At 54.0% G+C, this 107052-nt stretch carries 128 protein-coding genes, 3 tRNA genes and 1 CRISPR repeat array (2 of these 132 running past the window's edge); of the genes, 73 read left to right on the top strand and 58 right to left on the bottom strand.

The genetic code is table 11. The annotated features are described in order from the left end of the window. Positions 1–600, bottom strand: partial view of an MBL fold metallo-hydrolase gene (locus A3L14_RS08815; protein ID WP_055430349.1) — the 5' portion only. Its footprint begins 150 nt before the window's first position; 600 of the gene's 750 nt are visible here — the first part of the coding sequence; the start codon lies at positions 598–600; the stop codon falls past the left edge of the window. Between the two features lie 64 nt (positions 601–664). On the opposite strand from A3L14_RS08815, the gene A3L14_RS08810 reads away from it, so the two are divergent. Both A3L14_RS08810 and A3L14_RS08805 read left to right on the top strand, forming a co-directional pair. Beyond that, positions 665–1126 (top strand): Mut7-C RNAse domain-containing protein, encoded by a 462-nt coding sequence (locus tag A3L14_RS08810; protein WP_055430350.1) that lies wholly within the window; start codon positions 665–667, stop codon positions 1124–1126. 32 nt (positions 1127–1158) lie between these two features. Then, on the top strand, positions 1159–1866 hold the full coding sequence (locus A3L14_RS08805) for a 6-hydroxymethylpterin diphosphokinase MptE-like protein (protein ID WP_055430351.1): 708 nt from the start codon (positions 1159–1161) through the stop codon (positions 1864–1866). 91 nt (positions 1867–1957) lie between these two features. Here A3L14_RS08805 and A3L14_RS08800 read toward each other — a convergent pair whose 3' ends face one another. Beyond that, positions 1958–2785 (bottom strand): hypothetical protein, encoded by an 828-nt coding sequence (locus tag A3L14_RS08800; RefSeq protein WP_055430352.1) that lies wholly within the window; start codon positions 2783–2785, stop codon positions 1958–1960. A 63-nt stretch (positions 2786–2848) separates the two neighbouring features. Here A3L14_RS08800 and A3L14_RS08795 point away from each other — a divergent pair, with 63 nt between their 5' ends. Then, the gene (locus A3L14_RS08795) at positions 2849–3064 is read left to right on the top strand and encodes an LSm family protein (protein WP_055430353.1); all 216 of its coding nucleotides are present in this window, start codon (positions 2849–2851) and stop codon (positions 3062–3064) included. A gap of 9 nt (positions 3065–3073) precedes the next feature. Further along, on the top strand, positions 3074–3808 hold the full coding sequence (locus A3L14_RS08790) for a molybdopterin-guanine dinucleotide biosynthesis protein MobB (protein ID WP_055430354.1): 735 nt from the start codon (positions 3074–3076) through the stop codon (positions 3806–3808). On the opposite strand, the gene A3L14_RS08785 is transcribed toward A3L14_RS08790, so the two are convergent. The 3 genes from A3L14_RS08785 to A3L14_RS08780 form a co-directional block, all read right to left on the bottom strand. After that, positions 3795–4277 carry a type II toxin-antitoxin system VapC family toxin gene (locus A3L14_RS08785; RefSeq protein ID WP_055430355.1) on the bottom strand — a complete coding sequence of 161 codons (483 nt, stop codon included), beginning with the start codon at positions 4275–4277 and terminating at the stop codon, positions 3795–3797. The genes A3L14_RS08790 and A3L14_RS08785 overlap by 14 nt on opposite strands. Next, positions 4274–4402, bottom strand: a complete 129-nt coding sequence (locus A3L14_RS12020) for a hypothetical protein (RefSeq protein WP_257789380.1) — start codon at positions 4400–4402, stop codon at positions 4274–4276. Before A3L14_RS12020 ends, A3L14_RS08785 begins: the two co-directional genes overlap by 4 nt. A gap of 175 nt (positions 4403–4577) precedes the next feature. Next, the gene (locus A3L14_RS08780; RefSeq protein ID WP_055430356.1) at positions 4578–4979 is read right to left on the bottom strand and encodes a M67 family metallopeptidase; all 402 of its coding nucleotides are present in this window, start codon (positions 4977–4979) and stop codon (positions 4578–4580) included. A gap of 64 nt (positions 4980–5043) precedes the next feature. Here A3L14_RS08780 and A3L14_RS11855 point away from each other — a divergent pair, with 64 nt between their 5' ends. Together A3L14_RS11855 and A3L14_RS11850 are read left to right on the top strand one after the other, a co-directional pair. Then, complete coding sequence (locus A3L14_RS11855) at positions 5044–5193, top strand: hypothetical protein (RefSeq protein WP_162840160.1); 150 nt, start codon at positions 5044–5046, stop codon at positions 5191–5193. A gap of 194 nt (positions 5194–5387) precedes the next feature. Further along, positions 5388–5537 carry a hypothetical protein gene (locus A3L14_RS11850; RefSeq protein WP_162840161.1) on the top strand — a complete coding sequence of 50 codons (150 nt, stop codon included), beginning with the start codon at positions 5388–5390 and terminating at the stop codon, positions 5535–5537. A 3-nt stretch (positions 5538–5540) separates the two neighbouring features. On the opposite strand, the gene A3L14_RS08775 is transcribed toward A3L14_RS11850, so the two are convergent. From A3L14_RS08775 to A3L14_RS08755, 5 genes are all read right to left on the bottom strand, one after another. Beyond that, a complete protein-coding gene (locus A3L14_RS08775) occupies positions 5541–6023 on the bottom strand; it encodes a hypothetical protein (protein ID WP_055430357.1) in 483 nt (160 codons plus the stop codon). 342 nt (positions 6024–6365) lie between these two features. After that, positions 6366–8753 (bottom strand): CDC48 family AAA ATPase, encoded by a 2388-nt coding sequence (locus A3L14_RS08770; RefSeq protein WP_074631132.1) that lies wholly within the window; start codon positions 8751–8753, stop codon positions 6366–6368. A 146-nt stretch (positions 8754–8899) separates the two neighbouring features. Further along, complete coding sequence (locus A3L14_RS08765) at positions 8900–9382, bottom strand: Hsp20/alpha crystallin family protein (RefSeq protein WP_055430048.1); 483 nt, start codon at positions 9380–9382, stop codon at positions 8900–8902. Between the two features lie 115 nt (positions 9383–9497). Next, the gene (locus tag A3L14_RS08760; protein WP_055430049.1) at positions 9498–9782 is read right to left on the bottom strand and encodes a hypothetical protein; all 285 of its coding nucleotides are present in this window, start codon (positions 9780–9782) and stop codon (positions 9498–9500) included. Positions 9783–10035: 253 nt separating this feature from the next. Continuing rightward, complete coding sequence (locus A3L14_RS08755; RefSeq protein ID WP_055430050.1) at positions 10036–10914, bottom strand: MBL fold metallo-hydrolase; 879 nt, start codon at positions 10912–10914, stop codon at positions 10036–10038. Between the two features lie 131 nt (positions 10915–11045). On the opposite strand from A3L14_RS08755, the gene A3L14_RS08750 reads away from it, so the two are divergent. From A3L14_RS08750 to rpl18a, 5 genes are all read left to right on the top strand, one after another. After that, a complete protein-coding gene (locus A3L14_RS08750) occupies positions 11046–12734 on the top strand; it encodes an acyl-CoA mutase large subunit family protein (protein WP_055430051.1) in 1689 nt (562 codons plus the stop codon). Between the two features lie 117 nt (positions 12735–12851). After that, entirely contained in the window at positions 12852–13007 is a 156-nt protein-coding gene (locus A3L14_RS08745; RefSeq protein WP_014013574.1) for a 50S ribosomal protein L39e, read from the top strand. A 10-nt stretch (positions 13008–13017) separates the two neighbouring features. After that, on the top strand, positions 13018–13287 hold the full coding sequence (locus tag A3L14_RS08740) for a 50S ribosomal protein L31e (protein WP_055430052.1): 270 nt from the start codon (positions 13018–13020) through the stop codon (positions 13285–13287). A gap of 27 nt (positions 13288–13314) precedes the next feature. Next, positions 13315–14001 (top strand): translation initiation factor IF-6, encoded by a 687-nt coding sequence (locus A3L14_RS08735; protein ID WP_074631133.1) that lies wholly within the window; start codon positions 13315–13317, stop codon positions 13999–14001. Positions 14002–14018: 17 nt separating this feature from the next. Continuing rightward, a complete protein-coding gene (gene rpl18a, locus A3L14_RS08730) occupies positions 14019–14249 on the top strand; it encodes a 50S ribosomal protein L18Ae (protein WP_055430053.1) in 231 nt (76 codons plus the stop codon). Positions 14250–14327: 78 nt separating this feature from the next. On the opposite strand, the gene A3L14_RS08725 is transcribed toward rpl18a, so the two are convergent. After that, a complete protein-coding gene (locus tag A3L14_RS08725) occupies positions 14328–14933 on the bottom strand; it encodes a DUF7411 family protein (protein WP_055430054.1) in 606 nt (201 codons plus the stop codon). A 94-nt stretch (positions 14934–15027) separates the two neighbouring features. Between A3L14_RS08725 and A3L14_RS08720 the strand changes: the two genes are divergently transcribed. From A3L14_RS08720 to A3L14_RS08690, 7 genes are all read left to right on the top strand, one after another. After that, positions 15028–15276 (top strand): AbrB/MazE/SpoVT family DNA-binding domain-containing protein, encoded by a 249-nt coding sequence (locus A3L14_RS08720; protein WP_055430055.1) that lies wholly within the window; start codon positions 15028–15030, stop codon positions 15274–15276. Then, positions 15273–15668 (top strand): type II toxin-antitoxin system VapC family toxin, encoded by a 396-nt coding sequence (locus tag A3L14_RS08715; RefSeq protein ID WP_055430056.1) that lies wholly within the window; start codon positions 15273–15275, stop codon positions 15666–15668. Before A3L14_RS08720 ends, A3L14_RS08715 begins: the two co-directional genes overlap by 4 nt. 57 nt (positions 15669–15725) lie before the next feature. Then, positions 15726–16142, top strand: coding sequence for a YhbY family RNA-binding protein (locus A3L14_RS08710; RefSeq protein WP_074631134.1), 417 nt, complete (start codon positions 15726–15728; stop codon positions 16140–16142). A 3-nt stretch (positions 16143–16145) separates the two neighbouring features. Next, on the top strand, positions 16146–16598 hold the full coding sequence (locus A3L14_RS08705) for a 30S ribosomal protein S19e (RefSeq protein WP_088886124.1): 453 nt from the start codon (positions 16146–16148) through the stop codon (positions 16596–16598). Positions 16599–16703: 105 nt separating this feature from the next. Next, positions 16704–17042: a DNA-binding protein gene (locus tag A3L14_RS08700; RefSeq protein WP_055430058.1), complete on the top strand. Its 339-nt coding sequence runs from the start codon at positions 16704–16706 to the stop codon at positions 17040–17042. A 15-nt stretch (positions 17043–17057) separates the two neighbouring features. Then, a complete protein-coding gene (locus A3L14_RS08695; protein ID WP_055430059.1) occupies positions 17058–17336 on the top strand; it encodes a hypothetical protein in 279 nt (92 codons plus the stop codon). A 38-nt stretch (positions 17337–17374) separates the two neighbouring features. Further along, the gene (locus A3L14_RS08690; protein ID WP_055430060.1) at positions 17375–18274 is read left to right on the top strand and encodes a transcription initiation factor IIB; all 900 of its coding nucleotides are present in this window, start codon (positions 17375–17377) and stop codon (positions 18272–18274) included. 22 nt (positions 18275–18296) lie between these two features. Here the strand turns inward: A3L14_RS08690 and fen are convergent, their stop codons facing one another. After that, positions 18297–19322 (bottom strand): flap endonuclease-1, encoded by a 1026-nt coding sequence (fen, locus tag A3L14_RS08685; RefSeq protein ID WP_055430061.1) that lies wholly within the window; start codon positions 19320–19322, stop codon positions 18297–18299. A gap of 93 nt (positions 19323–19415) precedes the next feature. Next, complete coding sequence (locus A3L14_RS08680; RefSeq protein WP_055430062.1) at positions 19416–19853, bottom strand: phosphate-starvation-inducible PsiE family protein; 438 nt, start codon at positions 19851–19853, stop codon at positions 19416–19418. A gap of 240 nt (positions 19854–20093) precedes the next feature. Here A3L14_RS08680 and acs point away from each other — a divergent pair, with 240 nt between their 5' ends. Further along, the gene (gene acs / locus A3L14_RS08675) at positions 20094–21488 is read left to right on the top strand and encodes an acetate--CoA ligase alpha subunit (protein WP_088886123.1); all 1395 of its coding nucleotides are present in this window, start codon (positions 20094–20096) and stop codon (positions 21486–21488) included. A 94-nt stretch (positions 21489–21582) separates the two neighbouring features. Beyond that, the gene (locus A3L14_RS08670) at positions 21583–22290 is read left to right on the top strand and encodes a metallophosphoesterase family protein (RefSeq protein ID WP_055430064.1); all 708 of its coding nucleotides are present in this window, start codon (positions 21583–21585) and stop codon (positions 22288–22290) included. An 8-nt stretch (positions 22291–22298) separates the two neighbouring features. Here A3L14_RS08670 and A3L14_RS08665 read toward each other — a convergent pair whose 3' ends face one another. The 3 genes from A3L14_RS08665 to A3L14_RS08655 form a co-directional block, all read right to left on the bottom strand. Then, positions 22299–22625, bottom strand: a complete 327-nt coding sequence (locus A3L14_RS08665; RefSeq protein ID WP_055430065.1) for a PRC-barrel domain-containing protein — start codon at positions 22623–22625, stop codon at positions 22299–22301. 75 nt (positions 22626–22700) lie between these two features. Next, positions 22701–25211 (bottom strand): CDC48 family AAA ATPase, encoded by a 2511-nt coding sequence (locus A3L14_RS08660; protein ID WP_074631135.1) that lies wholly within the window; start codon positions 25209–25211, stop codon positions 22701–22703. After that, positions 25208–25969 carry a hypothetical protein gene (locus tag A3L14_RS08655; protein ID WP_055429606.1) on the bottom strand — a complete coding sequence of 254 codons (762 nt, stop codon included), beginning with the start codon at positions 25967–25969 and terminating at the stop codon, positions 25208–25210. Before A3L14_RS08655 ends, A3L14_RS08660 begins: the two co-directional genes overlap by 4 nt. Before the next feature lie 130 nt (positions 25970–26099). Between A3L14_RS08655 and A3L14_RS11845 the strand changes: the two genes are divergently transcribed. The 4 genes from A3L14_RS11845 to A3L14_RS08635 all read left to right on the top strand — a co-directional run bounded on the left by A3L14_RS11845 (position 26100) and on the right by A3L14_RS08635 (position 30320). Further along, complete coding sequence (locus A3L14_RS11845) at positions 26100–26255, top strand: hypothetical protein (protein ID WP_198300088.1); 156 nt, start codon at positions 26100–26102, stop codon at positions 26253–26255. A gap of 79 nt (positions 26256–26334) precedes the next feature. Continuing rightward, positions 26335–27537: a molybdenum cofactor synthesis domain-containing protein gene (locus A3L14_RS08645; protein WP_055429605.1), complete on the top strand. Its 1203-nt coding sequence runs from the start codon at positions 26335–26337 to the stop codon at positions 27535–27537. Positions 27538–27611: 74 nt separating this feature from the next. Further along, positions 27612–28979 (top strand): serine--tRNA ligase, encoded by a 1368-nt coding sequence (gene serS, locus A3L14_RS08640; protein WP_055429604.1) that lies wholly within the window; start codon positions 27612–27614, stop codon positions 28977–28979. An 84-nt stretch (positions 28980–29063) separates the two neighbouring features. Continuing rightward, positions 29064–30320, top strand: coding sequence for an ATP-binding protein (locus A3L14_RS08635; protein ID WP_055429603.1), 1257 nt, complete (start codon positions 29064–29066; stop codon positions 30318–30320). Here the strand turns inward: A3L14_RS08635 and A3L14_RS08630 are convergent. Continuing rightward, a complete protein-coding gene (locus tag A3L14_RS08630; protein ID WP_055429602.1) occupies positions 30317–31021 on the bottom strand; it encodes a nucleotidyltransferase domain-containing protein in 705 nt (234 codons plus the stop codon). The two genes, A3L14_RS08635 and A3L14_RS08630, sit on opposite strands and share 4 nt — an antisense overlap. Before the next feature lie 81 nt (positions 31022–31102). Here A3L14_RS08630 and A3L14_RS08625 point away from each other — a divergent pair, with 81 nt between their 5' ends. Beyond that, complete coding sequence (locus A3L14_RS08625; RefSeq protein WP_074631139.1) at positions 31103–31531, top strand: hypothetical protein; 429 nt, start codon at positions 31103–31105, stop codon at positions 31529–31531. Positions 31532–31560: 29 nt separating this feature from the next. Here the strand turns inward: A3L14_RS08625 and A3L14_RS08620 are convergent, their stop codons facing one another. The 7 genes from A3L14_RS08620 to minD (A3L14_RS08590) all read right to left on the bottom strand — a co-directional run bounded on the left by A3L14_RS08620 (position 31561) and on the right by minD (A3L14_RS08590) (position 39338). Further along, on the bottom strand, positions 31561–32748 hold the full coding sequence (locus tag A3L14_RS08620) for a hypothetical protein (protein WP_232473319.1): 1188 nt from the start codon (positions 32746–32748) through the stop codon (positions 31561–31563). Between the two features lie 64 nt (positions 32749–32812). Continuing rightward, entirely contained in the window at positions 32813–33832 is a 1020-nt protein-coding gene (locus A3L14_RS08615) for an L-threonylcarbamoyladenylate synthase (RefSeq protein ID WP_055429601.1), read from the bottom strand. Between the two features lie 32 nt (positions 33833–33864). Continuing rightward, positions 33865–34902, bottom strand: coding sequence for a glycosyltransferase family 4 protein (locus tag A3L14_RS08610; protein WP_055429600.1), 1038 nt, complete (start codon positions 34900–34902; stop codon positions 33865–33867). A gap of 38 nt (positions 34903–34940) precedes the next feature. Then, positions 34941–36155 carry a cell wall-binding repeat-containing protein gene (locus tag A3L14_RS08605; RefSeq protein ID WP_055429599.1) on the bottom strand — a complete coding sequence of 405 codons (1215 nt, stop codon included), beginning with the start codon at positions 36153–36155 and terminating at the stop codon, positions 34941–34943. A gap of 143 nt (positions 36156–36298) precedes the next feature. Next, positions 36299–37738: an asparagine synthase (glutamine-hydrolyzing) gene (asnB, locus tag A3L14_RS08600; RefSeq protein ID WP_055429598.1), complete on the bottom strand. Its 1440-nt coding sequence runs from the start codon at positions 37736–37738 to the stop codon at positions 36299–36301. Positions 37739–37860: 122 nt separating this feature from the next. Next, positions 37861–38604 carry an ATP/GTP-binding protein gene (locus A3L14_RS08595; protein WP_055429597.1) on the bottom strand — a complete coding sequence of 248 codons (744 nt, stop codon included), beginning with the start codon at positions 38602–38604 and terminating at the stop codon, positions 37861–37863. Beyond that, the gene (minD, locus tag A3L14_RS08590; RefSeq protein ID WP_055429596.1) at positions 38601–39338 is read right to left on the bottom strand and encodes a cell division ATPase MinD; all 738 of its coding nucleotides are present in this window, start codon (positions 39336–39338) and stop codon (positions 38601–38603) included. The genes A3L14_RS08595 and minD (A3L14_RS08590) overlap by 4 nt, the downstream gene beginning before the upstream one ends. A gap of 107 nt (positions 39339–39445) precedes the next feature. Here minD (A3L14_RS08590) and A3L14_RS08585 point away from each other — a divergent pair, with 107 nt between their 5' ends. The 7 genes from A3L14_RS08585 to A3L14_RS08555 all read left to right on the top strand — a co-directional run bounded on the left by A3L14_RS08585 (position 39446) and on the right by A3L14_RS08555 (position 43056). Then, the gene (locus A3L14_RS08585) at positions 39446–41254 is read left to right on the top strand and encodes a PINc/VapC family ATPase (RefSeq protein ID WP_074631141.1); all 1809 of its coding nucleotides are present in this window, start codon (positions 39446–39448) and stop codon (positions 41252–41254) included. A 46-nt stretch (positions 41255–41300) separates the two neighbouring features. Further along, positions 41301–41537: a hypothetical protein gene (locus A3L14_RS08580; protein ID WP_055429595.1), complete on the top strand. Its 237-nt coding sequence runs from the start codon at positions 41301–41303 to the stop codon at positions 41535–41537. Continuing rightward, positions 41527–41760, top strand: coding sequence for a hypothetical protein (locus A3L14_RS08575; protein ID WP_055429594.1), 234 nt, complete (start codon positions 41527–41529; stop codon positions 41758–41760). Before A3L14_RS08580 ends, A3L14_RS08575 begins: the two co-directional genes overlap by 11 nt. After that, positions 41753–41977: a hypothetical protein gene (locus A3L14_RS08570; protein WP_055429593.1), complete on the top strand. Its 225-nt coding sequence runs from the start codon at positions 41753–41755 to the stop codon at positions 41975–41977. Before A3L14_RS08575 ends, A3L14_RS08570 begins: the two co-directional genes overlap by 8 nt. Position 41978: 1 nt before the next feature. Then, the gene (locus A3L14_RS08565; RefSeq protein WP_055429592.1) at positions 41979–42227 is read left to right on the top strand and encodes a hypothetical protein; all 249 of its coding nucleotides are present in this window, start codon (positions 41979–41981) and stop codon (positions 42225–42227) included. Then, positions 42205–42390: a hypothetical protein gene (locus tag A3L14_RS08560; protein ID WP_055429591.1), complete on the top strand. Its 186-nt coding sequence runs from the start codon at positions 42205–42207 to the stop codon at positions 42388–42390. The genes A3L14_RS08565 and A3L14_RS08560 overlap by 23 nt, the downstream gene beginning before the upstream one ends. 105 nt (positions 42391–42495) lie before the next feature. Beyond that, entirely contained in the window at positions 42496–43056 is a 561-nt protein-coding gene (locus tag A3L14_RS08555; RefSeq protein ID WP_055429590.1) for a Maf-like protein, read from the top strand. 455 nt (positions 43057–43511) lie between these two features. Next, positions 43512–45292: a CRISPR direct-repeat array (repeat unit 30 nt; unit sequence GTTGCAATAAGACTCTAGGAGAATTGAAAG). Positions 45293–45297: 5 nt separating this feature from the next. Here A3L14_RS08555 and A3L14_RS08550 read toward each other — a convergent pair. Continuing rightward, positions 45298–45954 carry a PHP domain-containing protein gene (locus tag A3L14_RS08550; protein WP_055429721.1) on the bottom strand — a complete coding sequence of 219 codons (657 nt, stop codon included), beginning with the start codon at positions 45952–45954 and terminating at the stop codon, positions 45298–45300. 120 nt (positions 45955–46074) lie between these two features. On the opposite strand from A3L14_RS08550, the gene A3L14_RS08545 reads away from it, so the two are divergent. The 6 genes from A3L14_RS08545 (at position 46075) to A3L14_RS08520 (ending at position 52799) form a co-directional block, all read left to right on the top strand. Then, complete coding sequence (locus A3L14_RS08545) at positions 46075–46506, top strand: cobalamin B12-binding domain-containing protein (protein WP_055429720.1); 432 nt, start codon at positions 46075–46077, stop codon at positions 46504–46506. Between the two features lie 47 nt (positions 46507–46553). Then, entirely contained in the window at positions 46554–47513 is a 960-nt protein-coding gene (gene meaB / locus A3L14_RS08540) for a methylmalonyl Co-A mutase-associated GTPase MeaB (RefSeq protein ID WP_055429719.1), read from the top strand. Then, the gene (gene mce, locus A3L14_RS08535) at positions 47510–47911 is read left to right on the top strand and encodes a methylmalonyl-CoA epimerase (protein WP_055429718.1); all 402 of its coding nucleotides are present in this window, start codon (positions 47510–47512) and stop codon (positions 47909–47911) included. The genes meaB and mce overlap by 4 nt, the downstream gene beginning before the upstream one ends. Before the next feature lie 172 nt (positions 47912–48083). Continuing rightward, positions 48084–48509 carry a DUF835 domain-containing protein gene (locus A3L14_RS08530; RefSeq protein ID WP_055429717.1) on the top strand — a complete coding sequence of 142 codons (426 nt, stop codon included), beginning with the start codon at positions 48084–48086 and terminating at the stop codon, positions 48507–48509. 58 nt (positions 48510–48567) lie between these two features. Next, a complete protein-coding gene (smc, locus tag A3L14_RS08525; protein WP_074631142.1) occupies positions 48568–52134 on the top strand; it encodes a chromosome segregation protein SMC in 3567 nt (1188 codons plus the stop codon). A 5-nt stretch (positions 52135–52139) separates the two neighbouring features. Continuing rightward, the gene (locus tag A3L14_RS08520; RefSeq protein ID WP_055429716.1) at positions 52140–52799 is read left to right on the top strand and encodes a segregation and condensation protein A; all 660 of its coding nucleotides are present in this window, start codon (positions 52140–52142) and stop codon (positions 52797–52799) included. A 103-nt stretch (positions 52800–52902) separates the two neighbouring features. Here A3L14_RS08520 and A3L14_RS08515 read toward each other — a convergent pair whose 3' ends face one another. Genes A3L14_RS08515 through A3L14_RS08505 form a run of 3 tightly spaced genes read right to left on the bottom strand, consistent with a single transcriptional unit; the run spans position 52903 to position 53928 of the window. Continuing rightward, positions 52903–53259 carry a PIN domain-containing protein gene (locus A3L14_RS08515; RefSeq protein WP_055429715.1) on the bottom strand — a complete coding sequence of 119 codons (357 nt, stop codon included), beginning with the start codon at positions 53257–53259 and terminating at the stop codon, positions 52903–52905. Continuing rightward, positions 53244–53474: a hypothetical protein gene (locus A3L14_RS08510; protein ID WP_143597768.1), complete on the bottom strand. Its 231-nt coding sequence runs from the start codon at positions 53472–53474 to the stop codon at positions 53244–53246. Before A3L14_RS08510 ends, A3L14_RS08515 begins: the two co-directional genes overlap by 16 nt. 16 nt (positions 53475–53490) lie before the next feature. Continuing rightward, entirely contained in the window at positions 53491–53928 is a 438-nt protein-coding gene (locus tag A3L14_RS08505; RefSeq protein WP_055429713.1) for a hypothetical protein, read from the bottom strand. 49 nt (positions 53929–53977) lie between these two features. Between A3L14_RS08505 and A3L14_RS08500 the strand changes: the two genes are divergently transcribed. Beyond that, positions 53978–56353, top strand: coding sequence for a DEAD/DEAH box helicase (locus A3L14_RS08500; protein WP_055429712.1), 2376 nt, complete (start codon positions 53978–53980; stop codon positions 56351–56353). Positions 56354–56454: 101 nt separating this feature from the next. On the opposite strand, the gene A3L14_RS08495 is transcribed toward A3L14_RS08500, so the two are convergent. Beyond that, positions 56455–57300 carry a M55 family metallopeptidase gene (locus tag A3L14_RS08495; RefSeq protein WP_055429711.1) on the bottom strand — a complete coding sequence of 282 codons (846 nt, stop codon included), beginning with the start codon at positions 57298–57300 and terminating at the stop codon, positions 56455–56457. 151 nt (positions 57301–57451) lie between these two features. Between A3L14_RS08495 and A3L14_RS08490 the strand changes: the two genes are divergently transcribed. After that, the gene (locus A3L14_RS08490; protein ID WP_055429710.1) at positions 57452–57691 is read left to right on the top strand and encodes a hypothetical protein; all 240 of its coding nucleotides are present in this window, start codon (positions 57452–57454) and stop codon (positions 57689–57691) included. On the opposite strand, the gene A3L14_RS08485 is transcribed toward A3L14_RS08490, so the two are convergent. Together A3L14_RS08485 and A3L14_RS08480 are read right to left on the bottom strand one after the other, a co-directional pair. Further along, on the bottom strand, positions 57688–58449 hold the full coding sequence (locus tag A3L14_RS08485; protein WP_055429709.1) for a phosphoglycerol geranylgeranyltransferase: 762 nt from the start codon (positions 58447–58449) through the stop codon (positions 57688–57690). The two genes, A3L14_RS08490 and A3L14_RS08485, sit on opposite strands and share 4 nt — an antisense overlap. Next, positions 58439–58888: a GIY-YIG nuclease family protein gene (locus A3L14_RS08480; protein ID WP_055429708.1), complete on the bottom strand. Its 450-nt coding sequence runs from the start codon at positions 58886–58888 to the stop codon at positions 58439–58441. The genes A3L14_RS08485 and A3L14_RS08480 overlap by 11 nt, the downstream gene beginning before the upstream one ends. A gap of 60 nt (positions 58889–58948) precedes the next feature. Here A3L14_RS08480 and A3L14_RS08475 point away from each other — a divergent pair, with 60 nt between their 5' ends. Further along, positions 58949–59338: a DUF2095 family protein gene (locus A3L14_RS08475; RefSeq protein ID WP_055429707.1), complete on the top strand. Its 390-nt coding sequence runs from the start codon at positions 58949–58951 to the stop codon at positions 59336–59338. Position 59339: 1 nt separating this feature from the next. On the opposite strand, the gene A3L14_RS08470 is transcribed toward A3L14_RS08475, so the two are convergent. The 6 genes from A3L14_RS08470 to A3L14_RS08445 all read right to left on the bottom strand — a co-directional run bounded on the left by A3L14_RS08470 (position 59340) and on the right by A3L14_RS08445 (position 64675). Further along, positions 59340–60851, bottom strand: a complete 1512-nt coding sequence (locus tag A3L14_RS08470; protein WP_055429706.1) for an AMP phosphorylase — start codon at positions 60849–60851, stop codon at positions 59340–59342. Between the two features lie 126 nt (positions 60852–60977). After that, on the bottom strand, positions 60978–61226 hold the full coding sequence (locus A3L14_RS08465) for a hypothetical protein (RefSeq protein WP_055429705.1): 249 nt from the start codon (positions 61224–61226) through the stop codon (positions 60978–60980). Between the two features lie 90 nt (positions 61227–61316). Next, positions 61317–61565, bottom strand: a complete 249-nt coding sequence (locus A3L14_RS08460; RefSeq protein ID WP_055429704.1) for a hypothetical protein — start codon at positions 61563–61565, stop codon at positions 61317–61319. Then, positions 61565–62344 carry a cell division ATPase MinD gene (gene minD / locus A3L14_RS08455; RefSeq protein WP_055429703.1) on the bottom strand — a complete coding sequence of 260 codons (780 nt, stop codon included), beginning with the start codon at positions 62342–62344 and terminating at the stop codon, positions 61565–61567. The genes A3L14_RS08460 and minD (A3L14_RS08455) overlap by 1 nt, the downstream gene beginning before the upstream one ends. Before the next feature lie 144 nt (positions 62345–62488). Beyond that, positions 62489–63331, bottom strand: coding sequence for a slipin family protein (locus A3L14_RS08450; RefSeq protein ID WP_055429702.1), 843 nt, complete (start codon positions 63329–63331; stop codon positions 62489–62491). Next, positions 63332–64675 carry an NfeD family protein gene (locus A3L14_RS08445; protein ID WP_055429701.1) on the bottom strand — a complete coding sequence of 448 codons (1344 nt, stop codon included), beginning with the start codon at positions 64673–64675 and terminating at the stop codon, positions 63332–63334. It lies immediately after the preceding gene. A 91-nt stretch (positions 64676–64766) separates the two neighbouring features. On the opposite strand from A3L14_RS08445, the gene A3L14_RS08440 reads away from it, so the two are divergent. The 7 genes from A3L14_RS08440 (at position 64767) to A3L14_RS08410 (ending at position 69404) form a co-directional block, all read left to right on the top strand. Next, on the top strand, positions 64767–65066 hold the full coding sequence (locus tag A3L14_RS08440) for a hypothetical protein (RefSeq protein WP_055429700.1): 300 nt from the start codon (positions 64767–64769) through the stop codon (positions 65064–65066). After that, complete coding sequence (locus A3L14_RS08435) at positions 65048–65878, top strand: DNA-3-methyladenine glycosylase family protein (protein ID WP_055429699.1); 831 nt, start codon at positions 65048–65050, stop codon at positions 65876–65878. Before A3L14_RS08440 ends, A3L14_RS08435 begins: the two co-directional genes overlap by 19 nt. Next, positions 65875–66207: a hypothetical protein gene (locus A3L14_RS08430; protein WP_055429698.1), complete on the top strand. Its 333-nt coding sequence runs from the start codon at positions 65875–65877 to the stop codon at positions 66205–66207. The genes A3L14_RS08435 and A3L14_RS08430 overlap by 4 nt, the downstream gene beginning before the upstream one ends. A gap of 59 nt (positions 66208–66266) precedes the next feature. Further along, on the top strand, positions 66267–66875 hold the full coding sequence (locus tag A3L14_RS08425) for a nucleotidyltransferase domain-containing protein (protein WP_055429697.1): 609 nt from the start codon (positions 66267–66269) through the stop codon (positions 66873–66875). After that, positions 66862–67230, top strand: coding sequence for a HEPN domain-containing protein (locus A3L14_RS08420; protein ID WP_232473317.1), 369 nt, complete (start codon positions 66862–66864; stop codon positions 67228–67230). The genes A3L14_RS08425 and A3L14_RS08420 overlap by 14 nt, the downstream gene beginning before the upstream one ends. Next, positions 67227–67625: a hypothetical protein gene (locus A3L14_RS08415; protein WP_055429695.1), complete on the top strand. Its 399-nt coding sequence runs from the start codon at positions 67227–67229 to the stop codon at positions 67623–67625. Before A3L14_RS08420 ends, A3L14_RS08415 begins: the two co-directional genes overlap by 4 nt. Before the next feature lie 240 nt (positions 67626–67865). Then, positions 67866–69404: a hypothetical protein gene (locus A3L14_RS08410; protein ID WP_055429694.1), complete on the top strand. Its 1539-nt coding sequence runs from the start codon at positions 67866–67868 to the stop codon at positions 69402–69404. On the opposite strand, the gene A3L14_RS08405 is transcribed toward A3L14_RS08410, so the two are convergent. Next, the gene (locus A3L14_RS08405; protein WP_055429693.1) at positions 69401–69895 is read right to left on the bottom strand and encodes a type II toxin-antitoxin system VapC family toxin; all 495 of its coding nucleotides are present in this window, start codon (positions 69893–69895) and stop codon (positions 69401–69403) included. The genes A3L14_RS08410 and A3L14_RS08405 overlap by 4 nt on opposite strands. A gap of 59 nt (positions 69896–69954) precedes the next feature. Between A3L14_RS08405 and A3L14_RS08400 the strand changes: the two genes are divergently transcribed. From A3L14_RS08400 to A3L14_RS08380, 5 genes are read left to right on the top strand one after another with little or no spacing between them, the layout of a single operon-like run. Continuing rightward, the gene (locus A3L14_RS08400) at positions 69955–70722 is read left to right on the top strand and encodes a LamB/YcsF family protein (protein WP_055429692.1); all 768 of its coding nucleotides are present in this window, start codon (positions 69955–69957) and stop codon (positions 70720–70722) included. Positions 70723–70763: 41 nt separating this feature from the next. Further along, complete coding sequence (locus A3L14_RS08395) at positions 70764–70967, top strand: antitoxin family protein (RefSeq protein ID WP_055429691.1); 204 nt, start codon at positions 70764–70766, stop codon at positions 70965–70967. Continuing rightward, positions 70948–71325 (top strand): type II toxin-antitoxin system VapC family toxin, encoded by a 378-nt coding sequence (locus tag A3L14_RS08390; protein WP_055429690.1) that lies wholly within the window; start codon positions 70948–70950, stop codon positions 71323–71325. The genes A3L14_RS08395 and A3L14_RS08390 overlap by 20 nt, the downstream gene beginning before the upstream one ends. A 4-nt stretch (positions 71326–71329) precedes the next feature. Then, complete coding sequence (gene pxpB, locus A3L14_RS08385) at positions 71330–72019, top strand: 5-oxoprolinase subunit PxpB (protein WP_055429689.1); 690 nt, start codon at positions 71330–71332, stop codon at positions 72017–72019. Beyond that, entirely contained in the window at positions 72012–73013 is a 1002-nt protein-coding gene (locus A3L14_RS08380) for a 5-oxoprolinase subunit C family protein (protein ID WP_055429688.1), read from the top strand. The genes pxpB and A3L14_RS08380 overlap by 8 nt, the downstream gene beginning before the upstream one ends. 2 nt (positions 73014–73015) lie before the next feature. Here A3L14_RS08380 and A3L14_RS08375 read toward each other — a convergent pair whose 3' ends face one another. Beyond that, the gene (locus A3L14_RS08375) at positions 73016–73450 is read right to left on the bottom strand and encodes a UPF0179 family protein (RefSeq protein ID WP_055429687.1); all 435 of its coding nucleotides are present in this window, start codon (positions 73448–73450) and stop codon (positions 73016–73018) included. 30 nt (positions 73451–73480) lie between these two features. Next, positions 73481–74521 carry an NAD(P)-dependent glycerol-1-phosphate dehydrogenase gene (locus tag A3L14_RS08370; protein ID WP_074631144.1) on the bottom strand — a complete coding sequence of 347 codons (1041 nt, stop codon included), beginning with the start codon at positions 74519–74521 and terminating at the stop codon, positions 73481–73483. 74 nt (positions 74522–74595) lie between these two features. Here A3L14_RS08370 and A3L14_RS08365 point away from each other — a divergent pair, with 74 nt between their 5' ends. From A3L14_RS08365 to A3L14_RS08355, 3 genes are read left to right on the top strand one after another with little or no spacing between them, the layout of a single operon-like run. Further along, positions 74596–75408, top strand: coding sequence for a DUF63 family protein (locus A3L14_RS08365; protein ID WP_055429686.1), 813 nt, complete (start codon positions 74596–74598; stop codon positions 75406–75408). A gap of 1 nt (position 75409) precedes the next feature. Beyond that, positions 75410–76192: a bifunctional fructose-bisphosphatase/inositol-phosphate phosphatase gene (locus tag A3L14_RS08360; protein WP_055429685.1), complete on the top strand. Its 783-nt coding sequence runs from the start codon at positions 75410–75412 to the stop codon at positions 76190–76192. Then, positions 76182–76796, top strand: a complete 615-nt coding sequence (locus A3L14_RS08355) for a rhomboid family intramembrane serine protease (RefSeq protein WP_055429684.1) — start codon at positions 76182–76184, stop codon at positions 76794–76796. Before A3L14_RS08360 ends, A3L14_RS08355 begins: the two co-directional genes overlap by 11 nt. 204 nt (positions 76797–77000) lie before the next feature. Here A3L14_RS08355 and A3L14_RS08350 read toward each other — a convergent pair. Next, positions 77001–77088 (bottom strand) — tRNA-Leu (locus A3L14_RS08350). A gap of 75 nt (positions 77089–77163) precedes the next feature. Further along, positions 77164–77910 (bottom strand): DUF835 domain-containing protein, encoded by a 747-nt coding sequence (locus A3L14_RS08345; protein WP_055429581.1) that lies wholly within the window; start codon positions 77908–77910, stop codon positions 77164–77166. Between the two features lie 127 nt (positions 77911–78037). On the opposite strand from A3L14_RS08345, the gene A3L14_RS08340 reads away from it, so the two are divergent. Both A3L14_RS08340 and A3L14_RS08335 read left to right on the top strand, forming a co-directional pair. After that, a tRNA-Lys gene (locus A3L14_RS08340) sits at positions 78038–78115 on the top strand. Positions 78116–78184: 69 nt separating this feature from the next. Further along, positions 78185–79420 carry a DEAD/DEAH box helicase gene (locus A3L14_RS08335; protein ID WP_055429580.1) on the top strand — a complete coding sequence of 412 codons (1236 nt, stop codon included), beginning with the start codon at positions 78185–78187 and terminating at the stop codon, positions 79418–79420. On the opposite strand, the gene A3L14_RS08330 is transcribed toward A3L14_RS08335, so the two are convergent. Then, the gene (locus A3L14_RS08330; protein ID WP_232473315.1) at positions 79395–80564 is read right to left on the bottom strand and encodes a transglutaminase-like domain-containing protein; all 1170 of its coding nucleotides are present in this window, start codon (positions 80562–80564) and stop codon (positions 79395–79397) included. The genes A3L14_RS08335 and A3L14_RS08330 overlap by 26 nt on opposite strands. A gap of 118 nt (positions 80565–80682) precedes the next feature. Between A3L14_RS08330 and A3L14_RS08325 the strand changes: the two genes are divergently transcribed. Further along, positions 80683–80790, top strand: a tRNA-Met gene (locus A3L14_RS08325). Positions 80791–81090: 300 nt separating this feature from the next. Here A3L14_RS08325 and A3L14_RS08320 read toward each other — a convergent pair. Together A3L14_RS08320 and A3L14_RS08315 are read right to left on the bottom strand one after the other, a co-directional pair. Then, positions 81091–82314, bottom strand: coding sequence for a PH domain-containing protein (locus A3L14_RS08320; protein WP_055429579.1), 1224 nt, complete (start codon positions 82312–82314; stop codon positions 81091–81093). Between the two features lie 41 nt (positions 82315–82355). After that, positions 82356–82535 carry a hypothetical protein gene (locus A3L14_RS08315; protein ID WP_055429578.1) on the bottom strand — a complete coding sequence of 60 codons (180 nt, stop codon included), beginning with the start codon at positions 82533–82535 and terminating at the stop codon, positions 82356–82358. 172 nt (positions 82536–82707) lie between these two features. Between A3L14_RS08315 and A3L14_RS08310 the strand changes: the two genes are divergently transcribed. Further along, positions 82708–83196, top strand: coding sequence for a hypothetical protein (locus tag A3L14_RS08310; RefSeq protein ID WP_055429577.1), 489 nt, complete (start codon positions 82708–82710; stop codon positions 83194–83196). A 209-nt stretch (positions 83197–83405) separates the two neighbouring features. On the opposite strand, the gene A3L14_RS08305 is transcribed toward A3L14_RS08310, so the two are convergent. Further along, positions 83406–85325 (bottom strand): helicase C-terminal domain-containing protein, encoded by a 1920-nt coding sequence (locus A3L14_RS08305; protein ID WP_055429576.1) that lies wholly within the window; start codon positions 85323–85325, stop codon positions 83406–83408. Positions 85326–85365: 40 nt separating this feature from the next. Between A3L14_RS08305 and A3L14_RS08300 the strand changes: the two genes are divergently transcribed. Further along, a complete protein-coding gene (locus tag A3L14_RS08300; RefSeq protein WP_232473313.1) occupies positions 85366–85716 on the top strand; it encodes a hypothetical protein in 351 nt (116 codons plus the stop codon). Here the strand turns inward: A3L14_RS08300 and A3L14_RS08295 are convergent. From A3L14_RS08295 to A3L14_RS08285, 3 genes are all read right to left on the bottom strand, one after another. Continuing rightward, positions 85700–86401 carry a hypothetical protein gene (locus A3L14_RS08295; RefSeq protein WP_055429574.1) on the bottom strand — a complete coding sequence of 234 codons (702 nt, stop codon included), beginning with the start codon at positions 86399–86401 and terminating at the stop codon, positions 85700–85702. The two genes, A3L14_RS08300 and A3L14_RS08295, sit on opposite strands and share 17 nt — an antisense overlap. Positions 86402–86478: 77 nt before the next feature. After that, positions 86479–87525 carry a M42 family metallopeptidase gene (locus A3L14_RS08290; protein WP_055429573.1) on the bottom strand — a complete coding sequence of 349 codons (1047 nt, stop codon included), beginning with the start codon at positions 87523–87525 and terminating at the stop codon, positions 86479–86481. Between the two features lie 51 nt (positions 87526–87576). Continuing rightward, a complete protein-coding gene (locus A3L14_RS08285) occupies positions 87577–88932 on the bottom strand; it encodes an ATP-binding protein (RefSeq protein WP_055429572.1) in 1356 nt (451 codons plus the stop codon). Between the two features lie 98 nt (positions 88933–89030). Between A3L14_RS08285 and sfsA the strand changes: the two genes are divergently transcribed. The 3 genes from sfsA to xerA all read left to right on the top strand — a co-directional run bounded on the left by sfsA (position 89031) and on the right by xerA (position 91589). After that, positions 89031–89738 carry a DNA/RNA nuclease SfsA gene (gene sfsA / locus A3L14_RS08280; protein WP_055429571.1) on the top strand — a complete coding sequence of 236 codons (708 nt, stop codon included), beginning with the start codon at positions 89031–89033 and terminating at the stop codon, positions 89736–89738. 107 nt (positions 89739–89845) lie between these two features. Beyond that, a complete protein-coding gene (locus A3L14_RS08275) occupies positions 89846–90745 on the top strand; it encodes a toprim domain-containing protein (protein ID WP_055429570.1) in 900 nt (299 codons plus the stop codon). A 1-nt stretch (position 90746) separates the two neighbouring features. Further along, positions 90747–91589, top strand: a complete 843-nt coding sequence (gene xerA / locus A3L14_RS08270; protein WP_055429569.1) for a site-specific tyrosine recombinase/integron integrase — start codon at positions 90747–90749, stop codon at positions 91587–91589. A gap of 28 nt (positions 91590–91617) precedes the next feature. On the opposite strand, the gene pfkC is transcribed toward xerA, so the two are convergent. Both pfkC and A3L14_RS08260 read right to left on the bottom strand, forming a co-directional pair. Further along, positions 91618–92997, bottom strand: a complete 1380-nt coding sequence (pfkC, locus tag A3L14_RS08265; RefSeq protein ID WP_074631146.1) for an ADP-specific phosphofructokinase — start codon at positions 92995–92997, stop codon at positions 91618–91620. 88 nt (positions 92998–93085) lie between these two features. Next, the gene (locus tag A3L14_RS08260; protein ID WP_055429568.1) at positions 93086–93799 is read right to left on the bottom strand and encodes a maleate cis-trans isomerase family protein; all 714 of its coding nucleotides are present in this window, start codon (positions 93797–93799) and stop codon (positions 93086–93088) included. Between the two features lie 94 nt (positions 93800–93893). On the opposite strand from A3L14_RS08260, the gene A3L14_RS08255 reads away from it, so the two are divergent. From A3L14_RS08255 to A3L14_RS08235, 5 genes are read left to right on the top strand one after another with little or no spacing between them, the layout of a single operon-like run. Then, positions 93894–94502 (top strand): nitroreductase family protein, encoded by a 609-nt coding sequence (locus tag A3L14_RS08255; protein ID WP_055429567.1) that lies wholly within the window; start codon positions 93894–93896, stop codon positions 94500–94502. A 41-nt stretch (positions 94503–94543) separates the two neighbouring features. Beyond that, on the top strand, positions 94544–94870 hold the full coding sequence (locus tag A3L14_RS08250) for a hypothetical protein (RefSeq protein ID WP_055429566.1): 327 nt from the start codon (positions 94544–94546) through the stop codon (positions 94868–94870). A 4-nt stretch (positions 94871–94874) separates the two neighbouring features. After that, entirely contained in the window at positions 94875–96017 is a 1143-nt protein-coding gene (gene thiI / locus A3L14_RS08245) for a tRNA uracil 4-sulfurtransferase ThiI (RefSeq protein ID WP_055429565.1), read from the top strand. A 9-nt stretch (positions 96018–96026) separates the two neighbouring features. Next, the gene (locus A3L14_RS08240) at positions 96027–96581 is read left to right on the top strand and encodes a DUF998 domain-containing protein (protein ID WP_074631148.1); all 555 of its coding nucleotides are present in this window, start codon (positions 96027–96029) and stop codon (positions 96579–96581) included. Between the two features lie 42 nt (positions 96582–96623). After that, positions 96624–97214, top strand: a complete 591-nt coding sequence (locus A3L14_RS08235) for an adenine nucleotide alpha hydrolase family protein (protein WP_055429564.1) — start codon at positions 96624–96626, stop codon at positions 97212–97214. A gap of 5 nt (positions 97215–97219) precedes the next feature. On the opposite strand, the gene A3L14_RS08230 is transcribed toward A3L14_RS08235, so the two are convergent. Beyond that, positions 97220–97852: a hypothetical protein gene (locus A3L14_RS08230; protein ID WP_143597769.1), complete on the bottom strand. Its 633-nt coding sequence runs from the start codon at positions 97850–97852 to the stop codon at positions 97220–97222. Between the two features lie 279 nt (positions 97853–98131). Next, positions 98132–99547, bottom strand: coding sequence for a hypothetical protein (locus A3L14_RS08225; RefSeq protein WP_055429562.1), 1416 nt, complete (start codon positions 99545–99547; stop codon positions 98132–98134). 304 nt (positions 99548–99851) lie between these two features. Between A3L14_RS08225 and A3L14_RS08220 the strand changes: the two genes are divergently transcribed. The 4 genes from A3L14_RS08220 (at position 99852) to A3L14_RS08205 (ending at position 102469) form a co-directional block, all read left to right on the top strand. Continuing rightward, positions 99852–100673, top strand: a complete 822-nt coding sequence (locus A3L14_RS08220) for a cysteine synthase family protein (RefSeq protein ID WP_055429561.1) — start codon at positions 99852–99854, stop codon at positions 100671–100673. Further along, a complete protein-coding gene (locus A3L14_RS08215) occupies positions 100670–100999 on the top strand; it encodes a hypothetical protein (protein WP_055429560.1) in 330 nt (109 codons plus the stop codon). The genes A3L14_RS08220 and A3L14_RS08215 overlap by 4 nt, the downstream gene beginning before the upstream one ends. Positions 101000–101067: 68 nt before the next feature. Then, complete coding sequence (locus tag A3L14_RS08210) at positions 101068–101784, top strand: DUF257 family protein (protein WP_082432014.1); 717 nt, start codon at positions 101068–101070, stop codon at positions 101782–101784. Position 101785: 1 nt separating this feature from the next. Next, positions 101786–102469: a DUF257 family protein gene (locus A3L14_RS08205; protein WP_055429558.1), complete on the top strand. Its 684-nt coding sequence runs from the start codon at positions 101786–101788 to the stop codon at positions 102467–102469. A 56-nt stretch (positions 102470–102525) separates the two neighbouring features. Here the strand turns inward: A3L14_RS08205 and A3L14_RS08200 are convergent, their stop codons facing one another. The 5 genes from A3L14_RS08200 to A3L14_RS08180 form a co-directional block, all read right to left on the bottom strand. Then, the gene (locus A3L14_RS08200) at positions 102526–103242 is read right to left on the bottom strand and encodes an acetate--CoA ligase family protein (protein ID WP_055429557.1); all 717 of its coding nucleotides are present in this window, start codon (positions 103240–103242) and stop codon (positions 102526–102528) included. A 26-nt stretch (positions 103243–103268) separates the two neighbouring features. Next, entirely contained in the window at positions 103269–104687 is a 1419-nt protein-coding gene (locus A3L14_RS08195; RefSeq protein WP_055429556.1) for an acetate--CoA ligase family protein, read from the bottom strand. 100 nt (positions 104688–104787) lie between these two features. Beyond that, positions 104788–105558 (bottom strand): sugar phosphate isomerase/epimerase family protein, encoded by a 771-nt coding sequence (locus A3L14_RS08190; protein ID WP_055429555.1) that lies wholly within the window; start codon positions 105556–105558, stop codon positions 104788–104790. 1 nt (position 105559) lies between these two features. Further along, on the bottom strand, positions 105560–106735 hold the full coding sequence (locus A3L14_RS08185; RefSeq protein ID WP_055429554.1) for a magnesium transporter: 1176 nt from the start codon (positions 106733–106735) through the stop codon (positions 105560–105562). A 79-nt stretch (positions 106736–106814) separates the two neighbouring features. Continuing rightward, a protein-coding gene (locus A3L14_RS08180; RefSeq protein ID WP_232473311.1) for a transposase crosses the window boundary here: on the bottom strand, positions 106815–107052 show its 3' portion. Its footprint extends 1010 nt past the window's final position; only the last 238 of its 1248 coding nucleotides appear in the window; the start codon falls outside the window, past its right edge; the stop codon is at positions 106815–106817.

The raw sequence follows: 107052 nt of genomic DNA, 5'->3' as shown, positions 1-107052 counted from the left end.
CGCCTCGTCAACGTTGTTGTGGTAGGGGTCGTCGGTCCCTGGGGGATAGGTTGCGTCAACTATCGCCAGTCTGAGCGGGGCCTTAGCTTTTAAAAACTCCCACGTCTCCTCTGGGAGGCCCTTGGTGTCGTAGATAAGGGCCACCCTCTTACCGTTCTCCTCTATGAGGTATCCGAGGGTCTCAACCTGATGGTTGAGCTTTAGGGCGGTGATTCTAAGGGTGTCGAGTTCAATCCCCTCGAAAGGTTTTATCGTTCTCGGCTGGAGGTTCTTGGGCTCGCGGAGGATTAGCGCATCGGCGTGGCCCGCAGGGGCGTAAAGCGGCGTTTCCATCGCCATCCATCTGAGCTTGTAGAGGCCATAGATGTGGTCGTGGTGCCAGTGGGTGAGGAAAATCGCCTCCAGCGGAACGTTCAGGAAGTCCCTTATGTCGGTTCCAACGTCGAACAGCACCGCCTTTCGGTTTTCGGTGATTATTGCCACCGTTGAGGGCAGCCTCTGGGCGAAGCCGAGCTTTCTTGCCTCGTTGCATGTCGGACAGGTGCATAGATGAGCAGGAATCCCCTCGCTTCCGCCGGTGCCGATGAAGTAGACTATCAAATCCACCACCTATTTCATGGCTGTGAAATAGTCCCCTTATAAGGATTGCCTCCAACTCCTGAACATGAGGTTCATAGCGGACATGATGCTCGGCCGGCTCGCGAGGTGGCTCCGGCTGTACGGCTACGACACGCTCTACGGCGTTGAGGACGACGATGAGATAATCAGGGTGGCCCTTGAGGAGGAGCGCGTTGTCCTTACCAGGGATTCTGGCTTAGCCGGGAGGGCGAAGAGGCTTGGCCTGAAGGTAATTCCCCTGAACTCAAACTCCCTGGAGGAGCAGATAAGGGAGCTTAAGGAGCACGGCATTGAGTTCAGGGAGCTGTTTCCTCCCAACGCGCGCTGTCCGAAGTGCAACGGTCTCATCCGGCCGATTTCCAGGGATGAAGTTAGAGGCAAGGTTCCCGAGAGCGTCTATCAAAAATACGACGAGTTCTACGTCTGCCAAAACTGCGGTCAGATTTACTGGCCGGGGAGGCAGTGGAGGGAAATGCTTAGGATAGACGAAAAGCTGAGGAGGGTTTAAAAGGTACACATCCACCGTTTGGTGGTGTTGGGATGGAGTGGAAAGAGTGGGAGCCGTTCTATATGAGGATCGTCCGCGAGATGGGCTACTCCGCTGAGGAAGATCGGGGGGCAGCGGAGCTGTTGAGGGCACTGCTGCTTGAGGGGGACGACTATATCCTGAGGGACGAGCTGGCGGCCGTCGTCGGGAGAAAGGCCTACGTCTTTGGCTGTGGTCCAAGTCTGGAGAAGGCACTGGCGGAGCACGACTTCTCCGATGGGACGCTGATAGCGGCCGATGGGGCAACCTCCGCACTCCTTGATGCCGGCCTTCTTCCAGATATAGTGGTTACGGACCTCGACGGCAGGATTCCTGACTTAAAGCTGGCCAACGACAGGGGGGCCTTTATGGTAATCCACGCCCACGGGGACAACGTGGAGAAGATGGCCGTTTACGTACCGATGTTTTCGAGGATACTCGGAACCTGCCAGACGGAGCCTCTGGACATAGTTTACAACTTCGGAGGCTTTACCGACGGCGACAGGGCCGCTTTTCTGGCCGAAGAGCTGGGTGCGAGGGAGATAGTTCTGGTCGGCTTCGACTTCGGCGAGATCGTGGGGAGGTGGAGCAAACCGGGCCTTCGAGCGCACTCGCCGGTCTGGGAGAGCAAGAGGAAGAAGTTTGAGTTTGCTAGGGAACTGCTGGAGTGGCTGGAGAAGAATGGAAGGGCGAGGCTAAAGTATCTGACTCCCGATGAGTAGGCTGTCTCAGAACCCAGCCACAAAGACCTTCTCGTCCTTTATGGCGCAGAAGAGGCCAGACCAAGAATCAAAAGAGGACAAGAAAGGTTGATTAGACCAAATCTTTGAGCTTCTTGACCTTTCCCGCCTTTATCTCGACGTAGCCGGTTCTCTTGAGGAAGCGGAGGACCTCTTCAACGGCCTTTGGGGAGTAGTTGATGACGAGGGTTCCTTTCTCTGTGGGTATCGAGATGGGTGAGGCCCTCACGAACGCCTTGACCAGCTCTTCCTCCGGAACCTTCTCGTTGCCGAGAGACTTGAGTATTTCCCCCGCCAGTATCGAGCGGCCTATCAGTGCAAAGTAAACCCTCAGCAGGTAGTCCTCCGGAAAGTAGCGCGATGCTATCTTCCCGAGGGTGTTTATCTTGGCTATGTCCAGCTCCAGTATCTCGAACTCGTACTCCATGGCGAGGTCTGTGAATGCGAACTGCTTGGCTATCTTCTCGGCGCTCTCGGGACTGTGGACGAGGTTAAATGGGAACTTGAACTCAAAATGGAGCTTTGTAACGTCAACCCCCTCCCTCAGCTTGATGACCCCGTCGCTGTACTCTATTGCCCCGTTCCTCGTTAGCTGGTCGAGGAGCTCTGCAACCCACGGGCCCTCCTGAATCAGGGTCTCGAACCTCTCGCCGACCTTGATGTGCTCCAGGATGTGGTTGAGGCTCTCTCTAAAAGAGAGGAACCCCTCCCTTAGTGCCTCTCTGTCGGCGCCCTCGATAACATCGATCTGCGCGCTTATCTCCTCAAGCGTTCCCTCAAGCAGATATCCAACAAAGGCCTCGTAGCCGAGTCTCTCATGAAGCTCGAACTTGATACCCTCCTTTCTCAGGTCTTCGAGAAACGACTTTCTTACCGCTTCGTTCTTTGTGACGAACCTCATTCTATCACCGGAACCGGAAACGGTTAAAAGCCTTATAGGTTTTTGGTTTCTGGGGGTGAGAGGATGGGCGAGAAGCAGTACCTGCTGGACAGGACCCTTGAGGCGTGGAAGGGCAAAAGGGTGGCTTTGGCGGTTAGCAACGAGCACTCCTTTACCGGAATCCTCGAAGACTTCGACGAGGAGGTCGTACTGATCCGTGACGTCTCCGACATAGCTGGAAACAAGGCAAAGGCGCTGGTGGTCAAGATAGAGGACATGAACTGGATAATGCTCCTGTGAGGGATTGAGATGAGGGCGGTTGCCTTTGTGGGTTTCAAAAAGAGCGGAAAGACGACGGCCGTTGAAGCCGTCGCTAAAGTGCTGAAGGAGAAAGGTTACCGTGTTGCCGTAGCGAAGAGCATGCACGCCGATTTTGACAGGGAAGGAAGCGACACCTGGAAGTTTTCGCGGATCGCTGATACCGTCGTGGTTCGAGCCCATGACACCGACGCGGTGCTCTTCAGGGCCGGGGACGTAAACGCTCTCTTCTCCATGGTCAACGCCGACTTCCTCCTGCTTGAGGGCTTCAAGTCCCTCCGGCACGTCCCCAAGGTGATATGCGCGAGGGACGCAGATGAAGTCAGAGAGCTCAACGACGGCCTAGCTATAGCGGTGAGCGGGGTTATAGCCTCAACCGGTGTTGGGGAGGTGGAAGGCCTTCCCGTGATAGATGCCACCAAAGAGCCAGAAAAGCTCGCCGATATCGTGGAGAGGAGGGCCTTCATGCTCCCCAACATAGACTGCGGCATGTGTGGATTCAAGTGTGCCGAGATGGCGAGGATGATAGTCAATGGCGAGAAAACCCTGAAGGACTGCGTCGTCCTCAGCCAGAAACCGAAAGTAACCGTCAAGATAGACGGGCAGATACTGCCGATGAAGGACTGGGTGCAGGAGCTGGTCGAGAAGACGATAAGGGGCATGCTGTCGAGCATGAAGGGCTACCGCGAGGGGAAGAGGATAGAGATAGTAATTAGGGAAGAGTAGACTTCCAGAATGAGCTTGGGACTAGCTCCACTATTTCCCCCGCTACTTCAAAGTCCCTGTCGAAAGTTGCAACCTTCTTTGCTCCATATTCGAGGGCAGTGGCTATTATTCTTGCGTCGTGGGGCAAGAGTTTGTAGAACCTCATTAGAACCAGGATTTTTGCCCAGTCACGGGAATCTGGAATGACCATGACGTCGAACCTATCTAGAACCGCAAGCGCTCGCTTCCCTGTTTCGTAAACAAATTCGAGGAGCTCCTCATTTTTTACGAGCCTCTTTTTGGGGCTGAGAATGGAGCTTATACCAAAGTTCCTTTTGACCTCACGCCTAATAGCAATAAAGAGAAACTCATCAACTACAGTGTCCGAAGTTATCTTCGGCTCGGTTGAGGTTAGTATCTCTTCGGCGAAATCAGCAAACTCTCCGTTGGTGGTGTAGTGGTAGAAAACGCTCGTGTCAATGTATATCACTGCTCATTCACCTCTGCCCTGAGTATTCTGAACTCTTCGCTTGTTCCACCCTCTCCAAACATTCCCCGCCTTACGGTTTTAGTAAGTTCTTTTATCTCCCGCTTTACCTCCTCAGCCTCAAGCAATTCCCGAACAGTCCTAACATCGAGTTCTCCAATGAGTTTTTTATCGTGAGGTCTTCCATACTCTCATTCACCTAGTCAGTAATTGGTTGTAATGCTTAAAACATTTAATGACTTTAACCCATCAGCACCTTAAATATCTCAATCCGAAGAAGCTGTGCCTGAAAAATAACAATGTTTATTCTTTTTCTACAATCCTTACCTCTCGGATTTTGTTCCCTTCCAGCACATACGCCCCGTAGTTTCCTTTCTCGTCAACTATCAGCCAGACGACCGGCCAGAGTCTCATGCCTTTCAAGTCCCTGCCACTCGGTCTCGGCGGGCACTTCAGGTGGGAATGGAAGATGCCGATAACCTCAAGTCCCCTCTCCCCGGCCTCGTCGATTGCCCTTACCATCTCGACCGGCTCCATCTCAAATGCTGTTGGGGAGTTCAGCCTGTTGGGAACGAAGCGAACCTCTTCGACGATGAAGTTTCCACCCTCCCTCCTTCCGAAGAGGAAGCCGCATACCTCGACGGTGCTCCTTTCTGCCATTTTGATAACTGTCTTTAAATCATCTTGTCGGATTATCAGTCCCATGATTAAAACTCCCCCGTTAGACTTATAAAGCTTGGAGATGTGACAACGCTCTGCCGGTGATACGATGAAATGGGCCCTTACCCTCCACGGCGGGGAAAGCCACGGTAAAACAATAGTCTTTGAGGCCGAAACGGCCGACGAGGCAAGAAGACTTGCGCTCCAGGAGCTGAGACGGAAGGAGGCGAGGGTCTTCGAGCTCGAAAAGATTGACTGATTCTCTCTGTCCTTCTTCCCACCTTCTCCCAAGGGCGTATTTCAGTGTCCTTCTATGGACGATATGCCGTTGGTGTGCATGGATGTACTTTTTGGGTTGTGAATTTTTGTCTATTCGTGGACATTAAAATACAATAATACTTATAAAGCTCCCCCAATGTTCCATCACTGCTGGTGATATGTGGGGGTGGTAATGTGCTGGTTAGGATCGTTTACTACTTCGACCACACGCTCCCGGAGGAGCGCATCGTGGTGACCAATGATGTGAGAAAGGCCGAAGAGATAGCCAGAGAGGAGATGAAAAAGCTAGGGGCCAGGGAGTACGAGGTTGAGTGGGTGGCCTGAACATCACCCGTGCCCTACTGTCTGCTCAAGTCCGTAGATTATCAGAATTAGCCCCATCCACGTCGCAATAAAGTAGGCCGTTATCGTGGCGAAGTGGAGCGGTATGGCAACCAGGAGCATGAGCCCGCCGGTCTTCAGCATCTCCGCGCCGGTGTCGTCGGACATCCGGGAGAGGGCGCGGTAGAGGAAGTAGAGGCTGAGGAACTGCAGGGTCAGGAAGACTGTGTGGACGGCGTTTATCACCGCGGGGCTGGTCTCCACGGGAGTTATTCCGAGTGTCCTGCTCCATCCGGAGATCCCGAGGGCTATCTTTGCCCCGTAGAGGGGGAGTGAGGCGATGAAAACGATGAGCGACCTTTTGAGTTCCTCCCTGTACTTCGGGAGCTCTCCCATGAGGAGCCAGAGGCCCACGAGGGCCAGCGGGTAGACGTACATCATCAGAATCAACGTCAGTGCAAAAAGAAGCTCAAGCCTTCTAACGTTCATGGGATCACCGTAGAAGAGTCGGTCTCAAAAGTTAAAAGGTTGAGGGGTTCAGCCGTTCTGGTTAGCCGTAACTTTTGTAAAGTTTGTAAACGTTGTTACGGCCAACCTTCCCCACTCCCGTCTTCATTGTGGGGCTTTCGGGGGGAACGGGAACTCCCCACATCTTCAGGAGCATTAACAGCCTCCATTCGGGCTTAACAACCCCACATACCGGAGACTGCTACGCCAACAAAAATAAGCATCCAAAAGTATTTAAAAATTACGAAAAACAAAGAAAACCCAAAAGTTCCACTTGCTACTATCCAGGAAACAGCCCGCCCTGCGCGAACGCTGATCTTGTGGTCAGCCGCGTGACTGCTTGAACTGCTCCTGAATCTTCCTGTAGTAATCCATGGTCTCCTCGCTCACGCTGGGGCCTATCTTCTTCATGGCCTCCTCGAAGTCCTTCATCGTCACCTTGACCTTCCCCCTTATCTCGTCGGCCTTCATGCCGGGCCTTATGATGCCCTCCTGGAGCGCTCTCCTCATGGCGAGCATCGCTGCCTCTCTCACCACCGCCTCGATGTCCGCACCGGTGTAGCCCTCTGTTCTCTTGGCAAGCTCTTCGGGGCTGACGTCTTCTGCCAGCGGAACCCTCCTCGTGTGCACCTTGAATATCTCCAGTCTGGCCTTCTCGTCCGGAGCTGGGACTAGTATGAGCCTGTCAAAGCGTCCAGGCCTGAGAAGTGCTGGGTCAAGGATGTCCGGCCTGTTGGTGGCGGCAATGACGACCACACCGCTGTTGCGCTCTATGCCGTCCATTTCTGTTAAAAGCTGGTTGATGAGCCTGTCTGTGACGCGGCTCATATCGCTCCCTCTAGCTGGAGCTATGGCGTCGATCTCGTCGATGAATATCACCGTCGGAGCCGCCTGGCGGGCCTTCCTGAATATCTCCCTGATGTTCTTTTCGCTCTCGCCCACCCACTTGCTGAGCACCTCTGGGCCCTTGATGGCTATGAAGTTGGCCTCGCTCTCGTTGGCGACGGCCTTGGCCAGGAGAGTCTTACCCGTCCCCGGCGGGCCGTAGAGGAGTATGCCCTTCGGTGGGGTTATGCCGAGCCCGAGGAAGGCCTCCGGGTACTTGAGCGGCCACTCCACTGCCTCTTTCAGCTCCTCCTTGACCTCCTCCAGTCCGCCTATGTCGTCCCAGCGGACGTTCGGAACCTCAAGGAGCACCTCTCTCAGAGCGGAAGGCTCGACCATCTTGAGGGCCTCGTAGAAGTCCTTCCTGGTGACCCTGAGCTCCTCAAGGACCTCCTTGGGTATGTGCTCGGCCTCGAAGTCGATCTTGCCCTCCTTGATGAGCCTTCTCAGAGCGGCCATCGCTGCCTCCCTCGCCAGTGCTGCGAGGTCGGCACCGACGAAGCCGTGGGTGACTTCAGCCAGCTCTTCGAGAAGTCCATCGATGAGCCTGGCCTTGACCTCGTCGTAGAGCCTCTCGTCTACGCCCCTGAGTATCTCCGGGATCTCCTCGTCCCTCGCGTTCTTGACCTTCATCAGGGCCCTCTCGGCGCTCTCGCGGTAGGCGTCGTTCCTCTCCAGCTCCTCCAGTATCCCTATTACCTTGCCCTTCCTGAACTCCGGCTCGATGGGCATTCCCCTGGTGTGTATCTGGAGTATCTCTTTCCTGCCGGCCTTGTCGGGGACGCCGACCTCAAGCTCGCGGTCAAACCTTCCTGGCCTCCTCAGTGCCGGGTCTATAGCGTCCGGCCTGTTGGTGGCGGCAATAACTATTACCTTACCCCTGCTCTTGAGGCCGTCCATCAGCGTGAGCAGCTGGCTGACGACTCTCTTCTCGACCTCGCCGTGGGTCTCTTCCCTCTTTGGAGCTATCGCGTCGATCTCGTCTATGAAGATTATCGCTGGAGCGTTCTCTTCAGCCTCCTTGAAGACCTCCCTGAGTCTCTCCTCACTCTCGCCGTAGTACTTGCTCATTATTTCTGGCCCGTTGATGGCTATGAAGTGGGCGTTTGCCTCGTTGGCGACGGCCTTTGCTAGGAGGGTCTTACCGGTTCCGGGCGGGCCGTAGAGTAAGACACCTTTGGGCGGCTCGATGCCGAGCTTCTCGAATATCTCCGGGTGCTTGAGCGGGAGCTCTATCATCTCCCTGACCTTCTGAATGACGTCCTTGAGGCCGCCTATGTCCTCGTAGGTGACTCCGAGGGCGGCGGTCTTGGAGACCTCCTTAACAGGTTTCTCGCTGACCTGGAACTCCGTGAACTCGGTTATCTGGACTATCCCGGCTGGAGTTGTCGCGGTGACTACGAAGGTCAGCTCCTGGCCGAGGATTCCGACCTTGATGTAGTCACCCCTGACGACCGGCCTTCCGACGAGCCTGCTGTGGAACCACTCAACGAAGTCGTGGCCGAAGCGAATCGGCTCGGTTGGTGCAACGATGACCTTCTTCGCCTCCTTGACCTCGGCCTTCCTCACGGTAACCTCATCGCCGAGGCCGACGCCGGCGTTCTTCCTTATGGTTCCGTCCATTCTGATGATGCTCAGTCCTTCATCCTCAGGGTAAGCCGGCCATACAACGGCAGCGGTGTTTTTGGTTCCGATTATCTCGATGATGTCGCCGCTCTGGACACCGATCTCGCGCATGGCTTTGCGGTCTATTCTAACTATTCCCCTGCCAACGTCACGCTGATAGGCAGAGGCAACCTTGAGCTTGACCTCCCTCTTTTCGGCCATTTTTCACCACCTCCACACTTTTCATGACCGATGATCGTGAGATTTAATGTTTTTATTTTATCAAGGGGTTGCAGGGGGCGGAGCCCCCTCCGGTGTTAAATTAAAGCGGGGCGTGGGGCGAAGCCAAGATGGAAAACAACGAAAGGTCACTCAATCTTGACCTCGAAGCCCTCGCCTTCACTCTTGCTCGGCTTCTTCTTGGGCACCTCTATCTCAAGGACGCCGTTGTTGTAGCGCGCTTTGGTCTTCTCTGGGATGACCTCCTCTGGAAGGCGAATGACCCTTCTGTAGCCGCTGTAGTAGCGCTCGATCCTTATTGCCCCCTCGGTCTCAAGCTCCTTCTCGCGCCTCACCTGGGCTTCGAGGTAGACGGTGTCCTCGGTAACGCGGAGTTTGATGTCCTCCTTTCTGACACCTGGTAGCTCGACGGTTATAACAAACCTGTCCCCGCGGTCGAAGATGTCCACGAAGGGCTCGCGCCAGGTCTCGCTGACGAACTCGTAGCGCTCTGGTTCGGCCTTCCAGAGTCTCGGCCCGCGCATGATGTCCCTGAATATGGCGTCGATCTCCTCCTGTATCTCCCTCATCAGGTCGAAGGGGTCCCAGTAGCGGTCCCTCCTCCAGACCATGCTCTCACCCCCTCAACCTTTTGGTTACCAGTAGTAACTAAAAGCTCAGGGTTTATAAAGTTTTTCGTCTTTTAATGTGCATCGGTGACTAAAATCTGAAAAGAACGGGGAAAGATCAAAGGTTGCTCAGCATGCGGACGAGCGGGTAGTAGATGTCATCGAAGCTCTCGTTTCCTCGGAGGGGATAGATGAACATGACCTCCTTTCCGTCCACCCTGACCTCCATCTCTCTGAGCTCGTTTACCAGGGTGAGCTCCGTAACTTCGAGCATGTCGCTGACTATCCGACCCCTCCCGAGAAGAGAACCCCTGCCGATGCCTTTATTCAACACCTCCTCAAGCCTGGGCCTTAGCCCGGTAACCCACTTCGGGCGAAACCTTCGTCTGGTTAGGGCCTCCATGGGTTCACCCCCTGGGGTAATGGGAGAAGAAGGGAAGGGGCGCTTGGCTACCACCCCCTTTTAGCTTATTGGCACGACCGACCTATTTTTCAGGGCGGATTCAAGGCACTGCCGCGTGCTGCTATCACCAACCGCAGGTTTCGTTAAAACCCTACGACTTTGAAAAATATTAGCTTTTCGGCCAACTTTTTGGAAGATTTGTCTGTTTATGTACATCCAAATGGAAAAGTTTGAGTTTTTGTTCCGGTCAGAGCTAGGTTTTTGTCATCATGTCCACCGGCTCTATGACGGAATCCTGGGACACGGGCCGGGCATCGTAGCCGAGTCCCCGGAGGATCCTCGCGAACTCCTCGGCGAAGCCGTAAACGGTGAAAACCATCTCCGGGTTTATTCTCTCCACGATCCTTATCAGCTCCCAGAAATCGGCGTGGTTGCTGAGTTTCAGCCTTCCAAAACCGGAAACCGTAAGCTCCCAGGGGGATAGGGAGTTCTCAACCCGGGGCGAGCGGTAGGAGCGAAGGACGACCTCGCCGTCGGCCGAGATGTTGCCGAACCTAACCCCGAACTTCGAATAAACGCGCACCACCTTGAGCATCTCCCTCGATGCTTTGACGGTGTAGCCGTGAAGGTCGAGTATCTTCATGACCTCCTGGGCTTTCCCCATTTGGTTGACGTAGAGAACCGGTCTTCTACCCCTCTCAAGGGCCTCCTCGACGAAGGCTATCAGCTTCTTCTCTGCTTCTCTCGGCGTTGGAAACGTGAAGCTTGGGACGCCGAAGGTGGCCTCGACTATTAGGAAGTCCGCCCTCGGAAAGCGGCTCTTCTCGGCCGTCCTGAGCTTGAACCACTTGGTGTCGCCGGTGTAAAACAGCGTCCCGTTTTCGAGCCAGAGCTTTATCCCGGCCGAGCCGAGCATGTGTCCGGCTGGATAGAGCTTCGCCTTGAAGTCGCCGATGTAGAACTTCTTCCCGAACTCGATTTCCCTGTAGAAGCCGCCCTTCCGGAGGTGGCTTAGGAACTTGGTCGCCCTGGTGGAGTAGATGACCTCACCGCTGACGAAGTGGTCAGTGTGGGCGTGGCTCTGGAAGGCGAGCTTTGCGGAGCTGTCGAGGCCAACTTTCCCTATTATCATCGTGTCTAGAATGAACCCATAACCCTTTTAGGACTTCTGGATGATGGATAATTTATCCAACGTCAAGCCCAACCTTTAGTTATGTAAAAGCTTTTTATATGCCGGCGCCCAAATAGGGGCAGGTGGTAGGCATGACTTTCGATAAGGAGAAGCTCGCGAAGATTAGGGAAGAGGAAAAGCGCTGGGACGAAACGACGGTTAAAAAGTTTATCGAGAAGAGGCCCGAGAGAAAGGAGAAGTTCATGACCGACGACGGTTTTGAGATAAAACGCGTTTACACTCCCGCTGACCTCGGTGAGGACTGGGATTACCTCGAAAAGCTCGGCTTCCCCGGTGAGTACCCGTTCACCCGCGGCGTCTACGCCACCATGTACCGCGGCAGGTTCTGGACGATGAGGCAGTACGCCGGTTTTGGAACCGCTGAAGAATCCAACAGGCGCTACAAGTACCTCCTGGAGCAGGGGCAGACCGGTCTCAGCGTCGCCTTCGACCTGCCGACGCAGATAGGCTATGACTCCGACCACCCGATGAGCGAGGGTGAGGTCGGAAAGGTCGGAGTTGCGATCGACTCCCTCTGGGACATGCGCGTCCTCTTCGACGGAATCCCGCTCGACAAGGTTTCAACGAGCATGACCATCAACTCGACCGCGGCAAACCTCCTCGCGATGTACATCCTCGTTGCCGAGGAGCAGGGCGTCGCCCAGAACCAGCTCCGCGGAACGGTTCAGAACGACATCCTCAAGGAGTACATAGCCAGGGGCACCTACATCTTCCCGCCCCAGCCGAGCATGAGGCTCACCACTGACATCATCATGTACTGCGCCGAGAACGTCCCCAAGTGGAACCCGATTTCGATAAGCGGCTACCACATCCGTGAGGCCGGTGCCAACGCCGTCCAGGAGGTCGCGTTCACTTTGGCGGACGGTATAGAGTATGTCAAGGCCGTCATAGACAGGGGGATGGACGTCGATAAGTTCGCCGGAAGGCTGAGCTTCTTCTTCAACGCCCACAACAACTTCCTTGAGGAGATTGCCAAGTTTAGAGCTGCCAGAAGGCTCTGGGCCTACATCATGAAGGAGTGGTTCAACGCCAAGAACCCGCGCTCAATGCTCCTGCGCTTCCACACCCAGACGGCAGGCTCAACCCTCACCGCCCAGCAGCCGGAGAACAACATCGTGAGGGTTGCTATTCAGGCTTTGGCTGCCGTCCTCGGCGGAACCCAGAGCTTACACACCAACTCCTACGACGAGGCGTTAAGTTTGCCAACCGAGAAGAGCGTCAGGATAGCCCTCAGGACGCAGCAGATCATCGCCTACGAGAGCGGCGTTGTGGACACCATAGACCCGCTCGGAGGCTCGTACTACATCGAGTGGCTCACCGACCACATATACGAGGAGGCCCTCAAGTACATTGAGAAGATTCAGAAGATGGGCGGCATGATGAGGGCTATCGAGCGCGGCTACATCCAGAAGGAGATAGCGGAGTCAGCTTACAAGTACCAGAAGGAAGTCGAGGAGAAGAAGCGCATCATCGTCGGCGTGAACGAGTTCATAGTTGATGAACCGCTCGACGTCGAGATACTCAAGGTCGACCCGAGCATCAGGGAGAAGCAGATTGAACGCCTTAAAAAGCTCCGCTCCGAGCGCGATAACAAGAAGGTCGAGGAGGCCTTGGACAGGCTCAGGAAGGCTGCCGAAACCGAGGACGAGAACCTCATGCCATACATAATCGAGGCCCACCGCCATTTGGCAACACTCGGAGAGGTCACCGACGTCCTCCGCGAGGTCTGGGGCGAGTACAGGGCCCCGCTGATATTCTGAGGTGGCTCTTCTTCCCTTTTATTTCCATCGCGGAAAACCTTAAAACCCCACGAAAAAGCTTAAAAAAGGATAGCCAAAGCATCAACAGGCATCATGATAATCCCGGGAGGTGTAGTTATGGCGAGAAACAAGCCGCTTGCGAAGAAGCTCAGACTTGCCAAGGCCGCGAAGCAGAACAGGCGCATTCCGGTCTGGGTCATCGTCAAGACCAACAGGAAGGTCATGACCCACCCCAAGAGGAGAATGTGGAGAAGGACCAAGCTTAAGGAGTGAGGTGATTTAGATGATCAAGCCCGGAGAGGAAGTCATATTCGTCGTTCCCATCAAGAAGATAAAGAAGCGCGTTCCGCGCTGGAAGAGGGCCCCGAGGGCTGCTCGCTTCGTCCGCGAGTGGATAGCCAGGCACGCCAAGGCCGACGAGGTCATCATAGGCACCGACGTCAACGAGAAGCTCTGGGAGCGCGGCGCCGAAAAGCCGCCCAGCAAGCTCCGCGTTAAGGTTGTTGTCGAAGAGGAAGAGGGCAAGAGGATTGCCAAGGTCTCCCTAGCCTGATCCCTTTTAATTTAAAGAGGTGACGAGATGCACATAGAAAGGCTCGATTTTGAGAACTCCCCGTATCTGGGCGTTTACGGAACTGCCACCGAGAGGGTAGTCCTTATCAGGGAGGGCCTCGGTGAGAGGAAGCTTGAGGTTCTCAGGGAGGTTCTCAAGGTTCCGCTCGTCGAGACGAGCATTATGAAGTCGCGCATAGTAGGCATATTCGCGGCCGGGAACTCCAACGCGATAGTCGTCCCGTGGTACGTCTGGGACGCGGAGCTGGAGAAGATAAACGGCCAGCTTAGGGAGCACGGGATAGATACAGAGGTGGTTCCCTTCCAGAGCACCCTCACGGCCTTCGGCAACCTGATTTTGGCGAACGACAGGGCGGCCCTGATAAGCGCCAAGTTCACCCGCGAGGAGGCCAAGAAGCTTGAGGACATACTCGGCGTCGAGGTCGAGAGGGGGATGATAGGCGACTTCCACGCCGTTGGAAGCGTTGGGGTGGTCACCAACAGGGGCGGTTTGGTTCACCCCGAGGCGACCGATGAGGAGCTTGAGTGGCTCCGCGACCTCTTCAAGGTCGATATTTACGTCGGAACCGCCAACATGGGCGTTCCCTTCGTTGGCTCCTGCATGCTTGCCAACTCTCACGGTGTCGTCGTTGGACACCTAACAACTGGACCCGAGATCGTGAAGATTGAGGAGGCTTTGGGATTCCTTGACTGATGGTGGAGGTGTGAGGAATGGAGGTTAAGGTCTTCCGCGTTAAGGGCGTGTTCGAGAGGAACGGAAAGAGGGAGAGGTTCACCAGGGAGTACCGTGGCCTTAAGAAAGAGGACGTCATCGAGATACTCTACTCCGAGGTCGGCAGCAAGCACCGTGTCCCGAGGAACAAGATATGGATCGAGAGCGTCGAGGAGATAAAGCCCGAAGAGGCCGAGAACCCGATAGTCAGAAAGCTGAGCGGCCTCTGATTCCCTTTTCTCTTCTCCAGCAACTCGAACTCACTCTAAGCGATTCTTCACGGGGAAGTTTGGAAGAGATGTATAGGATCAGGTCTCCTCTCCCCTCCAGCCGAGAACCCTCGACTGGTAGTGCCTCTTTGGGAATATCTCCAGCGGGTCGATTCCCCTCTCGCGGAGGACGTGCCTGAGCTCGACCTCGTAGTCCGCCTTTTCTAGCTCCTCGCTCTCGCGGATTTCAACGACGAAGAGCCTCTCTGTCAGCTCGCGTATCGTCTTGTAACCGAGGCCGAGCAGGGGCCTTATGTAGGCGACGTTAAAGCGGTCCTCCAGGGAGCGGGCCCTCGGCAGGTCGAGGAAAGGAACCCTGTCGTCCCTCCTCGTCCCGTCGCTGACCCTCTCGACCTCCGGAAGCGATGCCAGCGCCTCTAAAGCCTGCTCATGGATGAACTGTATTGCGTTGTTCGGGTGGCCGTCGCTTACTGCCATATCCGCCGCCCTCTCCAGAACCTCGCGCGGCAGGTAGAGAACCTGGTGCTCGAAGCCGAGCCGTTCGGCAGTCTCCCTCGCGAATCGCCAGTTGTCGAGAGTGCCAAAGCTGACGGTAACCAATCTCACCTCGTAGCCGAGCCTAGTTAGAATCCACGCACTCAGGCTTGAGTCCTTGCCGCCGGAGTAGAGATGATGGACGATCATGGCAGTCCCCCATTTTGAGTGTCCGGAGCTCCTTATTAACCTCACCCCGAAATGGTTATTAGGCCAAGAATGTAATACCATGTTGGTGAAGGTAATGCCAGTTGTGACAAAGAAATACCAGGTCACGATCCCCAAGGAGGTGCGGGAGGCACTGGGGATAAGGGCCGGGGACGAGGTGGTCTTCGTCCGTGAAGGTGACAGGTACGTTCTGATGAAACTAACCGACCTCCTCAAGGAGCTTAGCGAGATAACAAAGGACATAGACGAGACCGTTGAGGAGGTCAGGCAGGGACTTGCGAGGGGTATAGAGCGGTCTCTTCGCGAGCTGGAGGGAGGGGAATGAAAATAGTCCTGGACACAAACGCCTTCAACAACAGTACTTTTTTAGAATGGTTGATGGAATCGAGTCTTGAACCCGTTACGAGCTCCGTCGTCTACATGGAACTGCTCTACAGATACGCCCGACGAAAAGGCCTGCCCGAAGCGAAGAGCAAGTTAATGGCAATCTTTGATTCTCTGGGAATTAAAGTTATGGGATTTGATGAAACCTGCGCTGAACTTGCCGTGAATTCCGCTATCGGTCACTGGGACTTCTCCAAAAACGCCAGGGATTACATGATAGGTGCCTTGGCGCTGAAACTCAACGCCCCGCTGATCACTTACAACAAGAAGCACTTCGGATGGCTTCCTGAGGTCTTCACACCAGAAGAAGCTATGGAGCACTTCAGTAAATAGCTTTAAAAGGCCAACCTTTTTAAAGCCCTCTACCGCGAGAGCTAAGAGGTGAGAGAGATGGAGAAACGCTTACCCGGAAAGGTGAGAAGGGCGATAAGGGCGAGATACTACGACATCCCCCCGCGAGCCTGGATAGGTAAGAGGGGACTGGATGAGGGTGTGATTGAGGAGATAAACACCCAGCTTGAGAAGGACGGCATCCTTAAAGTGGAGATCAGAAAAGGTGCGCTCATCTCAACCGGCCTCGACAGGAAGGAGCTGGCCGAGAAGGTGGCCGAGCTCACCGACAGCGAGCTCATAGAAGTTCGCGGCAAAAGGTTTATATTGTTCAAACCGAGGGAAGGTTGGGAAAAGTATTTAAGGAAGCTCCAGAGAAAGGAGCTTTCGAAGGAAAAGCGGGAGGAGAAGCCCGTTAAGAAAGTCAGGCTCGATATCGCTCAATTCAGGAGGAAATTCAAGAAGGGGAGGGATTGAAAGATGGCGACCGTTTACGACGTTCCCGGTGATTTGCTCGTGGAGAGGGTTGCAAAGGCTCTCAAGGAGATCGAGGCCATAAAGCCGCCCGAGTGGGCCCCGTTCGTCAAGACCGGCAGGCACAAGGAGCGCCTTCCGGAGCAGGAGGACTGGTGGTACTACAGGGTTGCAAGCATCTTCAGGAAGATCTACATCGACGGCCCGGTCGGAATCGAGAGGCTCCGCACCTGGTACGGCGGCAGGAAGAACCGCGGGCACGCCCCGGAGCACTTCTACAAGGCCGGCGGGGGCATCATAAGGAAGGCCCTCCAGCAGCTTGAGGCTGCCGGCTTCGTCCAGAAGGTTCCGGGCGAGGGCAGGATTGTCACCCCGCAGGGACAGAGCTTCCTCGACAAGATTGCCACCGAGCTCAAGAAGGAGCTTGAGGAGCAGATTCCGGAGCTCAAGAAGTACTGAGGGCTCTGCCCTTTTCCCTTGTTAGCTTCTGTCTGACCTTTCTCCGGTTCTCAGAACCCAATACCTTTTTAACCGGAGGCCTAACCTTAGCATGGGGGTGAGAGGATGGCCGAGGACATAGAGGAGATCAGGAAGCGCAAGCTCATGGAGCTTCAGAAGAAGTATCTTGAGCAGCAGAAGGCTCAGGAAGAGGCCATAAGGCAGGAGATGGAGCTTGAGGCTCAGCTAGATGCGATAATGAGAAGGATCCTCACGCCGGAGGCCAGGGAAAGGCTCGGAAGGGTGAAGCTCGTTAAGCCAGAGCTCGCGAGACAGGTTCAGCTCGTCCTCGTCCAGCTCTACCAGGCCGGACAGATAAGGGAGCCCATAGACGACGCCAAGCTGAAGAAAATACTCGCCCAGATTGACGCAAGGACGAGACGGGACTTCAAGATTAAATGGTAGCCAGAAGGTGCCTTCATGGACGCCAGGGAGATAGTCAAAATACTGGACGAGAAGGGAGAGGTTAGTCTTGAAACCTGGAAGGCCGTCTCGGTTAAGAAGAACAAGGACGGAACCGTTGATGTTCTCTACAGGAACCTGCACGTTGGGACTGACGATGACCCTGTATTCCTCTGGATTTACGCCAACATAGTTGAGGACGACTGGGACGTCCGGGTTCTGGAGCGGATAACCTTCAAGCGCGAGGACCTCGCCTGGTTACTCCGCTACGTTGTGAAAAAAGGAGAAGGTTTATAAGGGCTTTATAAAATAGCCGGCCGGTTGGGGGTGTTTGAGTGAGCAAGCGTAGGGTCTGCCCGGTCTGCGGCTCGACGGAGTTCATCTACGACCCGGGTAGGGGAGAGGTCGTCTGTAAGGTTTGCGGTTACGTTATTGAGGAGAACGTCATAGATATGGGCCCCGAATGGCGCGCTTTTGACGCGAGCCAGAGGGAGAAAAGGGCGCGCGTTGGTGCCCCGGAGAGCATTCTTCTGCACGACAAGGGTCTTTCGACCGACATCGGCATAGACAGGAACCTCTCCGGACTTATGCGCGAGAAGATGTACAGACTTAGAAAGTGGCAGTCCCGCTTGAGGGTAAGCGATGCGGCCGAGCGTAACCTTGCCTTCGCTTTGAGCGAGCTGGATAGAATAGCCTCACAGCTCAAGCTCCCGAGGCACGTTGAGGAAGAGGCCGCGAGGCTCTACCGTGAGGCCGTCAGGAAGGGCCTCATAAGGGGACGCTCCATAGAGAGCGTCATAGCGGCATGTGTCTACGCCGCCTGCAGACTCCTCAAGGTTCCGAGAACCCTCGACGAGATAGCCGACATATCCCGTGTTGACAAGAAGGAGATAGGCAGGAGCTTCCGCTTTATTGCCAGAAACCTCAACCTCACGCCAAAGAAGCTCTTCGTTAAGCCCACTGACTACGTCAACAAGTTCGCCGATGAGCTGGGGCTCAGCGAGAGGGTGCGGAGGAGGGCCATAGCCATACTTGACGAGGCCTACGATAAAGGACTGACGAGCGGAAAGAGCCCCGCGGGTCTGGTTGCGGCGGCGCTATACATTGCCGGTTTGCTTGAGGACGAGAAGAGGACCCAGCGGGAAGTTGCGGAAGTCGCCCGCGTCACCGAGGTCACCGTCAGAAACCGCTACAAGGAGCTTGTGGACAAGCTCAACCTTAAGATTCCGGTTTAAGTTTGAAATAAAAAGGCGAAGTTCAGCGCTTCCCGAACCAGCTCTCAAGGGTTGACTGCTTTCCTGCCTTTACAGCTTTTTTCAGCCTCTCAAGGCCGTTTTTTACCCTCTCCTCACTGAAGTCGTGCTCGTCGCAGAGGAACTTGAGGATTCCCCCCTCGTCGGGTTCACGCCACTTGAGCTCGTACTCGTCTGTGACAGGTGGATTGAGGAAGAACTCCTTTATCGCGTAGAGGTCGACTTCGCTCTCTTTGTTGTACTTCTTCAGCGGGTCTTTGCTCCGCTTAACGATGGTGAGGGCCTTCTTGGGCCCGATGCCCTTTATCCCCCCGGGATTGTAGTCCGTGCCGACCAGTATGGCCATCTCGATGAGCTTCTCCCTGTCCACGCCGAGCTCCCTGAGAACCTCCTCAAGGACTATCAACTCGGGCCGGACATCAACGTAGACGTTCTTTCCGGGGAGCTTTCTCCTGCCGGTTATTGTCACGTTCCTCACGAGCCGGGGCGCACCGAAGAGGAGCGAGTCGTAGTCCTGACTCGCGGAAGCGTAGACCTTCTTTTTGGCGGCCATGTAGGCGGCCTGGGCCTCACCCTCGCTCGGCGCCTGAATTACGGGAATTCCCATCAGCTCAAGGAGCCTTTTGGCGTCGTTTATCAGTTGATCGTTGACTCTGGTTGCACGCATCGCGTACTTCTTGGCCTCCTCAAGGTCCCCGCGCTCCAGAGCCTCGTACCACTTCTCCTCGGCCTCTTTCCTGGCCTCACGGCGCTTCTCTATCTCCTTCTTTTTGAATTCCGGGGACTTCCCGTCAAAAACATACGCTGGCTTTATTCCTGCCTCCATAAGGTTGATGTTCCTGTAGAAGAGCCCGCTCAGGTGGGAGGTTATCCTCCCGCGGGAGTCCATGAGCGGCGTTCCATCGCGCTGTCTTATTGTTGAGAGGAACTGGTAAACGGCGTTGAAGGCATCTACCGCCACCTTCCTGCCATAGAGGTTCTCGAGTTCTATCTCTTTCTTAGGGATTAACTCACCTATCTGTACGCCCATAACACCCACCTAAGAAAAATTGGGGGAGCAATATTTTAGCCTTTGCCTCGGCCTACTGGATTGCTCACCACCCCTCAGAGAGGGGAAGGCTTGTCATCGGCCCCTGTGCTCCATAAGGAATTCCTCGTGCTGTGTAATGCGCTTTCTTTCCTGGACGTATATCCAGCCCATTACAAACATCAGGAGGGACATCCCCACGAGGGTTGTCCACTCAATCCTGCTGTAATCGAGGGTCACCACTATTTTTCTCACTATTGCCAGAACACCCAGCTCGACAACGTTGCGCATACTAACATGGTGGTCTTTAATGTACATCGCCAATAGCTCAAATATTTCAAGGAATATTATCACGAGGACTATCTGGTGGAGAACGGTCTCGACGTCAAAGTTATTAAAGGAGTTTATGACCAGTCTCCACATTATGTAGACTATATACGCCATCGTGAGCGTTGCGAGTGCGATAACCACTACATCAAAGAGAACGTTTAGCCACGTCATTACAGACCTCCCGATTTCTGTCGGTTGTCTCATCTGAGCCCACCCTGTGATAGCACGTCCCGAAAAAGAAAAGGTTTTCGGGATATCTGGGCTGGTTCGGGGACATGCCAACGTTCAGAGCTCAAGGCCATCCGGGTGTTCTAAATATTAGGTGCCCAACCTTCGGTTCTTTTAACGTCCGTCGAGCTTTTTATCGTCAAAAAGAGAAGGGAAAAGTTATAACTCGTTTTACGGACGTGAAACTGTGACTTTCATTCAGGTGAGGTGGTTGAGATGGATGGGAACCTGGAAGCTCTCTTTAGACCCAAGAGCATCGCCGTCATCGGCGCTTCTGAAAAACCGGGCAAGATAGGATACGCTGTTATGAAAAACCTCGTTGAGTACGGCTACGATGGGAAGATATACCCGATCAACATCAAGGGTGTTGAGATTGAGATAAACGGGAGAAAGTTCAAGTCCTACAGGAGCATCCTTGACGTCCCGGACGAGATTGACATGGCGGTCATCGTCGTTCCGGCCAAGTTCGTTCCGCAGGGCGTCGAGGAGGCCGGAAAGAAGGGTGTCAAGGTTCTCCCAATAATAAGCTCTGGCTTCGGTGAGCTCGGCGAAGAGGGCAAGAAGGTCGAGAGGCAGATAGTTGAGATAGCGCACAAGTACGGCATGAGAATACTCGGCCCGAACATCTTCGGTGTAGTCTACACACCCGCCAAGATGAACGCTACCTTCGGCCCGACCGACGTCATGCCGGGTAGCCTCGCCCTCATCAGTCAGAGCGGAGCGCTCGGAATAGCCCTCATGGGCTGGACGATCCTTGAGAAGGTTGGCCTTTCAGCGGTCGTCAGCGTCGGAAACAAGAGCGACATCGATGATGCCGATCTGCTTGAGTTCTTCAAGACCGACGACAACACCAAGGCGATTCTCATATACATGGAGGGCGTCAAGGATGGAAGGCGCTTCATGGAGGTCGCCAAGGAGGTCAGCAAGGAGAAGCCGATAATCATCATCAAGGCCGGAAGGAGCGAGCGCGGCGCCAAGGCCGCCGCTTCACACACCGGTTCGCTTGCCGGTGCCGACAGCATCTACACAGCTGCCTTCAAGCAGAGCGGCGTTCTCAGGGCTCTAACCATCGGTGAGGCCTTCGACTGGGCGAGAACACTCAGCAACCTGCCGGAGCCGGAGGGAGAGAACCTCGTCATTCTCACCAACGGCGGCGGAATAGGAGTTATGGCCACCGATGCGGCCGAGGAGGAGGGGCTGCACCTCTATGACGACCTCGATGAGCTGAGGGTCTTCGCCAACCACATGCCGCCCTTCGGTTCCTACAAGAACCCCGTCGATCTCACAGGAATGGCCGGCGCGGAGAGCTACGAGGGTGCCGTCAGAGACGCCCTCGCCAACCCGAACATGCACAGCATAGCCGTCCTCTACTGCCAGACGGCCGTGCTCGACCCGCGTGACTTGGCCAAGATAGTCATCCGCGAGTACAACGAGAGCGGCAGGAAGAAGCCCCTCGTCGTTGCAATCGTCGGCGGCATAGAGGCCAAGGAAGCCATCGACATGCTCAACGAGGAAGGAATCCCTGCATATCCAGAGCCGGAGAGGGCCATAAAGGCCTTAGCCGCGCTCTACCGCTGGAGCAGGTGGAAGGCCAGGCAGAGGAGGGAGTGATTCCCCTCTCCCATTCTAATTCTTCGGTTTGTTGTCCGGTTCTCCCGGCAAGTGTTTTTAACGTGCACTTCTCAGATAACTATGGGGAGCCCCTATGCTCGTCGCCCTGATCTCGGACATCCACTCCAACCTGGAGGCGCTGAAGGCCGTGTGGCGGGAGGTAAGGAATGCCGATGTCATTCTCTGCATGGGTGACCTGGTCGGCTACGGGGCGAGCCCAAACGAGGTCGTAGAGTTCGCCCGAAGGCAAATGGAGAAGAGAACCTTCCTCTGCGTACGCGGCAACCACGACAACGCGGTGGCGTTTGGCCTCGACTGGGGCTTCAACCCCTACGCGAGGCAGGCTGTGAGGTGGCACCAGCGGGTGATGACAACGGAGAACCTTGAGTTCCTCAGGGGGCTACCGATAAGGCAGCTCTTCACAGATGATACCGGTAGGAGCTACCTCCTCATCCACGGCTCGCCGCGTGCTCCCTTGGATGAGTATCTGTTTCCCTGGTTCTCGGATTTGGAGTTGCGCTCCGTTCTCAGCTACGTCAGGCAGGACGACCTGCTCGTCGGCCACACCCATGTCCCAATGCTGAGGGTGATAGACGGCAGGAGGGTTATAAACCCCGGCGGCGTCGGCCAGCCAAGGGACGGCGACTGGAGGGCGGCCTATGCGCTGATCGACACCGAAAGGGAGCCGCCTGACAACGTTGAGTTCCACCGGGTAGAATACGATGTTGATTCTGCAGCGGAGAAGATAATAGAAGCGGGACTTCCAAGGTTCTTGGCAATGAGGCTCTACGAGGGATATTGAGAGGGGGGTCACTCCCCCGGAGTCTGGGACTCCTCCTCAGAGAGCCTTCTCTTTATCGCCCCGACCCTCCTGAGCTTGGACTTGACCGCGAGCTTGCCCGAGTCTATTATGATTACCTCGCCGATGCTCTTAACCGCGCTCACCGGTATGAGGAGAAGACCCTCGTGATCGGTGACAAATTCGCTCGTATCGAGATCCTCATCGGGCTCGGCAACTATCACAAGAATATCGCCGGTTTCCTCATCGAAGCTGAGGTCATAGACCCAGCCGAGCCTTATGCCGGTGTCGGTTATCAGCTCCACGTCCCTAAGCTTGGAGGCTATTATCTTGACCATTTTCGCCACCCCTCGGTTTAATCGTGTAAGTTCTTGGGCACCAACGTATAAAACTTTTTCCAAAAGGAAAGGAAATCAGAAGGTGTAGTAGTCCGGCCCTCCCTTCTTCTCGACACGTGACTTCCTGCTCTCCTCGAAGTTCCTGTAGTAGTCGAGCATGTACGGGGTTATGCTCGGCCTGACCTTCTTGAGGGCCTCCTCAAAGTCCCTCCGCGAGACCCTGAGCCTCTCAAGGAACTCCTCGCTCTCCTCCTCGACAATCTCAGCTGGAAGTTCGGCCATTATCCTGCGCATTGCCAGCAGTGCCGCCTCCCTCACGAGGGCCTCTATATCAGCTCCGGAGTAGCCTTCCGTCTTCTTCGCCAGCTCCCGGAGGTTGACGTCCTTTGCGAGGGGGACACGCCTGGTATGGACCTTCAGTATCTCCAGTCTGGCCTTCTCGTCCGGAGCTGGGACTAGTATGAGCCTGTCAAAGCGTCCAGGCCTGAGAAGTGCTGGGTCAAGGATGTCCGGCCTGTTGGTGGCGGCAATGACGACCACACCGCTGTTGCGCTCTATGCCGTCCATTTCTGTTAAAAGCTGGTTGATGAGCCTGTCTGTGACGCGGCTCATATCGCTCCCTCTAGCTGGAGCTATGGCGTCGATCTCGTCGATGAATATCACCGTCGGAGCCGCCTGGCGGGCCTTCCTGAATATCTCCCTCACGCGCTTCTCGCTCTCTCCGACCCACTTTGAGAGGACCTCGGGGCCGCGAATGCCTATGAAGTTGGCCTCGCTCTCCGTTGCTACAGCCTTGGCCAGGAGAGTCTTACCCGTCCCCGGCGGACCGTAGAGGAGCACTCCCCTCGGAGGCTCTATTCCGAGCCTCTGGAAGGCCTTCGGGTACTTGAGGGGCCACTCAACGGCCTCCCTGAGCTCCTGCTTTACCTCGTCGAGACCGCCGATGTCCTCCCAGTGAACGTTTGGCATCTCTATGAGGACTTCCCTCAGAGCGGAGGGTTCGACCATCTTGAGGGCCTCATAGAAGTCGGCCTTTCTAACGCGAAGCTCCTGGAGAACCTCCGGAGGAATACGCTCCTGTTCGGGGCTTATCTTGCCCTCGTTGATGAGCCTCCTCAGGACGACCATCGCAGCTTCTCTCGCCAAAGCGGCTAAATCAGCACCGACAAAGCCGTGAGTCTTCTCGGCTATCTCTTCAAGCATCCTGTCTACCAGCCTGCTCCTGACCTCTGGATAAATCTCCCCTTCGCTCTTTAGGGCCTCCTTAACTTCCTCGTCGCTCTTCGCAACCTCGACCCTCTCGATGAGCCTCTCCAGCTTTGCCCTCTCAAAGGTCTCCCTCTTCATTAGCTCCCTAAGGACCTTGAGGACGGTTGCCTTGTCGTAGTCTGGTTCAAGGGGCATTCCCCTGGTGTGTATCTGGAGTATCTCCTTCCTGCCCTTCTTGTCCGGAACGCCAACCTCGATCTCCCTGTCGAACCTTCCGGGCCTCCTCAGTGCCGGATCAAGGGCATCCGGCCTGTTTGTGGCGGCAATAACTATTACCTTACCCCGGCTCTTGAGGCCGTCCATCAGGGTAAGCAGCTGGCTTACAACGCGTTTCTCGACTTCTCCGACGACTTCCTCCCTCTTTGGAGCTATCGCGTCAATTTCATCGATGAAGATTATGCTCGGGGCGTTCTCCTCAGCTTCTTTGAATATCTCCCTAAGGCGCTCCTCACTCTCGCCGTAGAACTTGCTCATGATCTCCGGCCCGTTGATGGCTATGAAGTGCGCGTTTGCCTCGTTTGCCACCGCCTTAGCCAGGAGGGTCTTACCGGTTCCCGGCGGGCCGTAGAGGAGCACACCCTTCGGCGGTTCAATTCCAAGGCGCTCAAAGAGCTCCGGGTGCTTGAGCGGGAGCTCGACCATCTCGCGTATCTTCTGAATCGCGTCGCTTAAGCCACCGATGTCCTCGTAGGTAACCTCGGGGATGGCTTCCTCGCGTATCTCAACCGCCTGGGGAAGAACCTCAACCTCAGTGTTGTATGTTATCTGGACTATACCCCTTGGAACGGTGTTCACGACGACGAACTTGAGCTCTCCAAAGCCTATCGGCATGGTCTCAAAGAGGCCCCTGAGCAGTTCGTCGAAGGGTGAGCCGCCGTAGTAGGTTTCGCTCCTGCTGCTTGCGACGATGAGGTCCCCCTTCAGAACGGGCCTGCCCAGGAGGTTCCCCTTGACCATCTCCCCAGGTATCTGAATGAAGACACCTTTCTGGGCCGGCGCCAGAACAACCTTCTTCGCCTCCTGCACCTCCGCCTTGGAGACGGTGATGTAGTCCCCTATGCTCACCCCTGCGTTCCTCCTGATGTAACCATCCATCCTGATGATGTCCAGCCCGCGGTCGTCGGGGTGGGGGTTGGCCACTATCGCGGCGGTGGTCCTCTCCCCGATCAGCTCGACTATGTCTCCCGGCTCAACGCCGAGTTGCTTCTGGTACTTTCTGTCGAAGCGTACTATTCCCCTTCCAACGTCTCTCTTCAAAGCCTCAGCAACGCGGAGCTTTATTTTCTCGTACCTCTCCTCATCCTTACCAAAAATCATCTTGACCTCCTCCTCTGCTTTTCGATAGCCTCCTCAAGCGTCAGATTGCCCAGGGCCACCTCGCGGGCGAGCTTTGAGGATATCGTGATGTTGCCGCTCAGCTCGCGGCTGCGTCTCTTTATGTCCTCAATCTCGCGCTTAGTGGGTTCCTTCGCCTCTATGAGCTCTCCAATGGGAACCTCCCTTCCCTCCCGCAGGCCTATGTTTATCGCCGCCACGATGTCCTGAACTTGGGAAACCTCTATCCCACCTACCTTTGGGGTCGTTCTCGATTCGTTGACGACGGTTATGGGGTAATCGTATCCCAGCAGGTCGGCGAGGGCTTTGAGCATAAGAATCCTCTGCCGTTTGGCCCCGTGTCCTATCTTGATTTTAGCGCCGGGATACTTCTCCAGCAGGTCGAGGATTACGCTAACGTCCCGGGGATTCTTAAGGTGGTGAACCTCTATCACGCGGTTATCGGCGACGACGCTCAGGCCGGGCCTCTCCCCGGGGTCGATGGCTATGTACACCCTTTTAAACCTCTCCCTTCCCTCAAGCTTGGCAAGGAGGTCGTCTATAAAGTTCTCGTTCCTCACGATGATCTTAACGGGAAATGCAACCCTGTCATAGTCGGCCTCGCCCGTCAGGACGACCTCAACATCGAGGGGTATTCTGTCTCCGACACGGAGGCTGTGGAAGGGTATGCCGTACTCCTTCAGCACCTTCGTCGCCATGTAGTAAACCCTGGCGTCGCTCGTTACTATCGCTACCCTCATGGTTTCTGATACGTCTCCACAATTAAAAACCTTTCCAACCGTCCTAATCAAAAATTTTGGCCAAGAAAGGCTTTAATTCTGTGGAAAAAAGTTTATAAGTCATTATTGGCAAGTAGAAAGGGGGATCGGGATGCAGCCTCCCAAGAAAAAGAAGAAGGTCGAGGAGTTTGAGGAGGAGCTCTTCGAGGAAGAGGAGGAGTGGGAACTCGAGGAGGATGAGTTCGAGGAAGATGAGTGGGAAGAAGAGTGGGAGGAAGAAGACTGGGAAGAAGAGGAAGAGTGGTGAGCTTTTCTTTTCCAGTTAAACACTTCCACTTACGCAAACCCATTTATAGAGGGGCGTTATCTTTTCTCCCGGTGATAGAATGGCGTTCCTGAAGGTCGTCCCTCTGGAGAAGGCTCTTGAGGTCATAGACTCATTCCCCCTGGAGCCCCAAGTCGAAAGCGTCCCTCTGAGCGAGGCCCTCGGCAGAGTCCTGGCGGAGGATATAGCCTCCCCGGTGGACGTTCCCCCCTTTGACAGGGCCACCGTCGACGGTTACGCCATAAGGGCTGAAGACACCTTCATGGCGAGCGAGAGCGAGCCGGTGAGGCTGAAGGTTATCGGGGAGATAAACGCAGGGGATACTCCGGCAGTGGAGCTCAAGCCCGGTGAGAGCGTTTACATATCCACCGGCGCACCCCTACCCAAGAATGCCGATGCGGTGATACAGTTCGAGGACGTGGACAGGGAAGGGGACGAGGTCGTCATCTACAAGCCTGCCTATCCCGGCCTCGGCCTCATGAAGGCCGGAACCGACATCCCGAAGGGGGAGGTTCTTCTCAAACGCGGGACTAGGTTGGCCTTCAAGGACACCGCCCTCCTGTCTGCTGTGGGGATTGCCGAGGTTCCCGTCTTCAGAAAGCCCCGCGTGGCAGTTATAAGCACCGGGAACGAAGTAGTCCTCCCGGGGACTGAGCTTAGGTACGGGCAGATATACGACATAAATGGCCGCGCCATAGCGGACGCGGTCAGGGAGCTCGGTGGGGATGCCATCTTCCTCGGCATAGCCAGGGACGACCGCGGGAGCCTTAAGGCCCTCATCGAGAAGGGGGTCGAGTGCTGTGACATCGTTCTCCTCAGCGGGGGCGCGAGCGGTGGGATCAGGGACCTGACCAGTTCAATAATCGAGGAGCTCGGTGAGGTGAAAATCCACGGCATTGCGATTCAGCCCGGAAAGCCAACGATAATAGGTCTGATCAGTGGAAAGCCAGTCTTTGGCCTGCCCGGCTACCCGACCAGCTGCCTGACCAACTTCACCCTGCTCGTTGCACCCCTCCTCAGGAGGCTTCTCGGAAGGGAGAGTGTGGTCAGGAAGATCAGGAAGAGGCTCGCCCACAAGGTCTTCTCCGTTAAGGGCAGGCGCCAGTTCCTGCCGGTCAGAATAGAGGGTGAAAAAGCGGTGCCGATACTCAAGGGGAGCGGGGCCGTTACGAGCTTCATAGAGGCCGACGGCTTCATCGAGGTGCCGGAGAACGTGGAGATACTGGAAGCCGGGGAGGAAGTCGAGGTTACTCTCTTCGGCTGAGTTTGTCGTACCTCCAAATCCCCCATCAAAACCTTTTTTAAACTCCTTCACCTTCTTCTCCCAGGTGGAAGACTATGCTGGACATAAAGCTCATCCGTGAAAATCCCGACCTCGTTAAGGGCGACCTCATAAAGCGCGGAGAGCTTGAGAAGCTCAAGTGGATAGACGAGATCCTCGAACTCGATGCCAAGTGGCGCGAGAACTTGAGGAAGATCAATGCCCTCAGGAAGGAGCGCAACCAGCTGGCGGTTCAGATAGGCAAGCGCAAGAAGGCCGGCGAACCGATAGACGACCTCCTCGCGAGGAGCAACGAGATAGTGAAGCAGATTGAGGTCCTTGAGAAGGAAGTCGAGGAGCTGAGGGCTAAGATAGACTACTACCTCTGGCGTCTCCCGAACATCACCCACGAAAGCGTTCCGATAGGCAAAGACGACAGCGAGAACGTCCCAATAAGGTTCTGGGGCAAGGCGAGAGTCTGGGAGGGCTTCCTTGAGAGCTTTAAGGAGCAGAGCCTCGGAAAGATGGACTACGAGGTTCTTGACTGGAGGCCGAGGCTCCACGTTGACATGCTTGAACTCCTCCGCGGTGCCGACCTTGAGAGGGCCGCGAAGGTCAGCGGTTCGAGGTTCTACTACCTCATGAACGAGCTTGTCATCCTCGATTTGGCACTGCTCCGCTTCGCCCTCGATAAGCTCATCGAGAAAGGGTTCACTCCAGTCATACCGCCGTACATGGTGCGCAGGTTTGTAGAGGAAGGTGTCACGAGCTTCGGCGACTTCGAGGACGTTATATACAAGGTCGAGGGTGAGGACCTCTACCTGATCCCGACCGCCGAGCACCCGCTCGCTGGAATGCACGCCAACGAGATAATCGAGGGGAAAGACTTACCGCTGCTCTACGTTGGAATAAGCCCGTGCTTCAGGAAGGAGGCCGGAACGGCAGGAAAGGACACGAAGGGGATCTTCCGCGTTCACCAGTTCCACAAAGTCGAGCAGTTCGTCTATTCAAAGCCTGATGAGAGCTGGGAGTGGCACGAGAAGCTCATAGCCAACGCCGAGGAGATATTCCAGGAGCTTGAGATTCCCTACCGCGTTGTGAACATCTGCACCGGCGACCTGGGCTATGTTGCAGCTAAAAAGTACGACATCGAGGCCTGGATGGCCGGCCAGGGCAAGTTCAGGGAGGTTGTAAGCGCGAGCAACTGCACCGAGTGGCAGGCAAGGCGCTTGAACATCCGCTACCGCGACAAGACCCACGAGAAGCCCCGCTTTGTGCATACGCTCAACTCGACGGCCATAGCAACCTCAAGGGCGATAGTGGCGATACTTGAGAACTTCCAGACTGAGGAGGGCGTCGTAAAGCTCCCGAAGGCCCTCCGGAAGTACACGGGCTTCAAGGAGATTTTACCGGCACATATGAAGGAGCGCTGTTGCAAGGATTAAGCCCTTTCCATTTTCTGCAATCTTGTACTGTATGGAGTACAAAGATTTATAAAGGATTGTACTGTATATAGTCCATGATGGGCCATGATTGAAAGGGAAACTTGGGCCGAGGTGATTCTCGATTACCGTTCACTGCCCTTCGATGGAGTGGAACGAGAAATCGACGTGAGAATCCCCACCACCCAGATGGCACTGGCGATAATCGGACCTAGGAGAGTCGGGAAGACATACCTCATGCGCCAAATCATCGAGAAACTCAGGTCGGAGGGCATTCCGGAGGAGAACATCGCCTACGTGAACCTTGAGGATCCGAGGCTTGTGGGGACTTCCCTTGAGGATTTGATGGTTTTGCTTGAAGTCCTGAGGGAGATGGGTGGGGAGAAACTCCACCTCTTCCTCGACGAGGTCCAGGTCGTTGATGGCTGGGAGCGCTTCGTCCGCTACCTCCTCGACACTGGCAACAGGGTTTTTGTTTCAGGCTCTTCCTCAAAGCTCCTCTCGAAGGAGATAGCGACCCAGCTGAGGGGACGTTCCATAGCGGTTCACGTCTTTCCCTTTTCCTTCGGGGAGTTTTTGAGGGCGAGGGGATTCGCTCCAAAGCGCTACTTATCAAGCGCCAAAAAGGCAGAGCTTAGAAGGCTCCTCCTTGAGTACCTCGAATGGGGAGGCTATCCTGAGGTCGTGCTCAACCCCCATCTGAGGATTGAAATTCTGAAGGGAATCCTGGATTTAACCATCTACCGCGACATCGTGGAGCGCTGGGAGGTCAGGAACCTCTCAGCTTTGAGGCTTCTTTTGAAAATCCTGGCCCGTTCAAGCCATCTCACACTTACCAAGGCGTATTCGACGATGAAGAGCCTTGGAGTTTCGATAGGTAAGGGAACCCTCGCCGATTACCTAGAATACCTGAGCGATGCGTTCATTCTGCACCGTCTTCCCCCCTACGTGAGGTCTTACAAAAAGGCGGAACTGCTCGGCTTCAAGCCCTACCTCGTTGATAACGGCCTGCTGAGGATTACCGGGGTCAAGGACAAAGGAAGATTGCTTGAAAACCTCGTCATGGTTGAACTTCTTAGGCGGGGCTTTGAGCCGGGGGAGGATTTGTTCTACGTTCCTGGCGATGGTTGGGAGGTAGATTTCCTCGCTGGAGACGAGCTGATTCAGGTCAGCTACGAGATTCATACCCTTAACAGGGAGCGCGAGCTTAAGGCACTTCTCAACGCCACAAAGAGGGTCGATGCCGAGAGGCTTACGGTTGTCACGTTTGCGGGGAAGGAGAGTGTTGAACTGAACGGGAGACGGATTGATGTTGTACCTCTCCAGGATTGGCTCCTTCGCTAAATCCCTCCCCGCTCCCTCACCTTCCTCCTAACGTTTGGGTCGCGGTCGGCGATGATTTTCAGGGCCTCCTCAAAGCTCATCCAGTCGGGAACTTCCTCGTTGATGTAGATTCCTGTTCTCCCGATGTTATCTCTCCTCGTTAGGACATGGACGCGCTCGGTGACGATGTCTATGCTCACTCCTAAAACTCTCGCCACCTCGCTCTCCCTTCCCACGACTTCCCTCTCGATGTGCCCCCTCTCGGTGGGGATTATCAGGATTAGCTTCTTGTTAACGCCAGGGACGCGCTGCCTGGTCTTCACTCCCCAAATGTCTATCATCCCGCCCCACCTGTAGAACTCAAGCTCCCTGTCGGTGGGGTCGATCAACGGGAAGGTGACCGTCGTTTCCTCATCTATCTCGATGACGCCCTTGATGAGGTGCCAGGGGGTTGCCATGACTATTTTTCTCCTGCTCACAAGCCCCTCAAGGGCGAGCTCGATCAGATAGCTCGGCACCCGGTAGGGGATGAAGATATCTATGTCGCTGTCCCTTCTTACATCTCCCCTGGCAACGCTGCCGTAGAGCCCGGGGTCGAACTGCTCCAGTCTCTCCATTATTGCCAGGGCCTTCTCCCGCTTCTCCCACAGATAGCGCCAGCGCTTTGGGGAGTAGACGACCTCCCTCTCATCCCAGACACGGACTACCTTCTCCCTCGGCATCGAGCTAAGCTCGACCGGAACGTTTAAAGCCCTACCGATAGCGTTTTATATAGCGGGAACCAGTTTTGGGTGGTGAAAAAAATGCCAGTGCTGGGATTCAACGTAACCAAGATAGAGCTTGAGAGGGTCACACTCTCGGTGCCCCAGGGCCAGATAGAGGTCAGGCTCTCCCCAAAGGTCAGAGAGATGCGCCTCGGGGAGATACGCACCCCTACCGGGAAGATGAACGGGATAGAGATACTTTTCAGGTATGAGATTGATTACAACCCCAAGATCGCCCAGGGTGCGATTGAGGGTGTGATACTCTACGTTCCTCCCCAGAAGGACAAAATAGACGAAATACTCAACCTCTGGGAGGAGGAGAAAAAAATAGACTCACTGACCTTTGCTGAAGTCGTTAACTTCATAACCAAGGAGGTATCGCCGATACTCATGATCATGGCTAAAGAGATGCGCCTGCCGTACCATGTGCCTCTTCCGAGGGTCGAGGTTAGGCCCCAGCCCCAGTGATCCTTTCTATTCCATTAAATTTTAGGTAATCAATGATATATTCCCTCGGCTTCGTGTATCTTGGAGGCAGCCTCCTGAAGTCCCTCGCGGAGCATGGCATTTTCAGCCAGCTCAAGTGCCCTTATATACGCCTTCTTGTTGAAGTAGTACTCGATATTGTCTATATCGACAAGGACATCCTCCGAGCCTGTGGTGGCGGCGTAGTGTTTGAGAACTGCTATACGTACCCTGGCGCGGAACCTCAGATCGCTCTTGGTTTCCAGCACGTTTTTGTACGCTTCCATGGCCTCGTTCAGCTTTCCCATCCCTATAAGGGCCTCGGTGAGCTCCGTAAGTTTCTCCGCGGCCATCTCATAATCCCTCTGAGCGCGGTACGAGCTGATCACTTGGTAGAGCATCCTCGCCGTGTTGAGGCCGATGAGCTTGGCCCTGCTGAAGTTCTTCGCAAGTAGGTATGCGTACTGGGCCTTTACAAGACAGCTGGTAGTTCCGTCCAGGTCTCCGTGGGAATAGGCTATCTTGCTGGCCTTCTCGAAGTTTTTGGCCGCTGTGTCCATCATCTCTATGAAGTGTATGTCGTAGCCAAATATTGCGCGGATGAAGCCCGCAAGCCGGTAAAAAGCTTCCGCGGCTCCGAGGGCATCTCCTTTCTCCAGCCTGCCCTCCGCGACCTGGCCGTAAAGGGTTATCAGGGTCTCGGCGAGCCTCTTGTACGATTCAATATTGTCTATCATCCTGTAGTATCGGTAGGCTGACTCGTACGCCCTTATTGCCATGAGAATGTCATCGTTGTCCTGATATGAATTGCCGAGGTCCTCATAGATGGCCGCGAACTCTTCGGCATACTTCATCAGGTTCTTCTCATCGTTAAGCGTCATGAAAATATCAAGGACGTTCGAGCAGTACTCATCGAGAATGTCGAGATCAACCTCCGCGCGGGAGACCTCGGCCTCTATGAGGTCTATATACAGGTAGGCGCTCTTGAGAAGGGATGGCCTGGCCTTATCAATGGCGTTTGTCTTTTTGAGAAGGACGTATCCGAGGTACTTATACAGCCTCGCGGCGTCTTCGGTTTTTCCTTCTCCCTCATAACCCTTCGCGGCGCGGAGAACCAATTTGAGGCCATCTTTGATTCTCCCCTCATTGAGCCTCTTGAAGGCGAGCTGTTCGAGCTCTTCTGGCCCCTCTAGTCCGATGTCCGCTGGCAAATTTCTCACCCCACATGATTCAAGTCCAGGGCTTGTTGGCTAAAGTTAATGACTCGGGATATTTAAGCGTTGTCTATGCCCAGACTATTCTGTACCCCGCTGCCTTCCTAAGTCTGTTCATGACTGCAAATCCGAGGCCCTTCTCCTCGATGCCTTCGGCGATTATCACATCTACCCCTCGCTTATCCAGCTCTCGGAGGGCCCTGAACAGGTTCCTTGCAACTTCCTCCTCGGTCTTTCCGAGATGGAAGAACTCATCGGCCCCATACTCCTCGGTCGCCATGACTCCCACGCGGAGACCCTTTGCGCGGTACTCCTCGACCAGTTCTGCTATTTTCGCCCGCACGTTCTCCCGCTTTCCTTCGACGACTATAACCTGGGCGTTGGGGGAGTAGTGCCTGTACTTCATACCCGGTGAACGGGCCACATCGACCAGCTTGCCCCTAACGGCGGGGTGTATCTCGACCTCGCCTATGACCTTCTCTATCTCCTCAAGGGGCAGACCGCCGGGCCTCAGCAGGGTCGGCCTTTCGGAGCTCAGGTCTATGACCGTTGACTCGACACCGATCTTCGTTTCGCCCCCGTCGATTATACAGTCTATCCTTCCATAAAAGTCGTCTATCACGTGCTCCGCCAGCGTTGGGCTGGGCTTTCCGCTTATGTTTGCCGAAGGTGCCGCTATAGGGGTGCTGGCCTTTATAAGGGCGAGCGCTATCGGATGGGCGGGCATCCTTACCGCGACTGTGTCGAGACCGCCGGTGGTGGTGTAGGGAACTTCTTCCCTTTTGGGCAGGACCACCGTCAGCGGCCCCGGCCAGAACCTCTCGGCGAGAAGCTTCGCCTCCTTTGGGATGTCTCCCGCAAGCTTCCTCAGGTCGTCGAAATCGGAGATGTGGACTATGAGCGGGTTGTCCGGGGGTCTGCCTTTGGCCTCGAATATCCTTTTAACGGCCTTTTCGTTGAGCGCATCGGCACCGAGGCCGTAGACCGTCTCTGTCGGGAAAGCTACGAGCTTTCCCCTCAGTATGAACCTCGCGGCTACCCTTATCTTCCCCTCATCCACTCCGTCCCGCATGTTGATTACTACCGTCATTCTCCCACCAAGGCTTCACCTGTAGGAGGCCGTTAAAAACGTTGCCCAAGAACGTCAGCGTAGACCTCCTCAACCTCGCGGGCTATTCTGCTCCACGAGTACGCCCCGGCGATTCTCCTCCCCCTGTGGCCCGCTTTGGCATTGAACTTTGGTTCTAGGAGCAGTCTCACGGCATCAACCAGCTCATCGAGGCTCTCAAACGTTAAGCCGTTTTTGCCCTCCCTTATAAGCTCAGGGATTGCACTAATACGCCTTCCCACCGCAGGGACACCGAGGCTGTTGGCCTCAAGCACAACGAGCCCAAAGCCTTCCCGCTTGGAAGGAAGAACCAGCAGCTTGCTCCGGGACAGTATGGTGTCCACGTCGTGCCGGTAGCCTGTGAACTCAACATTCTTGGGGGCTACTGCCTGAAGCTTTTCTCTCAGGGGGCCGTCACCGACCATAAGGAACCTCTCCTCCGGTAGAAGGCGGGCCAGCTCTATGAACGTTTCAGGGCTCTTGTAGTCCCTGAGAGCGCCTATGTACGTGATGTAATCCCTCCTTCCACCGGTTTCTCTTAGCGGTTTGACACCGTTGGGTATGACCCTCACCCTATCCGCTCCGAGGGATGCCGCCTTCTTGGCGAGCCAGTGGCTGACGGCTATAATCGCGTCAGCGCTGTTCAGTGTTCTCTTCACGTAGAACCTGCCGAGGGCTAACGTTGCCGTGTGCTCCAGGTCGCTTCCGTGGGCCGTCACAATGAGAGGGAGCCCGGTTTTTTCCTTTGCGAGAACCCCTGCAAAACTCGTCGTCCCAATGAAGTGAGCATGGATCAGGTCAAAGCCGAATTTTCTGTGGAGTCTGGATATCTCCCTTGCCCCAAGCAGGGCGAAGCTCGTCCCCCTGATTCCATAAACCGGTGGAACCGTGACGTAGTGGACAAATCTGGATTCAAAGCCCCTCGGCTCAATGGGCCCGTAGGTGAGGACGTGAACCTCATGCCTCTTTCTCAGCTCCCGCACAAGGCTGTCCAGGTGGTTGGCAACGCCTCCGCCGTGCGGTGGGTAGTGTCCTACCATCAGAATCCTCATTTTGACCGGAGAAAATGGAGAGGAGGCGTTAAAAAGGATTATGGTCTCCCTCCGCCCCTTCCTCCGGGGATACCGGGTTGGCCCGGCATGCTCTTCTTGGTCGCCAGCGTCGCCATCTCGCTCCTGATCCTGGGTATCAGGTCGTTGAGGAGGACGGAGTAGTCTCCCCTGCTGAGCGCCTCCTTGGCCTGGGCTATGAGGGACTCCAGCTCGCCCACATCATAGCCCTTCCGTTTGAGTATCCTAACCATGACCTCCAGCTGGTGTATCTCAAGCTCTAACTGCATCCTCACAGATCCCTGGTATACGGTCCTCATCTCGCTGTATGCGCGGGATATGACAAAGTCCGCATTGAAGCTGGCTATCATGGCGAGCTGGTACGCTCTGGAGTATTCACCCGAGTTGTAGGCATCCCATGCAGCGTTCAGGGCACTCTTTGCCCCTTCGAGCTTCTTCCTTGCGGCCGGTATCTGGAGCCCATCAAGGAGCCCTTCAGCGCGGCCGGTTTTGTTCTGGACGTTGATGAGAAGTGAATAAACCTCGTCCCTCGTGGGGGACTGGGCAAGGCTCCCTTCCTCGTAGCCTGCGAAGTGGGATTTCATCCATTCATCAAGTTTTTCCCTGTTCAGGGGAAACATCGGCTTCCCCCTTCCGGAATATGTAATGGAGTACTTGACCTCGGTTATACCGCTGAACTGTCCCAGTGCCGCTATCGTTATGTTCTCCCTCCCTTCATCCGTGAGAATCAGTATCGGCTTCCCCTTGAACTCGTAAGGCCTCAGCTTCATGGTCTCAAGGTAGCCCTCTATCGCCAGGGCATCGCGGCCGTTGGCTATGACCACGGTTTTTATCCCATCAAAAACGTCAGGGAACTCGTCTTTGAGCGACCCTATCACCACGAGGTTCGTCTCGTATCTGGTCTCACCGTACCAGCGTTCATAGGGGATTCCAAATTCCTCCAGGTCCTTAGTGTACTCCTCGGGAACGGCAACCGGGCCGCCGATTATTATGACCCTGTCCGGGTCAATGCTGAGTATCTCGGCGCTCGCCGCGGGATCGTACGTGCCCCATGGGCTCACTATCAGCTGGGCACCGAGGAGGTTTGCAATGTTCTGGGCTATGGCGGCATCGGCTTCATTGTCGCTCACGAGGATGACCAGCCTCAGGTCCCCTGCACCCGCGTGTCCGAGGGGAACCCCGCCGAGCATGAACATGAAACCGATGAGGATTACGAGCCCTCTTCTCCATCTCACGCCTTTTCACCTGCTTCTACCTTGGGAAAAGCCTTATTTAAGCATTTTTCACGCAATCGTTTGCCCCCGTTTGGTTTGGGGGGAAGGGGAAGGGCAGAAAAGTCCTCCTCCTGCCGGGAGGATTAACGGACGTTCAAAATCGTTTACCCACGTTTAAAGACCTCGTTAAAGGCTCTTTGGGCGTACTCGCTCAGGGTGAGCCCTTCACCTTTCGCCAGCTTTTCGAGGAGCTTCTGGGCGTGGCTCCCGTACTGGGCAGCTTTCTTTTCACGTTCCGCTATCTCCTTTGGCAGGCCTAGTTCAAGCGCCACCTTCCGCAGAATGGCCTTTCTGGTGCCGTTTTCGATTTTCAACCCCACTGGTGTTCCCAGCGCAACGGACACAACGGCCAGGTCAAGGAACGGCACGCGCCCCTCGACCGAGTTGATCATGGCTATCTTGTCGTCCCTTGCGAGGTTTTTCTCCCCCAGCTCAAGGAGGTCGTTCTCCATCAGCGTGGGGTTTCGGAGGTACTTGGCATAGCCCCCGAAGAGCTCATCGGCCCCCTGTCCGCTTAGAAGAAGCCTGCATCCGTCTTTGCTCGCCAGCCTAGTTGAGAAATAAAGGGGAACTCCTATCGCGAGGTTCATTGGATTCGGTTCCTCGATGGCGAAGACGACCCTTGGAACGGCATCGCGAACGTCGTCTATGTCAAAGACGTACTCCTTAAGGGGGAGCCCGAGGAGTTCGCTGGCCTTTCGCGCCCATTCAAGGTCGGGACTGCTCTCTGCGCCCGAGGTATACAGAATAACGTCGGAGTGGTGGGACGCCAGCAGGGCTATAAGCGAACTGTCCAGTCCGCCAGAGAACAGAATACCTGTCCTTTTCCCGGTCCTGACCCTGACCGCGTGCTCCAGGACGTTCATAAGCGCGCGCTTTGCCCTCTCCGGTGTCAGGTCTCTCCTGAGTTCTGTGATCGTGAAGAGCCTCCTTCCCTCGGCACCTCTATGGGATATTACCACAAGTTCGCCCGGCCTTACTGGTATTGCCTCTTCGCCTATTGCCCACAGGACTTTCTTTTCCGAGGCAAAGAAGCCGCTCGGCGAGTAGTAGAGAGGCCTAACACCGATTGGATCCCGGAAGAGATATATCCTCTCCCCATCGCTGAAGGCCACCGCGTAGTCACCCTCAAGCATCGTCATAGCTTTCCTGACGGCCCCCCATACGTCCAGCCCGCCCTCAAGGAGGTGCTCAATGAGCCTTAGGATTACCTCGCTGTCAACGTCGGTCTCAAAGGAGACGCCCTTTCCTTCGAGGTAGGCCCTCAGGTGTCCATGGTTGTATATCTCCCCGTTGTGGACGAGGGCCAGGTCGTTGTAGAATGGCTGGGTGTAGCTGGAAGAACCCGTCATCGCCAGCCTGCACTGGAGAAGGCCTATTTTTCCCCCGGGAATCTCGGAAAGGTGTGAAAAGTCACCGGATTTGAAAACGCCCTCATCGGTCCAGACGCCGAGGGAGTCCTCTCCCCGGTGCTTTCCGGATATTATCATCCTCATGAACCTGTCCTTCAAACTCTCACCGATTCCTCCAGCTATCAGACACATGCTCCCACCGTGGGGACTTGGGGGTACGACACCAAAAGGCTTCTTCATTATCCCTTGAAAGCGTTTTCATAACGCTCCCCCTAAACTGAAAGCCTGCCCAGAAACTGCGGGGGGAGATTGAACTATGTCAGGTCGCCGCAGGTGCAGTGGTGCTCGTAGGCAAGGGTCTCAAGGTCGTCAAAACCCTCTCCAGTCTTGGCGGAGATATAGAGAACCCTTGTAGGAGGTGCCAGCTCCGGAAGGGCCGAGCACATCCTGTACGCCAGGAGTCCCTGCATCGAGGGCTCCAGCTTGAGCCTGGCGTTCAGATACTCCATGTCGTCGAGGTATCTCCGATAGTCCTCAAGCCTCTCCACGGTGTCGATCTTGCTCATGGCCGGAACGGTTGTTGTTCCAAGGCGCAGTTCTATCATCAGGCCAAAGAAGCGAACGAAGCAGAAATCAGCGGGTTTCCTCAGTATATCCGGGCTGAAGAGGTAGACCGTTAACGGTTCCGGAAGGTTTTCCATCAGCCTGACACCGAACTCGTGGAAGAGAAAAGTCTCCATCTGGCCGGGGGTATCGAGGAGAACGTAATCGCTTCCCCTCTCTGCCTCCAGAATCGTGGAGACGTAGTTGGAGACCCTCGGGAGAAGCCGGTCGTAGCTTTCCACTATTGCTCCGTTGGGGCCGTAGCCTTCCTCCATTATGTCCCAGGCGGTTACATCCTGCCTGACGTCGACATCGGGCTCGTAGGGAAGTCTCTTCACTCCCGTATCGAGGTTGACATACGAAACTGAGTAGCCGTTTTCCTCAAGGTATCTTCCGAACGAGGCTGTTAGGGTGGTCTTTCCGCTCCCTGCAGTTCCTACGAAGGTTACTATCATCTCATCACCCTGGCCTTGAGGCCGGATATTCTGGAGATCCTTTCCGCCAGCTCCATGAATGCCTTCGCACCTTCCGATTCAGGTTTATACTCCACTACGGGGACACCTTCGAGGGTGGCCTCCCTGACGGCAGGGTCTTCGGGGATAACGGCGAGGAGAGGTATTTCCATGACCTCTTCAGCCACCTCCGGTGGGATTTCCGCCTCGCTCCTTCCCGAACGGTTGAGAACGAAACCCAGAATTGCCAGACCCGCCCTTCTCAGAACCATTCCAACCTTCATAGTGTCAGTGACGCACGAGATTTCAGGGTTTGTAACGAGGAGAACCTCTTCCCCGCTCAGCATTGCGTTCATTGCGTCCATCTGAAGCCCCGCGGGGGAGTCTATCACAACAAAATCGAACTTATCCTTCAGCTTCTTTATTGTCTCGGGAAGCTTTCTGGGGTCTGCCCTTATCACGTGCTCCCAGTCTATCGATGCCGGAACGAGGTGAACGTTCTCATAGGCGGTGGCGTATATCGCATCGCTTATTGTAGCCCTCCCGGCGAGAACATCGTGGAGGGTCGTGTATGCGTCGTCTATCCCCATGACGAGGCTGAGGTTTGCCATTGTGAGGTCTGCGTCCACTGCACAGACCCGGTAGCCCATTTTGCCCAGCGCGATTGAAAGGTTGGCAGTCGTCGTTGTCTTTCCCGTGCCCCCCTTGCCGCTTGCAATGGAGATCAGCCTGCCCATTGTCCCACCCATCTACTTTTCGGCTAAACCTTTATGAACCTTTAGTTATAGCACCTCTTTGAAGTATTGTGGAGGACGGAGAGTTTGAATCTTCTGAGGTGAGAGAAATGAGGACGTTTGTTGCCGATACGAGCGTAATCGTTGACGGTAGGCTTACACAGTTCCTCGCGGGTATCGATGGTGATGTTAAGGTCATCATACCTGAGGCGGTCATAGCCGAGATAGAGCACCAGGCCAACGAGGGAAAGGCGATAGGCCATGTTGGACTTGAGGAACTCAAGAAGCTTAGAGAAATGGCCAACGAGGGCAGGATCCTCCTGGAGTTCCACGGGGAGAGGCCCGAGCTCTGGCAGATAAAAAGGGCCAAGTCCGGGGAGATAGACAGCATGGTCCGGGAGATAGCCAAAGAACTTGGGGCTACTCTGATAACCGGCGACCAGGTGCAGCGCGATATAGCGATAGCAAAGGGCATAGACGTGATATATTTAACTGCCAGAAAGGATGTCAGGCACCGCCTGGAGGACTTTTTCGACGAGACCACGATGAGCGTCCATCTGAAGGCCGGACTGAGGCCCCTCGCAAAGAAGGGAAGACCTGGAGAGTGGAGGCTCGTCCCGGTCAGGGACGAAATCCTCACGGATGAGGAGCTGGAGGAGATAGCGGACGACATAGTTGAGAGGGCAAAGCGCGATCCAGAGAGCTTCATAGAGCTCGACGAGCCCGGGGCGACTGTCGTTCAGCTCAGGAACTACCGTATAGTCATAGCCAAACCGCCCTTCGCGGACAGGATAGAGATAACCGCCGTCAGGCCTGTCAAGAAGCTCAGCATTGAGGACTACGAACTGAGCGAGAAGCTCATGGAGCGCCTCAAGGAGAAGGCGGAGGGGATACTCATCGCCGGAGCGCCGGGTGAAGGAAAGACGACCTTCGCCCAGGCCCTCGCCGAGTGGTACGCGGGCATGGGAAGGATAGTCAAGACGATGGAAAAGCCGCGCGACCTCCAGGTTGGGGAGGAAATAACGCAATACACAGCCCTAAACGGCAGGATGGAGAAGACCGGCGATATACTCCTCCTGGTGAGGCCGGACTACACGATATTCGACGAGATGAGGAAGACGAGCGACTTTAAGATATACGCTGACCTCCGCCTGGCGGGAGTGGGTATGGTAGGAGTTGTGCACGCAACGAAGCCGATAGATGCAGTCCAGCGCTTCATCGGAAGGGTGGAGCTCGGAATGATACCACAGATAGTCGATACCGTCATCTTCATCAAGGCCGGAAGGGTCGCCAAGGTCCTGACGCTGGAGTACCTCGTCAAGGTGCCGAGCGGCATGAGGGAGGAAGATTTAGCGAGGCCGGTGATAGAGGTTCGCGATTTCGAGACGGGCGAGCTGGAGTACGAGATTTACACCTACGGCGAGGAGATAAGTGTCGTCCCGGTGAAGAAGGAGGAGAAGGCTCCCGCTTTGAAGCTCGCCGAGAAGAGGCTCAAGCAGGAGATAAAGAAGTTCCTTCCTGACGTTTACACCGAAGTCGAGATAGTCAGCCCGCACAAGGCGATAATATACGCCGACGAGTTCGACATCCCGGCGATAATCGGCAAGAAGGGGAAGAGGATTACGGAGCTGGAGAAGAGGATAGGTATAAGCATCGACGTCAAGAGCTTCACCGAGAGGGAAGCCGAGAGGCCCAAGGAGAAGATACCGGTTGAGGTCGAGGAGAAGAAGAAAACGATTGTCCTCCGCGTTTCCCCGGACTATGCAAAGAGGCCCCTCAAGTTCTACGGTGGCGAGCAGTACGTCTTTACGGCAACGCCGAGCAAGAAAGGGCTCGTGAAGGTCAGCAAGAGCACGCCGATAGGGAAGGAGCTGAAAAGGCTCCTCGATGCTGGCATTCCAATCTGGGCGACCGCCTGAGAAAACTTTTTATAGTTTGCCTTCTTCTTTTCTATGGTGGTAACTAGTGGGAGCCGCCGACGTACTGGCAATCCTCGGGGCGATATTCTTTATACTCCTGATATTCATGCCCTTTATCCCAGGGGGCCCAAGCCTGATGGTGCTCTTCCTTGGGCTATTGCCCCTGGCTCTGCTTGTCGTTCTCATCGTCAAGATGTGGGAGCTCAGCAGTGAGGTCAGAAGCATTAGGGAGGAGCTAAAGGCGCTCCGGGACGAACGGGGGGACACGAAAGATGGGGGGTGAGTACGACATCCTTGAGGCTATAGGGGCCATACTGACGGGCGTCGCCCTGGTGATACTGCTCACCGCAGGGGGAGCTGGATTGATTCTTGGGCCGGTGCTCCTTGTGATGGGACTCGTAGTCTGGAAGATGGGCGAGATGCGGAGGGAGTTCAACGAGAAGCTCGATTTCCTGAGGCGGGAGATAGAGTCTCTCAAAGCCTCTGGGGGCACCGCCGATGGTTGACGTCTCCACCAGGGGCTTTGTGGTAGTCGTTCTCTCGATATTCCTCCTAATATCTCCGGGAGGCTGGTTCTTTGCCATCATGGTGGCTCTGCTCTTTGCCCTGGTCGGCTGGGCCTTAATCGGGGTGGCGAACGAGATAGGCACCTTAAGATCAGAGATATCGACTTTGAACCGCGAAATAAAGAGGCTCAAGAAGGAGCTTGAGGAGGCGGGGTGAGATGAAGCTCGTTAGGGACCTTTCGGCGCTTTTTGCACTTCTCGTATCCCTCTCCCTGCTTATGTACGCACAGCCAGAACATAGGAGGGATGTGGGTTTCTACCTTGGTATCTCCTTCGTTGTTCTGGCCTTTCTGCTTCTCGCCATCTGGAGGGAGCTGGAGCGTCTGGAAGACAGAATCCTTGAACTGGAGTTCATCCTGGGTGAGTCCGATGGGGGAGAGAACGATGGTGAGGATATGGAAAAATAGGGTTTTCTGGACTCTGGCAATTGGAGGGCTATTTGCATATCTGTCGGTGTTTTTTGTTGGCTCAGACGCCCTACTGGTGGGAAGTTCCCTCTGGGTACTGGCCTTCGTTTACCTACTCGTTTCAAGCATCGAAAAGTGGACTGGATTCAAAAGGCCCACATAACGGCTCAGCTGCGAGGGTACTCATCACGCATCAGCTAGCGAAATTGTCTTCATCGCCGGATTAGGTTCTCGCAAGATTTTTTAACCCTTTTCCGGAGGAGAGACCATGCTGGTTCTGGCCTCTGCCTCACCGAGGAGGCGGGAGATACTCGCCCGGTTCATAGACCGGTTCGAGGTTATTCCGAGCAGGGCGAGTGAGGAGTGTAACCTGGAGGATCCCACAGAATACGCCCTGGAACTCGCCAGGAGGAAGGCATGGGAAGTTTACGAACGTGTGGGCGGAACCGTCATCGGCGCCGATACGGTGGTCAGCATAGACGGTAGAATCCTTGGGAAGCCGAGAAGCGAAGAAGAAGCTTACGAGATGCTGAAAACACTGAGCGGAGGGGTTCACATGGTTATAACTGGCTACTGCATAGTCCACGAGGGTAAAGAAATATCTGGGGCGGTAGTCACTGAAGTCAAGTTTCGCGAGCTGGACGATGAGTTGATATGGGCATACGTCAGAACCGGTGAGCCGATGGACAAGGCCGGAGCTTACGGCATACAGGGGAAGGCCGGCCTGTTCGTCGAGTGGATCAGGGGTGACTACTACAACGTCGTCGGCTTCCCGCTGGAGATAGTCTGGAGGCTGAGGGAGCTTGGATTTGACGTTCTATCACGCTGAGAGAATTTATTTTTCGGATATCTCTCCTCAGAGGGAGCAATTTCTAAAACTCCGCAGGTGAGCCTCTCGGGAAATCACTTTTTATGGTTCCGAGGGTATAACTTATTGTCGCTATTTTAAGCATTGATTGTAACGAAATTTCTTCGAGAATCATGACAGGGGAGGAGCAGGGCTCGAAAACGCCGGCAACTTGTCAAAACTGGATATTTTGGATTTTAAAATATTAATATCGCCGTTTTCGGCGTTTGGACGTATCACGGTGCTCGGGAAATCACATGGACTTTTCTGTTCACTGAACGTTTGCAGTCTCTTGGACTCCCATTTAACCCTTCCGAGCTCTCTGGCCTCACCGTTTCAGGCATTATGAGAGTCCCTTTTCTATCGGTTTCCAGAAAGGCTTAAATATTGGGGGTGTTTTAGAGGCTTATTGGGCAAATGGGAGGAAATTCCAGCCTGTTGCAATAAGACTCTAGGAGAATTGAAAGTTATGTCCCACGTCACTGGAGCTGTAGCGGTGTTGAGGTTGCAATAAGACTCTAGGAGAATTGAAAGAAGACAAACACTGGAAACCAGAGCGCAAACCTCGCTCGTTGCAATAAGACTCTAGGAGAATTGAAAGGAACCTCCCCACGTCCTCGGTGCTGATGCTAACACTGTTGCAATAAGACTCTAGGAGAATTGAAAGCCGAAAACTTTTTAAGGAGAAGTGCGCTAACGGAGGGTTGCAATAAGACTCTAGGAGAATTGAAAGGTAATTACAAAAAGCCTTTTCCATCTACCTTTTTCAGTGTTGCAATAAGACTCTAGGAGAATTGAAAGACAAAATCAAGGGCGACGTTATAGAAGCCCTCCACAGTTGCAATAAGACTCTAGGAGAATTGAAAGTTTAGGTGTCCCCGGTGCGGTTCCCTCCTTGATGTGGGTTGCAATAAGACTCTAGGAGAATTGAAAGACAGCGTCACGTCTATTTTGCCGTTCAGCTCCTCGAGTTGCAATAAGACTCTAGGAGAATTGAAAGCTGGTGGCGGTTCTGGGAAGGCTATATAAGGTAGTTTACGTTGCAATAAGACTCTAGGAGAATTGAAAGTTAACTTTCAGCTTCAATAAAACACCCATAGCAAATTTGTTGCAATAAGACTCTAGGAGAATTGAAAGTGATGAGCGCCATTAAAGTCCTTCTCCGTGTCTCTGGTTGCAATAAGACTCTAGGAGAATTGAAAGTTCTACTGGATTTAGCCCCTGTTCAGTGACTGAACTGTTGCAATAAGACTCTAGGAGAATTGAAAGTCGGCTGGGAGAGAATGAACGAGGAACAGCGGCTGGTTGCAATAAGACTCTAGGAGAATTGAAAGATAAGGAGATACTTAACGGCAGGTATGACGTGTTGCTCGAGTTGCAATAAGACTCTAGGAGAATTGAAAGTTCCGAACGAGGTTAAAATCGCCTACTTCCTCGACAGGTTGCAATAAGACTCTAGGAGAATTGAAAGAGGTTAAAAAACAACTCCAGATAATGGCAGAGAAAAGTTGCAATAAGACTCTAGGAGAATTGAAAGATGGTCAGGAGGAGAAAGACTAAGGTTAGGAGAAAGGGTTGCAATAAGACTCTAGGAGAATTGAAAGTGTAGCTCTTCTATCGCTTCTTCGATTTTCTCAAGCTTGTTGCAATAAGACTCTAGGAGAATTGAAAGAGACCTTGGCGATAAGAAGAGCATCCCTGCCCTTCGGGTTGCAATAAGACTCTAGGAGAATTGAAAGTTAGATCGGCTGGCGAAAGCTCTTCGCTGTAAAAGTGGTTGCAATAAGACTCTAGGAGAATTGAAAGAAACACTAACAAGCTCGACACTTTCTCCGCCAGCCATGTTGCAATAAGACTCTAGGAGAATTGAAAGCCTTCACCAAACACAAGCTTTGTGTATTCTTTTCCATGTTGCAATAAGACTCTAGGAGAATTGAAAGCGGCGAATGTTGAAATCATGAGCCGTCTAATCGTCGCGTTGCAATAAGACTCTAGGAGAATTGAAAGGCTTTGGGTGGTCTGTATAGTCCTCAGCAGGATAGTTGTTGCAATAAGACTCTAGGAGAATTGAAAGTGCCTTAGTAGCATGGGCTGGGGCGAAAACCTAGGTGAGTTGCAATAAGACTCTAGGGGAATTCCTAGGTGTTTCATGCGTTTAAGTTCGAGGGGGTGGGGGACGGAACGTCCCCCCGCAATAAGACTCTAGGAGAATTGAAAGCAAACTTACAATAACTCCCCGAACAGCAGGTCTTCCTTTTTTCCTCCCGCCTTCTTGAAAACCCTCTCGCTCCAGGAGACGCTCCCAACGCCCCTTGGCCTGTGGGCATCGCTCGCGAAGGCCAGCTTTACGCCGCGCTTTATGCACTCCCTTATGAAGTCAGTGTCGGGAACACGGTAGCGGGAGCTTATCTCGAAGGCCTTTCCGTTGGCCTCTGCCAGATCGAGAACCTCCTCCAGCTCCTCCATTGATGGATACCCTATGTGGGGAAAGTTTGCACCGAAGTGCCCTATGACCGTCACGTTCTCATCGAGAAGGGCCAGCTTCACAAGCCCGATGTACTGGCTCGGGCTCTCCAGCCACTCGTGGACGCTGGCTATCACGTAGTCGAGCTTTTTCGCCATGACGTCCGGAACATCGACTCCTCCGGATGTTATGTTGCCCTCAACCCCTGCCAGCACCGTTATATCCGTCTCCCCTCCCCACCGCTTTATCTCCCTAACGTACCTGCCGAGGGTTCTCTCCGAGAGGTAGTGGCTGTGGTCGGTTATGCCAAGCAGTCTAAGTCCCTTCTCTTCGGCAGCTGCTATGTTCTCGGCTATCCCCCCGATACCGTCCGAGTAGACGGTGTGGGTGTGTATGTCGTGTGGGAATTCGAGCATGCTGTGGATTCGGGAAAGGGCATTAAAAAGCCTTCTGGACAAAATATCCAACGTAAAGCCCAACCTTGAGTTTTGACAACCTTTAAATACGTCAAAAGAGAAACTCAGCCGGTGGTGGAAATGGTCGAGCGCTCCAAGGTTAGGGTTCTCGTTGCAAAACCCGGACTTGACGGTCACGACAGGGGAGCCAAGGTCGTTGCGAGGGCTTTGCGTGACGCTGGTTTTGAGGTCATATACACGGGCATAAGACAGACTCCGGAGCAGATAGTGGAGAGCGTCATCCAGGAGGACGTTGACGTCCTTGGGATAAGCATCCTCTCCGGTGCGCACATGGTTCTGATTCCCAAGATTCTGAGGCTTCTTGAGGAGCGCGGTATAAAGCCCAACGAAGACGTTCTCGTTATTGCCGGTGGAATAATACCGCCCGACGACGCCGAACAGCTTGAGAAGACCGGCGTTGCCAAGGTCTTCGGCCCGGGAAGTCCGATCGGCGACATAATAAGCTTCATCGATGAGAACGTCACGAAGCTCAAGAAGTTCAGGTCGGGATAGCCCAACCTTTATAATTTCTTTCTGGATAATTTGTCCGAGTGGTGGCGATGATAGACGACCTTATAGAACGCATGCTCCAGGGGGACAGGCGCGCGACGGCGAGGCTCATAACCCTCGTCGAGAACGATGAGGACAAGGCAAGGGAGATAATACGGAAAATACATCCCCACACGGGGAACGCATACATCGTCGGCATAACCGGGCCGCCGGGGGCCGGAAAATCGACCCTTCTTGACAAGCTCATCAGGGTTGCCAGGGAGGAGGGGAAGGTCGTAGGCGTCATAGCCATAGACCCCACCTCCCCCTTCACCGGCGGTGCCCTCCTCGGCGACAGGATAAGGATGCAGAGGCACTCCACCGACCCAGGAGTTTTCATTAGGAGCATGGCAACCAGGGGTTCCCTCGGTGGACTCGCCAAGGCCACCAACGATGCCATAAAGGTTCTCGATGCCTACGGCTGTGACGTGATCTTCGTCGAAACGGTCGGTGTTGGCCAGATCGAGATTGACATCGTCAAGACTGCCGATACCGTGGTTCTCGTAACCGTGCCCGGCCTGGGGGATGATGTGCAGGCGATAAAGGCCGGCCTTATGGAGATAGCGGACGTGTTTGTCATCAACAAGGCCGACAAGGAAGGAGCGGATGCGACCTACTTCGAGCTCAACCTCATGCTCGACCTTGAGAAGGAGCGTTGGGAAAAGAGAGGCTGGAGGCCGCCTATAGTTGAGACGGTGGCGACAACGATGAAGGGAATCCGGGAGCTCTGGTCAGCTATAAAAGAACACCATGGGTTCCTTGTTCAGAGCGGCGAGATAGAGAGGAAGAGGAAGTTCCGTGCCGAGGAGGAGGTCAAGACGATAGTTTCGGGCAGAATAGCCAAGGCCATAAGCGAGAGGCTTGATGAGGGGGAGGTGGCGGCCCTGATAGAAAAGGTCGTGAGGAGGGAGGTTGACCCTTACTCTGCCGCGGATCTTGTACTTGAAAAAGCCCTGGGGGTGAAGGTATGATAAAGAAGATAGACCACGTTGGTATAGCCGTTAGGAACCTCGACGAGGCCATCAAGGTCTGGGAGGGTCTCGGCCTAAAGGTCGAGGAGATCGAAGAGGTGCCCGACCAGAAGGTTAGGACCGCGATAATCCACGTCGGCGAGAGCAGGATAGAGCTCCTTGAAGGAACCTCCGAGGACTCGCCGATAGCCAAGTTCATAGCCAAGCGCGGGGAGGGCATACACCACATAGCCCTCGGCGTGGACAACATCGAAGAGCACCTTGAGAAGCTCAAGGAGAAAGGTTACAGGCTCATCGATGAGAAGCCCCGCACCGGTGCCGGGGGTGCGAGGATAGCCTTCGTCCACCCGAAGGCGGTAACGGGTGTGCTTCTCGAACTCTGCGAAAGGGAAGGGTAGTGTCTGAAAATCTCCATTTTAGGTGCATAGTCCCATTTTCTCTTTAACTCGATGGTCCGGGTATTAGTGAATTTAGTCGCACACAGTAACGTTTATAAGAACATTAACAAACTTACTGCGGCTGTAATGTCATGACCCTGTCGATCAAGTAATGTGTGAGAAGTGATGACGTATGATGTTTAGGGGGCGGCCCCGGAGGAGAGGCTCACGGGTTATTGATTACCGCCGTCTCGACGATGTCCTCGCCAAAAATCCTCAGCGGGGAAAGATTCTGATAACCCGAAGACCACCCTTTGAGGTCAAAGCCCCCAACGTCTACCAGGTGTGGGTCACTAAAGTCTCCCATCCAAAGGCAGTCCATCCGTCCAGGCTTCACGTGATTGAGCAGATTGTGTGGGATCGCCTGGGGAACAACAGATCTGACGTTGTTCTGGATGCGGTTGAATACCTGATGATAGAGAACGGTGTTGAACCCACGCTCCGCTTCGTTAGCAAGATACGGGACATGGCTGTCATGAAGAACTCTAACTTCTACGTTACCGTGAGTGACGGCATAGACACCAAGGTGCTCAACATCCTGCGTAGAATAGTCGAGTAAGCCACCGCAGGTAAAGTTATATAACCTATCCCATCATTCTCCAATTTAGGTGTAGGGCATGCCGTACATCGAGAAGATTGAAATGAAAGGCTTCAAATCCTACGGTAACCGGAAGGTAGTCGTCCCTCTTTCTAAGGGGTTTACAGCGATCGTTGGTGCCAACGGTTCTGGAAAGAGCAACATCGGTGACGCCGTTCTCTTCGTTCTCGGTGGACTGTCTGCCAAGGCCATGCGTGCCACCAGGATAAGCGACCTTATATTCGCGGGCACAAAAACAGAGGCGCCGGCAAAGTACGCCGAGGTGGCGATGTACTTCAACAACGAGGACAGGGGCTTTCCAATCGATGAGGATGAGGTCGTGATAAAGCGCCGCGTTTATCCCGACGGGAGGAGCACCTACTGGCTCAACGGCAAGAGAACAAGCAGGAGCGACATACTCGACGTCCTCAGCGCCGCGATGATTTCGCCCGAAGGATACAACCTCGTTCTCCAGGGGGATATAACCAAGTTCATCAAGATGAGCCCGACCGAGAGGAGGATGCTCATAGACGAGATATCAGGAATAGCGGAGTACGATGCAAAGAAGGAGAAGGCCCTGAAGGAGCTGAAGCAGGCCGAAGAAAACCTCGCTCGCGTTGACCTGCTCATCAGGGAAGTCAAATCCCAGCTCGACAAGCTTGAAAAGGAGCGCAACGATGCCCTCCGCTACCTCGACCTCAAAGACCGTGTCGAGAAGGCGAAGGTTACGCTTCTCCTTGGTGAGATACGGAAGCTGAAGTCCCTGATTGAAGAGAACAATCTCCGCGACAAGGAGATAGAGGCAGAGATAGCTGCCATAGAGGAGCGCCTCAAGGACATAGCCAAGGAGATAGTCGCCAAAGAGAAGGAGCTGAACGCCATCGAGAAGGAGCTTGAAGATAAGAGCGAGGACGGCATCCTTGAGGTTACCCGGAAGATCAGCGAGGTTCAGTCGAAGATCGAGATGGCGAGGAAGAACATCGAGCTGGCCCAGAAGGAGATAGAGGACAGTCAGCACAGGCTCGCCAAGACAAAGGAGGAGCTGAAGAAGGTATCCGAGGAAATAGAGAAGAGCAGGAATGCCATTCAGCGCTGGACGAAGAGGCGCGAGAAGCTCAAGGCGGAGATAAAGGAGAAAGAGGTCGTCAAAAACGAGCTGGTCATCAAGCTCGGAGAGATAGACAGGGACTTTGCGATAGCCAAACAGGACTTCGACAAGGTCGTTGACGAACTTGAGGAGGCCAAGAGGGAGCTCTACATGAAGGAGAGCGACATCAGGAAGTTCGAGGAAGAGATAGAGCGCCTTAAGACCAAGATTGCACAGGACAGCGCTAAGAGAACGGCACTCAAGTCCAAAATCGAGGAGGCAAAGAAATCCCTTGAGGCCAAGCGTTCCGAGCTCGGGGAGATAGACGGAAAGATGTCGAAGGCGGAGGCGAGGCTTAGGAAGGCGGAAAAGGAGCTTGAGGAAAAGACCAAAGCCCTCAGAAAGGTCGAAGGGGAGCTTTCTAAAGCGAGGGAAGAGCTCATCAAAGCCGAGGCCCAGCGTGAGGTGAGGGGCAACCGGGCCATAGAGTTCCTCAAGAACCAGAACATTCCCGGCCTCTACGGCTCGCTTGGAGAGCTGATAAGCGTTGAGGACAAGGACTATGCTCTGGCTGTGGAGGTCGCCCTCGGTGGGAACTACGACAACGTTGTGGTCGAGGACGATAAGGTCGCCGAGAAGGCCATCAAGCTCCTCAAGGAGAAAAAGCTCGGAAGGCTGACCTTCCTCCCGCTCAACAAGATAAAGCCCCGTTCTATGCGCGAGAGGCCTTCGCTCGGCATCCCTGCGATGGACGTCGTTCAGTACGACCCGCGCTTCAAAAACGCGGTAGCGTATGCCCTTGGGGACACGCTCATCGTGAGCGACATGGGTGAGGCAAGAGCAGTAGGAATCGGAAAGGTTCGTATGGTGACCCTGGGCGGCGAGCTCCTTGAGAGGAGCGGGGCGATAACCGGCGGCCACTACAGGCCGAGGGGCAAGCTCGGGGTAAACGTCGACGAGATAAGGAAGAGGGCCGAGAGGCTCGAACGTGAGAAAGAAGCTTTGGAATCCTCAATTAACGCGCTCAAGATCGAGGTTAAGGGCCTCCAGAACGAGCTCTTTGAGCTCCGCATGAGAAAGAGCGACCTGAGCAAGGACCTTCAGGTCGTCCAGAGGGAGATGGAGCGTCTTCTTGCTGAAGATAAGGCCCTCAAGGAGGGTATCGAGGAGAGCGAGAGGCTCATCGAGGTTCTTGAGAAGAGGATTCACGGAACTAAGGGCGACATGGCAAAGCTCCGCGGAAGGATAGAGCGGCTTGAGAAGAAGAGGGAGAAGCTCAAAAGGGCCCTTGAGAACCCCGAGGCGAGGGAGCTGAACCAGAAGATCAGGGAAGTGGAGCACGAGATAAGCAAGCTGAGGGAAGAGCTGAGCAAGGTGGAAAGTAAGCTTGAGAACCTTGAGATAAGGATAAACGAGGAGCTCCTCCCGAGGAAGGCCGACCTCGAGGAGGAGATAGAGGGGCTCGTGAACAGGATAAACGCCCTCAAGGCCAACATCGCCGAGAACGAGAACGCGATAAAGGAGTTCGAGAAGGAACTTGAGGAGCTCAGGAAGGCTGAGGAGAGCGTCAAGGACGAGCTCAAGGAGCTCCGCGAGAGACGCGAGAAAGTCAAGAACGAGATAATAGACCTCCGCTCGGAGAAGGACGAGCTCAACTCCAAGCTCCAGGAGCTGCGCATCGAGGCCAACACACTCAAGATAAAGCTCGCCCAGTACGAGGCAACGCTGAAGGAGAAGCAGGACGAGCTGAAGCACCACGACACCAAGCTCATAAGGAGCATCAAGGAAGTCCCGCTGGAGCTTGAGGCTTTGAGGGAGCAGATAGAGAAGATGGAGGAGGAGATACGCTCCCTTGAGCCCGTCAACATGAAGGCCATAGAGGACTTCGAGGTCGTTGAGAGGAGATACCTTGAGCTGAAGAGCAAGCGCGAGCAGGTTCTGGCTGAGAAGGAGAGCATAGAGGAGTTCATCGAGGAGATAGAGGGGCAGAAGAGGAACGTCTTTATGCAGACCCTCAGCGAGATAGCCAGGAACTTCTCGGAGCTCTTCGCGAAGCTCTCCCCTGGAGGGAGCGCCAGGCTCATCCTTGAGAACCCGGACGACCCCTTCGCGGGCGGTCTTGAGATAGAGGCCAAGCCTGCTGGAAAAGACGTCAAGCGCATAGAGGCCATGAGCGGCGGTGAGAAGGCACTAACCGCACTCGCCTTCGTCTTCGCGATACAGCGCTACAAGCCGGCGCCGTTCTACCTCTTCGACGAGATCGATGCCCACCTCGACGATGCCAACGTCAAGCGCGTCGCAGACCTCATCAAAGAAGCATCGCAGAACAGCCAGTTCATCGTGATAACCCTCAGGGACGTCATGATGGCCAACGCGGACAAGATAATCGGCGTCAGCATGAGGAACGGCGTGTCAAGAGTTGTGGCGCTCAGCCTTGAGAAGGCCATGAAGATACTTGAAGAGGCAAGGAAGAGGAGCGAGGCCGAGCATGCTGAGATGTTCGGACATTTGAGCGGGTGAGAACTATGGAATCGCGTCGCGAGGAGGAGATAACGCCCGTCGACATTCTCCTCCAGCTCGTTCAGATGGGCAAGGTCGATCCCTGGAACATAGACATAGTGGACCTGACCGAGAAGTACATCGAGAGACTCAGGGAAATGAAGGAGCTCGACCTCCGCGTTTCGGCGAGGGCCATCCTGGCGGCGTCAATCCTCGTCAGGATGAAGAGCGAGGCCCTGCTCCACGCCGACGAGGAGGAAGAGGAGAAGCACCACGAGGAGCGCATAAGGGTGGAGGTTGAACCCCTGGCACCTCCGCTCAGAAGGGTCGAGCGCTACTACACCTTCGACGACCTGCTTGATGCACTCATGGACGCCCTTGAGGAGGCCGAGAAGAGGAAGCCGCGGAAGAGGAAGAAGGTCGAGATAGAGGAGGAGGTATTCGTCGTCGACGACTTCCGCGTTGACATCGAGAAGCACGTTTACAGGCTCCACGAGATAGTCGTGAACATGTACCGGGAAACAAGGGAGCCGATAAACTTCTGGGACCTGGTCTTTGATCCGACGCCGAAGATAGTGGCCAGAACTTTCCTCTACCTGCTGTTCCTCTCCAACATGGGCAAGGTTGACCTCATTCAGGAGGAGCCCTCCGGGGAGATATTCGTCGTGCCTGTGGGGGAGGCATGAGATTCTTCCCATTCCTTTGTCCATTTCAGGAACTCGGAGGGTGTTATAACTTGGATCCCAAGATTTTTGAGGTCTCTGGCTTTGTAGTCTTTGATATTCCACGTTAGGAGGATAACATCATCGTATTCATTTTTAGTGCCAGCGCGCAGGCTACAAAGGGAGCATCTGCATGATCCCGGACGTATTTTCTTGCTTCTTGTTTGTAGTGACGAAGCTGAGAGCTCGATACTGGTGTCATTGGTTCAAATATGATTTCCATTGCGATTTCTATCTCCTCTGGTGTTATTCCTGCCTTTTTTGCAATCTCACTAATGTGGTTCGTTATCTCTTCCTGAACAAGTTGTGGATAGAAAAACGGAAATAGTTCGGGATAAAGTGCCAGGATGTATCTATTAAGGCCTTCTGAGCGAACGAGTGCCGCGAAGATGACGTTGGTATCAACGACTACAGCGATTTCCATGCTTCTTTCCCCACGGTTTTTGAGAGCCCTCTGGCGTTTTTCATGTCGAGCCTGGAGTTCATAGAGATCGCTTCCAAGACAAGAAACCTTTGGAGCGCCCTAATCAGCCTTTCCTCCGGTACCCCACGAACCTTGGCAATGAGCTTAAACTCTGGGGGAATCGGAACCTCCATTGTTGAAGGTACTAGACTGTTGGTGCCACCCACCATTCTCACCTGGAAGTTGTTATTTTTATTTCCTCTTAGCCTTTTCCCGTTCGCTCTGTTTTGCGGGCCTTATTGTTATGACCAGCATTGGTTCTTCGCTCCCTATGTAAAGGCTCTTCTTTTCCCGGTTCATGTAGAGGCAGTACCTTCCGTCCGGAAGGCCTTCCACAAATTTCCTGGGGACTGTATGCCTGGCAATCCTCCCATCGAAGAAGACGCACTCGTAGGCCTCGGAAATCCCGGAAACCCTCTGCCTGATTTCCTCAAGGGACAGCATCTCGCATTCTAGCCTGGCACAGACCAGGCTCCTCCTCCCGTCCGTGAAGATTACCACCCTCTCGTTCACGTCAATTCTCTGCGAGCGGTCGAGGAAGTCCCACAGTGCAGAATACATCCGTTCAGGTCTTCTCCTCTTCGCCAGCCTTTTGACGAGCCTCTCCCGGGCGTGTCTCGTGAGGAGCATGACCTAACTTCGTCCGAGAATTTATAAACTTCGCCGAGGATATAGGCACATGTATCTCCGCCGCGATATAATCGAGCCCCGCGTTTATCAGGAGGTAATCTACGCCCGCTGTAAGGACAACAACTGCCTCGTGGTTCTTCCGACGGGGTTAGGAAAGACTCTTATAGCCATGCTCATAGCCGATTATAGGCTCTCGAAGTACGGGGGAAAAGTCCTCATGCTCGCCCCGACGAAGCCTTTGGCAGTCCAGCACGCCGAGAGCTTCAGGCGGCTCTTTGACATCTCCCCGGAGAAGATAAACGTCCTTACAGGCGAGCTCTCGCCCAAGCAGAGGGCCGAGCTGTGGGAGAGGAGTGTCATCGTGACGGCTACGCCCCAGACCGTTGAAAACGACATCCTCACCGGAAAAATCTCCTTAGAGGACGTTGTTCTGCTCGTTTTTGACGAGGCCCACAGGGCGGTGGGAAACTACTCCTACGTCTTCATAGCCAAGGAGTACCTTAAAACCGCTAAACACCCGCTCGTACTCGGTCTTACGGCATCCCCCGGGAGCGACGAGGAGAGGATACGCGAGATAATCAGGAACCTCGGGATAGAGCGCATCGAGATCAGGACGGAGAGCTCGCCCGACGTCAAACCCTACGTGCAAAGAATGAGCTTTGAATGGGTGAAGGTCGAGCTTCCCGGCATCTACAAAGAGGTGCGGAAGCTCCTCCGAGAGATGCTCAAGGAGAGCCTCAAGCCCCTCGCCCAGTTCGGGCTTGTCTCGACTTACTCGCCGGACATCTCAAAGAGGGAAGTCCTCCAGGCGGGCTCGAAGATAAACCAGGAGGTCGCGCGGGGCAACTACGAGCTCGGCCGGCTTAGAATGTACCAGGCCAAGGCGGTGAAGCTGCAGCACGCGATAGAACTGCTTGAGACGCAGGGGCTGACTGCGCTGAGGGCTTATCTCAAGAAGCTCCGCGAAGATAAGAGGACGAAATCCAGCAGGCAGCTCATGGAAGACCCGCGCATGAGGAAGGTGATATACCTCCTTGTCCAGGCGAAGGAGCTCGGCCTCGACCACCCGAAGATGGAGAGCATGCTGGAGATGGTTAAGGAGCAACTGAAGAAAAAGCCGAACTCAAAAATCATAGTTTTCACCAACTACCGCGACACCGGAAGGAAGATCGTCGAGGTTCTCCACGGTGAGGGAGTAACTGCCGAGCGCTTCATCGGCCAGGCGAGCAGGAGCAACGACCGGGGGATGAGCCAGAGGGAGCAGAAAGAAGTCCTCGACAGGTTCTCGCGCGGCGAGTTCAACGTTTTGGTGGCCACGAGCGTTGGCGAGGAAGGCCTCGATGTTCCAGAGGTCGATCTCGTCGTCTTCTACGAGCCGGTGCCCTCGGCGATAAGGAGCATCCAGAGGCGCGGAAGGACCGGGAGGCACAGGCCGGGAAGGGTAGTTATACTGATGGCCCGGGGGACGCGCGATGAAGCCTACTACTGGAGCTCAAGGAGAAAAGAAAAGGGCATGTTCGAGGCTATAAAAAAGATAGTGCGTGAACTTGAAAAAGCTCATCCAAACCGGGCTGAAATAAGGGAAAATGTTCCGGAGCGTGTTGAGATGCCTTCGAAGGGGAAGATAACCCCGCTCGATGAGTTCCTGAAGCCGAAGGAAAAGCCCGAAAAAGCTGAGAAGAAAGTGGAAAAGGCCGAGAAACCCACGCCTTCCAAGGAGGAGGTCTATGAGAAGCTCCCGATAAAGCCGGTCTTTGTGAAAAAACCGAAGGGGATAGTCGTCTACGTTGACAGCCGCGAGCTGAGGAGCGGCGTTCCAAAGCACCTGAAGGAGCTCGGAGCGGAGATAGAGGTCAGAACCCTCGACGTTGCCGACTACGTCGTGAGCGAGGAGGTCGGGATAGAAAGGAAGAGCGCCAACGACTTCATAGGGTCTATCATCGACGGCAGGCTCTTTGACCAGGTTGAGAGGCTGAAGAGGGCCTACAAGAAGCCCGTCATAATCATTGAAGGCGAGCTCTATGGCATCAGAAACGTCCACCCCAACGCCATCAGGGGTGCGATAGCGGCTGTAACCCTCGACTGGGGGGTTCCGATACTGTTCTCCTCCGGAACAGAAGAGACTGCCCAGTTCATTTACCTCATGGCCAAGCGCGAGCAGGAGGAGAGGAAGAAGGAGGTTCGCCTTAGGAGCGAGAAGAAGGCTCTAACGCTTGCTGAGAGGCAGAGGCTAATCGTTGAAGGTCTGCCCAATGTCTCGGCGACGCTGGCCAAGAGACTCCTTAAGCACTTCGGAAACGTGGAGAGGGTTTTCACGGCAACGGAGGAGGAGCTCCAGGAGGTTGAGGGAATCGGGCCGAAGAAGGCGAGGGAGATAAGGAAGGTGATAACTGCCCCTTACGTGGAGGACGAGGACAAAGCTTAAGTCTGGATTCGGGGAGATTACACTGCCCCCGGGAAACCGCGGGGGATGAGCGCCTCGGCGAGCTGTGATTCCCCTTCGCTCCCCGGGGGCACACTTCTCGGTTACCTCGTCACTATCGCGTTCACCCCAGCCGCGGCCAAGGTTAGCAGCTCGAACACCTTGTATGCCTCTTCTACGGTCTTGGCCTCAAACTCGACCGTTTTTCCATCAAGGCGCTTCACAAAGGGCAGCAGTTCGGCCGTGTCAGCCATGTCGCTTCTGAGGAAGCGAACCCTGACGTGGACGGGCTCCTCAGTCACGAGCGGCTTTGCCTCCTCCTTCTTCAGCCTCCCGACGGCTTCTATAACTCCCTCCCTCAGCATGGCCTTTATCCTGCGCATTCCGGGGCTCTTGGCGGCGTAGCGCGAGGGGGACTCCTTGAAGGGGACACCAACTGCCCAGGGGGTGAAGGTTTTAACGTCGGTCTCTATGAGCCTCCTGTCTCCACCCACCAGTATCACGGGAATTCCCCAGCTGCCGAGGAGGTAGGCGTTGAGGAGGAACTCGCTCACTTCAACGCCGTTGATTTCCAGACTGTCTATTGATGCTCCACTGTATGTGTGGTCGAAGGTCGCTCTATCGGTACCCGCCTTGGCGTGGTAGCCAAGGAAGAGGGCTGCGTCACTCCCCCTTGCAAAGGCCACCATGCTGAGCGGCCTTGGAAAGCCCCTCACCAGCTCGATGTAGTCCGGCGTGTCCTCGGGCAGTATGTTTACCATCGGCCCGTGGCTGTCCGCTATGATGATCTCCTCAAAACCCAGCTCATGGTGTAGTGTTTCCGCGGTGACCTTTACTATCTCGGTCGCTATCTTCCTGGCCTCTGAGTAGAGTGCTCCCTTCACGAAGAGATGCTCCCTGCTGACTATGTATGGCAGGCCCTCAAGGTCGAGGGATATGAATGCACGCATCGGCATCACCACGATAAAAATCGAAGCGATAAAAGATAAGTCTTGTGGTGGATGACATAACTGGTGGGAATACACAGGACAAAATTCGATAATTCTCGCTCATGAAAAGGGTTATATAGGCCTTTTTTCATAAAATAGGATGGTGATATGCATGCAAATCGTTGAACTCGACATTAAATTGCCCTACGAAGGAAGGGGGAAGATTCTGGGCCGTCTTTATGAAAAGGTTAGGGGCAAGATTCGGGACATACACTTCTTCCCGCCGACACTGGAGGGTATTAGCGAAATCAGGATGGAGATAGTCGAGGATGACGCTCCGAAGCTCCTCTCCGAACTCAAGAGAATAATCAAGAACGGAAAGATAACCTTCAAGGTTCTTTCCGAGGCTTAGCCTTTTATCCCCTTATTGAGCTCTTCCAGTTTTTCCCTGGCCTTCTCAAGCGAGCCGGCTTTTTCTATAGCAGTACCAGTGACGATTATATCCGCTCCCGCTTTTACGGCGTTCCTTGCCTGTTCCCCTGTTCTTATGCCGCCCCCGACTATGAGGGGAACGTCTATGACGTGCTTGACGAGGGAGATCATCTCGGACGGAACGGGCTTTGGAGAACCGCTTCCCGCTTCGAGATAGACAAGGCGCATTCCGAGGTACTGGCCGGCTAAGGCGTAGGCCGCTGCAATCTTCGGCTTGTGCCTTGGGATTGGCTTTGCATCGCCTACCCAGCCTACCGTTTCTCCGGGTTCAACAATCAGATACGCCATTGGTATGGGCTCTATGCCGTAGCGCTTGACTGTGAACGCCCCCAGAGCCTGGGAGCCGGTTATGAAAAAGGGGTTGGTAGAGTTCAGCAGACTCATGAAGAATATGGCATCGGCGTGCCTGCTTATCCCGCCATGGGAACCGGGAAAGAGTATCGTTGGAAGGCTTGAGCTCTCTTTTATGGCCTTTACAACGCCGTCCAGAACGTCTCCCTCGGCCCCTGTGGAGCCACCTACCATTATGGCGTCGACGCCGACTTCCTCGCTCATCCTTGCTATCTCTCCGGCCACATCAGGGGTAACGTCGTCTGGGTCAATGAGAACAAAGTGGAGCTTTTCTCTTTTGAGCTTTTCATGGATGTACGACTCAACTCTCCCCAGTTCAAGCTTCATTTTTTCCACCGAATTCTATAGCTTCCCTCTCGCTTTTAATCCTTTTCCATTTCAGACGGAGATTTTCGAGTATCCCAACCAGAACTGCGTCCGGCTCTTCCTCGAATCTGTAGAGGTTCGTCTCCACCCCAACGTCGCTCGCACCGAAGCCTTTCACGGCCTCTCCGTGCCTGGAGACCTCAGCGGAGAGCTTTTCCTCTAGTCTCTTCCCGCTGGGGATCATGTACGCCCTCAGGAGTTCTGCATCTCTCAGGAGGAAGTCTATGTGCCAGTGGAGCTTTTTGTCTTTCCTGAAGTGCCTGGCGACCCGCTTCTCAAGGGAGTTCATGGCGGAGCCGACATAAACGTAGTATCCTTTTCTTAAAACGAATCTCCTGCCCTTTGTGGTTATCTCCCTCTCTTCCGGCAGGTGGATAACGAGGAAGTACGCACCCTTCATGGGAACGACTCTCACTCAGGGTTTATAAACTCCCGGCCCAACTCTCTATCGGTGTGACGTATGGACGAAAAGAAAAAGAGAGCTATAGACGAGTTTGCCTGGCAGGAGTACGACAGGGACGAGTTTGAGGAGAAGTTTCCGGCTCTGGCAAGGGAGCTTGAGGAAGAGGGCGTTCCGATAGCAGGGTACAGGACGAGTGAGAAAAAGGCAATCGCGGAAGAGGATGAGATGCAGGACTTCTCAGGTTACAATCCAACGGTCATAGACTTCCTCAGGAGATGCGAAACGGACGACGAGGCTCTTGAGATAATCAACTGGATGGAGGAGCACGGTGAGATAACCCACGAGATGGCCAAGGAGCTCCGTATAACCCTCGTCCAGAAGGGTGTGAGGGCTTTCGGTTCTAAAAAGGAGTGGGGATGGTATGAGAGGCACAGAAAAAGGGAATGAGTCAGATGTTCCCTATCCTCTGGAGGACCATTCCCTCTATTCTTATCGGCTCAGTTCTCCTTGCGAAGACTATCGCCTGGTCGAGCCTCGCTTCACTCTCGGCGCGTATCGTGAATAGGGGATCGCCCTCTTTGACCTTTTCTCCAACCTTGACGTAGAGCTCTATTCCGGCTCCCTTGTCTTCGGGGGCACCGGCGGCTCTGGCTATTCCTGTGATTGCCCTGTTGTCTATCCCTGTTATATAACCGCTGGTTGGTGCAGTGAATGTGTATGTTTTATCCCCAACGGGTATCTCTTCCGGCTTAATATCGGGGTTTCCTCCCTGTTCCTCTATGATTTCTTTCATCTTATCCCAGGCCTTTCCGCTCTCAAGTATCTCTCTCGCCATTTTCTTGCCCATCCCTGCGGGAGCGACTCCTCCCATCTCAAGGAGAATGCCTGCGAGACCAGTAGCCTTCTCTATCAGGCTTCCGGGCCCTCTGCCAGTCATGAGTGCCGAAAGAGCCTCTCTGGCTTCTAGTGCCGGGCCAACGGTGTGGCCTATCGGCTGGCCGCCGTAGGTTATGGCCACCTCCACGTACTGGCCGAGTCTTCTGCCGAGTTCTATGAAGTCCCTGGAGAGTGCCCTGGCTTGGTCCACGGTCTCAACTTTGACACCTTTGCCCGTCGGGATATCGATGAGCACGTACTGGCTTCCCATTGCGTACTTCTTTGACATTATACTGGCGAGCATGAGGCCGGTCGGGTCGATGCTCAGGGCGCGCTCGGCCTTGATGGTTATATCGTCCGCTGGAGCTAGGTTCAGAGCTCCGCCCCAGACCATACAGGCGCCTATCTTTTCCACTATACGTTTTATCTCGTCGAGGGAGAAGCTGACCTCTGCAAAAACCTCGACAACATCCGCAGTTCCGGCGGCGCTGGTTATCGCCCTTGAGCTGGTCTTTGGTATCGTCAATCCTGCAGCTGCAACGATGGGCACGACGAGTATGTTGGTCTTGTTTCCGGGAACGCCGCCGATGCTGTGGACATCCATTATCGGCTTCCTGTCTATGTCCAGCATGTCACCGGTTTCGGCCATTGCTATCGTCAAAGCGGCTATCTCATCCATATCAAGGCCGTTTATCTCCAGCGACGTTACAAAGGAGCTTATCTCGATATCGCGGAGCTTTCTGTCCACAATGTCCTTGATTATCGCCTCTATCTCCACCTTTCTGAGCTTCTCTCCGTGCATCTTCTTTTTGATATAGCGGACGCTTTCTGGGGTACCACTGGGTGTTACCATGACAGCTTCTCCTTCAGAGAAACTGTGGAGCTGGAGAATGTCCCTGCTTATTCCGATTTCGCCCTCCTTTACGAGATTGCTAACAACGACACTGCCATAAACTGTCTTTTTGCCTGCTTCAATCTTCACGAGGTCGTCCGGGTGTAGCTTGGCCTTTTTGGCTTCCTTCTCGTTGATGAAAACGGAATACCTCCCGCTGTACATATCAAGTATCCTGACCTTGGCCTTCATTTCCATCCCTCCTTTTACACACGAGTTCACCCTATTGGACAGAAGAGTACTTAAATGTTTTCGACTGGTTGGCTGTTAAAGCAGGTTCAGCTGTTCGTATCGCTTGGCAGAGAAATGTAAAAAGAATCAGCTGCTGATGCCGTGTCCATACTCTGTGATGGTCAGCACGCTTGAGTGGAGTTCCCCGGTGCTCAGAAGGGCTCTCACAATATCGGGAACCACGTCCCTCACCGCAGGGGGGAGGAGGCCTTCTCCCTTAAGATAATATCCAACCACCTCACTGAGGGGGGCGCTTACGAGCCTTCCTTTAAAAACCCGGACAACTTTGCCGTCCACCTCGACTATCCTGTCTGGATAGCCGAGCCTGAGTTTCATAGCGCCCCACCTCCAGGTTAAGATTAAATAAAGAGACCTTTTAAAATTTAACGCCCCAGAAATGTTTAATAACAAAAGGGCTAGAAAACTTCAGAGGTTCATGACCTCTTCCTCTATGGACTCTTCGAGTGTCTTCTCCCACTCCTCGACATCAAAGTCAACTAGCTCGCTCTCAAGGTCTTCCTTGAGGCTGGTGACACGCCTCTTGAGGGCGCTCTTGGTTTCTTCGTCGTAAACGACGTAGTAGGGGTTGCTCTTGGCTGAATAGTAGAGCATAAGGAGGACGATGTTGAGCACTATGAGAATGACAACTATTCCGTAAAGCAGTGCCTCGGCCATTACCTCTTCCCTCCAAACAGCGCTTTGAAGACCCTCTTAATCGGGCTCTCCGGTTCGGGCGCCTGCCACTTAATTCCTGCGAGCTTGGCCGCGAGCTGCTTGATAGCTATGGCCGCCGGACTCGTCGGGTTCTTTATGACGAGCGGTACACCGTAGGCACTCGCTCTTTTTACCTCGGGATCCTCGGGTATCATCGCGAGGACGGGCACCTCAAGGATTGCCTCTATCTCCTCCTGGGTCAGCTCAGTCTTCTCGTTGGTAACCCTGTTGAGTATGGCTCCAAGCGGAAGGGTTCCGAGCTTCTCTGCGATGAGCTTGGTCTTGAGACTGTCAGTTATGGCCGAAATCTCAGGGTTAGTAACTATTATCAACTCCTTGCCTATAAGAAGCGCCGTAACCGATGTCATCTCAAGGCCTGCCGGAGCATCGATGAGGACAAAGTCTGCCATCTGTCCGATTTCCCTGATCAGCTGTCTGAGCTTCTCTGGCTTGGCCTTTTTAATCTTTTCAAGACTCAATCCACCGGGGATTACCTTGACTCCCGCGGGACCTTCGTAGATGGCGTCCTTGAGGTCTGCCTCCCCTGCCAGGACATCGTGGAGTGTTATTGGAATGTCCTCCATACCAAGGACTAAGCTGAGGTTTGCCATTGTTATATCGGCATCCAGCAGGATGACCTCCTTTCCAAACTGGGCCAGGGCGACACCCAGATTGGCAACCGTTGTTGTTTTACCAGTTCCACCTTTTCCCGATGCAAAAACAATTGAGCGACCCTCCAAAGTTAACACCCCCGGAATAAGCAGTACTCCCATGTCCGATTTTAGGGCACGGTATACTCCTTTGGAGTTGAGGCGTAGAGGTATAAAACTTTTACTCTTAATAAGTCGACGAAAACGGAGAAAAAGTGAAATGTCAAAGCGCCGCTACTCCCGCTTCTCCCGCGCTTCATTCTCAAGCTTTTCTGCAACCTCTTTTTCCAGTTTCAGTTTGACGACCTCTGCGGTGTCAGCAAAGCTCCGGAAGAGCTTCAGCATCTCCATCGGGAGCGGGAGGATTATAACGTTGCTCCGGTCTCCGGCGACATCGCTTATCGTCTGGAGCGTCCTGAGCTGGAGGGCCATTGGGTGCTGGGACACTATCTCGGCGGCGTCGCGGAGCTTCTCGGCGGCCTGCCTCTCTGCCTCAGCCAGGGTTATCCTTGCACGCCTCTCACGCTCGGCCTCCGCCTGCCTCGCCATCGCCCTTTGCATTCCGCTCGGCAATTCGACGTCCTTGATCTCGACCGTGCTGACCTTTATTCCCCACGGATCGGTTGCCTCGTCTATAATCTTCTGGAGCTGTAGGTTGAGCTTTTCGCGCTCGCTGAGGAGTTCATCGAGGTGTGCCTGACCGATGACGCTCCTGAGGGTGGTCTGTGCTATCTGACTCGTGGCCATAATGTAGTTGGCCACCTGGGTCACCGCCTTTATTGGGTCTATTACCCTGAAATACACAACCGCGTTGACCCTTACCGGAACGTTGTCTTTGGTTATGGTCTCCTGGACGGGCACGTCCAGGACCCTGGTACGGAGGTCAACTATCACGGCCTTTTCGAATATCGGGATTATGAAGAACAGTCCGGGACCCCTTGCCCCGACTATTCTTCCGAGGCGGAATATCACCGCCCTCTCGTACTCCTTGACTATCTTTATGGCCGTCGCCAGTATAATCAAAACAAACAGCAAAACTATCCCAAGAACCACGTTGGTAGTCGTTACAAGAGCCATTTAGTCCTCCCTCCTTTCTCCAATTTTTTCTACAATAAGGGCAAGCCCTCTGACTTCAACAACCCTGACCTCCTCCCCGACGGCCACGCGGGCCCCGTTCCTGCTCACGGCCTTCCACAGCTCCCCGCGCACCTTTATGACGCCCTCCGGATCAAGCTCCTCGACGACTTTGCCGACCGCGCCAACGAGCTCTTCCCTTCCGGATTTGGGCTTTTTCTTCTGGGCCCTGACCACGGCGGCCATTCCAAACAGGAAGAACAGGCCGAGGAGAACCGCCGTGGCGATTATTGCGATCCTCAGGAGGGTGTAGGTTTCCCCAGTCACCAGGTATTCACCTCCCGCTCCACTGAAGAGCATTATGCCCCCGATGATGAAGGTCGCCACTCCTGCCACGGTGAACAGGCCGAAGGTCGGCGTCAGCGCCTCGGCGATGAAGAATATCATCGCAAGGACTATAAGAACGAGTCCTGCACTCTTGTATCCAAAGTATCCGAGTCCTATGAGGCCGAGGACAAGCATTATTGCACCTATTGTCTCGGGGACGTGCCAGCCGGGCGTGAGGAAGCCAAATATCAGGCCAATGAATCCAAGGTTAAGGAGGAGATACGCTATCGTCGGGTCTGTTATGTACTTAACGACCGTGTCCCTGAAAGATGGCTCAATGTACACGACCTCCGCGTCCTTCAGGTGCAGGGTTACTCTCCCCTTCCCCTCAACTGGAATTTTGGTCTCCATTCCGTCGGCCTTCTGGAGGAGTTCGTTAACGTTCGTTGCGATGATCTCAATAACGCCGTATTTCAGGGCTTCCTCGGGAGTGACGCTTCTGTCCTGTGTTATGAATTCCTCCGCCAGCGTCTCGTTTCTGCCGCTCATCCTGGCCAGCTCGCGAAGGTACGCTATGTAGAAGTTCGTGATCTTTGGCGGTGCCTCGACGATGCTCCCGTTCTGACCGTAGCCGAGTATCGGCCTGCAGGCGCCTATCACTGTACCGGGGCTCATTGCTATCAGATGGGAGCTCAGTGCTATGTAAGTGCCCGCTGATGCTGCCATTCCACCCGAGGGGTAGACGTAGATTATGACGGGAACCCTTGCATTCTGAATCCTCGTAACGATGGCCTGCATTGCGTCGCCCCTGCCGCCGGGGGTGTTGAGCTCTATTATTATAGCTTCCGCGTTGTTCCTCTCCGCTTCGCTGATGTATCTGTCGAACTGGTCAACGGTATATCCGGTTATCATGCCGTCTACCTTTGCGACATAGACCACCTTTTCCTGGCCGTGGACTGCCGGCTGGAAAAGCAGGACGAAAAGAAGAACGACTGCAACCATCGCAACCCTGGACTTCATGACTACCGCCTATACTAAATACCACCAAGGGGTTTAAATCTTTTGCCTGTCCTCCAAAAGTGATTTATACATCTGGAGCCAATTTTCTAACATGAGCCTGAAGGCCCGGGTAAAGCTCTACCGCGTTTCAAAGGGAAAGGACAAGGTCGAGCGGGCATGGGAGCTCGTAAGGGAGGCGGCAAAGTATTCCAACCGTGAGCCTTACTGGGAGTTCCTCAAAAAGAGCTTTGACGTCCGGGCTGAGGATATAAAGGACGCCCTCCGCTACCTCGAAGAACATGGAGGGGTTCAAATCAAACGCTCCATTGACGGTAAGAGACTTTACGTCTCGACCCTAAAGGATATAAGGGAGAACCCCGTTAGGCTCGACCGATGGCTGAGATTGACCTGAGGAAGACCGCGGGCGAGATGATACGCAACGGAACATGGAAGTTCGAGAACGGCATTTTCTGCCAGGCCTTTGAGAGAGGTATAGCTGGCTACGATGGGGAGAGCTTTATCTTTCCTGACTCCTGGAGCCGGCGGGAGAGAAAGGAAGCTAAGAAGAAGCTCATCTTCATACTCGGCCTTGATACCGACCTTGATTCCTTCTACGTCGAGATAAGCGATTCGCCCTTTGCCTTCCTCATAGACGAGTTCTACGGTCTGACCGTTCCTGCCGCCCCGAGCCCGTACCAGGCGTTGGTTGAGACGATAGCCCAGCAGCAGGTCAGCTTCGATTTCGCCCAGAGGGCCATAGAGAACCTCGTGGAGCTCGCAGGCAGGCAGGTGGAGGATTTACGCGCATTCCCCTCCCCCGAAAGGATAGCGTCCCTGAGCGAGGATGAGCTGAAAAGGGCCAAGCTCGGCTATCGCGCCGCTTACATAAAGTCCCTGACGGAGCTTTACCTTGCCGGAAAGCTCGACCTCGAACTCTGGGACTGGGGCGTTAATGAGGCTATCAGGTACCTCACAGAGTTCCGGGGCATAGGGAAGTGGAGCGCCGAGCTCTTCCTCGCGTATGGCCTCAGAAAGAACGTCTACCCTGCCGGAGACCTCGGGCTGAGGCGCGGGATAGCAAAGATTTTTGGGAGGAGCCTTAAAGAGGTTAAGGAGAAAGACGTCCGCGAGGTCATTGAACCCTACGGGAAGTGGAAGGGGCTTCTGGCATTTTACATCCTCTGCTACGACAGGAAGACCGAGATGGAGAGGAAGAAGAAATGAGCGAAATCAGGATTATCCTGCCCAAGGAAAGGTTCAAAGCCCTCAAGGGCAAAGATATCACCTCCTTCCTCCGCGAGAGCCTCCCCAGAGTTGAAGAGACCCTCCAGGCAGAGCGTGAGGATCTCCTGGGGGAGAAGGTCTCCAAGCTGGAGGAGAAGCTCCGCGAGATGGAGGGTGAGATTGAAGATCTTAAGGAGTTCTACGAGAAGGCTTTGAGGGATAAGGAGTTCATGATGGCCGAGCGCGACAGGCTCAGGGTGGAAAACGCTGAACTGAGGAAGAGGGTCGAGGAGAAAAGGAGAGAGCTTGAGGAGGTTCACGGATCGTGAACAAATCGTTCACGGAGTGTGAACAAAAAGTTCATAAATCATGAACGAGAGCTGGTAATATGCATGAGCTGATGTCAACTCCTGAGAGAATCAGGATTCTCAGGTACGCACTTGAGCGTCCCCGGGTGGGTGTTGAAGAAACCGCCAGGGCAACGGGTCTAAGTAAAGGACTCGTTTCCAAAACCCTCCGCCTTCTTGTGGATCATGGCATGGCCGAGAAGTCCGGCAGGGGTTTCAGGATACTAAACGTTCCTAAGACGAGGGAGCTTAAAAGGTTCATCAACTTCCTGTTCCTCTCTGAAAAGCTGGAACCCCTAAAAGACGAGTGGATTAGGGCCCTTGGAATATACGGGAGCTTTGCAACCGGAGAAAACATCCCCGAAAGCGACCTTGACGTTTGGATCTTCGTTGAAAAGCCAAGCATAGCCAGATCCGCTTCCTTAAAGAGAAAGATAGAAAAAGCAACCGGCAGGGAGGTTAACCTCCTTCTTCTCACTCCAGAGAGGGTCAGAAAAATTAGAGCCGACGATCCAGTCTTCTATTATTCACTTGCATACGGCTCGATGGTGATATGGGGTGAGGGGCTTGAACGGATTCAAGGGATGCATCGAAAAGAATCTACTAAGAAGGGTTCTCCCATCAGAGGAGAAAGGATTGTTGAGCATTAAACGCGCCGAGGAGTGGCTTGAAGAGGCTAGGAAGAACCTCGCCTATGGTTCATACCGAACGTCCCTTATGGCGTCATACATGGCCATGTTCCATGCCGCCAGGGCGATTCTCTTCCGTGACGGTTGGCGTGAGAAAAGCCACTACTGCATCGCCCGTTATCTGGAAGAATTCTACGTTAAAAGCGGAAAGCTGGAAGAACATTGGGTTGAACTTTTGGACAGGATGAGGGAGTTGAGGCACGAAGACCAGTACGACATAGTCTATGAACCTGATGAGGAAGAGGTCGAAGAGGCAATCAACATCGCGAAAGAGTTTCTGTTGCTCATGAGAAAACTCCTGGAGGAAAAAGCATGAAGCTCATCATTAAGCCCGAAAAGGGCTTCGGGAAAATCGAGGTCGAGATAAACGAAGAGCTGTGGGGAGAACTCAAGCGCCTCAGTGAGAGGTATGGAGTTCCCGTTGAGCGGCTCATTGAGATAGCCCTGACCGGCGAGTTCCGTGAGCCGAAGGGAAACCTTGAGGGGCTTGAGAAAATGGTAAGGGAACTTGAGGAAAGGACGTGGGAGCTTGAGAAGGAGTACGCCCCGCTCCGCTTCAAGGCCTACGGCCTGAGCGAGGACAACAAGATACTCGCCATCGAGCTTTCCGGATTACTTGCCGAGAACAGCCAGCTTAAGAGGTTTTTGAGAGTGAAGCCCGAGCGCAACGTCGAGCTGAGAAAGCTTATATCCTACTACCTCCAAGGTTGAACCGCGGATGATGACAGCGAATTGCACTGATGTTGATGACGAGGACTGGCCCTGACGCCGTCCCGGCGGGCCGTGACGATTCCAAGACGGGCTGAACCGCTTTGCGGTTGTGACGTACCCTATGAGCGCCGAGCCCGTCCGGGGCGTGAATACTCGGGCATTTTTGTAGCTTCTCTTCATACGGCTAACCAACCGAAAGTTTTTTATACTTCAAATAGTTTACTGTCAGCGGTGGTGTGGATGAGACGTAGAAAAATTGTTGTGTTGGCTCTTAGCTCACTAGTGATATTGACCCTTTTCTGGACCGTTTTCAGCACGCCGGTTGAGGCGAGCGACTACACGGAGGTCAAGGTTGCCTACTATCGAACTCTGCCGTTCAAGGAGCCGGAAGCCAGGATCCTCCTTCCGAGCAAAGGCGTGAACACAGTCACCGTCCTTGGAATGCTCCCCAACGGCACGCCGGTTGACCTCGGCACTTACGCCGGCAAGAATTCAATCAAGCTGGACTACGGACGGATTGAGAAATACCTTCAAACCTGGGAGGAACACCTCAGAAAAACCGGGACCGACCCGTCCCTCGTGAACCCAGGAGTGGTCCTCCTCGGCACGAGCGGCGGAAAAGACGGGCTCAGCTACTTTGTCAAAGGCATACCTTTGAATCTTGAAGAGGTTTTAAAGAGGAGAAGCTTCAAGGTTTCGATTGCCAATGACTTTCGTCCTTTGTTCTCCTCCAAAGAGCTTGAGCAGCTAAAGCCCCTTGAGGCGAGTGCAGCCACCGGAAAGACCTCTGGTGTTGATTCCTTTCCGCCCGGTTCCTTCCTGGAGGAGTGCTATCCCGGTCCCTACGGGACTTCGGTGTGCTTTGACTGGGTGCTTGAGGAGGTTTACGACACAAAGGACAACACTGTAATACCGCTCGCCGCAGCTTACCTGAACGGTGATGTGAATGAAATTGATGATGTATATTTAAGGGAGCAGTTCATGTCTTCAAGAACCCTGGGAGTTGAGATAGGATTTTCGGCGGTCGCAGCGGTTGACAGGAGTGGTACTGGGACAAGTTACGAGGCGGAGATAATCGGAATGGTCTACACGCTGAAAGGAGACCATCTGTGGCTTAAAAAAAGCGTCAGATTTAGGGGAGAAGACATAAGGAGGCCGACTGTAGTCGGAATCGGAATAAAGGGAGACATAGCGCTTGCCAAGTACAGGCTCTACCGTGGAAAGACCCCACTCAAGACCACCATGTATGTCGTAATGGCTCAACCGGAGATAAGGAATGGTAGGCTGATTCCGGTGTGGGGTAAGGAGGAGGGGACACCTTCCCGCTACGGCGGAACCTTTAGAAGAGCCATGTACTACATAGAACGCTACTGGAAGCCGAGCTTTACTGTGAAGTCAAAGGACTTCATTGACGTTAACAACTTCGACGTTTCACAGAGCATCTCGACGCTACCGCTCTTCAGTGTTGCCACTCCAGTGCTTCCAAAGCTCAACGGCCCGCTGGGGGCCGATGTTTATCCTGTACTGCTGTCAGCGGGAGTGGGCGTGACCAAATACCGCTCAGAGTATGCTCTCGTTGGAATTACGGTAGGGCTCGAACACAGATACAGAGAAGTCTCTGGCACCTTCTACAAGAGCCCGGTTCGCTTTGAGTACAGTGGAAACGAATACTGGCTCAGCTCAATGTATGCAGATGTTACGGTGCTTCCTTTATTCAATTCGGGATGCAACCCTCGTACTGGGGTTTGTCCGAAAGATGAAGAAACTCCAGAAAGCTAACTTTTTCTTGTTTTCTTTTTTCGTTTTCTCTTAGGTATCAGCCTCACCGGGCTTCCGCAGTCCGGGCAGACACCCCCCGGCGGCATCTCTGAGAAACGCTTCCCACAGCCGATGCAGACGTAGTTCCAGCGGATTACCCGCTTAATTCCCCTCTTGAGGGTTCTGAACTCGATTCCTAAGGTCTTCGCTATGTTCTGCAGGTTGTAGTCGTCGGTGAAGAGAACTCCTTTAAGCTCGTATGCCAGGGCAAGAACCTCAACGTCGGCCTCGCTGAGTTCGTTTAACTCGCCCGTCTTTCTCGCCGCTCCCATCACGGCTTCAATGCTCTCCCTCGATGGCTGGAAAACCCTAACCTTTCCCGCGCTTATCAATCCCTCCAGAAAAAGCCTCGACTCCGGGTCTTTCACCTCATCGACGACCTTAGGCGTCGTAACGCCCTCCACATCGAACCCCTGAATGAAGACCGCCGCATCGATGACCTGAACCTTCATGACCTAAACTCGGAGAAACCCTTTTTTAGATTTCCGTCGAAATGAAGCTGGTGGTGCGGATGAGGGTTGACCTGAACTCTGACCTCGGAGAGAGCTTCGGGAGGTACAGGTTAGGCCTAGATGAGGAAGTCATGAACTACATCACGAGCGCCAACGTAGCTACCGGCTGGCACGCCGGCGACCCGCTGGTCATGAGGAAAACCTTGAAGCTCGCGAAGGAGAAGGGCGTCGCGGTTGGTGCCCACCCTGGCTATCCGGATCTTCTCGGCTTCGGCAGGAGGTATATGAAGCTCACTCCGGAGGAGGCTCGCAATTACATCCTCTACCAGATAGGTGCGCTCTATGCGTTTACAAGGGCGGAAGGAATCGAGCTCCAGCACGTCAAGCCGCACGGGGCGCTCTACAACGCCATGGTTAGAGAGGAGGAACTCGCGAGGGCCGTCATCGGGGGGATAGCGGATTTCGATAGGGGGCTTATCTTCGTGGCCCTCTCCGGCTCAAGGCCGGCTGAAATAGCGGAGGAGATGGGGGTTAGGGTAGCCCACGAGGTCTTCGCCGACAGGGCATACAACCTGGACGGAACACTCGTCCCGCGCTCGAAACCCGGGGCAGTAATTCACGACAGAGATGAGATAGCCGAGCGCGTTATCTCGATGGTCAAGGATGGTGGCGTTAGGGCGATAAACGGCGAGTGGGTCGAGTTAAAAGCCGATACCATCTGCGTCCACGGCGACAATCCTAAAGCGGTCGAAATTGCGGCCCACATAAGAAGAGTCCTTGAGGAAGAGGGCGTTAGGGTAGTGCCGATGAAAGAGATAGTTCGTTAGGTTTATACATGGGAAGCACGCAAGAGTATTTGGTGGGAGAAATGGAGGTTATTGAGGCGGTCTATGAAAACGGCGTTTTCAAGCCAACCAAAAAGCCCAACATCCCCGAGAAAAGACGTGTGAAGCTCATCGTGATAGACGAGTTCATAAGAGACCTTGAAAACGCCTTTGGAATCTTCGAAGAGGATGTAAATGTCAGAAAACTGCGCGAGGAGTGGGACAGGGATGTATCTAGTGGACACTGACGTTCTGATAGACGTTCTGAGGGGTGTAAAAGAGGCAAAGCTGTACCTGACCGAACTGGCCGGAGAAGGCCTTGCTGTCTCTGTGATAACCATCTCCGAGCTCTTCTCGGGTAGGGACACCAAGGACCCCGTTAAGAGGGAAAAAGTCCTCAAACTCCTCAGACACTTTGAGGTGATTCCAGTTGATTCAGAGATAGCAATCCTCGCCGGGGAAATCCGTAGGGATTATGGGCTCCATCTTGGCGACGCGGTAATCTCTGCAACCGCAATAGTTCATGGCCTGACTGTTGTTACGGGCAATATCAGGCACTTCGAAAGGGTTGAGGGGCTATCTATTCTGAAACCTCCCTATCGGTGAGACCATGAAATTCAAACCCCTCGGTGATTCCGCTCTCTTGGTTTCCTTCGGGGAGGTTATATACGAGGAAGTGAACGATAGAATACATTCTCTCGCGAAGGCGATAGAGAAAGCGGGCTTTGAGTGGCTCATGGAGGTGGTGCCGGCCTACTCCTCCCTCTTGGTGGTCTACGACCCCATTAAAACCAGCTACACCCAGGTCGAAGATGCAGTGAAAAGTTTCCTGGACGCGGGGATTGAGAGCTTTGAAGGCAGACTCGTCGAGGTTCCCGTCGTTTATGGTGGCAAATACGGCCCGGATATCGAGTTCGTGGCAGAGCACAACGGCCTCACGGTTGATGACATCATCGAAATCCACAGCAGGCCGGTCTACCGCGTCTACTTCCTCGGCTTCCTGCCGGGCTTCGCCTACCTCGGCGGTATGGACGAGCGCATAGCGACGCCACGTCTTGAGAGGCCCAGGATAAAGGTTCCTGCCGGCTCGGTGGGGATAGCTGGGAAACAGACCGGCATCTACCCCCTCGAAAGCCCCGGTGGATGGAGGCTCATTGGGAGAACTCCGCTCAGACTCTTCGATCCATCGAAAGAGCCGCCAACCCTTCTCCGGCCGGGGGACAGGGTGAGGTTCGTCCCAGTAGACGAAGATGAATTCAGGGAGCTCTACGAGCGTGAATGGGGTGAAAGGAATGATTGAGCTCCTAAAAGTGCCCTCGCTTCTAACCGTCCAGGACTCAGGCAGGAGAGGCTACCGAAAGCTCGGCGTTCCGGTTTCCGGCTTCATGGACGATTACTCCGCGAGGATGGCGAACTACCTCGTCGGAAACCCCGGTGATGCTCCGCTCCTTGAGTTCCTTCTGGCCGGCCCAACGGTTAGATTCAATGCCTCGGCAGTCTTTGCGGTTGCGGGCGACGTTGGGGTGAAGCTCAACGGTGTGCCTGTTGAGCCGTGGACGAGCCACTGGGCAAAGAGGGGAGATGTCCTTGAGGTCGGCACGCTTAAGAGCGGACTTTACGGATACATAGCCTTCGCCGGCGGGATAAAGTGCAAGCCACTCCTCGGGAGCTGTTCGACCTATCCGAAGGCGAATCTCGGAAAGTCCCTGGAGGCTGGCGATAAGCTGAACCTTGGCTACGCGGTACTAACAGGGAAGGATGGGAGGTACCTCCCTCCTGAGCTGAGGCCGGATTATTCCGCCAAGGAAAAGACCGTCCGCGTCGTCCTCGGCCCCGGCCTCGACCACTTCACCGAAGAGGGGATAGAGACCTTCCTGAGCGAGTCCTATACCGTAACTCCCGAGTCCGACAGGATGGGCTACCGCCTCGATGGAAAGGCCATAGAACACTCCGAGAGGGGCGCGGACATCGTTACGGAGCCCCTGCTACCTGGAACGGTCCAAGTACCGGCCAGCGGAAAGCCGATAGTCATGATGCGCGACGCCCAGACGACCGGTGGCTACGCCAAGATAGCCGTCGTTGCAACGGCAGACCTTCCCACCGTTGCACAGAGCCGGCCGGGGGAGAGGCTGAGGTTTGAGGCGGTGAGTGTTGACGAAGCCCGGGAGCTTCTGATCAGGCGCGAAAAGATCCTGATGGCAATCAGGGACTTCCTTGACGGAAAGATACATGCCTACAAGATCAACACGGGAGGAGAAGAGCTAATTGCCTTCACAAAAGTGGAAAAAGAATGAGGTCAGTCCTTCTTGCGCATGACCTTGACGACTTTGTATGTCTTACCGTCACACTCAACGTCGTCGAGTACCTCTATTATTTTGACGCTGTCGCCGTCGAAGAGGCCCTCCGGCCTGAACAAATCCGCCTTTTCCTTGTCGCTACAGTCCGCGAGGTGGAGCTTTATCACCGAGCCTGCTATTGCCAGTCTTGGCTCTACGGCAACCTCGATGCTCGGCTCGACGACCTCGACGACCCTCACCTTTCCCTCATGGAGGGGGCAGGAGTGTGAGGGCATGCTCCTTACCCTGAGAATTTTATACCTCCTGCCGGGTTCGAGGTTTCCAACGCAGACTCCAGCTAATTTGCACGTTTTGCACGGTTCTGCCGGGCCGTAATATATGAATTCAACCCCTGGTCTTGCCAGCTTTTCCCCAACTAACGTGATTATTGCCATTCCAAACACCTCCGTAGTGAGTGATGATCTTCAGATGACCCCTGTGATTTTAGCGGCCTTTTCGGCGGCTTCTCGCGTGAGGCCGTCCTTTCCGAGGATTGTGTACCTCTCGGGCCGTATCGTGTGGGCAATCGTTAACGCCTCAATTATATACTCCGGGTCGATCCCAAGCTCGTATGCGTTAGTTGGCGCCCCGACCTTCTTTAAGGTTTCCCTAATTTTTTCCCACCGGAGGCCGTGGAGGTAGGCCATTATTATGGCCCCAACGCCGACCTGCTCGCCGTGAAGGGCAGGCTTCGGCGCTATGGCATCGAGCGCGTGGCTGAAGAGGTGCTCCGCACCGCTGGCTGGCCTCGAAGAGCCAGCTATGCTCATGGCCACACCGCAGGAGATGAGGCCCTTAACAACCTTTCTCACGCTCTCCTCGTTGCCGAGACGTATTATGTCCGCGTTCTTTATAACCATCTTGGCGCTCATTAGGGACAGCGAGGCCGCGTACTCGCTGTAGTACTCGCCCTTTATCCTGTGGGCCAGCTGCCAGTCCTTCACTGCCGTCAGGTTGCTTATCATGTCGCCAACACCAGCGGCCAGGTAGCGGTAGGGGGCGGTTTTGATAACCCTGACGTCGGCTATGACCGCCACCGGCGGCACGGCCTTGACCGATGTTTTGGTTCCAAGGTCTTTGATGGATGCATTTGCGCTCGCTATGCCGTCGTGGGAAGCTGTGGTGGGAAAGCTTATGAAGGGAACTCCTGCCTTGAACGAGGCAAGCTTGGCGACGTCGATTATACTTCCGCCGCCAACGGCTATGAGCCAGTCAGTGTTATCGTCCTCAATTTTAGCAAGGGTTCTCCCAACCTCCTCCATGCTGGCCTCCCGGATTACCAGCGCGCTCACCTCGAACGACTCCCTGAGGCTCTTCTCGATGTCCTTTCCGGCTATCTCTTTTGTCCTAGGTCCGTAGAGAACCAGGGCTCTCTCGCCCAGGCCAAGCCTCTTCGCGACGTTGACGGCCTCTCCCTTCAGATTTTCGCCCAGCAACACCTCTCTGGGCAGTTGCATCAGATGCATCTCAACCACCGTCCTGATAGATATGGGTGGGGAAAAGCTTTAAGGCTATCGGAACAACGGTCTATGGTGGTCGAATGGGGCTCTACGAGTTCTTTTACGAGTACTTCATCAGACCAATACAGGAAAACCAGGGTTACAACCCCGTGAACACGGTTGTCTACGCTGTAATTCTGGGCGTAGCTGTGATAATCCTCTACCGCATGCTCAAGCGGATGGGGATAAAGGTTGACGAGAGGTTCTTCAGCGCGCTCATTCCGTATATAATCCTCGGCCCGCTGATGAGGAGCATGACCGACGTTGGAATCCTCCCGAGGACTTACCTGACCGTCAGTCCCGGCGGCTACTTCGTCATAGCGGCCTTTGCGATAGCCTCTCTCTACGTCGTCTGGAGGCACGTCGGGCCGGAAGAGAGGTTTTATCCTCTCTATCGGGACTTCGGCTGGGTTCTGCTCGGTGGACTGGTCTTCGTTCTGGTAATAAACCTGGGGAAGGTTAACTTCAACACGGAGGTCTTCAAGTACTTCATTCCGGCGCTGATAATAGCAGAAGGCTTTATATGGTTCGTCTCGAAGAAGCTCGCCCTTGTTAGGGACAACTCGCTCCTCTTTTACACCCACTTCTACGACGCTACAACCACATTTGTAGGAATCCAGTTCCTTGGCTTCTGGGAGCAGCACGTCCTCGCAAGGTGGCTTATGGATGCCTTCGGGACGCCGGCGGTTATATACCCCGAGAAGTTTCTGATACTGCTGCCTATCGTGTGGATACTGGACAGGTGGATGAAGGACGAGGATCCGGATCTGATAAACTTTGTGAAGCTCACGATGTTCATCCTCGGATTCGGGCCGGGAATGAGGAACCTGCTGATAATGCTGATGGGTGGTTAGTATGGAAATTAATACGGAAATCCCGTGGAACGAGGTCGCCCTCGAAACCGCGAGGGAGGTTGAAAAGGAAGTAATGCCCCTCTTCGGCACTCCCAAGGCGGGGGAGGCGATAGGAGAGAACGTCAGCGGAGACGTTACCAAATACGTTGACAAAGTGGCTGAAGACGTTGTTCTTAGCAGACTTCAGCCCCTGGGCGTTAATGTCGTCAGCGAGGAGATAGGCTTCATAGACAACGGGAGCAACTACACGGTCATCGTTGACCCCATAGACGGCTCGTACAACTTCGCCGCAGGCATACCAATATTCGCCTTCAGCTTCGCCGTCTTTAAAGGAAGGAAGCCCATCTATGGTGCGATATACGAGTTCGTCACAAAGACGTTTTACGAGGCCCTGCCTGGGGAAGGCGCCTACATGGACGGAAAGCCCATAAGAGTCAGGAAACCCGAACGCGGAAAGGAGGCACTCAGCTTCTACACGCGCGGAAGATGTCTCGGGCTGATAGAGAGGGTCAAGCGGGTTCGCGTTCTTGGGGCTATAGCGGTTGAGCTGACTTACCTTGCTAAAGGAGCTCTCGACGGCGTCCTTGACATACGGAACTATGTCAGGACGACGGACATAGCGGCGGGAGTGCTCATAGCAAGGGAAGCCGGGGCGATTGTCACGGACGAGGCCGGAAGGGAGCTGGAGCTCAGACTTGACGCAACGAGCAAGACCAACATAATAGCCGTCAACGACCGCTACCTGCTTGATATGATCTTGGAGGAGCTGGAAAATGAGTCTTGAGAAGTATTTTGCCCGCTACGGGAAGGCCACCTTCACCCTCTTTCTGATAAACGTCTCGGTCTACGTCTTGGAGTCAATACTCAGTGGAAACCCGCTCAGCATAAGCATCGAGGTCTTGGCAAGGCTCGGCCAGTGGAACTACGCCGTCCTCAACTACGGCTGGTGGTGGCAGCTCATCAGCGCGATGTTCGTGCACGTGGGCCTACTCCATATAGCCTTCAATATGTACTTCCTCCTGATGATGGGCAGACAGCTTGAGGGAATCCTCGGGCCTAAACGGCTCGTTATGGTCTACCTCGTCTCTGGTTTAGCCGGAAACCTGCTGACGCTCCTCCTGCTACCGGCCAACTCGGTCAGCGCCGGTGCGAGTGGGGCCCTCTTCGGAATAGTGGGGGCGCTGATACTCATAACGGGCGTCGTCGGAGGCAACATGCAGGGGGCGTTAATAAACGCCTTTGTGCTCTTCCTGATAAACAGCATCCTGCCAAGCGTCAACGTCTACGCCCACCTGGGCGGGCTCCTCGTTGGAATGGCCATAGGCTACTACTACGGCAGGCAAATCAAGAGGCACCTGATGGCGAGGATGTATGGATACGGATGGTAACTTCCTTATGAGCCAACCCGTTTTTATATTTCAATTTTTATGAGCCAAAAGGCGTTTTGAGTAGAATGGAACTGTATAGGGCTCCAACTGGATAGCAGGCTAACTAGGACGTGTGTTCTGGGAATCTAACTGTTTTTTGTTATCGGCCGATAAAGGCTGTGAGAATTTTGTGATTCAAATGACAATTCGAGACAGAAACGTTTCTGGTGCGGGGGCGGGGATTTGAACCCCGGAACCCCTACGGGACGGGACCCTCAATCCCGCGCCTTTGACCAGGCTCGGCAACCCCCGCGTTGCCAAAGTATAACGCTCGGAGAGGCTTTATAAATTTTGTGGTAGCAGAGGGCTGGTTTAAAATGGCATCATTTTATCTTAGTATCCACTTGAATTCCCTTTCAAGTATCGCAAGGTGTCTCTTTTCCAAGGTTTCCGGGTCAACAATCAGTAAAATGCCAGCGCTCTTCTCGGAGAGGGCATCTTTAAGGGACACCAGGAATTTGATGGTTGCTTCAAACCCGTTCTGAACTATAAGGTAATGAAGCCCGTCCAAAATGACAAATGTGTTATCATCGGCACCTTTTACTATAGCATGTAAAAGGGGAGCAAGTCTCGTGGGGGAGATTGCCTTTGGATGATCTATGTTCGTTATCCAGATGTAAGGAACATTGAGGGACTCATAAATTTGGGGGCTTCTTGTTACTGCAAACAATTTTTTTCCTGATAAAAGCCTCAAAAGATCCGGAGGGTGCATCGGTTTGGTAAGGTATGCCCCACTCTGGAGCCCGGATTCCCCCTCAAGAACGACTCTAGGCTTTACACGCGTTACTATCTGTCGCTTAACCCAAATAGTTGAATATGCTATTACAACCATGCCTATGGCGACCACAATGTCGTCCAGTATCTTAAGGAACCTTAGCGTGAGAACATCATTGAGGACATTTATCAGGTACCCAAACCAGAAAATTATCCCACCAATGTATACCCCCCGTATTGTCGAAGTCCCTAAAATGTCCTTTAACACTCCCCTAAGAGCAATCAACAGATAGAGTGCCCCTGTAAGAGAGACAAAAGCAACTATTTCAACCAAGAGCTTAACGTGTTCGTATGTTATCATCGGGTTCACATTACAGAAAGGTGTTTATATCTTTTTTGTCATACCCCCATTTTTAGGCCAACACCCTGCCAGCTATTCAAAACCAAAAAATTTATAAAGCAACCTCCCGTCTATGACTTCGGGTTGGGGGCCGGTAGCTCAGCATGGTTAGAGCGCGGGACTCTTAATCCCGTGGTCGGGGGTTCGAATCCCCCCCGGCCCGCCAGACCGCGTTTCTTCTCGACGCGTTCCGTTTGAGAAGGGATGCGTTTGAGCAACGTAAGGAGTTAGGAAGATGAGTTTTGAAAGATTGGGATTATCCGAGGCCACGTTAGTGGCGGTTAGAGAGAAGGGTTTTGAAACACCAACTGACATTCAGAGGGAGGTCATTCCTCGCCTCCTATCGGGTGACGTCGATATAATCGGCCAGTCCCAGACCGGGACAGGAAAGACCGCGGCATTTGCGCTCCCTATAATTGAGGCCATCGATCCGAAAATAAGGGCCGTTCAGGCGATAATTCTCACGCCCACGAGGGAACTAGCCCTTCAGGTGGCGGACGAGATCAAGAGCCTCCGTGGGAGGAAGAGGGTTTACGTATATGCCGTCTACGGCGGCCAGCCAATAGGGCCACAGATAAGGGCCCTTGAGAGGGGAACCCACGTCATCGTTGGAACTCCCGGTAGGGTTCTCGACCACATAAGGCGCGGAACTCTCGATTTAAGCTCGGTGAAGTTCTTCATCCTTGACGAGGCCGACAGGATGCTCGACATGGGCTTCATAGACGATATAGAGGCGATTTTCAGGGAGACGCCACGGAGGAAGAGGGTGCTGATGTTCTCTGCCACCATGCCCCCAGAGATTAGAAGGCTCGCGAGGCGTTACATGAAGAACCATGAGGTGATAAGCGTCAGCAGCGACGAGTTGGTTCCGGAAATGGTGGATCAGGAGTACGTGGAGGTCGTCCCAGCGTGGAAGTTCACGGTGCTGAAGAAGATACTCGGCAACGACTTCTACGGCATAGTCTTCTGCGCCACCAAGAGGGAAACCAGGGAGCTGAGTGAGAGGCTCAGGAGAGCCGGCTACAGCGCCGAGGCTCTAAACGGCGACATGAGCCAAAACGCGAGGGAAAGGACATTCTGGCGCTTCAAGACGAAGAGAACAAGGATTTTAGTTGCGACCGACGTTGCGGCGAGGGGCCTCGACGTTCAGGACATAAGCCACATCGTCAACTACTCCCTGCCTATGACTGCCGAGGACTACGTCCACCGGATAGGGAGAACCGGCAGGATGGGCAAGCGGGGAAGGGCGATAACCTTCATAATGCCCGGTGAGTTCAAGAGGCTGCGCTACATTGCACAGGTAGTCGGCGTGGAGATAAGGAAGTCCGAGCTCAGCGAGGAGATCCCGAGGGAGTACCGCGAGAGGTATGAAAGTGATCGCTCCGGTTACTACGGGAGAAGCGGAAGAAGAAACTCCCGCTATCCAAGGAACTCCCGGGGCTATTCTAAGAGCTCCCGAGGTAGATGGTGAGGATTAAATCCTCGCCCTCTATCCGGACCTCTATCCAGACCGCGTCGCTCTTCTGGACGTAGCCCGCGAACTCTTGGTCAGAAAGCATCTGGGAGACCAGCCACTCGGCGTACTCTTCATGGAAGAAGGGGTGGTAGTAGTCGGCCAGGTTGTAGTAGGTAACCCCCCACGTCCAGCCGGCCCTGTACCCCCTCGGGAGCTTTCCGTCGGAGAGGCTTTTCAGAGATTCGTCGGCCTTCAGGCCGAATCCCTCATAGAGCAGATTCATCATGGAAACGGCTAAATTCCTCGCGTCGGCATCACCCATGGTGTAGTCCTGGTTGAGGAACTCCTCGCCGGCAACGACGCCCAGAACCTTTACGTTGGCCTTCTCTTCGCCCGGTGTTATCTCGTAAAGGGTGGCGTTAACTATCCTGCTCCCCTGCCGCTCCCAGTAGCGGTAGTAGGCACCTAAATCCATGGGCGGGAGGTGCTGGTCGAGGGTGAAGTACCATCCGTTTATCTTTACCAACGCCGTGGCGTGCCCCAAATCGGTGAGGTTTATGGCCATCGCGTAGACCGGCGAGTAGTTCATGGCCAGGAGCAGGGCATCCGTGAGAACTGTGTAGTCGGTGCATATACCGGTTCTCCGCATTATCGTCTCGTAGGGGGTCTGAATGGTGTTGTTCTGCCCCTCAACGACCTCCTCTCTTCCGTCGGGGTATATTATGACCTTGGCGAAGGGCTGTTTGGCCTTCTCCCAGTCGTAGCTCAGCCACTCTCCTTCCCAGGCTAGGACGTTCCAGGCACTCTGGGCGAGGTCTTCACCCTTGAGCTCCTCCGCGAGGGGTGATATGACCTCAAGCTCTTCCCTGCCCAGCATACAGGAAAGTGCATCCCTGAGGATGTAGCGCCAGAGGATTCCCGGACAGCTGAGCTCGGCGTCCTGGCCCGGGAGAGACACGGTCACGTTCTCCCAGCTCACAAGGGGATTAGTCCAGGTTGCGGGGGATGAACCAGGCGTTGGAGTGGAGAACGGAGTGGTTGAAGTTGTAGATTGGTATGCGGTACTTTCGGGCGTTCCGGTCTCCGGAGTGGCCGAGAGGCAGCCCGCGATGATGACAATGAACGCGATGGCAAACGCCGCGAGGAACCTTCCCATCATGAACCTAACTTTGGAGGGGGATTATAAAACAGTTCCCCAGCGAAAGAGCATCGGGTTCGTGTCCATCGAAAGATTTAAAAATGCCCTCCTGAAGGTATAACCCGGGCGCTCGGGCAGTGCCGGGGTAGCTTAGCCTGGTCAGAGCGCTCGGCTCATAGGGCCGCTCCCCTTCGGGGGAGCCTGAGAAACCGAGAGGTCCGGGGTTCAAAGCCCCGCCCCGGCACCATTGAAACTTTGCTGACGCAAAGTTTCATCAAAAGGTTCTGACTGTTTGTGGGGCAGATTTTATAGTTCGTGAACGTTAAAACGGGCGATTTTGCTACGGGTTTATTCCACAATTACAGCTCTGAAGAGTTTCACCCCCACAAGGCGTCCTTTGGACGCCAGAATAAAGTTGAAACCTGATTAATGGCCTATTTTAAAGCCAAACCCTCTTCACGGGCAAATTTTAGATTGCACGCTTTGGCTCCTGCCAGTTTGAAAGAAAAACTTGGTTAAGGCATTGTCTGGAAGGAGAATAAGAAGCTCAGAGCGCCTCGGCGCCGTACTGTCTCAGGAGGTTGTATATGTGCTGTGCCGCGTCGGTGTAAATAGTGTACTTCTTGTCCCTTGCCTTGAACTCAAGATAGTAACTACCGAGGAATGTTCTTTTGAGTTCAAGCCATTTAATGTCCTTCAGAGGAATGTCCTCGTGCACTTCTCCGATTCCTGCCGCTCTTAGGGCAGCCTTAATAGCAACTGTCGCGACCATGCCCCTCAGCCTGTACTTCCCGGTGAGCTTAAGTCTCTTGTTTGTGATGACAAGGGTTCCAACGCGTTCTTGACCCAGAGTCCCCATTGTGAAGCGGACTTCTCCCCTGTAAAGTTCTTTCTCGGGTTCCTCGGTTGAGACAGCGATTTTCTCAACGTGAGCTGGGACCTCAACGGGTTTGGCCTCTGCGAGACGCTCTGCCTGCTTCTCCCTCAGCTTTGCAACTGCTCCAACTTCAGCTTCGTAGACCTCAACAACTGCCTTGAGAAGGAAGTAGTGGAACTCGAAGAGGTACTGGAAAAATTTAAGGTCACCACAGGTGTAGTCTCGCTTTTCTTCTCTCATTATTTTTAGACGTTCTTTGGCTTTTTCCAGCTGGTTCCTTGCTTCGTCCATGTCTCCATAGTGGAGGACGTGGCACACATTTGACGCGAAAGTTAGGGTGATGATTCCAATGGGGATTTTATCGGGAAAAGTCTTGACAACGCAGGGTACCTCTGTTTTCTCAAAGGAAAGAATTTCTTGAATTCTGTAATCTGTGGTTAGGGGTTTATACATCTCCATCATGACATTGAGAGCATCGCTGGCTTCTCTGAATTTGTCCCCTGCTTTCATAAAGTTTCCTTCTGAAAGTGCCACCAATGCTTGTTCAAGTTGTGGATGAATGGTTGAGAGTATTCTCCAGTCCGCATTGTTTTTTTGGGAGTACTCTCTGATTATTTTTCTGCATCTTTCCATTGGTAGCTCTTTGCTGAAATACTCCTTTGCGAACTTGTCAATTGGCATATTAGCTTTCTTCTTAAGCTCTTCTTTTTCCTTCCTTGCCTCTTTGATCTTCTTTTTTGTAGCGTTTAAATCGACAATACCAACTATGAAAAACAGCAGGCCGAGAGTAACTGCGAACCCTAAGAAAACGAAAGAAAGGAATGTAATTATACTTCCTTCATCACCAGTAAAAAAGAATAAAGCAGCAAGACCTACCCCACTGACATAGGACATTAAGAATATGTTGAGTTTTTCTTCATGATCCTCAAGTTCACTTATCTCTTTGTTTTTCCAGCTAATACGTTCCCAGAGTCTCTCTCCTCAGCGGCCTTACGAGCGCTGTCTATGCAGTTCTCAATGACATTATCGGGTTTGAGTGCCCTGAATTTTTTCGCCTTCTCCAGCTCCGCCATCATCTTCTCCAAAAGAACATCGAGGTTGACGTTGGCCTGCAACGGACACCACCCGGCTTAGTACGGCGTGGAAGTATTTAGGGGTTTCGCTTGTCGTGAGGACAAGGGCTCCAACTTGAGGGCAAAAAGTAAAAAGGACGAGGTTTACAACTGTAAGCCATAAAGAACTCTCAGAAACCCAAAGAAACCCATCGATAATGGGACTGGTGGTTGAATGAAAACGCTGATAGTTTCAGTGGACAGGAGCAAAGAGAAAAGAACGATCTATGCCCTGGTGGTTATAAAATACGAAAACCTCGGGGAACTTAGGAGAAAATCTGGCTGGCTTAGACACATATCCGAGCTTAAAAAGCAGGAGAAAAGAAATTATGTCTCAAAGTTTCCTCAGAGGTTTGCGTCCATTAAATCTCTGTTGGACTACGTAGAGGTAACTCCTTATTTTGACGATCTGTATGAGCAAATGGCCAAGTTTGAACGCGATGCAAGGGTTTTGATAATCGATGACGTCGTGCTATCAAAAAAGTTGCGAGAATATCAAAGCAGGAAAAACGTTTTCAGAGAGAGTATCGCCAAGAAAAGGTGGGAGTTCCGTCACATTGTTCTTTTGACTGACAACATCGCATATATCAGCCGTGAGATTTACGAGCAAACTCCTAACCTGAGGGCCCTTAAAAAAGCGCTCCGCAGAAAGGGGATATTATAAAGGGGGCAATCATAAGCCCTTCTCACGGTGCATCCCCGGCTTCATGAGGGTCTACCGGGGCCACCACTCAAAGGGCTTGGTCTTCATGATTCCCTCAACTTCAAAGTTTTTAATCTTTTCGTGAGAACTCTTGAATTCCAGTCAGGATTCTAATTTTATTAGGGCAATAAAGATATGAGCAGGGTGAGATTTCCAAAAATGAAGTCATCCTAACCCCAGAACCTCCTCAAATACAGCCTCATCCTTGGTAAATCAACCGGCCTTAAAGATTCCTTCATCCAGTCCGGCAGGTCCTTCTTTATCGAGCTCCAGAGGAGGCGGTAGTCGAGGACTATGATTGACCCCTTTTCCTCGGCTGAGCGGTGAACCCTTCCGGCAGCTTGAACCAGCTTCCTGTGGGCCGGCAGGTAATAGCCGTAGTATCGGCCCTTTCCGGGGAATTTCCCCTCGAAGTACCTTATCTGGGCCTGAACCCTCGGCGTCGGCCTCGCATAGGGTATTCCAACGAGGATCACACCGTTCATCTCATCGCCGCTGTAGTCCTGCCCCTCGCTGTTTCTTCCACCCATGACTCCGAGGAGCACCGCTCCCTTCCCCCTGGCGTGGGCCTTGAAGCTCGCTATCATCGCATCGTTCTCTGCTGAGCTGGCGCCCTGCTTCTCAATGAATATCGCCTTTCCCGTTTCCTCAAGCCTGACTTGAAGGTTCGCTGAGAGAAGGCCCTGGAGAACCTCGTAGGAAGCAGTGAAGACTCCGACGTTCTTCGGTATGAGTCTGGCCGCCTCGACGATGTAGTCCACCATGCGCCTGTAAACCTGGAGCGAGCGCTCATCACCCCTCGTCGATACGTCTTTAGCCACTAAAACCTGTGCGTTCTCTCTCTTTACCATCCTCGGGAACTTCTTCATTCGGGCGTTTTCGATTCCCATGACGTCGCGGAACGCCTCCATCGGGGTGAGGGTTCCGGACATGAAAACCGCACTCTGGACGTTTCTGATGAAGCCCAGGGCTTTCGATGGATCTAAAGCAACCAGCTCAAGGCTCAGCCCTTTGTCCCTGCTCATGAGGAATAGGTAGTCCTCCCGTCCAATGAGCGAGATCCAGAAGAGGAGGAACTCGCCTATCCTGCCGATGTAAGAGCGCGGCGGCTTGCCCTTCTCTATCCTGTCCTCCCTTATGGCGTCGCCAACGGCGACCATGTCGTTGAGAATCCTGACGAGGCCACGGGTGTCGAGGCTCAGGATATCAACGACGTGCGCGAAGACCAGCTCCGGCTGGATGGGGGTTTCATGCACGTCCCTGTCCTTGAGCTTCTCGTCGTAGAGCATCTCCAATCCGCGGCCGAAAATGCTGAGGAAGTTGGCTATCTCGTGCTCGTTGTACTCGTCGGCCTCTTTTATCGCCCTGTTTACCGTATGTATGCTTATCCGGTCGCTCAAGGCTGAGATGGCTTGGTCAGGCAGGTTGTGGGCCTCATCAAAAACCACTATCAGGTCTGAGTAGTCAACGTCGAGGGAGCTTATGAAGTTCTCCCGAATGGTTGGGCTGAGGAGGTAGAGGTAGCTGGCCACTATGACGTCTGCCCTCTCCGCTATCCTCTTGGTCAGATCGTAGGGGCACAGCTCTAAGGTTTCCGCGTAGCTCAGAATCTCGGCCGGGTGACTCGGCTCGCTCAGGAAGAACTTCACCAGCTCGTCGAACTCCGTCTTTTTCTTCTTCTCGTTCTCGTAGAACTCACATTTGCCGAGCTTCTTGAGGTTCTTGCAGACGACCATGGCGGTGTAGGCGTCGCTCGTGAACTGGGTGAGGTATGTGTGAAGGCAGAGGTCCTTCCTGCTCCTCAGCTCGACTCCAGAGACGGGGTTCTTCTTGTTTATCGCCTTCAGCTCCTCAATGACTCTGTCCATCTGCCTGTGGGTTCTGGCTAGATAGAGAACCTTGTAGCCCATCTCCTTGGCGTAAGGCAGGATTCCGGCTAAAACGCTCACAGTCTTTCCAAAGCCGGTAGGGGCTTCGATTATAGCGTTTTCTCCGTTTTTAACGGCCTCTGAGACGAGCTCTATGAACTCCCGCTGATGCGGTCTAAGTTCTTCGTAGGGAAAGTATTCTGGCGTTCCGGTCTCACTCATGGGAAAGAGTTTTAACGGCTCGCTTTTAACTTTTCCCCCGGTGAGCAGTGTGGACGAGAAGGATCAGAGACTCATTGAGTACTCCGTGGAGGCGGTTATAATAGCCTGGCTTGTGTACCTGTTCCTTTATCAGAACTTCCTGCTTCACACATGGCACCGCGGGCTGCCACTGCCGCCAAAATTGCCGTTTGCAGTATTTGGGATTATTGCTGGGGCACTGTTCTTCTGGTACGAGTGGAGGCGGTTTGAGAAGGAGCTTGAACGGAAGGGTGAAGTTCCCCTCAAGTCCATCCTACCTGTTGCTTTGAAGGGTGAGAACACAAACCCCGGAGAACCCTCTGAGGAAAAGCAGGAGGGGGAAGGGGTCGAGCCCGTTACCGGAAAATCCTGATTTCATACCTCCCCGTGGCGTCAATGCCAAGAAAATCATCCTCCGTAACGTCCAGAACACCCTTTCCTACCTCTATTATAGCGCTTCCTGTAGGCCCCTCGTGCTCGACCCTCTCAACGACGTTGTCCCTTATCGTTACCGAAAACCTTTCTCCCCCGTTGCTGCCCACAAGCGCGAATGATGGCTTCCCAAGTTTCAGTCTCACGTACCTGATTATGTGGGGCAGAAGGGACGGGTCAAAGTTCTGAACAACGAAATCCGCGGGAGAACCTATGATCTTAGGGGCCACGAGTTCATAGCTCTCGGCCATCCTGGCTAGAGTCTTGCCCGATTCCGTGGCGAGGAACCGCAGCTTTCTCCTCAACCGCCGCTCGCCGGCTATATCAGCTGACGCCCTGGCCAGAAGAGCACCCTCCTCAGCTGCGAATGACAGTATGAGGAGGCCCTTTCTTCCCTTCATGACGTAGGTCACGAAGGGCTCGCCGAAGGTGAACTCAAGGACTCCCTCAAAATCGAACTTCATAAGGAACCTTCTGACGGACAGGCTAACGATGGTTCTGTTGCCCTCCTTCACAAGTCTAACCCTGTATGGAAACGATGGAAACAGCTCCTCGGGATCCCCGGCAATCGCTACCACTGACTCCCATTGGGCGGAGAAAGGCACCTCTGTCACTTCTGATTCCATGAGGGGCACCCTTGTGCACTCGTCCCTCCTGGAATACTCGAACTGGTTTTTAAATTTGGCGGAAGAAAAGGGGAGAATCAGAGCTTGAACTCCGGTATCTCCTCAAGAACCTTGACCATCAGCTTGACGCCGGCGTCGACATCGCGCTCGTCAACCACCTCGGCGTTGGAATGGATGTAGCGCGCTGGAACGCTTATGGCTCCCGTCGGAACGCCTGCCTTGTTCAGGTGTATCGCTCCCGCATCGGTTCCTCCACCGAGGAGGATGTCCCACTGGTACGGAATCTCGTGCTTCTTAGCGAGCTCCTCCATCCAGCGGACGATGGTCGGGTGGCAGATGACGGAGCGGTCCATTATCTTTATCGCGGTTCCCTTGCCGAGCTGGGTGACCTGCTTGTGCTCGGGCGTTCCCGGAACGTCAGCGGCAATGGTAACGTCGATGGCGAAGCCGTAGTCCGGGTCTATACCGAAGGCGGAAACCCTAGCTCCGCGAAGGCCGACCTCTTCCTGCACGGTGGCAACGAAGTATATGTCGGCATCGGTCTCTCCAAGCTCCTGGGCGGCCTTGACGAGGGTGTAAACGGCTATCCTGTCGTCGAAGGCTATGCTGACGAGCCTGTGCTTCCCAAGGCGCTCTAAGCGGCCGTCCCACGTTATTATCGTGCCGACCTTAACGCCCATCTCCTCTGCCTCTTCCCTGCTCTCCGCGCCTATGTCGATGAACACCTGCTCCCAGGTGGGGGCCTTGTTCCTCTGCTCCGGCTTCTGGATGTGGGGCGGAACGGAGCCACCGACACCGTAAATAAACTCGTTCGGGCCTATCCAGACTTTAAACCTCTGGGCTATAAGCGTCCTCGGGTCAACGCCTCCAACGGGCGCAACTCTCAAAAAGCCATTCTTCTCGATGTGGGTCACCATGAGGCCTATCTGATCCATGTGTGCCGCCAGCATGACCTTTGGGCCATTTCCTTTTTTGTGGGCTATGACGTTGCCGAGCTTGTCAACCTTAATCTCGTCAACGTAGGGCTTGAAGGCTTCCACAACAACGTCCCTAACCCCAAGGAACTCGTAGCCAGAAACTCCGGGGGCTTCAACTATCATCTTGAGAAGCTCGTAGTCCACCATCTTCATCACCTTCCATTTAGATTTCCATCTAAATGGTCATGGCCTGGATATTTAAGGTTTTAGGTGCTCCAGAACTTCACCAATCGTGATACAGTCAGCACACTCCTTCCGGAAGTCCCTCGCTATGAGAAGGTAGCGCTTTTCCCCACCCCACGGGACGTTCCGGGCCTTTGCAATAAGCCTGCCGATTTCTCTTGGACCATCGACGTTGGTCTTCCACTTCGCCTCTATAAATGTGGCGGTGTTCTCTTCCCTATTAACCGCAACCAGGTCTACCTCGTAGTTTCTCCCCCACTGGGGCCCAATGTTATCGAAGGTAATGAGCTTCCCGTTTAGGTCGTGAAGTAGGTCAAGCATCACCCTCTCAAAGACCCTTCCAAAGAACTCTGGAAACTTCCTCCTGAGGTTCTTTCTAAGGGTCTCAAAATCCCCGGCTTCAATGTGCCTGCGGTTGGGTTCTATCATGCTGAACCAGAAGTTCAGGAAATAGTCGCTGATTACATACCTCGAACGTCTGCCACCGAGGAGGGGCCTTTCACGGGTTATTATCCCATAGTAATCCTCTAATGCTTCGAGGTACTTTGTTATGCTTCCAGGTTTCATCCCGACGGCGTTGGCAATCTCAACGAGCCTGTTTTTCCCGGAGGCTATCGCATCAAGGATGGAGAAGTAGGTTCTGTACGCCTTACCAAACTCGTCCATGAGAAGTCCTTCTCCCTCTGCCGAGAGGATTGTGGAGTACTTAATCGCATCTGTAATGAAGTCCAGCGGGTTATCAGCCTCGAACACTTCCATGAGTTCGTAATATTTGGGAATCCCACCGAAAATACCGTAAAACTCAACCTGCTGGGTGGGCTCATTGATTCCAAGGTCATCGAGCATCGTGAAAACCCATTTTGGACGCAGAGGCTGTAGCCCTATGAAGATAGTGCTTCTGCCGTAGAGGGGGGCCTTCCTGGACATAAGCAGTTTCCGCATCATCCCAAGATATGAACCTGACAGTATTATGAGGAGCGGCTTATCCCGATTTCTATCTATAAAACGCTGAAGGTCAAAGACTATAGCTGGATTTACCCGGAGAACGTTCTGGAACTCGTCAAAGAAAATTGTTCCGACGTTGGCTACCTCCAGGTATTCAAACATCTCCGAGAAGGTTCCGAACCTAGGGGAGTACCCTAGCTTTATCCTAATCTCCCTGGAAAAGTCCTCTAAGATGAGCTTTTCGCTTTTGACTGGGATAAAGAAGTCAAGATAATCAACGCCCTCCCTTTCAAAAAACTCCCTCACCAGCCTTGTCTTGCCAACGCGCCGGCGTCCGGTTATGGTCACCACCACGAGCCGGGAGCGGGACAGTTCGAGTGCCTTCCGGAGGGATTCCATCTCGCGCTCTCTGTTGTAAAACCTCATTTATATCCACCAACTGGATTATCCTGTAACAGGATATAAAGTTTTCGAGAGTTTTTTGGGTTCCAAAAGCTTATATCCCTGTGTCCCGAGATTAGACCATGCAGGCTCTGCTCAAGCTCAACGTAGTTCCCTGCACCTTCCTTAAAAGGCTCAACCGCTTCGTGGCTCTGGTTGAAGTTGACGGAAATGTTAGGAGGGCTTTGGTAACCAACACAGGTAGATTAGAGGAGTTCATGATTCCCGGGAGTAGGGTCTTCTGCATCCCTAAGAGCGGTGGAAAGACCGATTTTATCCTTATTGCCTTCGAGGACTTGGGAGGGAAAGGGGCGATAATAGACACAAGAACTCAAGCTAAAGCCTTCGAGAGGGCTTTGGAGCTTAACCTAATCCCCTGGCTCAGGGGGTGCAGGATAAAACGGAAGGAAATCACGGTCGGCAACTCGCGCCTCGATTATCTCTTTGAATGCCCCTCGGGAGAAATCTACGCTGAGATGAAGAGCGCCGTTCTTAGGGGAGGAGAGAAAGGTGAGTACGCAATGTACCCGGACTGTCCATCGCTGAGAGGGCAGAGGCACATTAGAGAGCTGATAGAGCTATCAAAAAACGGGGAAAGGGCGATGATTTTCTTTGTAGGTGCCTTACCAGGCGTTGAGAAATTTAGGCCTTACGAAAGGGGCGACCCCGAGATAGTGAGGCTTTTGAAGGAGGCCAGAGGAGCGGGAGTCGAAATCCACGCGCTCAGTCTGTTCCTCCTTCCTGACGGGAAGGTCGTCCTAGATAGGCCCAGCCTTGAGATTGAGCTTTAACCCCTGACGCTCTGCATCTTGTATCGGATGCGGTTTTATGCCCACTGAGTTTCTCCAACGCGGAAGCGTTTTAAACCCCGAGCTGGAGAGAGAATTAGGTGGTGCGAATGGCCATAGTCGATGTTAGAATTCTGGTTGAGGGGGCGAGCGATGTGGAGGTCGTAAGCAAAGCCCTTCAGGGCCTCGCTTTGGGGAGCGAATACAACATAACGATCTCCTCCATAATCCCGACAACGAACGTCGAGATAGCTAAGAGCGCAGCTGCCGGGGCGGACCTTCTCATCATAGCGACTGACGCGGACAGAGTTGGTAGAGACCTGGCGGAGAGGCTCTTCAGCGAACTGGGGGAGATGGTCGGCCACGTTGAAAGGATGAAGCTCCCCCTCGGCCACGATCTGGAGCACGTTGACGTTGAGCTCGTCAGGAAGGAGCTCAAGAACACCCTCGTCCGCGCCGGCCTCAAGAGCCTTCAAATACTCCCTGAGTACATGGCGCTCAGGAACCAGCTCCTCGACCTCAAGGGCCGCTATGACGGCCTTGGTGAGGAGTACAGAAAACTCAAGGAGGAGTACGAGGCGGTCGCGAAGGCCTACGCGAAGCTGAAAGAAGAAAACGAAAAACTCAAAGAGGAGAACGAGGGGCTTAAGGCACTCCTTGAGAGCTCCAAGAACATATACCGCATTGACGAGGCTTGGAAGTCGCTCTTCCCGGCGGAGCCGGTTCCGGACGAGGCGTACATCGGAAAGGCCGTCGAGAAGCTCGGCCTGGCGGGCAGAGTGATAGTCGGACAGGGCTACATCTTCGCCGAGGACAGGGCTCTCGTGGACGAACTGCTCAGGACGGTTTACCTCAGCATGACAATAAAAGAGGAGCCCCCCAAACCGCCCAGGCCTCCGGCCGAAGAACCGCCGAAGCCCCCGGAGCCCGAATCCCGGAGCGGGCCGGAAGTCGTTGAGAACGCCGAGGTAAAGCCCGACGACATCGAGGGACTCCTGAAGGGGCTGTGATATGGACCTCAATGAGACCCTGGATGAATATGAGACGTACCTTGACCTAGAAGGAAAGAGCCCGAACACGATTAGGATGTACTCCTACTATGTGCGCAGATACCTTGAGTGGGGCGGAGAGCTCAACTCCCGTTCCGCCCTCCGCTTTCTCGCGAGGCTTAGAAAGGAGGGCTACTCCAACAGGAGCTTGAACCTGGTCGTTCAGGCACTTCGCTCCTACTTCCGTTTTGAGGGGGCTGAAGAGGAGGCCGAGAAGCTTAAGCCCCCAAAGGTCCCCAGGAGTCTGCCGAAGGCCCTAACCCGCGAGGAAGTCAGAAAGCTGCTCTCCGTGATACCCCCGACGAGAAGGCGCGACAGGCTGATATTTCTCCTGCTCTACGGTGCTGGCCTTAGGGTAAGCGAGCTGTGCAACCTGAAAAAAAGTGATGTGGACTTTGAGCGCTCTCTCATAATCGTCCGCGGGGGTAAGGGTGCAAAGGACAGGGTTGTTCCGGTTCCAGGCTTTCTGATGGAAGCGATAAAGTCCTACCTTGAGATGAGGACAGACTCCAGCGAGTACCTTATCGTTGAGGAAGGGCGCAGGGAAAAGGACAGGATATCACCCAAGACTGTCTGGTATCTCCTCAGAAGATACGGGCAGAAGGCCGGGGTCAAGGTCACGCCCCACATGCTCCGCCACAGCTTCGCGACTCACATGCTCGAAAACGGCGTCGACATAAGGGCCATCCAGGAACTGCTCGGCCACTCGAACCTCTCAACGACGCAGATTTACACCAAAGTCACCGTCGAGCACCTCAGGAAGGCCCAGGAGAAGGCGAGGCTGATAGAGGGGCTGATGAAATAGTCCGGTTTAATGAGAATAAGGAGGAAAATCACAACGCGCCCTTCTTCCTCAGCATCGCCAGGTAGCTCGTGAAGGCCCCTGCGGAGATGGTATCGCCGAGGCCGACCGTCGAGACGGGGTTTTTGACGAGCCTCGTTGGTATTATGACTATCTTGTACTCCCTGGTTCTCAAGCGCCTCTTCGCCTCTTCGAAACGGAGCTTCACGAACTCGCCGTACTCGTTGTACGGAACCTTCATGCCGACTTTTACATCTTCCGGGCTCTTTATGTCCCCGAGGGAAGCCCTCGCCGCGGCGAGGGTCGTTGCGAGCTCAAGACTGCTCCTCAGCTCGTCCTCGCTCAGCGGGTTGTCCGAGTGTGTGATGTACATGATGTAGTAAATCGTGTGAATCTGGAGCACCTCTAGGTTCATCTCGTCAACGAGGATTTTGCCGCCCAGGACGGTGTCCTCTATGCGGTTGTAGGTGAATATCCTCTCCGCGAGCTTGGAGTAGCCGAGGGCGTTGAGGACGTGGGCTATCTCCGCCTCGTCCATTCCCACGCTGTCAACGAGCGGGAAGAGGTTGTAGATGACCTTCTTCCTGAGCTCGCGGTTCTGTATTGAAGCGAACTCCAGGTGAACCCTGACGTCCTTCTCGCGCTTGAGCAGGAGTATGTCCTTTTTGGCCTCCCGCAAGTAGTGATTGGCGTCTTTTCCGTCAGAATAGCGGAGCTTTATCCCCTGGTAGCCTGAGAGAATGGCCCCATCAACCTGGAGGCCGATCTCGGGTAAGAACCGCTTCAGCTCGGGTTCGGTGTAAATCCTTATGCTCTCAAACCTCGCTGAGACGATGAACCTGCCCGAGAAGGGAACCCTTATCGTCTCGTCCCCGAGCTTGAACGTCGTTCCAGCGCGGAACTCAAAGATGCGGTTCACCTTTATCGGGTCGTTCTCACGGTAAGCCTCGCGGGGATGTTTGAAGGTTAACCTGCCGTCCTCGATGAGGGGGTAGAAGAGGTTGGGCCCCTCCACGAACATCTCGGCCTGCTTTTTGGCAAGGTGGGGGGTGTAGACTATCACCCGCCTGAAATCAAGGTTCGCGAGTAAGTTGGCTATGATTCCTGCCTGGCCGCCCATTCTCTCAACGTCGTATTTGAAGTGGGAATCGAACCATGTGTGGAGCTCCTCGTTGACGAGGGGCACCGCCATGGGCTTGCCAGTCTTGAGGGCATGAACCAGCCTCGCGACAAAGTCCAGGGGCTCGTTTATCTCCCTCGGGTAGTCGTCCATCCGTTTTCTGACAGCTCCGGCCCCGAACTCCTTTATGAGTCTCTGCACTATCTCCCCGTTCAGAAAGGTTATCGCGTCTACGTTCGTGTTGTAGGCGGTGTATACTGAAATCCCCCTAGCCTCATCGAGGAGCCCCATTTGTATCACCCTCAGTGACTAACTTGTAGAAAATGCGGGTGAATTCTTAAAAGGATTTCGGAAAGGTTGGCAAGAAAATGTTAAAGGCTCAGAACTCAGCGAAAAGTCTCCCAAGCCAAGGGATTCGTTCCATAATGTCCATCTCGCGCAGGGCCAACCACAGTGATGCTTGATTGCTTGTAACAACGGGGATGCCGAGGTCTTCTTCGAGTGGCTCGATTATCTCGAATGTCCTCAGGTTGGTACAGCTGATGAACACAGCGTCGGCCTCGTCCATGAAGCTCGCCTTGGCGAGGCGATATGCCTCGTAGGGTTCGAGTTTTCCAATCTGGGTGTTGTCCTCTATTCCCAGCCCCCTTATGTCGAGGACGTTGAACTCGTTCGCCTCCAGGAACTCCTTTTCACGTTCATTTATCTCGTCGGTGTAGGGGGTTATAACCAGTATATCCCTGGCGTCGAGCATCTTGAGGGCCTCTACCACAGCTGTGCTGGTGCTGACGACTGGGACGTTTACCTCTTCCTCTATCCGGGATTCGAGTTCCTTCTCGTAATCCTTCCCCCCGATGAACGACCCGCTGGTGCAGCCGTAGAGTATCATCTCAACGCCAGCATCGCGCAGAAGTCTGGCCGCCTCGACGGAGAGGGTGTTCATCTTTACGAGCTCCTCCTCGGTGACGTTCCTAAGCGGAACCCTCGCGGTGTGGAGCGAGACTCCCTCCGGAAGGGCCAAATGAAGCTCTATTTCCATCGTGGTATTGGATGAGGGAACTATAAGTCCAAGTCTGCCTCTCCATCCGTACATGCTTTCACCTCTTGGGTTTACTCCCGAATTCTCTTAAACCTTTGGTTTCGGAAAGGCTGATTAATGGCTGGGAGAAAGATTCAGGGGTGATAACGTGGAGCTCGGGGATGCGATATTCGGGAGAACCTCGGTCAGATACTTTTCGGAGAGGGAGGTTCCGGAGGAGCAGGTCAGGGCACTTATCGAGGCGGCGGTGAGGGCCCCGACTGCGAGCGGACTGGAGAACTGGCTCTTTGTCGTTTTTAAGAGCGAAGAAGCCAGAGAAAGGATTTACACCCTTATAGCAAAGGGCATGGAGGCCTACTACCGCGCCGTGAATCTGCCCGAAGAGAAGATAGAGAAGCTCAGGGAGAGAATATACAGGGAGGGAATGTTCAGGGCCCCTGTATACATAGCCGTCTTCATTGACCGGCGCGTTAGGTTCCTCCAGGGGAAGGAGTTCGACGAGCTGGAGTTCATATGGAGCGTCGAGAGCGCTGCGATGGCCATCCAGAACCTTATGCTCAAGGCCGTTGAGCTCGGCCTCGGGACGGTTTACATAGGCGTTACTAATTTCCCGGGGATAGAGGAGGAAGTCAGAGAGCTGGCTGGACTCGATGGGAACTACTACTTAGTTGGGGTTATCCCCGTAGGCTATCCGCGTGGGGAGCCCAAACCCAGGAAGAGGAAAAAGGCCTTCGAAGAGGTCAGCAAGTTCATCTAAACGTTTTTATTCCCTCCCCCTCAACTTCAACCGGTGGGAGGATGATAGAGTTCGTGATACTGCTGGGCGTCATCGGTGGCTGGATAATAGTTGCCTCAACGCTGTTCCTGATGCTCGCTTTGGGCAAGATGTGGGGCCTGGTCGGGGTTCTCCTTCTGGTCGCGGCTATTCAGACAAACCACTGGCTCAAGAGAAAGTATATGCGCGCCATAGTGGACGCCACGCCGAGGGCCAAGGCCATAGCGGCCCACATATTCGAGATGAACGAGCTCATACTTCTCTCGTCCTACCTGATATCCGTGGTTCTCTACGTTGTCATACAGAAGTACGTGGAGATAGTCATCAAGTTCCCGCATGCGCTGGGGTGAGAGCATGAACGTCGTGATAGTCAGATACGGCGAGATAGGGACGAAGTCGAGGCAAACTCGCAGATGGTTCGAGAACATCCTCATGAACAACATCCGTGAGGCTCTGGTTAGCGAGGGGATCGGGTTCAAGAAGGTCGAGGCGAAGCATGGAAGGATCATCGTCAGGACTAACAAGGCAAATGAAGCCGTTGAAGTCCTCACGAGGGTCTTCGGGATAGTCTCCCTCTCGCCAGCAATGGAAGTCGATGCCGAAATGGAGAAAATAAACAAAACCGCCCTCAAGCTCTTCAGGAGGAAGAAGCGTAAGCTGGGCCTTGAGAGGCCGCGCTTCAGGGTCACCGCGAGGAGAATCACCAAGGAGTTCCCCCTTAAGAGCCCCGAGGTTCAGGCGAAGGTCGGGGAATACATCCTTGAGAACGAGGAGAGTGAAGTTGACCTGCACGAGTACGACATCGAGATCGGCGTTGAGCTGATGGAGGGCAAAGCTTACGTCTTCGTTGATAAAATCCGCGCCTGGGGAGGTCTGCCGATAGGGACGCAGGGAAAGGTGGTGGCTTTGCTAAGCGGCGGCATAGACTCGCCGGTTGCCGCCTTCCTCATGATGAAGCGCGGCGTTGAGGTTATTCCCGTCCACATCTACATGGGCGAGAAGACCCTCGAAAAGGTCAGGAAGATCTGGGCCCAGCTGAAGAAGTACGGCTACGGCGGAAAGGGCGAGCTGATAGTGGTCAAGCCCAAGGAGCGCGAGAGAATCATCGAGAAGCTGCGCGAGATGAAGAAGGAGAAGTACACCTGCGTCTTCTGCAAGTACATGATGGTGAGGAACGCTGACAGGATTGCGAGGGAGTTTGGGGCAAAGGGAATAGTCATGGGAGACTCTCTCGGCCAAGTCGCCAGCCAGACCCTTGAGAACATGTACATAGTCAGCCAGGCGACCGATTTACCGATTTACCGTCCGCTCGTTGGGCTTGACAAGGAAGAAATCGTGAGCATGGCCAAGAAAATCGGAACCTTCGAGCTATCAACCCTGCCGGAGGACGAGATACCCTTCATCCCAAAGCATCCGGTAATAAGGGGCTCCTGGGAGGAGTTCAGGAAGATTTACAGGGAGGTCTTTGGGGAGGAACCCCGGAAAAGGCAGTGCTGAGGTGGTCTTATGGAGTTCACGAAACTGTCCGCATATATCAGCCTCTCACTTCCGGCCATCTTCATCGTAGGTCTGATCATCGTCATCAGCCAGAACCCCTGGTTCTCTTTCACTGGAAACGCACTGAGCGACATGGGCTCGATACGGAATCCAGTGAACTACTACTTCAACGGCTTTCTGATGATCTTCGCGGTTCTCGGTTTCATAGCCGCCATCGGAGCCCTGAGAAACGGCCTGAGCTACCTGATGCCGCTCGCGATGGTTTTCCTGTTCCTCGTGGGAGTTTTCCCAGAGGAGTACGCGCCCCACGCCCCGGCGGCTGTCTTTTTCTACGTCCTCGCGCTGACGGACATAGCCATCGTCGGAATAAAACTCGGCCGTTCTGGAACATCTGCCGGCTATGCCTGGAGCGTTCTGGCGGTCATCACCTTTGCCCTGATGCTCTACCTTGTTAAGGCGAGGGTCTTCAAGGGGCTCGCGATTCCGGAGCTGGTTGGAGCCGCCACGATACTGGCGTGGTTCGTCTACACCGGTCTGATCCAGCTCCGAGGTTTCAAACTCTGAGTTGAGGAAAGCTTCATATATCCTTCTTCATTTCTTCCGACCATGAAGGCAGTTGCGTTGCTCAGCTCTGGCATTGACTCGCCGGTGGCGATATACCTTATGCTCAGAAGGGGCTTTGAAATAACACCGGTTCACTTCAGGCAGAGCCCCAAAAAGGAGTCCAAGGTTTTTGAGCTCTGGGAGGTTCTTGGAAGGTACGGAAGGCTGAACGAGCCGGTTATAGTTGATTCCTACGAGGAGCAGGCGCCGGTTTTCTCGAAGCTGGCCGAGATTGGAAAGGCCAAGTGGACGTGCCTCTTCTGCAAGTGGACGATGGTGAGGAAAGCCTGTAAGATAGGGCATGAAATCGGAGCAAAGGCGATAATCACCGGCGACAGCCTCGGCCAGGTGGCAAGTCAAACCCTCGACAACCTGCTCATCATAAGCACCGCGAGCGATCTGCCAATCCTCAGGCCCCTCATAGGCAGGGACAAGGAGGAGATAGTTAGTATAGCGAAGGAGATAGGGACGTTTGAAATAAGCATCGAGCCCGAGGAGCCGTGCCCCTTTGTGCTGAGGCGTCCTGTGGTGAGGGGTTCGCTCGGAGAGTTCGAGAGGATAAAGGGAAGGCTCGTGAAAGAGGGTGTGTTCTGAAGCTGTCACCCATCGCAGGATATCTTTTCGAGTTCGGGCGTGAAGATGCACATCCCGTATTTCGTACTGCCTGAGGCCTCGTAGAAGAAGTAAGCAACGGCAACGTGATCCTCTTTAACGATGATCTTCATGCTCTTTCCAGGCACGTCTCCGCGGATATACTTGACGAATGCCCTCTTTGTCTCGTTTCCTTTCAGCAGGTACAGGTACCCATCGGAGGCCGTCAGATAGACCCTGTCTTCCAGAATCTTAACGTCGAGAATCTCGGTGCAGTCAAGACAGAACTTGAATGTGGTGTTCCCGCTCTCGATGTCTAGGCCGTAGAGGCATCCCTGGGCGCACCACCCGTCGCTTCCGCGTTTTAAGAGAAAGAGATCCAGATCTTTGAGATAAATGGGAACCGTCAATCCATCGAAAGTTTTTCTCCATTTTTCGCTCAGGTTGTAGCCCAGGAAGATCATGGAGGTCTGGCCATTGGGGTCACCGGGGTAGTATGCGTAGAGGAGTATTCCCTCATGGAAGCACTGATACCTTCCTTCGACTCCCTGCAGGTTGAAAGTGGCCAGTACCGTGCCGTTGTGGACTATCTTGAAACCGACGTACAGGTTCGACCCATTCTCGTAACCTGCCCGTTTCACAACTGGGCACCCTTTAAGGGTGATGTTCATCCTTTCTTCTGGTGACTTGTCCGTCTGATTTTCGATGCTCTCTTCTCTAGGGAATGTGGAGGTGCTTCCATTATCCGTCATAGGGGTCTCCTTGATGTTGGGACTATTGTTTTCCTGAATCACTATTGGTTCGGGAACACTTTTCTCCTCCACGGGGATACGGCTACCTAAATAATAAATAAACAGAGTGGTAATAACTAAAAAGGACAAAAAGCTTAGATATTTTTTCCAAGCCATTTTTTCACCTCTTTAAGAGAACTTTGTTATCCAATCCCACCCACACTGATCACCATATTCCTCCTTTGTACATATGACGAAATTCTGAGTAGCTGCAGCATCTTGTGCAAAGCATCCTCCACAGTGTCTATTTGCCCATTTGCAAGTACTCCCAACATCTCCATTCTTACAACATGCTAACCATGCCGTGTTCACATATAGTTTGTAGTACTTATTGAAATAAGAGGCACTCGGATTATGCAACAGTTTTAGTCTATAATTAATGACCCAGCATCCAGTTTTGTTGCAATCAAATTGCCAAATTAAATTGCTTTCTTGGTATGATACTAAATTATATGCCTGCCCTTCATAAAAAAGCTTAACCTGAATAGACCCGCGTTCATAGAAATACTGCCCAAGATAGGGTGCCGTTAATTCTACTGCTCTATCCCAATATTTCTTTACGTCAGTAGAAGTCTGTGGGAATTCATATGTACAATATTGCCCCCAGAAATTGTCTACATCTGGGGTTGTGCTTAGGTAAATACCAACCCAAACAGTTACTGGGGAGAAATATGTATACCTGACTAGAGGAGCATTACTTGCGTATTTCGGATCGCCAACACCTGGTAATGGTGGTAAAGGACTCGGGCATGATGAGCAAGGAACTCCTGTGTTTATTCCGCCAAAGTTTATTGCCAGTGGTTCTATCCCGGTGGCACTTGCTATCAGCGTCTGCTTTCGTCCGGTTTCTTTGAGTGCTTGCAGGGTTTGCAGTTTTTCTTTCTCTTCCGCAAACATGTATATCTCACTCCAGAGTTTTTCCCTCCTGTCCAGCAGGGTGAAGATCTCCCTAAGGGTCTCTTCAGTGTAGTTCCCGGCTTTGACTTTCTTAAGCAGTTCTCTCATCCGCATGTCCGTTTGAACCACCTCGGTAAACGTCAGCTCTGCCGCCTGCCGGTAGTAGGCTATGAACCACTCCAAGTCAACCTCAGTCCTCACCGGGTGAACTTTTTTAATGTGCTCTTGGACGATGGTACCCTCGGAAGGCAGTTTATAATAGAGAACCTTTCTCCCATAAGGTGTTTGCAGGGTGTAGTTCTGGACTAGCTGGAGGCTGAGCTTTTGGCGTTCGAGGTACTTCAGCTCGTTGGTGAGGAGTCTGATCTCATCTTTTAGCTTCACGATTTCAAAGAGAACGCTTGTGTTTTTGGCGGCGCTCCATTCCTCATAGAGGGTTTCGAGTTCCAATTTCTTCTGTCCAACGGTGTGAGTCAGGTTTGTGATGTTTGCCGTGAGATTATTTAGAAGGACGTTAACGTTGATGCAGGAGCAGTCCTGACAGGTTGACTGGTCTCGGTTGGTGGTTTGTGTTGCTTCCGCCTGGACGGTCTGAAAGCCGCTCAGGAGGAGAAGCCCAAGGAGGAGCATTGTTACCCACTTTCGCATCCGCCCCCCCCAAAGAAGTTCTCAACAACAATTATCAAAAGTAGTATATAACACTTTTGTCCTCGAAATGCTAGTATTAAAAACTGGAGTTGAATAATATACAACTGTTGGAGTTATGTCCAAAGCATTTAAAATGGGGATTGATTACCCAATCCTGTCCACAACTGTTCGTTTACGGAAAGCTTTTAAGGTCTTCCACCGAGCCCAACCCGGTGATTGCAAATGAACGTGTTTAACAGCACGCTGGAGCTTTACGAGAAGTACAAGCCGACCCCCCTGGTCAGGCTCTCAGCCGAGAGGGGGGATGTATTTTGCCAAGCTGGAGTTCTTTAACCCCTTCAGCAGGAGCATAAAGGACAGGGCTGTTTTTAACATGCTTATGAAGGCCCTTGAGCGCGGGGACATCAACGGCACGAAAAGACTTTTTGAGGCAACCTCCGGCAACGTCGGGATTTCTCTGGCGGCTTTGAGCAACGTTTTTGGCATCGAGTTCAGGGCATACCTGCCGAAGCCAACACCCAAAGCGACGCAGGTTCTCCTGAAGGTTCTCGGTGCTGAAGTCGTCATGACAGAGTTTGAGACAATAGACCCCTCTATGGTTCGCTACGTCCAGGAGGAGGCCAGAAAGGCAGGAGCCGTGAACCTGAACCAGTTCGAGAACGACGACAACTTCGACGCCCACTACCGCTTCACCGCCGGGGAGATAGACGAGCAGCTGAAGGGCATAGGAAAAACCCCCGACGTCATAATAGCCGGCATCGGAACTTCGGGACACATAGCAGGCATAGCGAGCTACTTCAAGGAGCGCTACGACACCAAGGTAGTCGGCGTCGTCCCTGCGAAAGGCGAGAAGATTCCCGGGATCAAGCGCCTTGAGACGAGGCCCAAGTGGTACTTCCAAGTTGAGGTGGACAGGGTCGTGGAGGTAACGAGGGAGGAGGCCATCGAAGGAGCTATCCGCGTCGCCAGAGGCGACGGCCTCCTCATAGGTCTGAGCTCGGGGGCAGTTGTAAAGGCCTATGAGAAGGTCTCTGAGGAGTTTGGAGATGGCACCTATGTCCTAATCTTCCCGGACGATGGGTTTAAATACGTGGAGGTCTTTGAAAGCTACCTGGGGATGGTATGAGACGGCTTAGGGTTGCTTCCTCTCTCCTATTTCTCAGCGGCTTTCTGCTCCTCTACTACGCTTACTTTCTGAGCTCCCCCGTTTACCTGACTTTCGTGATATTCAACATGGGTCTTGCCTACGGCGTTGGAATTGAAAACAAGACCGCCATTAAAGTTGCCCTGATATACGCCGCGGTAACCTTTTTCTTCTCCCTGCTCTTTCTCATAGCGGGCAACCTGATGGCCTTCGTTGAGGTGGCCATAAGCTTCTTCATAATCCACGATATTCTGGGCTACATCAAGGCCGTTGTGAAGGAGGAAGAGGGCGAAATAGAGGGAGGTTAATCCGAGTATACGTTTACGGTTATTTTGGCCAACGGAACGGTTTTAAGGACGGATATCAAAAAATTCTCATGGGGGGATTGCAGATGGGGGAATTTCTTGAGAATCTGGTGTTCGATTACGCTGACATGATACGGCCGGGAGAGCTGGTTCTTGTGGAATACACATCCAGAGAGCCCGTGTACCTGCTTTTTCAGGTAATCACTGAGTATGCGAGGAGCAGGGGTGTGCCCGTAATTGTTGTTGATATCCTCGACGGGTTCCACGTCATGAAGAGCCAGCTGACGTTCGCCGGCCTCGATACATCTTCCCTAAATGAGATTCCTGTCCTCAAAGTGGGGGGAAAGATAGACACGGGCAAGGTTCTTTCGAGGGTAAAGGAGACAGCGGAGATCGCCGTATTCAAGAGACAGCTCATGAAGGGTCTCAGGAGGATACATGATGAGTTCGGTGAGGCCCCTTTCATCAGGGTCGTTGTGGGAACGTCTGAACTGCTTCAGCTCCTTGAGAGGGATCCTGCCAAAATGGAGGAGTTCTTCGCCGGAATCACCAGGCCCCTGGTCGGGAACCCATACAGCAGGGGCGTGGTCTTCATAAACAGGAAGCGTGTGTCCCGCAGGGGACTGAAGGAGGTCGAGGAGATATCAACCCGCGTACTTGAGACGAGGATAGACTGCGGCAAGCTCACGATAAGGGTCGTCAAGTCCATATACTTTGAGGAGTATGGTGCCGAGATACAGCTCGACCCGTGCGCTCTCCGGGAGCGCCTGACCTCAGGGGGTGAGTGAAGTGGTCACAAAGAGAAGCGTGCCCGAGGCCGTTGAGAGCATCCGAAACATCAGACCCGGTGAAGCGGTCGTCGTGGAGTATGCCTCCCGCGACCCGATACACCTGGCTGTTTCCCTGCCTCTCCTGATGGCCAGAGAGGGAATGAAGGTCGTCGTCAGCGACGTCCTTGACCAGCTCCACGTGATCCGGGCCCACCTTGAGATAATGGGGATCCCTGCCGGGTGGATTGAGGATCTGCCGGTCATCAAGTTTGGTGGAACCATTCCCGTTGGAAACGTCCTCAGGAGGATAAGCATACTCAAACCGGCCCCAGTCTGGAGCAGGGAATACGAGGACGCGCTGGCCAGCATTCCCGGACTGAAGATGATAATTATGTTGGGAATCGAAAAGATGATAAACGTCAGGTCAGACCTCCCTGCGTCAACAGTGTGGCGTACGACGGGCGCCCCCTCCCTCGGGGCGGAGGACAGGATAAAGGTCACCTTCGTCAACAGGGACCTCTTGGAGGAGAGCACCCTTGAGGACATAAGGGAGCTGGCGACGAGGGTTTTCCGGCTGGAGTTCAAGGACTCAAGGCTGATCATGGAGGTCATAAAGTCTCCCAACGTCAAAAAGTGCGGGAAGAGGTTCTCGATAGACGCAGATGAGCTTGTTGGATACCTGCAGTCCGTTTCAGGCGACTGACCAAGGTAGCCGGCCCTGCCGGCGCCTTTTTGGATACAATTTAAAAAGAAAAGGGCTCACTGAGATTCCTTTACGATTATCCTTGCATCAACCACAACGGCACCCTCACCTTTCTCGTAGACGAAGACGGGGTTGAGGTCCATCTCCTTGATGTAGTCCCTTAGGTCATCGACGAGCTCGCTGACCTTGAGGAGGAGGTTGACTATGGCGTCTATGTCGGCCGGCTCCTCACCACGCGCCCCCGCGAGAATCGGATAGCTCTTTATCTCCTGGATCATCTTTCTCGCATCGCGCTCGGTTATTGGCACTATGCGGAAGGTGACGTCCTTGAGAACCTCCACGAAGATTCCACCGAGGCCAAACATTATTGCATGCCCGAACTGCGGGTCCTCGGTGACGCCTATGATTACCTCCCTTCCGACCTCCAGCATCGGGGCTATGAGGACACCGAGGATCTCTGCATCAGGGCGGTATTTGCGCGCGTTCTCGTGGATGAGATCCCACTTCTCCTTCAGCTCCTCGGGGGTCTTTATGTTGAGAAGGACAACTTTCGCGTCGCTCTTGTGGAGAATCTGCGGGGACATCAGTTTCATGGCGACGGGATAGCCGATCTCTTCCGCATAGCGGAGTGCATCATCAAGCGTCTTTGCGAGCTTTTCCTCCGGAACGGGAAGGCCGTAGGCTTTCAAAACTTTCTTTGCCTCGTACTCGACGAGCGAAGTCCTGCCGGAGGCCAAAACTTCCTTAATAACTTTAAGGGCTTCCTCCTTCATGGTACCACCACCGAAAGATTAAGGGGCTAAGCGCCCCTCCTGAGGTATTCAGCATATTTGACAAGGCCCGCCAAAGCGCGGACACCCCTTTCAGGGGTCGGGTAAACCGGGACCCCCCTGTCCTCAAGCATCTTTGCATAATAGTCTGTCTTCTTACCCCCCATTGCAACCGCAACTATCGGTTTGTCGCTCTTCTTCTGGTACTCGGCGAGGATGTCGATTATCTTCTCCTCCTCAAGGAGCGGGACCTGGAAGAGGACTATGACGAGGACAGCGTCAACGTTCGGGTCGTTCACGAAGCCCTCGATGGCTATCCTATAGCGCTCAGCGTCGGTGTCGCCGACGACGTCGGTCGGGTTGCCGGCAACGGCGTGCGGCGGGAAGTTCTCCCTGAGGAACTTTAGCGTCTCTTCGCTGAGGTCGGCCATCTTGAGGCCGAACTTGGCAACGGCGTCGCTGGCCATGACACCCGCTCCACCGCCGTCGGTAATGATGCCTATCCTGTCGCCCCTCGGGAGCTTGTCTTTAAGTGCCGCAAAGGCCTTAGCCAGGTCGAACATGTGCTCGAAGTCCTCGGCGCGGATGACTCCAGTCTGCTTGAAGACGGCGTCGTAAATCGTGTCGGCTCCGGCCAGGGAGCCGGTGTGGGAAGAGGCCGCCTTGGCACCGTACTCCGTCCTTCCGCTCTTGAGGGCTATGACCGGCTTGACCTTGGTTACCCTCTTGGCGCTCTCGATAAACTTCCTGCCGTCTTTAACGCCCTCTATGTAGAATGTGACGACTTTTATCGAGTCGTCGTGGATGAAGTAGTCCATAAGGTCTGCGTCGTCAACGTCGAGCTTGTTGCCGTAGCTGACCATCTTTCCTATGCCTATGCCAGCCATTGCTGCCCAGTCGAGCATCGCAGCTGCAAACGCCCCGCTCTGGCTGACGAAAGCGATGGGCCCGCTCTTCGGCCTGTCCATCTTGCTCTCGGGCAGGAAGACTGTATCGACGCCGGTGTCCGGGACGTAGACACCGACACAGTTGGGGCCGATAACCCTTATCCCGTTCTCGCGGGCTATCTCAAGTATCTCGCGCTCCAGCTTCTTGCCCTCTTCTCCGAGCTCACCGAAGCCACCGGTGATGATTATGACGGACTTTATTCCCTTCTTCGCTATCTGCCTCATTGTATCTGGAACGAACGGTGCCGGGATTGAAATGACCGCCAGGTCTGTGTCCTCCGGGAGCTCCTCAACGCTCTTGTAGACCTTGTATCCGTCAATCTCGTTGAGCTTGGGGTTCACAGGATAGATGTTGCCCCTGAAGATGCCCCTCTCCTTGTTCATCCTGAAGTTCTCAAAAATGACGTTTCCAACCTTACCCTTCTTGTTGGTTGCACCGATGATAGCGACTGCCTTCGGGTCGAAGAAGGGCCGCATGTCCTCAACTATCTTTTCCACCATGGGTATCCCTCCGCCAGAAACTGCTTCTCGCAAGAACTTCAGTTTAAATGTATAAAAGAGTTGCGTTTTGTAAAAACTGGACGCCGATGGACTGAAAAGTTCACCAGTGTAATTTTTTCAAAAATTCGAGGCTTCTCCGGGCAGATTCAATGTCGCCGACTTCAAGCGCCCAGGTCGTCTTCGGAAGCCTTGGGAGCACCTTGGCCCAGGGGACAGTTCCGTCTCCCAGCGCGAGGTGCTCGTCTTTTCTTCCAGAGTTGTCGTGGAGGTGGACGTGGATCATCCTCTCCCCAAGGACATCGAGGAAACGCTCGAATTTCCCCGTGGTCGTGTTCATGTGCCCGACGTCGAAAGTCACCCCTATCTCGATACCCTCCACCAGCTCCCGGAGCCTTTCACACGTCTGGGCGTCCAGGATGGGAAAGTACGGCATGTTCTCGACCCCAACTTTGATGCCGTACTCGCTGCTCCATCTGGCGATCATTCTGAGGGACTCCCTGTGCATTTCGAGGTATTTCCGCCTGTTTTTCATGCTTACTGGAGAACAGTGACCGGGATGAATGGTGACTGAGGTAGCCTCCAGCTCCGCGGCCAGTTCTATGGTCTCCCGTATTATACCAAGGGATGCTTCCCTTATCCTGTCGTTGAAGGAGCCTATGTTGATGTCGCTGAAGGGGGCATGGACACTCACTCTCAGTCCATAGGAGTGAAGGGCATCTCGAAAGACGGGGAGGGTTTCCCTCGTCAGGTAGTGTGGCCACTCGCTCACCACCTCTATGAAACCAAGCCCGAGACTCTTGGCCCGCTCCACCCACCGCTCAAAGCCCTTGAGGCTCTTTCCACCGTATGCCGTCATGGATATGCCGAGCATATCAGCCCACCATCATCTTCGCTATTATGACGACGTAAATCGTCCCGAATATATCGCTGTTGTTCGAGATGAGCGGGATGGCCACGCTGTCGGGGTCTATGTCCCTCTGGAAGAGGAAGTAAGATATAGTGTAGGAGTACAGCATTATAAAGAGCACCATGAGGGGGTAGCTAATAATGAGCGGATAAAAGGGGCCGATCCGGACGCCCGTTACTAGATACACTACAACAGCGCCGAAAACATTTATCAGAACGCCCACGATGGGCGCAGTCAGGAGGAGAGATGCCATCTCCATGAACGGCTCCTTCGAGAGGTATCCCTCGACCTCACCGAGGTGGAGCGCTGTTGAGGTCTTCGCCGCTATTATTGAGCCGTAGTTCCCGAAGGAGCTCAGGATAGACGGGTACGCAAACCCGAGGAGTACGGAGGCACTTATCACTCCGCTGAAGCGCTGGAGGGTGAAGCCGGAGACGAGGGAAAGGAGGGCCAGGGCGGTCACGGTCGCGAATAGCTCCCGGAACTCCAGAACCTCCGCCTTTCTCACCCTGGAGACCATGATCAGAAGGAGAAACACCGCAATCAGGGCCGCATTTCCGAGCCAGAACATCTTCCTTGATGCCTCTATCAGGAGGATGAAGGATATGAGGGAAGGTATAGTCAGCAGGTCTCCGACAGAGGCCACGAGGGGTGCGGCCATGCTGTCCGGGTCAACGTCCCTCCTGAACGCGAATATCGTCACAAAGCCCGTGAAGTAGCCGAGGATGATGGACACCAGAATGGTCGAACTGACGACTATGAGTAGGATGTCAAGGGCGTGGTACCTTACCCCCTGTATCACGCCAACGGCCCACAGGACGGTCACAGGGATCAGGGAGAGCATCATCGCGATGACTATGTTCTTCAAAACCTTTTTCTCCCTCAAGGACGGTTCAAGGTCACCGAGGTACAGCATCGTGGAGAAGCGGGACGCCATCGAGCCGAAGACGTTTCCGCGCAGGCCCATCATGCCCGGGAGGATTATCAGGAGCCCTGGATACTCCAGGCTGATCTTGTCCAGGTACTTACCCAGAAACGTGCCGCCGAAGAACCCTATGACCAGCGAAATGACCAGCGACGGCAGCGAAACCCTGTAGGCGTGCTTCACCCGCCCCATGAATTCCTGAACCGTCACTGCCATCACTCTCCATGCCCTTCACCCCACAAATGTTCCCCCCGCTGGTATTAAACTTTTCGAAGGGGTCTGTCTGTCGTGAGTTTTAGGGTGGAGTGGGAGTTAACGTCCTCCCGTTCAAGTCTACACTCACGACGGACTTGGGGCTCATCAGCCTCAACTCCCCTCCGGGTTCATTGGGGAGTAAATCACGGGCCTCACCCCCACTCAGGGCGACCCCAAGTCCCCGCACGAAAACATTAAATGCACCAAGGAACTGCCTGTCCGATTTAAAACCACACTTGCAAACCACCAGCCCGTTTCGGGACTCTAACTTATTCCCA

This window comes from Thermococcus thioreducens (genome assembly GCF_002214545.1).
Taxonomy (GTDB): Archaea; Methanobacteriota_B; Thermococci; order Thermococcales; family Thermococcaceae; genus Thermococcus; species Thermococcus thioreducens.
This window is presented reverse-complemented; position numbering and strand designations above follow the sequence as displayed.

Bases quoted from the DNA above. Each gene is read 5' to 3' on its own strand.
- A3L14_RS08310 (WP_055429577.1), top strand. From the start codon at position 82,708: ATGAAAACGCTGATAGTTTCAGTGGACAGGAGCAAAGAGAAAAGAACG.
- thiI (WP_055429565.1), top strand. From the start codon at position 94,875: ATGAACGTCGTGATAGTCAGATACGGCGAGATAGGGACGAAGTCGAGG.
- A3L14_RS08530 (WP_055429717.1), top strand. From the start codon at position 48,084: ATGATGTTTAGGGGGCGGCCCCGGAGGAGAGGCTCACGGGTTATTGAT.
- A3L14_RS08505 (WP_055429713.1), bottom strand. From the start codon at position 53,928: ATGCTCCTCACGAGACACGCCCGGGAGAGGCTCGTCAAAAGGCTGGCG.
- A3L14_RS08760 (WP_055430049.1), bottom strand. From the start codon at position 9,782: ATGGAGGCCCTAACCAGACGAAGGTTTCGCCCGAAGTGGGTTACCGGG.
- A3L14_RS08400 (WP_055429692.1), top strand. From the start codon at position 69,955: ATGAGGGTTGACCTGAACTCTGACCTCGGAGAGAGCTTCGGGAGGTAC.
- A3L14_RS08755 (WP_055430050.1), bottom strand. From the start codon at position 10,914: ATGATAATAGGGAAAGTTGGCCTCGACAGCTCCGCAAAGCTCGCCTTC.
- pfkC (WP_074631146.1), bottom strand. From the start codon at position 92,997: ATGGGGCTCCTCGATGAGGCTAGGGGGATTTCAGTATACACCGCCTAC.
- A3L14_RS08185 (WP_055429554.1), bottom strand. From the start codon at position 106,735: ATGGCAGTGACGGTTCAGGAATTCATGGGGCGGGTGAAGCACGCCTAC.
- A3L14_RS08630 (WP_055429602.1), bottom strand. From the start codon at position 31,021: ATGCCGAGGGAGAAGGTAGTCCGTGTCTGGGATGAGAGGGAGGTCGTC.
- A3L14_RS08460 (WP_055429704.1), bottom strand. From the start codon at position 61,565: ATGGCCGAGGCACTGCTTTACGGAATAGTTGTCATTCTCATAGTGCTC.
- A3L14_RS08360 (WP_055429685.1), top strand. From the start codon at position 75,410: ATGGAAATTAATACGGAAATCCCGTGGAACGAGGTCGCCCTCGAAACC.
- pxpB (WP_055429689.1), top strand. From the start codon at position 71,330: ATGAAATTCAAACCCCTCGGTGATTCCGCTCTCTTGGTTTCCTTCGGG.
- A3L14_RS08610 (WP_055429600.1), bottom strand. From the start codon at position 34,902: ATGAGGATTCTGATGGTAGGACACTACCCACCGCACGGCGGAGGCGTT.
- A3L14_RS08545 (WP_055429720.1), top strand. From the start codon at position 46,075: ATGGTCGAGCGCTCCAAGGTTAGGGTTCTCGTTGCAAAACCCGGACTT.
- A3L14_RS08415 (WP_055429695.1), top strand. From the start codon at position 67,227: ATGAAGCTCATCATTAAGCCCGAAAAGGGCTTCGGGAAAATCGAGGTC.
- A3L14_RS08345 (WP_055429581.1), bottom strand. From the start codon at position 77,910: ATGATAACATACGAACACGTTAAGCTCTTGGTTGAAATAGTTGCTTTT.
- A3L14_RS08625 (WP_074631139.1), top strand. From the start codon at position 31,103: ATGCCAGTGCTGGGATTCAACGTAACCAAGATAGAGCTTGAGAGGGTC.
- A3L14_RS08390 (WP_055429690.1), top strand. From the start codon at position 70,948: ATGTATCTAGTGGACACTGACGTTCTGATAGACGTTCTGAGGGGTGTA.
- A3L14_RS08710 (WP_074631134.1), top strand. From the start codon at position 15,726: ATGGAGAAACGCTTACCCGGAAAGGTGAGAAGGGCGATAAGGGCGAGA.
- A3L14_RS08555 (WP_055429590.1), top strand. From the start codon at position 42,496: ATGCTGGTTCTGGCCTCTGCCTCACCGAGGAGGCGGGAGATACTCGCC.
- serS (WP_055429604.1), top strand. From the start codon at position 27,612: ATGCTGGACATAAAGCTCATCCGTGAAAATCCCGACCTCGTTAAGGGC.
- A3L14_RS08725 (WP_055430054.1), bottom strand. From the start codon at position 14,933: ATGATCGTCCATCATCTCTACTCCGGCGGCAAGGACTCAAGCCTGAGT.
- A3L14_RS08275 (WP_055429570.1), top strand. From the start codon at position 89,846: ATGGCCATAGTCGATGTTAGAATTCTGGTTGAGGGGGCGAGCGATGTG.
- A3L14_RS08235 (WP_055429564.1), top strand. From the start codon at position 96,624: ATGAAGGCAGTTGCGTTGCTCAGCTCTGGCATTGACTCGCCGGTGGCG.
- A3L14_RS08445 (WP_055429701.1), bottom strand. From the start codon at position 64,675: ATGAAGTCCAGGGTTGCGATGGTTGCAGTCGTTCTTCTTTTCGTCCTG.
- A3L14_RS08645 (WP_055429605.1), top strand. From the start codon at position 26,335: ATGGCGTTCCTGAAGGTCGTCCCTCTGGAGAAGGCTCTTGAGGTCATA.
- A3L14_RS08570 (WP_055429593.1), top strand. From the start codon at position 41,753: ATGGTTGACGTCTCCACCAGGGGCTTTGTGGTAGTCGTTCTCTCGATA.
- A3L14_RS08410 (WP_055429694.1), top strand. From the start codon at position 67,866: ATGAGACGTAGAAAAATTGTTGTGTTGGCTCTTAGCTCACTAGTGATA.
- A3L14_RS08700 (WP_055430058.1), top strand. From the start codon at position 16,704: ATGGCCGAGGACATAGAGGAGATCAGGAAGCGCAAGCTCATGGAGCTT.
- A3L14_RS08615 (WP_055429601.1), bottom strand. From the start codon at position 33,832: ATGACGGTAGTAATCAACATGCGGGACGGAGTGGATGAGGGGAAGATA.
- A3L14_RS08335 (WP_055429580.1), top strand. From the start codon at position 78,185: ATGAGTTTTGAAAGATTGGGATTATCCGAGGCCACGTTAGTGGCGGTT.
- fen (WP_055430061.1), bottom strand. From the start codon at position 19,322: ATGGGCGTACAGATAGGTGAGTTAATCCCTAAGAAAGAGATAGAACTC.
- A3L14_RS08560 (WP_055429591.1), top strand. From the start codon at position 42,205: ATGGTGAGGATATGGAAAAATAGGGTTTTCTGGACTCTGGCAATTGGA.
- A3L14_RS11855 (WP_162840160.1), top strand. From the start codon at position 5,044: ATGAAATGGGCCCTTACCCTCCACGGCGGGGAAAGCCACGGTAAAACA.
- A3L14_RS08810 (WP_055430350.1), top strand. From the start codon at position 665: ATGAGGTTCATAGCGGACATGATGCTCGGCCGGCTCGCGAGGTGGCTC.
- A3L14_RS08665 (WP_055430065.1), bottom strand. From the start codon at position 22,625: ATGGTCAAGATAATAGCCTCCAAGCTTAGGGACGTGGAGCTGATAACC.
- A3L14_RS08225 (WP_055429562.1), bottom strand. From the start codon at position 99,547: ATGCGAAAGTGGGTAACAATGCTCCTCCTTGGGCTTCTCCTCCTGAGC.
- A3L14_RS08800 (WP_055430352.1), bottom strand. From the start codon at position 2,785: ATGAGGTTCGTCACAAAGAACGAAGCGGTAAGAAAGTCGTTTCTCGAA.
- A3L14_RS08240 (WP_074631148.1), top strand. From the start codon at position 96,027: ATGGAGTTCACGAAACTGTCCGCATATATCAGCCTCTCACTTCCGGCC.
- A3L14_RS08735 (WP_074631133.1), top strand. From the start codon at position 13,315: ATGCACATAGAAAGGCTCGATTTTGAGAACTCCCCGTATCTGGGCGTT.
- A3L14_RS08295 (WP_055429574.1), bottom strand. From the start codon at position 86,401: ATGGAATCAGAAGTGACAGAGGTGCCTTTCTCCGCCCAATGGGAGTCA.
- asnB (WP_055429598.1), bottom strand. From the start codon at position 37,738: ATGTGTCTGATAGCTGGAGGAATCGGTGAGAGTTTGAAGGACAGGTTC.
- A3L14_RS08500 (WP_055429712.1), top strand. From the start codon at position 53,978: ATGTATCTCCGCCGCGATATAATCGAGCCCCGCGTTTATCAGGAGGTA.
- A3L14_RS08550 (WP_055429721.1), bottom strand. From the start codon at position 45,954: ATGCTCGAATTCCCACACGACATACACACCCACACCGTCTACTCGGAC.
- A3L14_RS08190 (WP_055429555.1), bottom strand. From the start codon at position 105,558: ATGCTCGGCATATCCATGACGGCATACGGTGGAAAGAGCCTCAAGGGC.
- A3L14_RS08440 (WP_055429700.1), top strand. From the start codon at position 64,767: ATGAGCCTGAAGGCCCGGGTAAAGCTCTACCGCGTTTCAAAGGGAAAG.
- A3L14_RS08770 (WP_074631132.1), bottom strand. From the start codon at position 8,753: ATGGCCGAAAAGAGGGAGGTCAAGCTCAAGGTTGCCTCTGCCTATCAG.
- A3L14_RS08490 (WP_055429710.1), top strand. From the start codon at position 57,452: ATGCAAATCGTTGAACTCGACATTAAATTGCCCTACGAAGGAAGGGGG.
- A3L14_RS08250 (WP_055429566.1), top strand. From the start codon at position 94,544: ATGATAGAGTTCGTGATACTGCTGGGCGTCATCGGTGGCTGGATAATA.
- A3L14_RS08285 (WP_055429572.1), bottom strand. From the start codon at position 88,932: ATGAGGTTTTACAACAGAGAGCGCGAGATGGAATCCCTCCGGAAGGCA.
- A3L14_RS08715 (WP_055430056.1), top strand. From the start codon at position 15,273: ATGAAAATAGTCCTGGACACAAACGCCTTCAACAACAGTACTTTTTTA.
- A3L14_RS08780 (WP_055430356.1), bottom strand. From the start codon at position 4,979: ATGGGACTGATAATCCGACAAGATGATTTAAAGACAGTTATCAAAATG.
- A3L14_RS08375 (WP_055429687.1), bottom strand. From the start codon at position 73,450: ATGGCAATAATCACGTTAGTTGGGGAAAAGCTGGCAAGACCAGGGGTT.
- A3L14_RS08575 (WP_055429594.1), top strand. From the start codon at position 41,527: ATGGGGGGTGAGTACGACATCCTTGAGGCTATAGGGGCCATACTGACG.
- A3L14_RS08290 (WP_055429573.1), bottom strand. From the start codon at position 87,525: ATGGTGGACTACGAGCTTCTCAAGATGATAGTTGAAGCCCCCGGAGTT.
- A3L14_RS08745 (WP_014013574.1), top strand. From the start codon at position 12,852: ATGGCGAGAAACAAGCCGCTTGCGAAGAAGCTCAGACTTGCCAAGGCC.
- A3L14_RS08395 (WP_055429691.1), top strand. From the start codon at position 70,764: ATGGAGGTTATTGAGGCGGTCTATGAAAACGGCGTTTTCAAGCCAACC.
- A3L14_RS08425 (WP_055429697.1), top strand. From the start codon at position 66,267: ATGCATGAGCTGATGTCAACTCCTGAGAGAATCAGGATTCTCAGGTAC.
- A3L14_RS08465 (WP_055429705.1), bottom strand. From the start codon at position 61,226: ATGAAACTCAGGCTCGGCTATCCAGACAGGATAGTCGAGGTGGACGGC.
- A3L14_RS08635 (WP_055429603.1), top strand. From the start codon at position 29,064: ATGATTGAAAGGGAAACTTGGGCCGAGGTGATTCTCGATTACCGTTCA.
- A3L14_RS08565 (WP_055429592.1), top strand. From the start codon at position 41,979: ATGAAGCTCGTTAGGGACCTTTCGGCGCTTTTTGCACTTCTCGTATCC.
- A3L14_RS11845 (WP_198300088.1), top strand. From the start codon at position 26,100: ATGCAGCCTCCCAAGAAAAAGAAGAAGGTCGAGGAGTTTGAGGAGGAG.
- A3L14_RS08660 (WP_074631135.1), bottom strand. From the start codon at position 25,211: ATGATTTTTGGTAAGGATGAGGAGAGGTACGAGAAAATAAAGCTCCGC.
- A3L14_RS08695 (WP_055430059.1), top strand. From the start codon at position 17,058: ATGGACGCCAGGGAGATAGTCAAAATACTGGACGAGAAGGGAGAGGTT.
- A3L14_RS08215 (WP_055429560.1), top strand. From the start codon at position 100,670: ATGAGACGGCTTAGGGTTGCTTCCTCTCTCCTATTTCTCAGCGGCTTT.
- A3L14_RS08200 (WP_055429557.1), bottom strand. From the start codon at position 103,242: ATGAAGGAGGAAGCCCTTAAAGTTATTAAGGAAGTTTTGGCCTCCGGC.
- A3L14_RS08795 (WP_055430353.1), top strand. From the start codon at position 2,849: ATGGGCGAGAAGCAGTACCTGCTGGACAGGACCCTTGAGGCGTGGAAG.
- xerA (WP_055429569.1), top strand. From the start codon at position 90,747: ATGGACCTCAATGAGACCCTGGATGAATATGAGACGTACCTTGACCTA.
- A3L14_RS08210 (WP_082432014.1), top strand. From the start codon at position 101,068: ATGGGGGGATTGCAGATGGGGGAATTTCTTGAGAATCTGGTGTTCGAT.
- A3L14_RS08680 (WP_055430062.1), bottom strand. From the start codon at position 19,853: ATGAGACAACCGACAGAAATCGGGAGGTCTGTAATGACGTGGCTAAAC.
- A3L14_RS08470 (WP_055429706.1), bottom strand. From the start codon at position 60,851: ATGAAGGCCAAGGTCAGGATACTTGATATGTACAGCGGGAGGTATTCC.
- A3L14_RS08355 (WP_055429684.1), top strand. From the start codon at position 76,182: ATGAGTCTTGAGAAGTATTTTGCCCGCTACGGGAAGGCCACCTTCACC.
- A3L14_RS08480 (WP_055429708.1), bottom strand. From the start codon at position 58,888: ATGAAGGGTGCGTACTTCCTCGTTATCCACCTGCCGGAAGAGAGGGAG.
- smc (WP_074631142.1), top strand. From the start codon at position 48,568: ATGCCGTACATCGAGAAGATTGAAATGAAAGGCTTCAAATCCTACGGT.
- A3L14_RS08435 (WP_055429699.1), top strand. From the start codon at position 65,048: ATGGCTGAGATTGACCTGAGGAAGACCGCGGGCGAGATGATACGCAAC.
- A3L14_RS08330 (WP_232473315.1), bottom strand. From the start codon at position 80,564: ATGATGGGAAGGTTCCTCGCGGCGTTTGCCATCGCGTTCATTGTCATC.
- A3L14_RS08655 (WP_055429606.1), bottom strand. From the start codon at position 25,969: ATGAGGGTAGCGATAGTAACGAGCGACGCCAGGGTTTACTACATGGCG.
- A3L14_RS08595 (WP_055429597.1), bottom strand. From the start codon at position 38,604: ATGATAGTAACCTTCGTAGGAACTGCAGGGAGCGGAAAGACCACCCTA.
- A3L14_RS08405 (WP_055429693.1), bottom strand. From the start codon at position 69,895: ATGAAGGTTCAGGTCATCGATGCGGCGGTCTTCATTCAGGGGTTCGAT.
- A3L14_RS08740 (WP_055430052.1), top strand. From the start codon at position 13,018: ATGATCAAGCCCGGAGAGGAAGTCATATTCGTCGTTCCCATCAAGAAG.
- A3L14_RS08805 (WP_055430351.1), top strand. From the start codon at position 1,159: ATGGAGTGGAAAGAGTGGGAGCCGTTCTATATGAGGATCGTCCGCGAG.
- rpl18a (WP_055430053.1), top strand. From the start codon at position 14,019: ATGGAGGTTAAGGTCTTCCGCGTTAAGGGCGTGTTCGAGAGGAACGGA.
- A3L14_RS08585 (WP_074631141.1), top strand. From the start codon at position 39,446: ATGAGGACGTTTGTTGCCGATACGAGCGTAATCGTTGACGGTAGGCTT.
- A3L14_RS08305 (WP_055429576.1), bottom strand. From the start codon at position 85,325: ATGAGTGAGACCGGAACGCCAGAATACTTTCCCTACGAAGAACTTAGA.
- A3L14_RS08450 (WP_055429702.1), bottom strand. From the start codon at position 63,331: ATGGCTCTTGTAACGACTACCAACGTGGTTCTTGGGATAGTTTTGCTG.
- A3L14_RS08260 (WP_055429568.1), bottom strand. From the start codon at position 93,799: ATGTACGGATGGAGAGGCAGACTTGGACTTATAGTTCCCTCATCCAAT.
- A3L14_RS08790 (WP_055430354.1), top strand. From the start codon at position 3,074: ATGAGGGCGGTTGCCTTTGTGGGTTTCAAAAAGAGCGGAAAGACGACG.
- A3L14_RS08750 (WP_055430051.1), top strand. From the start codon at position 11,046: ATGACTTTCGATAAGGAGAAGCTCGCGAAGATTAGGGAAGAGGAAAAG.
- A3L14_RS08515 (WP_055429715.1), bottom strand. From the start codon at position 53,259: ATGGAAATCGCTGTAGTCGTTGATACCAACGTCATCTTCGCGGCACTC.
- A3L14_RS08475 (WP_055429707.1), top strand. From the start codon at position 58,949: ATGGACGAAAAGAAAAAGAGAGCTATAGACGAGTTTGCCTGGCAGGAG.
- A3L14_RS08370 (WP_074631144.1), bottom strand. From the start codon at position 74,521: ATGCATCTGATGCAACTGCCCAGAGAGGTGTTGCTGGGCGAAAATCTG.
- A3L14_RS08705 (WP_088886124.1), top strand. From the start codon at position 16,146: ATGGCGACCGTTTACGACGTTCCCGGTGATTTGCTCGTGGAGAGGGTT.
- A3L14_RS08220 (WP_055429561.1), top strand. From the start codon at position 99,852: ATGTATTTTGCCAAGCTGGAGTTCTTTAACCCCTTCAGCAGGAGCATA.
- A3L14_RS08365 (WP_055429686.1), top strand. From the start codon at position 74,596: ATGGGGCTCTACGAGTTCTTTTACGAGTACTTCATCAGACCAATACAG.
- A3L14_RS08495 (WP_055429711.1), bottom strand. From the start codon at position 57,300: ATGCGTGCATTCATATCCCTCGACCTTGAGGGCCTGCCATACATAGTC.
- A3L14_RS08430 (WP_055429698.1), top strand. From the start codon at position 65,875: ATGAGCGAAATCAGGATTATCCTGCCCAAGGAAAGGTTCAAAGCCCTC.
- A3L14_RS08195 (WP_055429556.1), bottom strand. From the start codon at position 104,687: ATGGTGGAAAAGATAGTTGAGGACATGCGGCCCTTCTTCGACCCGAAG.
- A3L14_RS08670 (WP_055430064.1), top strand. From the start codon at position 21,583: ATGCTCGTCGCCCTGATCTCGGACATCCACTCCAACCTGGAGGCGCTG.
- A3L14_RS08775 (WP_055430357.1), bottom strand. From the start codon at position 6,023: ATGAACGTTAGAAGGCTTGAGCTTCTTTTTGCACTGACGTTGATTCTG.
- A3L14_RS08485 (WP_055429709.1), bottom strand. From the start codon at position 58,449: ATGAAGCTTGAACTGGGGAGAGTTGAGTCGTACATCCATGAAAAGCTC.
- sfsA (WP_055429571.1), top strand. From the start codon at position 89,031: ATGCAGGCTCTGCTCAAGCTCAACGTAGTTCCCTGCACCTTCCTTAAA.
- mce (WP_055429718.1), top strand. From the start codon at position 47,510: ATGATAAAGAAGATAGACCACGTTGGTATAGCCGTTAGGAACCTCGAC.
- acs (WP_088886123.1), top strand. From the start codon at position 20,094: ATGGATGGGAACCTGGAAGCTCTCTTTAGACCCAAGAGCATCGCCGTC.
- A3L14_RS08720 (WP_055430055.1), top strand. From the start codon at position 15,028: ATGCCAGTTGTGACAAAGAAATACCAGGTCACGATCCCCAAGGAGGTG.
- meaB (WP_055429719.1), top strand. From the start codon at position 46,554: ATGATAGACGACCTTATAGAACGCATGCTCCAGGGGGACAGGCGCGCG.
- A3L14_RS08520 (WP_055429716.1), top strand. From the start codon at position 52,140: ATGGAATCGCGTCGCGAGGAGGAGATAACGCCCGTCGACATTCTCCTC.
- A3L14_RS08765 (WP_055430048.1), bottom strand. From the start codon at position 9,382: ATGGTCTGGAGGAGGGACCGCTACTGGGACCCCTTCGACCTGATGAGG.
- A3L14_RS08320 (WP_055429579.1), bottom strand. From the start codon at position 82,314: ATGTCCTATGTCAGTGGGGTAGGTCTTGCTGCTTTATTCTTTTTTACT.
- minD (WP_055429596.1), bottom strand. From the start codon at position 39,338: ATGGGCAGGCTGATCTCCATTGCAAGCGGCAAGGGGGGCACGGGAAAG.
- A3L14_RS08380 (WP_055429688.1), top strand. From the start codon at position 72,012: ATGATTGAGCTCCTAAAAGTGCCCTCGCTTCTAACCGTCCAGGACTCA.